At 71.0% G+C, this 112,598-nt stretch carries 103 protein-coding genes, 1 tRNA gene and 1 pseudogene (2 of these 105 cut by a window edge); 47 read left to right on the top strand and 58 right to left on the bottom strand.

All coding sequences use genetic code 11. The annotated features are described in order from the left end of the window. Positions 1-670, bottom strand: the beginning of a protein-coding gene (gene uvrA, locus AB0I54_RS19325) for an excinuclease ABC subunit UvrA (protein ID WP_363297214.1). It extends 2,369 nt beyond the left edge of the window; the window shows 670 of its 3,039 coding nt (coding positions 1-670); its start codon is at positions 668-670; its stop codon lies off the left edge, out of view. 224 nt (positions 671-894) lie between these two features. Here uvrA and AB0I54_RS19320 point away from each other — a divergent pair, with 224 nt between their 5' ends. Beyond that, positions 895-1,584 (top strand): maleylpyruvate isomerase family mycothiol-dependent enzyme, encoded by a 690-nt coding sequence (locus tag AB0I54_RS19320; protein ID WP_363297213.1) that lies wholly within the window; start codon positions 895-897, stop codon positions 1,582-1,584. A gap of 45 nt (positions 1,585-1,629) precedes the next feature. Further along, a complete protein-coding gene (locus tag AB0I54_RS19315; RefSeq protein WP_363297212.1) occupies positions 1,630-2,286 on the top strand; it encodes an MBL fold metallo-hydrolase in 657 nt (218 codons plus the stop codon). Between the two features lie 237 nt (positions 2,287-2,523). Here AB0I54_RS19315 and aroQ read toward each other — a convergent pair whose 3' ends face one another. Continuing rightward, the gene (gene aroQ, locus AB0I54_RS19310) at positions 2,524-2,982 is read right to left on the bottom strand and encodes a type II 3-dehydroquinate dehydratase (protein ID WP_363297210.1); all 459 of its coding nucleotides are present in this window, start codon (positions 2,980-2,982) and stop codon (positions 2,524-2,526) included. Positions 2,983-3,083: 101 nt separating this feature from the next. On the opposite strand from aroQ, the gene AB0I54_RS19305 reads away from it, so the two are divergent. Both AB0I54_RS19305 and AB0I54_RS19300 read left to right on the top strand, forming a co-directional pair. Then, on the top strand, positions 3,084-4,130 hold the full coding sequence (locus AB0I54_RS19305) for a S66 peptidase family protein (protein WP_363297209.1): 1,047 nt from the start codon (positions 3,084-3,086) through the stop codon (positions 4,128-4,130). 92 nt (positions 4,131-4,222) lie between these two features. Then, the gene (locus AB0I54_RS19300) at positions 4,223-5,521 is read left to right on the top strand and encodes an MFS transporter (protein WP_363297434.1); all 1,299 of its coding nucleotides are present in this window, start codon (positions 4,223-4,225) and stop codon (positions 5,519-5,521) included. A 6-nt stretch (positions 5,522-5,527) separates the two neighbouring features. Here AB0I54_RS19300 and AB0I54_RS19295 read toward each other — a convergent pair whose 3' ends face one another. The 7 genes from AB0I54_RS19295 to AB0I54_RS19265 form a co-directional block, all read right to left on the bottom strand. Beyond that, positions 5,528-6,628, bottom strand: a complete 1,101-nt coding sequence (locus tag AB0I54_RS19295) for an ionic transporter y4hA (RefSeq protein ID WP_363297208.1) — start codon at positions 6,626-6,628, stop codon at positions 5,528-5,530. Positions 6,629-6,739: 111 nt separating this feature from the next. Next, the gene (locus tag AB0I54_RS19290; protein ID WP_363297207.1) at positions 6,740-7,042 is read right to left on the bottom strand and encodes a hypothetical protein; all 303 of its coding nucleotides are present in this window, start codon (positions 7,040-7,042) and stop codon (positions 6,740-6,742) included. 129 nt (positions 7,043-7,171) lie between these two features. Beyond that, positions 7,172-8,173 (bottom strand): TerC family protein, encoded by a 1,002-nt coding sequence (locus tag AB0I54_RS19285; RefSeq protein ID WP_363297206.1) that lies wholly within the window; start codon positions 8,171-8,173, stop codon positions 7,172-7,174. A gap of 235 nt (positions 8,174-8,408) precedes the next feature. After that, positions 8,409-10,388, bottom strand: coding sequence for a TerD family protein (locus AB0I54_RS19280; RefSeq protein ID WP_363297205.1), 1,980 nt, complete (start codon positions 10,386-10,388; stop codon positions 8,409-8,411). A gap of 56 nt (positions 10,389-10,444) precedes the next feature. Further along, the gene (locus AB0I54_RS19275; RefSeq protein ID WP_363297204.1) at positions 10,445-11,023 is read right to left on the bottom strand and encodes a TerD family protein; all 579 of its coding nucleotides are present in this window, start codon (positions 11,021-11,023) and stop codon (positions 10,445-10,447) included. A gap of 156 nt (positions 11,024-11,179) precedes the next feature. Further along, positions 11,180-13,330 carry an excinuclease ABC subunit UvrB gene (gene uvrB, locus AB0I54_RS19270; RefSeq protein WP_363297203.1) on the bottom strand — a complete coding sequence of 717 codons (2,151 nt, stop codon included), beginning with the start codon at positions 13,328-13,330 and terminating at the stop codon, positions 11,180-11,182. 39 nt (positions 13,331-13,369) lie between these two features. Continuing rightward, positions 13,370-14,227 carry an MHYT domain-containing protein gene (locus AB0I54_RS19265; RefSeq protein ID WP_363297201.1) on the bottom strand — a complete coding sequence of 286 codons (858 nt, stop codon included), beginning with the start codon at positions 14,225-14,227 and terminating at the stop codon, positions 13,370-13,372. A 280-nt stretch (positions 14,228-14,507) separates the two neighbouring features. On the opposite strand from AB0I54_RS19265, the gene AB0I54_RS19260 reads away from it, so the two are divergent. Then, on the top strand, positions 14,508-15,380 hold the full coding sequence (locus tag AB0I54_RS19260; protein WP_363297200.1) for a glycerophosphodiester phosphodiesterase family protein: 873 nt from the start codon (positions 14,508-14,510) through the stop codon (positions 15,378-15,380). A 45-nt stretch (positions 15,381-15,425) separates the two neighbouring features. Further along, positions 15,426-15,980, top strand: a complete 555-nt coding sequence (locus AB0I54_RS19255) for a methylated-DNA--[protein]-cysteine S-methyltransferase (protein ID WP_363297199.1) — start codon at positions 15,426-15,428, stop codon at positions 15,978-15,980. Positions 15,981-15,997: 17 nt separating this feature from the next. Here AB0I54_RS19255 and AB0I54_RS19250 read toward each other — a convergent pair whose 3' ends face one another. Next, positions 15,998-16,426, bottom strand: a complete 429-nt coding sequence (locus AB0I54_RS19250) for a VOC family protein (protein ID WP_363297198.1) — start codon at positions 16,424-16,426, stop codon at positions 15,998-16,000. A gap of 101 nt (positions 16,427-16,527) precedes the next feature. Between AB0I54_RS19250 and AB0I54_RS19245 the strand changes: the two genes are divergently transcribed. Both AB0I54_RS19245 and AB0I54_RS19240 read left to right on the top strand, forming a co-directional pair. Next, entirely contained in the window at positions 16,528-17,433 is a 906-nt protein-coding gene (locus AB0I54_RS19245; RefSeq protein ID WP_363297433.1) for a pseudouridine-5'-phosphate glycosidase, read from the top strand. A 47-nt stretch (positions 17,434-17,480) separates the two neighbouring features. Next, on the top strand, positions 17,481-18,395 hold the full coding sequence (locus AB0I54_RS19240) for a sugar kinase (RefSeq protein ID WP_363297432.1): 915 nt from the start codon (positions 17,481-17,483) through the stop codon (positions 18,393-18,395). A 91-nt stretch (positions 18,396-18,486) separates the two neighbouring features. Here the strand turns inward: AB0I54_RS19240 and AB0I54_RS19235 are convergent, their stop codons facing one another. Further along, a complete protein-coding gene (locus AB0I54_RS19235; protein WP_363297197.1) occupies positions 18,487-19,281 on the bottom strand; it encodes a methyltransferase domain-containing protein in 795 nt (264 codons plus the stop codon). Between the two features lie 209 nt (positions 19,282-19,490). On the opposite strand from AB0I54_RS19235, the gene AB0I54_RS19230 reads away from it, so the two are divergent. Beyond that, on the top strand, positions 19,491-20,618 hold the full coding sequence (locus tag AB0I54_RS19230) for a magnesium and cobalt transport protein CorA (RefSeq protein ID WP_363297196.1): 1,128 nt from the start codon (positions 19,491-19,493) through the stop codon (positions 20,616-20,618). Between the two features lie 36 nt (positions 20,619-20,654). Here AB0I54_RS19230 and AB0I54_RS19225 read toward each other — a convergent pair whose 3' ends face one another. From AB0I54_RS19225 to AB0I54_RS19215, 3 genes are all read right to left on the bottom strand, one after another. Beyond that, positions 20,655-21,089 carry a CBS domain-containing protein gene (locus tag AB0I54_RS19225; RefSeq protein WP_363297195.1) on the bottom strand — a complete coding sequence of 145 codons (435 nt, stop codon included), beginning with the start codon at positions 21,087-21,089 and terminating at the stop codon, positions 20,655-20,657. A gap of 97 nt (positions 21,090-21,186) precedes the next feature. Beyond that, on the bottom strand, positions 21,187-21,618 hold the full coding sequence (locus tag AB0I54_RS19220) for a PPOX class F420-dependent oxidoreductase (protein ID WP_363297194.1): 432 nt from the start codon (positions 21,616-21,618) through the stop codon (positions 21,187-21,189). Positions 21,619-21,701: 83 nt separating this feature from the next. After that, entirely contained in the window at positions 21,702-22,334 is a 633-nt protein-coding gene (locus AB0I54_RS19215; protein WP_363297193.1) for a uridine kinase, read from the bottom strand. Between the two features lie 137 nt (positions 22,335-22,471). Between AB0I54_RS19215 and AB0I54_RS19210 the strand changes: the two genes are divergently transcribed. The 3 genes from AB0I54_RS19210 (at position 22,472) to AB0I54_RS19200 (ending at position 25,502) form a co-directional block, all read left to right on the top strand. Beyond that, positions 22,472-23,170 (top strand): DUF2293 domain-containing protein, encoded by a 699-nt coding sequence (locus AB0I54_RS19210; RefSeq protein WP_363297191.1) that lies wholly within the window; start codon positions 22,472-22,474, stop codon positions 23,168-23,170. Between the two features lie 198 nt (positions 23,171-23,368). Then, positions 23,369-23,848 carry an anthrone oxygenase family protein gene (locus AB0I54_RS19205; protein ID WP_363297189.1) on the top strand — a complete coding sequence of 160 codons (480 nt, stop codon included), beginning with the start codon at positions 23,369-23,371 and terminating at the stop codon, positions 23,846-23,848. A 166-nt stretch (positions 23,849-24,014) separates the two neighbouring features. Then, positions 24,015-25,502 carry a glutamate synthase subunit beta gene (locus tag AB0I54_RS19200; protein WP_363297188.1) on the top strand — a complete coding sequence of 496 codons (1,488 nt, stop codon included), beginning with the start codon at positions 24,015-24,017 and terminating at the stop codon, positions 25,500-25,502. A gap of 56 nt (positions 25,503-25,558) precedes the next feature. Here the strand turns inward: AB0I54_RS19200 and AB0I54_RS19195 are convergent, their stop codons facing one another. Beyond that, on the bottom strand, positions 25,559-26,092 hold the full coding sequence (locus AB0I54_RS19195; protein WP_363297187.1) for a carboxymuconolactone decarboxylase family protein: 534 nt from the start codon (positions 26,090-26,092) through the stop codon (positions 25,559-25,561). Between the two features lie 47 nt (positions 26,093-26,139). On the opposite strand from AB0I54_RS19195, the gene AB0I54_RS19190 reads away from it, so the two are divergent. Continuing rightward, positions 26,140-27,600, top strand: a complete 1,461-nt coding sequence (locus AB0I54_RS19190; RefSeq protein WP_363297185.1) for a PLP-dependent aminotransferase family protein — start codon at positions 26,140-26,142, stop codon at positions 27,598-27,600. Between the two features lie 26 nt (positions 27,601-27,626). Here AB0I54_RS19190 and AB0I54_RS19185 read toward each other — a convergent pair whose 3' ends face one another. The 3 genes from AB0I54_RS19185 to AB0I54_RS19175 form a co-directional block, all read right to left on the bottom strand. Further along, complete coding sequence (locus tag AB0I54_RS19185; protein ID WP_363297183.1) at positions 27,627-28,439, bottom strand: SAM-dependent methyltransferase; 813 nt, start codon at positions 28,437-28,439, stop codon at positions 27,627-27,629. Between the two features lie 107 nt (positions 28,440-28,546). Beyond that, positions 28,547-28,822, bottom strand: a complete 276-nt coding sequence (locus AB0I54_RS19180) for a DUF397 domain-containing protein (protein ID WP_363297182.1) — start codon at positions 28,820-28,822, stop codon at positions 28,547-28,549. Beyond that, a complete protein-coding gene (locus tag AB0I54_RS19175) occupies positions 28,823-29,683 on the bottom strand; it encodes a helix-turn-helix transcriptional regulator (protein ID WP_363297181.1) in 861 nt (286 codons plus the stop codon). A 203-nt stretch (positions 29,684-29,886) separates the two neighbouring features. Here AB0I54_RS19175 and AB0I54_RS19170 point away from each other — a divergent pair, with 203 nt between their 5' ends. The 3 genes from AB0I54_RS19170 to AB0I54_RS19160 all read left to right on the top strand — a co-directional run bounded on the left by AB0I54_RS19170 (position 29,887) and on the right by AB0I54_RS19160 (position 33,064). Further along, a complete protein-coding gene (locus AB0I54_RS19170; RefSeq protein ID WP_363297180.1) occupies positions 29,887-30,537 on the top strand; it encodes an ATP-binding protein in 651 nt (216 codons plus the stop codon). Further along, a complete protein-coding gene (locus AB0I54_RS19165; protein ID WP_363297179.1) occupies positions 30,528-30,962 on the top strand; it encodes a hypothetical protein in 435 nt (144 codons plus the stop codon). Before AB0I54_RS19170 ends, AB0I54_RS19165 begins: the two co-directional genes overlap by 10 nt. A 239-nt stretch (positions 30,963-31,201) precedes the next feature. Beyond that, positions 31,202-33,064 (top strand): ABC transporter ATP-binding protein, encoded by a 1,863-nt coding sequence (locus AB0I54_RS19160; protein ID WP_363297431.1) that lies wholly within the window; start codon positions 31,202-31,204, stop codon positions 33,062-33,064. 39 nt (positions 33,065-33,103) lie between these two features. On the opposite strand, the gene AB0I54_RS19155 is transcribed toward AB0I54_RS19160, so the two are convergent. The 7 genes from AB0I54_RS19155 to AB0I54_RS19125 form a co-directional block, all read right to left on the bottom strand. After that, positions 33,104-33,280, bottom strand: a complete 177-nt coding sequence (locus tag AB0I54_RS19155) for a hypothetical protein (protein WP_363297178.1) — start codon at positions 33,278-33,280, stop codon at positions 33,104-33,106. A 128-nt stretch (positions 33,281-33,408) separates the two neighbouring features. Continuing rightward, a complete protein-coding gene (locus tag AB0I54_RS19150; RefSeq protein WP_363297177.1) occupies positions 33,409-34,575 on the bottom strand; it encodes a cytochrome P450 in 1,167 nt (388 codons plus the stop codon). Between the two features lie 21 nt (positions 34,576-34,596). Then, positions 34,597-35,949, bottom strand: a complete 1,353-nt coding sequence (locus AB0I54_RS19145) for an amidohydrolase (protein ID WP_363297176.1) — start codon at positions 35,947-35,949, stop codon at positions 34,597-34,599. A 59-nt stretch (positions 35,950-36,008) separates the two neighbouring features. After that, complete coding sequence (locus AB0I54_RS19140) at positions 36,009-37,880, bottom strand: FUSC family protein (RefSeq protein ID WP_363297175.1); 1,872 nt, start codon at positions 37,878-37,880, stop codon at positions 36,009-36,011. Positions 37,881-38,486: 606 nt separating this feature from the next. Continuing rightward, a complete protein-coding gene (locus AB0I54_RS19135) occupies positions 38,487-39,218 on the bottom strand; it encodes a hypothetical protein (protein ID WP_263207540.1) in 732 nt (243 codons plus the stop codon). Between the two features lie 81 nt (positions 39,219-39,299). Next, the gene (locus AB0I54_RS19130; protein ID WP_363297174.1) at positions 39,300-39,482 is read right to left on the bottom strand and encodes a DUF397 domain-containing protein; all 183 of its coding nucleotides are present in this window, start codon (positions 39,480-39,482) and stop codon (positions 39,300-39,302) included. Beyond that, the gene (locus AB0I54_RS19125) at positions 39,479-39,964 is read right to left on the bottom strand and encodes a DUF5753 domain-containing protein (RefSeq protein ID WP_363297173.1); all 486 of its coding nucleotides are present in this window, start codon (positions 39,962-39,964) and stop codon (positions 39,479-39,481) included. Before AB0I54_RS19125 ends, AB0I54_RS19130 begins: the two co-directional genes overlap by 4 nt. A 98-nt stretch (positions 39,965-40,062) precedes the next feature. On the opposite strand from AB0I54_RS19125, the gene AB0I54_RS19120 reads away from it, so the two are divergent. Genes AB0I54_RS19120 through AB0I54_RS19110 form a run of 3 tightly spaced genes read left to right on the top strand, consistent with a single transcriptional unit; the run spans position 40,063 to position 42,437 of the window. Next, positions 40,063-40,476, top strand: a complete 414-nt coding sequence (locus AB0I54_RS19120; protein ID WP_363297172.1) for a RidA family protein — start codon at positions 40,063-40,065, stop codon at positions 40,474-40,476. Then, positions 40,473-40,931 (top strand): GNAT family N-acetyltransferase, encoded by a 459-nt coding sequence (locus tag AB0I54_RS19115; RefSeq protein WP_363297171.1) that lies wholly within the window; start codon positions 40,473-40,475, stop codon positions 40,929-40,931. Before AB0I54_RS19120 ends, AB0I54_RS19115 begins: the two co-directional genes overlap by 4 nt. A 9-nt stretch (positions 40,932-40,940) precedes the next feature. Continuing rightward, positions 40,941-42,437: a LamG domain-containing protein gene (locus tag AB0I54_RS19110; protein WP_363297170.1), complete on the top strand. Its 1,497-nt coding sequence runs from the start codon at positions 40,941-40,943 to the stop codon at positions 42,435-42,437. A gap of 53 nt (positions 42,438-42,490) precedes the next feature. On the opposite strand, the gene AB0I54_RS19105 is transcribed toward AB0I54_RS19110, so the two are convergent. Continuing rightward, on the bottom strand, positions 42,491-43,234 hold the full coding sequence (locus AB0I54_RS19105) for a uracil-DNA glycosylase (protein WP_363297169.1): 744 nt from the start codon (positions 43,232-43,234) through the stop codon (positions 42,491-42,493). 70 nt (positions 43,235-43,304) lie between these two features. Here AB0I54_RS19105 and AB0I54_RS19100 point away from each other — a divergent pair, with 70 nt between their 5' ends. Then, positions 43,305-43,946, top strand: coding sequence for an RNA-binding S4 domain-containing protein (locus tag AB0I54_RS19100; protein ID WP_363297168.1), 642 nt, complete (start codon positions 43,305-43,307; stop codon positions 43,944-43,946). An 81-nt stretch (positions 43,947-44,027) separates the two neighbouring features. Here AB0I54_RS19100 and AB0I54_RS19095 read toward each other — a convergent pair whose 3' ends face one another. The 3 genes from AB0I54_RS19095 to AB0I54_RS19085 all read right to left on the bottom strand — a co-directional run bounded on the left by AB0I54_RS19095 (position 44,028) and on the right by AB0I54_RS19085 (position 46,242). Continuing rightward, positions 44,028-44,456 carry a DoxX family protein gene (locus AB0I54_RS19095; RefSeq protein ID WP_363297166.1) on the bottom strand — a complete coding sequence of 143 codons (429 nt, stop codon included), beginning with the start codon at positions 44,454-44,456 and terminating at the stop codon, positions 44,028-44,030. 113 nt (positions 44,457-44,569) lie between these two features. Continuing rightward, complete coding sequence (locus AB0I54_RS19090; protein ID WP_363297165.1) at positions 44,570-45,262, bottom strand: class I SAM-dependent methyltransferase; 693 nt, start codon at positions 45,260-45,262, stop codon at positions 44,570-44,572. A 68-nt stretch (positions 45,263-45,330) separates the two neighbouring features. Continuing rightward, positions 45,331-46,242 (bottom strand): acyltransferase domain-containing protein, encoded by a 912-nt coding sequence (locus tag AB0I54_RS19085; protein WP_363297164.1) that lies wholly within the window; start codon positions 46,240-46,242, stop codon positions 45,331-45,333. A 54-nt stretch (positions 46,243-46,296) separates the two neighbouring features. Between AB0I54_RS19085 and AB0I54_RS19080 the strand changes: the two genes are divergently transcribed. Beyond that, positions 46,297-46,605, top strand: coding sequence for a DUF6343 family protein (locus tag AB0I54_RS19080; protein WP_363297163.1), 309 nt, complete (start codon positions 46,297-46,299; stop codon positions 46,603-46,605). A 54-nt stretch (positions 46,606-46,659) separates the two neighbouring features. Here AB0I54_RS19080 and AB0I54_RS19075 read toward each other — a convergent pair whose 3' ends face one another. The 4 genes from AB0I54_RS19075 to rpsA form a co-directional block, all read right to left on the bottom strand. Then, entirely contained in the window at positions 46,660-47,040 is a 381-nt protein-coding gene (locus tag AB0I54_RS19075) for a tetratricopeptide repeat protein (RefSeq protein ID WP_363297162.1), read from the bottom strand. A gap of 50 nt (positions 47,041-47,090) precedes the next feature. Beyond that, complete coding sequence (gene coaE, locus AB0I54_RS19070; protein ID WP_363297161.1) at positions 47,091-47,690, bottom strand: dephospho-CoA kinase; 600 nt, start codon at positions 47,688-47,690, stop codon at positions 47,091-47,093. A 51-nt stretch (positions 47,691-47,741) separates the two neighbouring features. Next, positions 47,742-48,680, bottom strand: a complete 939-nt coding sequence (locus AB0I54_RS19065; RefSeq protein WP_363297160.1) for a PAC2 family protein — start codon at positions 48,678-48,680, stop codon at positions 47,742-47,744. A 204-nt stretch (positions 48,681-48,884) separates the two neighbouring features. Continuing rightward, complete coding sequence (gene rpsA, locus AB0I54_RS19060; RefSeq protein WP_067042841.1) at positions 48,885-50,375, bottom strand: 30S ribosomal protein S1; 1,491 nt, start codon at positions 50,373-50,375, stop codon at positions 48,885-48,887. A 365-nt stretch (positions 50,376-50,740) separates the two neighbouring features. On the opposite strand from rpsA, the gene AB0I54_RS19055 reads away from it, so the two are divergent. Both AB0I54_RS19055 and hrpB read left to right on the top strand, forming a co-directional pair. Further along, entirely contained in the window at positions 50,741-51,553 is an 813-nt protein-coding gene (locus AB0I54_RS19055; RefSeq protein ID WP_363297430.1) for a class I SAM-dependent methyltransferase, read from the top strand. Between the two features lie 58 nt (positions 51,554-51,611). After that, positions 51,612-54,152 carry an ATP-dependent helicase HrpB gene (gene hrpB / locus AB0I54_RS19050; RefSeq protein WP_363297159.1) on the top strand — a complete coding sequence of 847 codons (2,541 nt, stop codon included), beginning with the start codon at positions 51,612-51,614 and terminating at the stop codon, positions 54,150-54,152. Between the two features lie 21 nt (positions 54,153-54,173). Here hrpB and AB0I54_RS19045 read toward each other — a convergent pair whose 3' ends face one another. The 3 genes from AB0I54_RS19045 to AB0I54_RS19035 all read right to left on the bottom strand — a co-directional run bounded on the left by AB0I54_RS19045 (position 54,174) and on the right by AB0I54_RS19035 (position 57,181). After that, positions 54,174-55,166 (bottom strand): DUF3068 domain-containing protein, encoded by a 993-nt coding sequence (locus AB0I54_RS19045; RefSeq protein WP_363297158.1) that lies wholly within the window; start codon positions 55,164-55,166, stop codon positions 54,174-54,176. 25 nt (positions 55,167-55,191) lie between these two features. After that, a complete protein-coding gene (locus AB0I54_RS19040; RefSeq protein ID WP_345010136.1) occupies positions 55,192-55,326 on the bottom strand; it encodes an SPW_0924 family protein in 135 nt (44 codons plus the stop codon). A 145-nt stretch (positions 55,327-55,471) separates the two neighbouring features. Continuing rightward, positions 55,472-57,181, bottom strand: coding sequence for a lytic transglycosylase domain-containing protein (locus AB0I54_RS19035; protein ID WP_363297157.1), 1,710 nt, complete (start codon positions 57,179-57,181; stop codon positions 55,472-55,474). A 316-nt stretch (positions 57,182-57,497) separates the two neighbouring features. On the opposite strand from AB0I54_RS19035, the pseudogene AB0I54_RS19030 reads away from it, so the two are divergent. Continuing rightward, positions 57,498-58,354, top strand: a pseudogene (locus AB0I54_RS19030) (DUF4184 family protein). Here AB0I54_RS19030 and AB0I54_RS19025 read toward each other — a convergent pair. Next, on the bottom strand, positions 58,275-58,682 hold the full coding sequence (locus tag AB0I54_RS19025; protein ID WP_363297156.1) for a hypothetical protein: 408 nt from the start codon (positions 58,680-58,682) through the stop codon (positions 58,275-58,277). The pseudogene AB0I54_RS19030 and the gene AB0I54_RS19025 sit on opposite strands and share 80 nt — an antisense overlap. Before the next feature lie 243 nt (positions 58,683-58,925). Then, a complete protein-coding gene (gene polA, locus AB0I54_RS19020) occupies positions 58,926-61,652 on the bottom strand; it encodes a DNA polymerase I (RefSeq protein WP_363297155.1) in 2,727 nt (908 codons plus the stop codon). A 228-nt stretch (positions 61,653-61,880) separates the two neighbouring features. Between polA and AB0I54_RS19015 the strand changes: the two genes are divergently transcribed. The 9 genes from AB0I54_RS19015 (at position 61,881) to AB0I54_RS18975 (ending at position 71,859) form a co-directional block, all read left to right on the top strand. After that, positions 61,881-64,160, top strand: a complete 2,280-nt coding sequence (locus AB0I54_RS19015) for an FdhF/YdeP family oxidoreductase (protein WP_363297154.1) — start codon at positions 61,881-61,883, stop codon at positions 64,158-64,160. Positions 64,161-64,226: 66 nt separating this feature from the next. Continuing rightward, positions 64,227-64,718, top strand: coding sequence for a hotdog fold thioesterase (locus tag AB0I54_RS19010; protein WP_363297153.1), 492 nt, complete (start codon positions 64,227-64,229; stop codon positions 64,716-64,718). Positions 64,719-64,804: 86 nt separating this feature from the next. Next, a complete protein-coding gene (locus tag AB0I54_RS19005) occupies positions 64,805-65,224 on the top strand; it encodes a hypothetical protein (RefSeq protein WP_363297152.1) in 420 nt (139 codons plus the stop codon). Continuing rightward, entirely contained in the window at positions 65,221-65,838 is a 618-nt protein-coding gene (locus tag AB0I54_RS19000; protein WP_363297151.1) for a Tat pathway signal sequence domain protein, read from the top strand. Before AB0I54_RS19005 ends, AB0I54_RS19000 begins: the two co-directional genes overlap by 4 nt. Positions 65,839-66,128: 290 nt before the next feature. Then, complete coding sequence (locus tag AB0I54_RS18995; RefSeq protein ID WP_363297149.1) at positions 66,129-67,364, top strand: branched-chain amino acid ABC transporter substrate-binding protein; 1,236 nt, start codon at positions 66,129-66,131, stop codon at positions 67,362-67,364. Between the two features lie 106 nt (positions 67,365-67,470). Then, entirely contained in the window at positions 67,471-68,403 is a 933-nt protein-coding gene (locus AB0I54_RS18990; RefSeq protein WP_363297148.1) for a branched-chain amino acid ABC transporter permease, read from the top strand. Positions 68,404-68,408: 5 nt separating this feature from the next. Continuing rightward, the gene (locus AB0I54_RS18985) at positions 68,409-70,229 is read left to right on the top strand and encodes a branched-chain amino acid ABC transporter permease (protein ID WP_363297147.1); all 1,821 of its coding nucleotides are present in this window, start codon (positions 68,409-68,411) and stop codon (positions 70,227-70,229) included. A 5-nt stretch (positions 70,230-70,234) separates the two neighbouring features. Beyond that, positions 70,235-71,146, top strand: coding sequence for an ABC transporter ATP-binding protein (locus AB0I54_RS18980; protein ID WP_363297146.1), 912 nt, complete (start codon positions 70,235-70,237; stop codon positions 71,144-71,146). Next, positions 71,143-71,859, top strand: coding sequence for an ABC transporter ATP-binding protein (locus AB0I54_RS18975; RefSeq protein ID WP_363297145.1), 717 nt, complete (start codon positions 71,143-71,145; stop codon positions 71,857-71,859). The genes AB0I54_RS18980 and AB0I54_RS18975 overlap by 4 nt, the downstream gene beginning before the upstream one ends. A 65-nt stretch (positions 71,860-71,924) precedes the next feature. On the opposite strand, the gene AB0I54_RS18970 is transcribed toward AB0I54_RS18975, so the two are convergent. Then, positions 71,925-72,578, bottom strand: a complete 654-nt coding sequence (locus tag AB0I54_RS18970) for a response regulator (RefSeq protein ID WP_363297144.1) — start codon at positions 72,576-72,578, stop codon at positions 71,925-71,927. A 95-nt stretch (positions 72,579-72,673) separates the two neighbouring features. Here AB0I54_RS18970 and AB0I54_RS18965 point away from each other — a divergent pair. Beyond that, positions 72,674-72,757: transfer RNA gene (locus tag AB0I54_RS18965), tRNA-Leu, on the top strand. A gap of 119 nt (positions 72,758-72,876) precedes the next feature. Here the strand turns inward: AB0I54_RS18965 and pyk are convergent. Next, complete coding sequence (pyk, locus tag AB0I54_RS18960; protein WP_363297143.1) at positions 72,877-74,313, bottom strand: pyruvate kinase; 1,437 nt, start codon at positions 74,311-74,313, stop codon at positions 72,877-72,879. A gap of 201 nt (positions 74,314-74,514) precedes the next feature. Next, positions 74,515-75,201 carry an SIMPL domain-containing protein gene (locus tag AB0I54_RS18955; protein ID WP_363297142.1) on the bottom strand — a complete coding sequence of 229 codons (687 nt, stop codon included), beginning with the start codon at positions 75,199-75,201 and terminating at the stop codon, positions 74,515-74,517. 150 nt (positions 75,202-75,351) lie between these two features. Between AB0I54_RS18955 and AB0I54_RS18950 the strand changes: the two genes are divergently transcribed. Then, entirely contained in the window at positions 75,352-77,157 is a 1,806-nt protein-coding gene (locus AB0I54_RS18950; protein WP_363297141.1) for a 5'-nucleotidase C-terminal domain-containing protein, read from the top strand. Positions 77,158-77,303: 146 nt separating this feature from the next. On the opposite strand, the gene AB0I54_RS18945 is transcribed toward AB0I54_RS18950, so the two are convergent. The 5 genes from AB0I54_RS18945 to AB0I54_RS18925 all read right to left on the bottom strand — a co-directional run bounded on the left by AB0I54_RS18945 (position 77,304) and on the right by AB0I54_RS18925 (position 84,408). After that, positions 77,304-78,713: a SidA/IucD/PvdA family monooxygenase gene (locus AB0I54_RS18945; protein WP_363297140.1), complete on the bottom strand. Its 1,410-nt coding sequence runs from the start codon at positions 78,711-78,713 to the stop codon at positions 77,304-77,306. Next, the gene (locus tag AB0I54_RS18940) at positions 78,710-80,071 is read right to left on the bottom strand and encodes an aminotransferase class V-fold PLP-dependent enzyme (protein WP_363297139.1); all 1,362 of its coding nucleotides are present in this window, start codon (positions 80,069-80,071) and stop codon (positions 78,710-78,712) included. Before AB0I54_RS18940 ends, AB0I54_RS18945 begins: the two co-directional genes overlap by 4 nt. 747 nt (positions 80,072-80,818) lie before the next feature. Then, positions 80,819-83,317, bottom strand: a complete 2,499-nt coding sequence (gene pepN / locus AB0I54_RS18935) for an aminopeptidase N (protein WP_363297138.1) — start codon at positions 83,315-83,317, stop codon at positions 80,819-80,821. Positions 83,318-83,373: 56 nt separating this feature from the next. Continuing rightward, positions 83,374-83,919, bottom strand: coding sequence for a response regulator (locus tag AB0I54_RS18930; RefSeq protein WP_363297137.1), 546 nt, complete (start codon positions 83,917-83,919; stop codon positions 83,374-83,376). Positions 83,920-84,057: 138 nt separating this feature from the next. After that, complete coding sequence (locus AB0I54_RS18925; RefSeq protein WP_363297136.1) at positions 84,058-84,408, bottom strand: chorismate mutase; 351 nt, start codon at positions 84,406-84,408, stop codon at positions 84,058-84,060. A 138-nt stretch (positions 84,409-84,546) separates the two neighbouring features. Here AB0I54_RS18925 and AB0I54_RS18920 point away from each other — a divergent pair, with 138 nt between their 5' ends. Continuing rightward, the gene (locus AB0I54_RS18920; RefSeq protein WP_363297135.1) at positions 84,547-85,431 is read left to right on the top strand and encodes a hypothetical protein; all 885 of its coding nucleotides are present in this window, start codon (positions 84,547-84,549) and stop codon (positions 85,429-85,431) included. Positions 85,432-85,515: 84 nt separating this feature from the next. On the opposite strand, the gene AB0I54_RS18915 is transcribed toward AB0I54_RS18920, so the two are convergent. Next, positions 85,516-86,958, bottom strand: a complete 1,443-nt coding sequence (locus tag AB0I54_RS18915) for an MFS transporter (protein WP_363297133.1) — start codon at positions 86,956-86,958, stop codon at positions 85,516-85,518. A gap of 116 nt (positions 86,959-87,074) precedes the next feature. On the opposite strand from AB0I54_RS18915, the gene AB0I54_RS18910 reads away from it, so the two are divergent. Continuing rightward, entirely contained in the window at positions 87,075-87,554 is a 480-nt protein-coding gene (locus AB0I54_RS18910; RefSeq protein WP_363297132.1) for a MarR family transcriptional regulator, read from the top strand. Between the two features lie 6 nt (positions 87,555-87,560). On the opposite strand, the gene AB0I54_RS18905 is transcribed toward AB0I54_RS18910, so the two are convergent. Together AB0I54_RS18905 and AB0I54_RS18900 are read right to left on the bottom strand one after the other, a co-directional pair. Then, entirely contained in the window at positions 87,561-88,466 is a 906-nt protein-coding gene (locus AB0I54_RS18905) for an SDR family oxidoreductase (RefSeq protein ID WP_363297130.1), read from the bottom strand. Between the two features lies 1 nt (position 88,467). Next, positions 88,468-89,271, bottom strand: coding sequence for an SDR family oxidoreductase (locus AB0I54_RS18900; RefSeq protein ID WP_363297128.1), 804 nt, complete (start codon positions 89,269-89,271; stop codon positions 88,468-88,470). Positions 89,272-89,372: 101 nt separating this feature from the next. Here AB0I54_RS18900 and AB0I54_RS18895 point away from each other — a divergent pair, with 101 nt between their 5' ends. From AB0I54_RS18895 to AB0I54_RS18880, 4 genes are read left to right on the top strand one after another with little or no spacing between them, the layout of a single operon-like run. Next, on the top strand, positions 89,373-90,116 hold the full coding sequence (locus AB0I54_RS18895; RefSeq protein ID WP_363297127.1) for an enoyl-CoA hydratase family protein: 744 nt from the start codon (positions 89,373-89,375) through the stop codon (positions 90,114-90,116). After that, the gene (locus tag AB0I54_RS18890) at positions 90,117-90,968 is read left to right on the top strand and encodes a CoA-transferase (RefSeq protein ID WP_363297126.1); all 852 of its coding nucleotides are present in this window, start codon (positions 90,117-90,119) and stop codon (positions 90,966-90,968) included. Continuing rightward, positions 90,965-91,705 carry a CoA-transferase gene (locus AB0I54_RS18885; RefSeq protein ID WP_363297123.1) on the top strand — a complete coding sequence of 247 codons (741 nt, stop codon included), beginning with the start codon at positions 90,965-90,967 and terminating at the stop codon, positions 91,703-91,705. Before AB0I54_RS18890 ends, AB0I54_RS18885 begins: the two co-directional genes overlap by 4 nt. After that, entirely contained in the window at positions 91,705-92,754 is a 1,050-nt protein-coding gene (locus AB0I54_RS18880; RefSeq protein ID WP_363297122.1) for a nitronate monooxygenase, read from the top strand. The genes AB0I54_RS18885 and AB0I54_RS18880 overlap by 1 nt, the downstream gene beginning before the upstream one ends. Here the strand turns inward: AB0I54_RS18880 and AB0I54_RS18875 are convergent. The 3 genes from AB0I54_RS18875 to AB0I54_RS18865 are packed head-to-tail and all read right to left on the bottom strand — an operon-like array spanning position 92,738 to position 95,352. Continuing rightward, on the bottom strand, positions 92,738-93,895 hold the full coding sequence (locus tag AB0I54_RS18875; RefSeq protein WP_363297121.1) for an acetyl-CoA C-acetyltransferase: 1,158 nt from the start codon (positions 93,893-93,895) through the stop codon (positions 92,738-92,740). The two genes, AB0I54_RS18880 and AB0I54_RS18875, sit on opposite strands and share 17 nt — an antisense overlap. A 17-nt stretch (positions 93,896-93,912) precedes the next feature. Then, complete coding sequence (locus AB0I54_RS18870) at positions 93,913-94,551, bottom strand: TetR/AcrR family transcriptional regulator (RefSeq protein WP_363297119.1); 639 nt, start codon at positions 94,549-94,551, stop codon at positions 93,913-93,915. A 15-nt stretch (positions 94,552-94,566) separates the two neighbouring features. Further along, entirely contained in the window at positions 94,567-95,352 is a 786-nt protein-coding gene (locus AB0I54_RS18865; RefSeq protein WP_363297118.1) for an SDR family oxidoreductase, read from the bottom strand. Between the two features lie 58 nt (positions 95,353-95,410). Here AB0I54_RS18865 and AB0I54_RS18860 point away from each other — a divergent pair, with 58 nt between their 5' ends. Together AB0I54_RS18860 and AB0I54_RS18855 are read left to right on the top strand one after the other, a co-directional pair. After that, entirely contained in the window at positions 95,411-96,550 is a 1,140-nt protein-coding gene (locus AB0I54_RS18860; protein ID WP_363297117.1) for an acyl-CoA dehydrogenase family protein, read from the top strand. Next, positions 96,550-97,506 carry an acyl-CoA dehydrogenase family protein gene (locus tag AB0I54_RS18855; protein WP_363297116.1) on the top strand — a complete coding sequence of 319 codons (957 nt, stop codon included), beginning with the start codon at positions 96,550-96,552 and terminating at the stop codon, positions 97,504-97,506. Before AB0I54_RS18860 ends, AB0I54_RS18855 begins: the two co-directional genes overlap by 1 nt. On the opposite strand, the gene AB0I54_RS18850 is transcribed toward AB0I54_RS18855, so the two are convergent. Continuing rightward, the gene (locus AB0I54_RS18850) at positions 97,481-99,130 is read right to left on the bottom strand and encodes a cytochrome bc complex cytochrome b subunit (RefSeq protein WP_363297115.1); all 1,650 of its coding nucleotides are present in this window, start codon (positions 99,128-99,130) and stop codon (positions 97,481-97,483) included. The two genes, AB0I54_RS18855 and AB0I54_RS18850, sit on opposite strands and share 26 nt — an antisense overlap. A 118-nt stretch (positions 99,131-99,248) precedes the next feature. Further along, positions 99,249-99,971, bottom strand: coding sequence for a VWA domain-containing protein (locus AB0I54_RS18845; protein WP_363297113.1), 723 nt, complete (start codon positions 99,969-99,971; stop codon positions 99,249-99,251). Positions 99,972-100,067: 96 nt separating this feature from the next. On the opposite strand from AB0I54_RS18845, the gene AB0I54_RS18840 reads away from it, so the two are divergent. Further along, positions 100,068-100,952 (top strand): rhomboid family intramembrane serine protease, encoded by an 885-nt coding sequence (locus tag AB0I54_RS18840; protein WP_363297112.1) that lies wholly within the window; start codon positions 100,068-100,070, stop codon positions 100,950-100,952. A gap of 11 nt (positions 100,953-100,963) precedes the next feature. Here the strand turns inward: AB0I54_RS18840 and AB0I54_RS18835 are convergent, their stop codons facing one another. Both AB0I54_RS18835 and AB0I54_RS18830 read right to left on the bottom strand, forming a co-directional pair. Next, positions 100,964-101,989: a hypothetical protein gene (locus AB0I54_RS18835; RefSeq protein WP_363297111.1), complete on the bottom strand. Its 1,026-nt coding sequence runs from the start codon at positions 101,987-101,989 to the stop codon at positions 100,964-100,966. A gap of 35 nt (positions 101,990-102,024) precedes the next feature. Beyond that, positions 102,025-103,797, bottom strand: a complete 1,773-nt coding sequence (locus tag AB0I54_RS18830; protein WP_363297110.1) for a polysaccharide deacetylase family protein — start codon at positions 103,795-103,797, stop codon at positions 102,025-102,027. A gap of 513 nt (positions 103,798-104,310) precedes the next feature. On the opposite strand from AB0I54_RS18830, the gene AB0I54_RS18825 reads away from it, so the two are divergent. The 3 genes from AB0I54_RS18825 (at position 104,311) to AB0I54_RS18815 (ending at position 107,498) form a co-directional block, all read left to right on the top strand. Continuing rightward, positions 104,311-105,510 carry a glycosyltransferase gene (locus tag AB0I54_RS18825; RefSeq protein WP_363297109.1) on the top strand — a complete coding sequence of 400 codons (1,200 nt, stop codon included), beginning with the start codon at positions 104,311-104,313 and terminating at the stop codon, positions 105,508-105,510. A gap of 108 nt (positions 105,511-105,618) precedes the next feature. Next, the gene (gene wecB, locus AB0I54_RS18820; protein ID WP_363297108.1) at positions 105,619-106,782 is read left to right on the top strand and encodes a UDP-N-acetylglucosamine 2-epimerase (non-hydrolyzing); all 1,164 of its coding nucleotides are present in this window, start codon (positions 105,619-105,621) and stop codon (positions 106,780-106,782) included. Continuing rightward, positions 106,779-107,498 carry a calcium-binding protein gene (locus tag AB0I54_RS18815; RefSeq protein ID WP_363297107.1) on the top strand — a complete coding sequence of 240 codons (720 nt, stop codon included), beginning with the start codon at positions 106,779-106,781 and terminating at the stop codon, positions 107,496-107,498. Before wecB ends, AB0I54_RS18815 begins: the two co-directional genes overlap by 4 nt. A gap of 95 nt (positions 107,499-107,593) precedes the next feature. Here AB0I54_RS18815 and AB0I54_RS18810 read toward each other — a convergent pair whose 3' ends face one another. Both AB0I54_RS18810 and gltB read right to left on the bottom strand, forming a co-directional pair. Then, positions 107,594-109,057: a glutamate synthase subunit beta gene (locus tag AB0I54_RS18810; protein ID WP_363297106.1), complete on the bottom strand. Its 1,464-nt coding sequence runs from the start codon at positions 109,055-109,057 to the stop codon at positions 107,594-107,596. Then, positions 109,050-112,598, bottom strand: partial view of a glutamate synthase large subunit gene (gene gltB, locus AB0I54_RS18805; RefSeq protein WP_363297429.1) — the 3' portion only. Its footprint extends 1,044 nt past the window's final position; the window shows 3,549 of its 4,593 coding nt (coding positions 1,045-4,593); its start codon lies off the right edge, out of view; its stop codon occupies positions 109,050-109,052. Before gltB ends, AB0I54_RS18810 begins: the two co-directional genes overlap by 8 nt.

Genomic DNA, 112,598 nt, shown 5'->3' with positions numbered 1-112,598 from the left:
TCTCCACGGAGTCGGTGAGCCGGCGCTTGGCGGAGTCCTTCACCGTGAGGCGGTCGACGACCACCTCGATGGTGTGCTTCTCCTGCTTCTTCAGGGTGGGCGGGTCGGAGAGCTGGATGGTCTCGCCGTCCACGCGCGCGCGGCTGTAGCCCTTGGTCTGGAGGTCCGCGAACAGGTCGACGAACTCTCCCTTGCGCTCGCGCACCAGCGGCGAGAGCACCTGGAAGCGGCTCCCCTCCGGCAGCTCCAGGACCTTGTCGACGATCGCCTGCGGCGACTGGCGCGAGATGGGGCGGCCGCATTCGGGGCAGTGCGGCTTGCCGATGCGCGCGAAGAGCAGCCGCAGGTAGTCGTAGACCTCGGTGATGGTGCCGACCGTCGAGCGCGGGTTGCGCGAGGTCGACTTCTGGTCGATGGAGACCGCCGGGGAGAGGCCCTCGATGAAGTCGACGTCCGGCTTGTCCATCTGGCCGAGGAACTGACGGGCGTACGAGGAGAGCGACTCCACGTAACGGCGCTGGCCCTCGGCGAAGATCGTGTCGAACGCCAGCGAGGACTTGCCCGAACCCGACAGGCCCGTGAAGACGATGAGCGAGTCGCGTGGCAGGTCGAGCGAGACATTCTTCAGGTTGTGCTCGCGCGCGCCACGGACGATGAGACGGTCGGCCACGCCGGTCCGCACCTTTCTTGAGAGAAGTGACAGGGGCGGGGCCCCCGTCGTTCTTCAGACTAGGGGGAGCCACTGACAACGCCGGTCGGATTCCCGGTTCGATTAACAATCCCCGGCCATCCAGCATGCCCGACGCCGCACCCGACCATATAGCACGCACATTCGATTTGCGGCGCTGACCCGCCACCTTCACCCGAAGGAGTGGCGGGGTTAGGGTCGGCCCCATGATTGATCACGCGCGTGACCTGGCGTCTGTACGTGACGCGACCGAACGGCTCCTCAACGCAGCCGCCGCACTGGACAACGCGTCCGCCGCCGAGCCGTCACGGCTGCCCGGCTGGAGCCGTGGCCACATCCTCGCCCACCTCGCCCGCAACGCGGACGCGCTGGTGAACGTCCTCGAAGGGCGCCCCATGTACGCATCGGGCAAGGCCCGGGACGCCGACATCGAGCGGGACGCCCCGCGCGCCCTCGACGTCCAGCTCGCCGACCTGCGCGACAGCGGCGCGCGCTTCCAGGCGGCCGGGGCCGCGCCCGCGGACTGGGCCCGCACGGTGGAGCTGCGCAACGGGGTCACCGACTCGGCGTCCCGGGTGCCATTCCGGCGGTGGGTCGAGGTCGAGCTGCACCATGTGGACCTCGGGATCGGGTACGAGCTGGAGGATCTTCCGGCGGAGTTCACGGAGCGGGAGATCGACTTCCTCGCGGAGCGCTTCGGCGGACACGCGAGCGTGCCCTCGACCGCTCTGGTCGCCGACGGCGGCCGCACCTGGACCACGGGCGGCGGCGCGCCGGGCGGCCCGATCACGGTGGAGGGCACGGCCGCCGATCTCCTCGGCTGGCTGGCCGGCCGCCGGGACGGCTCGGGGCTGACGGTGAAGGGCGGCGAACTGCCGACGCTCCCCCCGCTGTAGCACGTGGACGCCGCCCGGTCCGCTCCCCCGCTATAGGCTGCCGCCATGACGTACAGCGGTGAGGTGACGGTCGGCGGACCGGCGGACGTGCACGAGCTGAAGGACCTGATGATCACCAAGATCGCGGTCGGCCCGATGGACAACAACGCGTATCTGCTGCGCTGCCGGGCCACGGACGAGCAGCTCCTGATCGACGCCGCCAACGAGGCGCAGACACTGCTCGGCATGATCGGTGACGACGGCATCGCATCCGTCGTCACCACGCACCAGCACGGTGACCACTGGCAGGCGCTCGGTGAGGTCGTGGCGGTCACGGGCGCGCGTACCTACGCCGGGCGGGAGGACGCCCCCGGCATCCCGGTGCCGACCGATGTCCTGGTCGACGACGGTGATGTGATCCGGGTGGGGCGTGTGGAGCTCACCGCGCGCCATCTGGTGGGGCACACGCCGGGGTCGATCGCGCTGGTCTACGACGACCCGCACGGCCATCCGCACGTCTTCACCGGGGATTGTCTGTTCCCTGGCGGCGTGGGCAACACGCGCAAGGATCCCAAGGCGTTCGCCAGTCTGATCCATGACGTCGAGACGAAGATCTTCGGCCTGCTGCCGGACGAGACCTGGGTCTACCCGGGGCACGGCAACGACACCACGCTGGGCGCCGAGCGCCCGCATCTGCCGGAGTGGCACGCGCGCGGGTGGTGAGCGGGGCCCCGGCCAGGACGCCGGGCCCGGCGCGAACTTCGTGCGTGCGCCCCGCGCAAGCGCGTTGCGTGCGCCCCGTGTGAATCATTCGCACGCGCCGGTGACCCGCGCGCGCTCCCGGTGCACGTTGCCGCGCAGTCAACTGGAAGCAGCCCCGCACAGGATGACGGCTCCTGCGCGGTATGGGCCGCCGGCCTTCCGAACCCCGCCCTCGGCCGGCGGCCCAGGCCCGAGCGCCTATGAGGACGCCAGTGCCGCCACCCGCTCCACGCCGAACACATATCCCTGCACACCGCACCCCGCGATGACGCCGTCGGCGCGCAGGGAGACGTACGAGTGGTGCCGGAACGACTCGCGCTTGTGGATGTTGGAGATGTGCACCTCGATGACCGGCATGCCGTCACAGGTGTTCAGTGCGTCCAGAATCGCGACGGACGTGTGCGAGTAGGCGCCGGGGTTGATGACGATCCCACAGTGGTTGAGCCGCGCCTCATGGATCCAGTCCACCAACTCGCCCTCGTGGTTGGACTGCCGGAAGTCCACCGCCCCGGCGTGCGCCGCCGCGGCTTTGACGCACAGGGCCTCGACGTCGGCGAGCGTGTCGGAGCCGTAGATCTCCGGCTGACGCTGGCCGAGCAGATTGAGGTTGGGCCCGTTGAGGATCATGATCGGGGCATTGGCCAGGGTGCGGGGCACGGTTCCTCCGGTCCGTTCGGGTGGGCGGTCGACAAGGGACCGCTGCTCGGACCCGGTTTATCACGGTGCGGCGACGAGACGAGGGCCCGTACTCTCCCGGCATGACGACGCCTTCGTACCCTCCCAAGCCCGAGCCGGGCGACCGCATAGCCGTCATCTCCCCCTCGTCCGGGCTGGCGGAACTCTTCCCACGCCCCTACGAACTGGGTCTGCGGCGGCTGCGCGAGGAGTACGGCCTCGTGCCGGTGGAGTACCCGACGACGAGGAAGATGGGCACGTCGCCGCAGGACCGCGCCGACGACATCCACGCGGCGTTCGCCGACCCGGACATCAAGGCGGTCATCGCCACGATCGGCGGTGAGGACCAGATCACGGTGCTGCCGCTGCTGGACCGGGAGTTGATCCGGGCCAACCCGAAGCCCTTCTTCGGGATGAGCGACAACACGAACCTGCTCGCGTACCTGCGCAATGCCGGGATCGTCGGCTACCACGGTGCCACGGTGATGTGCGAGCTGGGCCGCCCCGGCGCCCTGCACCCGCAGACCGCCGAGTCCCTCAGGGCCGCGCTGTTCACCACCGGCGAGTACGAACTCCGGCCCGCCGAACGCTGGAACGACGTCAACCGCGACTGGGCCGACCCCGCCACCTTCGACGCGGAACCGCCGTCCCGCCCCGGTACCGGCTGGACCTGGCGGAACGCCGAGCGGGTCGTCGAGGGCCGTGGCTGGGGCGGAAACCTGGAGATCCTCGGGTGGCTGCTGATGGCCGACCGCGAGGTCTCGCACGACCTCGCGGAGTACGACGGCGGCGTCCTGTTCCTGGAGACCTCCGAGGAGCTGCCGAGCGCCGCGGAGGTCTTCCGGACCCTGCGCAACTTCGGCGAGCGTGGCCTGCTGCAGCGGTTCTCCGCCCTGCTGATGGGCCGCCCCAAGAGCTGGTCCTTCGAGCGGCCCAACACTGCGGAGGAGGCGGCGCGTTACGCGACGGAGCAGCGTGAGGCCGTAGAGCGCGCTCTGAGGACCTATGCGCCGAACATGCTCGTCGTCTTCGATGTGGATCTGGGCCACACCGATCCCCAAGTCGTCGTCCCCTATGGGGGCGTGATCCGCGTGGACGGACCGGCCCGGCGCATCATCGTCACCTACTGACGCGGGCCGCGCTTCCCCGCGCCCCGTAACCAGTGGTCACCGTGGGTAGTTGACGCGGCATGCACGATGTACGCGTCGTAATGGCGCCCTCCATGCTGCGGATGGCCGCCGCCTCCCTCGCCGGGACCGCGATCGAGTTCTACGACTTCTTCGTCTACGGGACGGCGGCGGCCCTCGTCCTGGGGCCGCTGTTCTTCCCGACGTTCTCACCCGTGGCGGGGACGCTGGCGGCCTTCGGGACGTTCGGGGTGGGGTTCGTGGCCCGGCCGCTGGGCTCGATGCTCTTCGGGCACATCGGGGACCGGCGCGGGCGGCGGCCCGTTCTCTTCGTCTCGCTCCTGCTGACCGGTGCCTCGACGGTCGCGGTCGGGTGTCTGCCGACGTACGGCTCGATCGGCGTCACCGCTCCCCTGCTGCTGCTCGTCCTGCGCTTCCTGCAGGGGCTGGGGCTCGGCGGGGAGTGGGGCGGGGCGGTGCTGCTGACCGCGGAACACGCGCCCGCCGGGCGACGTGCGCTGTGGTCGAGCTTTCCGCAGATCGGGCCCGCCATCGGCTTCCTGCTCGCCAATGGCGTGATGCTGGTGCTGTCGGCGACGCTGTCCGACGCGCAGTTCGCGCAGTGGGGATGGCGAGTGCCGTTCTGGGCGGCCGGAGCGCTGGCCGTGGCCGGTCTGTGGCTGCGTTCCTCGCTCACCGAGAGCCCCCGGTTCCTCGAAATCGAGGACCACGCGCGCGTGCCGCTCGTCGACGTCGTACGTCACCACTGGCGGCTGGTGCTGCTGACGGCCGGGGCCCTTGCCGTCGGATACGCGGTGTTCTACGCGGTGACGACCTGGTCTCTGGCCTATGGGACCGAGCGGCTCGGGGTGAGCCGTACCGTCATGCTGACCTGCATCATGGCCGCCGTGCTGGTGAAGGGGGCGCTCACGCCCGTGATGGCGCTGCTCGGCGACCGCTACGGGCGGCGGCCGCTGTGCCTGGCGGGGTGCACGGCGATCGTGGCGTGGATGTTCCCGATGGTCGCGCTGCTGGCGACGGCCGAGCCGCTGCTGATGTTCCTCGGTTTCCTGGTGGCGCTGGCAGCGTTCATCACCATGTTCGCGGTGATCGCCGCCTATCTGCCGGAGCTGTACGAGCCGCGGGTGCGGTGCACGGGAGCCGCGGTGGGCTACAACCTCGGCGGGGTCCTCGGGGGCGCGCTCACCCCGATCGTGGCGACGGCGCTCGCGGAGCACGGCGGGCGCGTTCCGTGGGGTGTGGGCGCGTATCTGACGGGGATCGCGCTGCTCAGCCTGGGCTGCTTCGCACTGCTGCCGGAGACCCACCCGGTGCCGGTGGCGGCGATGGAACCCGCCGCGGGGGTGACGGGTGGTCCGGCGACGGGCGGGTGAGGTCCGCTACGGATTGATCGCCAGCTCCAGATACGCGGCGAACAGCACCAGGTGCACGCCGCCCTGAAGCGGCGTGGCCCGTCCGGGCACGACCGTCAGGGAGCTCACCACGATGGTCAGCGCGAACAGCAGCATGCCGGTGGCGCCGAGACCGAGGACGAGCGGGCCGGAGAGCCAGATGGAGGCGAGGGCCACCGCGGGGATGGTCAGGCCGATGCTGGCCATCGCCGAGCCGAGCGCGAGGTTGAGGCTGGTCTGCACCCGGTCGCGGCGCGCCGAGCGCAGCGCGGCGATCGTCTCCGGGAGCAGGACGAGCATGGCGATGATCACTCCGACGACGGCCTGGTCCAGGCCGACAGCCTGCACTCCGGACTCGATCGCGGGCGAGACACCCTTGGCGAGGCCGACGACCCCGATCAGGGCGAGGCCCAGCAGGCCGAGGCTGATCCAGGCGGTGCGGGCGGACGGCGCCTTGGCGTGGTCGTCCGCGGTGATCACCTCGCCCTGCCGGGTGATGGGCAGGAAGTAGTCACGGTGCCGCACGGTCTGGGTGGCGACGAACAGGCCGTACAGGATCAGCGAGGACAGCGCGGCGAAGGTCAGCTGTACGCCGGAGAACTCCGGTCCCGGCTTGCTGGTGGTGAAGGTCGGCAGCACCAGGCTGAGCGTGGCCAGGGTCGCCACGGTCGCGAGGGCGGCGCCGGTGCCCTCGGGGTTGAAGACGGCGGTGCCGTGGCGGAGCGAGGCGACGAGGAGGCACAGGCCGACGACCCCGTTGCAGGTGATCATCACGGCCGCGAAGACCGTGTCCCGGGCCAGCGTCGCGCTCTTGGCGCCGCCGTCGACCATGAGGGTGACGATCAGGGCGACCTCGATGATCGTGACGGCGATGGCGAGGACCAGGGAGCCGAAGGGTTCGCCGACCCGGTGGGCGACCACCTCGGCGTGATGGACGGCGGCCAGGACGGACGCGGCCAGGATCACGCCCACCAGCGCGACCAGCACGCCGGGCAGATGGCGCCCCCAGGTGAAGACGAGAACGACGACCGCGAGCACCGGCACGAGGAGCGTCCACTGAGTGGTGAGCCACCTGAGCCGAGCGATCATGCTGCGATCGTGGCAGAGGCGCACGGGGTTCGCATTCCGGTCCTTTCCGGTGCCGGAGGCCCGGCGCCGACACGGCACGGGCCCCCGGGTGGTGCGGCTTCCGGTCCCCGGTTATGTGAAGTCGCTCATCTCCACGACGTCGCAGTCGGTGAAGGCCGGCGGCCGGGTGCACAGCGCGGCCATCTGCTCGGCGAACTTGCTCGTCTCGGGGTCACTGCTGTTGCGCATGGCCTCCTCGTGGGAGTCGAACTGGATCACCGCGAGATAGCGGCCCGGCTGATTCCTGTCCGCGAGGATCTGACGGCGCGTGGGGCTGTTCTCTCGGCCCGCGAAGCGCTTCTCCATGTCCTCGGACAGGGCCCGCATCTCCTCGATGCGGTCTGTCTCGAAGTCGATGATCTGGACGAACTTCATGGATGCCTCCACCGGGGCGGCGGCGTCCCCGGCCGGGGACGCGCTCTGCCCCCAACGAAGCATCGGGAGCGATGCGCGGCAATCACCCCGCACCACTCCCGGGGACCGTTGTTTCTACGTCCGTCGCGGTCAGGCGTCGACGCTGTCCTTCGGAGCGCCTTCGCCGGGCACCCGCGCCGCTTCGAGCGCCGCCTGCTTCCGGGACGCCAGCAGGCTGGTGACCGTGGTGACGATCAGGACCACGCAGATCACGCCGAGCGAGACCGGAGTGCTGATCTCCGGGACGTGCGCCCCGGACTCGTGCAGTGCGTGCAGCACCAGCTTGACGCCGATGAAGCCCAGGATCACGGACAGGCCGTACGAGAGGTGCACCAGCTTCCTCAGCAGACCGCCTATGAGGAAGTACAACTGCCTGAGACCCATCAGGGCGAAGGCGTTGGCGGTGAAGACGATGTACGGGTCCTGGGTCAGGCCGAAGATCGCGGGGATCGAGTCGAGCGCGAACAGCACGTCCGTGGTGCCGATCGCGAGCATCACGACCAGCATCGGCGTCATCACGCGCTTGCCGTTCTGCTGGAGCCACAGCTTGGTGCCGTGGTAGCGGTCGGCCACGCCGAATCTGCGCTCGGCCGCCTTCAGCAGCTTGTTCTCCTCGTACTCCTCGCCCTCCTCGTCGGCCCGTGCCTCCTGGACCAGTTTCCAGGCGGTCCAGATCAGGAAGGCGCCGAAGAGGTAGAAGACCCACGAGAAGTTGGCGATGATCGCGGCTCCCGCGGCGATGAAAACGGCCCGCAGGACCAGGGCTATGAGCACGCCGACGAGCAGCACCCGCTGCTGGTACTGCGAGGGCACCGCGAACTTCGCCATGATCAGGACGAAGACGAAGAGGTTGTCGACGCTCAGCGACTTCTCGGTGATGAAGCCCGCGAAGAACTCCCCGGCGGGCTGACCGCCCGAGAAGACGAGCAGGCCGAGGCCGAAGAGACCGGCCAGGGCGATCCAGACGACCGTCCAGATCCCGGCTTCCTTGATGGACACGTCATGGGGCTTGCGGCCGATGAAGAAGTCGACCGCGACCAGGGCGGCCAGGCCCGCGATGGTGAGGACCCACAGGGTCACGGAAACATCCATTGCGCCTCCGGCAGTACGTAGCAGAACGTAACGGCAAACAGTCAGCGTCGTCGCTGCCGGAGGTCTCTTCCGCCCACGAGGGGCCGGCGCCCCGGGATCAGGCCTGATCCGTATTGACGGGTACGCCGCAGCAGACAGGGAGTACTCCCCTCCGTGCGGAAAACAGTACCCCAATCACCAAGGAAAGGTAAAGCACTCGGCAAAGAAAAGGTCAAAGTCCCTGGTCAGTGGCACTTTACGTGTACTTGGTGCGGGCCGCGGCCACCTGTGCGAGCACCCGGTGGAGCACCTCGCTGCCGGGCGGGACGAGCGACGGCTCGTACGTCCAGGCATGCCCGACCCACGGGTCGGCGAGGTGGTCGTCCGGAACCGGGGTGAGTCGCATGAGCGATCGCCACAGGGGGTCGAGCAGCGGGCCATAGGCGGCTGCGTCCTCACGGTCCGCGACCATCAGCAGATGCACGCCGACGGACGGCCCCTCGTCCGCGAGATAGCGCAGCTGGTTCACCGCCCGGTCGTCGAAGCCGTGCGGGAAGTCATTGACGATCAGCAGCTGCTGCGCGATGTCGATGCCCGGCGGCAACGACTCGGCCGCGCCACCGCGCAGCGCCATCTGCACCAGGTCGACGCGCTGGGTGAGCCGGCCCAGCACTTCCGCGACGCCCGCCGCGCCGGTCGCGGGCGGAGCCGCCGGCACACCGCTGCGCGTCAGCGGCCCCAGTGCCTGGGCCCCCGATCCGGCCGGGTCGATCACATGCACGGCGAACTCCCCCGCCGGGTGGACCGCGAGCAGCCGGACCGCGAGCGCCACCGCCGTCTCCATCGCGAGGTGCCGCAGCGCGCCGGGGTCCGGGAACGAATCGTCGAGGCCCGTCCTCGGGCCGCTGTCGATCCACAGGCCCCGCTCCATGGGCAGCCGGACCAGCATCGGGACGCGCAGCGGAGCGCTCTCGGGCAGATGGAGGTCGCCCAGGCGCAGGGCCATCGGGGACTCCGTCGGAACGCGGTAGGCATGCCAGACGGGGTTGTCCCAGCGTGCGTACGCCGGTGGGAGCGCATGCTCGACCACCTCGCACTCGGCGGTCAGCTGGGCCAGATCACGGTCGAGCACCGCTCTGGCCTGCTCGACGAGCCGGGCCCGCTTGGCACCGGCCGCCTCGCGTTCGGCGTCGCCCGAGGAGCCGAGCCGGTTGCGCGGGTCCGACAGGACCTGGTCGAGCTCCTTGTCCATACGGGATTCGGCGAAGTCGACGGCGCTGCGGTACGCGGCCGTGGTGCGGGCCAGGTCCTCGAACATGCCCCAGACCTGGTTGTACAGCCGCTCGTCCATGGACCAGCCGGCCGCGTCACCGGCGGCGGGCACGGCGGGCTGTCCGGGCCGGGCGGGGGGTGCCTGCGGCGGGGGCGGGGGCGGGGTCGAGTGCCGGCGGTTCGGGTGGGTGTAGTCGACCGGGCCGCCGGTGGGCGCCTGTTGCGCGGCGGCGGAATCGGGCTGCGCGGGGAACGAGGAGCCGGGCACAGGGCCGCCGTACGAACCTTGTGAGCCGTGAGGTGGCACGGGGTCCGGGGTGCCCTGTGGGGCCGGGCCCGGTGCGGAGGGCGCCGTCCGGCGGGACCGGTCGGCGTCCGACGGACGCGATGGCGGCGCCGAGACGGACCGGGCCACACCCCGGGCCACCGCCTCGTGGATGCTGCCCGCGAGTTCCACGGCCTGGGGCAGGTCCTGGTCGGTGAGGAGCGCGGCGAGGCCACCCGCATAGCCCTGGCCGACGGCACGCACCTTCCAGGCACCCTGTCTGCGGTACAGCTCCAGGGCGACGACGGCCGACTCGGCGTCCAGGCCGGTGAGGGTGAAACTGGCGATCCCGGTGCCGTCGAGGCCGGTGACCACGACGGAGGGGGCGGGGACGCCGCCGAAACGGGTCGGGCCTCCCACCCCCTCAGGCAGGGCGAGCAGCACATTGACGCGATGCACGGCCTCCGGCATGGCGGCCAGGTCCACCGCAAGGCGATGGTCGGCAGCCGCCTGCCTGGAGACCTCCAGCCCGGGGAGCGCGGGCGCGCCCGGATGCGCCACCCATTCGACGCCGCGCGCCTTGCCGTTGTCGTCGCTCAGCGTGGCCGCCGCCACGACGGGCACACCGGCCGAGACCCGGATCTCGAGCCGGACCTGCGAGAGCGGGTGGTTCTGCCCCCGCACCAGCTCGGCCGTCATCGCCTTCCCCCTGTGTCGTTGTTGTCGTGTGCCGCTCGCCGGGCCCTCCGGCGGTCCTACAGGTGCGGCAGGATCGCCGGCATCAGGTCCTGGAAGGTACGGCCGTTGGCCGGAGTACCCAGGGCCGTCATCGTCCAGCCGGCGCCGACCCGCTGCACCTTCGCCATGATCTGCGCGGTGTACGCGCCACCGCCCGCCAGGGTGTAGCGCGCGAGTTCCTGCCCGTTGGTCTCGTCGACCAGGCGGCAGAACGCGTTCTGCACCTCCTGGAAGGTCTGGCCCGTGAAGGAGTTCACGGTGAAGACGATCTGGTCGATGTGGACCGGGACGCGCGCCAGGTCGACGAGGATGGCCTCGTCGTCACCGCCCTGGCCCACGCCGCCGACGAGATTGTCGCCGGTGTGGCGCACGGAGCCGTCGTCGCTCACCAGGTGGCGGAAGAAGACGACGTCGACCGGCTGCTTCTCCGCGAAGAGCACCGCCGAGGCGTCCAGGTCGATCTCCCGCGTGCGCGAGCCGAACAGCCCGCGCCTGGGTGCCGCCTGCCAGCCGAGACCCATACGGACCGCGGTCAGGGTGCCCCCATCCTTCTTTTCCAGGCTGATGGCCTGACCCTTGGTCATGTTGACGGACACGGCTGGTTCCCCTCTCGGATTTCCCCTGTTGCCGCACTGCCTGCGGTTGACCAGAACCCTAGTCACGGGCACCGACACTGCCGAACCCCGGCCCGCGGTTTGTGTCGGTGTTGCAACACTCTGCGCACGCGCCGGGGTCCGGCAGGGACTGCGAGGTCAGGCCAGACCGGCCTCCCGCATCTGGCGCAACTCCTTCTTCATCTCGGAGACCTCGTCGCGCAGCCGGGCCGCGATCTCGAACTGGAGGTCCGCGGCGGCGGCGCGCATCCGCTCCGTCATCTCCTCGATCTGCTCGGCGAGTTCGGTCGCGGGGCGGTCCGTCGGAACCGTGGCCTTCTCCTGGGCCTTGCCCTTGGCCGACTTGGCCTTCGCCCCCTTGGCCGCCTTGTCGCCGAGCGAGGGGACGGGGGCCTTGGCTCCCTTGCCGTCCTTCGTCCTGCGGTAGCCGGAACCGAGCAGTTGCTCGGTGTCGACCTCCTCGCGCGCGATCTGCGCCACGATGTCGTTGATCTTCTTGCGGAGCGGCTGCGGGTCGATGCCGTTGGCCTTGTTGTAGGCGACCTGCTTCTCGCGGCGGCGGTTGGTCTCGTCGATGGCCTTCTCCATCGCCGGCGTGATCTTGTCGGCGTACATATGGACCTGACCGGAGACATTGCGCGCCGCGCGGCCGATGGTCTGGATCAGCGAGGTGCCGGAGCGCAGGAAGCCCTCCTTGTCGGCGTCCAGGATCGCCACCAGGGACACCTCGGGCAGGTCGAGGCCCTCCCGGAGCAGGTTGATGCCGACCAGCACGTCGAACTCGCCGGAGCGCAGTTCGCGCAGCAGCTCGACGCGGCGCAGGGTGTCGACGTCGCTGTGCAGATAGCGCACCTGGATGCCGAGTTCGAGGAAGTAGTCGGTGAGGTCCTCGGCCATCTTCTTGGTGAGCGTGGTGACCAGGACGCGCTCGTCCTTCTCGGTTCGCTTGCGGATCTCGTGCACCAGGTCGTCGATCTGCCCCTCGGTGGGCTTGACCACGACCTCCGGGTCGACGAGACCGGTGGGGCGGATGATCTGCTCGACGACGCCGTCCCCGCGGGACAGTTCGTACGGGCCGGGGGTCGCCGACAGATACACGGCCTGCCCGATCCGCTCCTGGAACTCCTCCCACTTCAGGGGGCGGTTGTCCAGGGCGGAGGGAAGCCGGAAGCCGTGCTCGACGAGAGTGCGCTTTCGGGAGGCGTCGCCCTCGTACATGGCGCCGATCTGCGGCACGGTGACATGCGACTCGTCGATGACGAGGAGGAAGTCGTCCGGGAAGTAGTCGAGCAGGGTGTTGGGCGGGGAGCCGGGCAGGCGGCCGTCGAAGTGCATCGAGTAGTTCTCCACGCCGGAGCAGGAGCCGATCTGCCGGAGCATCTCGATGTCGTACGTGGTCCGCATGCGCAGCCGCTGGGCCTCCAGGAGCTTGCCCTGCTTCTCCAGCTCGGCGAGGCGCTCGCCCAGCTCCTTCTCGATGTCGTTGACGGCGCGTTCCATGCGCTCCGGGCCCGCGACGTAGTGGGAGGCCGGGAAGACGTACAGCTGCTCGTCGTCGCTGATGATCTCGCCGGTGAGCGGGTGCAGGGTGGACAGCGCCTCGATCTCGTCGCCGAACATCTCGATGCGGACGGCCAGCTCCTCGTACACCGGGAAGATCTCGATGGTGTCGCCGCGGACACGGAAGGTGCCTCGGCTGAACGCCATGTCGTTGCGGGTGTACTGGATGTCCACGAAGCGGCGCAGCAGCTCGTCGCGGTCGATCTCGTCACCGACCTTGAGGGGGACCATGCGGTCCACGTACTCCTGCGGAGTACCGAGGCCGTAGATGCACGAGACCGAGGCGACCACGACGACGTCGCGGCGGGTGAGCAGCGAGTTGGTCGCGGAGTGCCGCAGACGCTCGACCTCCTCGTTGATCGAGGAGTCCTTCTCGATGTAGGTGTCCGACTGGGGGACGTACGCCTCGGGCTGGTAGTAGTCGTAGTACGAGACGAAGTATTCGACCGCGTTGTTCGGGAGAAGCTCGCGGAACTCGTTGGCCAGCTGGGCGGCCAGCGTCTTGTTCGGCGCCATCACGAGCGTGGGGCGCTGGAGCTTCTCGATCATCCACGCGGTGGTGGCGGACTTGCCGGTGCCGGTCGCGCCGAGCAGGACGATGTCCCTCTCACCGGCCTCGATGCGCCTGGCCAGGTCGGCGATGGCCGTCGGCTGGTCGCCGCTGGGCTGGTAGGAGCTGACGACCTCGAAGGGCGCCACCGTGCGTTCGATGTGGGAAACGGGCCGCATGGATCCACCGTACGACCCCGCACTGACAACGGGTCCCGATCACCGGTTCTGCGGGGTGCGGGAACCTCGGTGGTCCTGCTGGCGGGCCTGCGGCCGACGGCCCGGGGACGGGATGACTGCGCCGGCCGGGATGCCCGGTTTGTGCTCGACGCGGGTCCAGTCGGGCTTGCCCATGACCATCAGCGGATCGAACATCACGACGACGCCCGCGAGCAGGAGGAAGACGAGAGGGCCGATCAGCATGGGGCCGAGCAGGGTCGCGGACGACTCGCCGGATGTGGTCGAGCCGGTGCCGTGCAGATGGACGCTGAGGGCGGCCATGCCGGTGTAGTGCATGCCGCTGACGGCGAGCCCCATGACGAGGCTCGCGCCGACGCTCCACAGGAAGCCCCTCACCTGGCCCGCGGCCCACAGGGCGGCGGTGGCGGCCACGACCGCGATGACGACGGAGGCGGCGACGGTGACCGTGTTGTACTGCAGGCTTCCGTTCAGGCGCAGGCCGGCCATGCCGAGGTAGTGCATCGAGGCGACGCCCAGACCGGTGACCGTGCCACCGGTGAACAGCGCCGTCCCGGTGGCGCCGCGGTAGCCGACGATGAAGATCCCGATCCCCACCATGACGACGGCGATGCCCAGGCTCGCGTACGTCATCGCCTTGTCGTAGTGGATCGGCGTCTCCTTGACGGTGAACCCCATCATGGCGACGAAGTGCATGGTCCATATGCCGGAGCCGATCGCGGCCGAGCCGAGGACGAGCCAGGCGGGGCGCCAGGACTGGGTCACCAGCATGGATCTGGTCGTACAGCGCAGGCCCAGGGCTCCACCGAGGCAGGCCATCAGATAGGCCACCAGCGGGGTGACGATCCCGTACGTGAATCCGTCGACCGTGCCCTGCATGCGCGGCTGCCCTTCACCCTTTGCGTCCCGGAATACCTGAAATTCGCCCCCGTCCCAGGACCGCTCCGAGCGGTCAGGGTTGACGAGGAGAGTATGACCCCCACCGGAATGGTCGAACGATTTTCCGGCAAAGAATCACGCCCCTGCCCCACTTGTGCGGCACCGGTGTGCGGACTTGGGGGGAACTCCATTCATTCCGTGGCCGTTCGGCGCCACCCTCCTGTTGACTCTCTGATGTCACTCTGGTGCTGTCCGTATTCGCCCGACGCGAGGAGTACGCATGCACGCGCGCGCCGTTGCCGCCACGACCACCGCGCTCCTGGGGACGGCCACCCTGCTGGCGCCCACTCCCGACGCCCGGGCCGGCGACGTCGGCGAGCAGCCCCGGATCGTCGCCCACCGGGGTGCTTCCGCCTACGCTCCCGAGAACACCCTGCCCGCCATCGACGAGGCGGCCCGGCTGGGCTTCTCCTGGGTCGAGAACGACGTGCAGCGCACCAAGGACGGCGTACTCGTCGTCATCCACGACGACAGCCTCAAACGCACCACGAACGTCGAGAAGGTCTTCCCCGGCCGGGCGCCCTGGAAGGTGAAGGACTTCACCGCCGCCGAGATCGCCCGGCTGGACGCGGGCAGCTGGTTCGGCCCCGGGTACGCGGGCACGCACGTGCCGACCCTGAAGCAGTACATGAGCCGGGTCGAGAGCAACCACGAGAAGTTGCTCCTGGAGATCAAGAATCCCGAGCTGTACCCCGGCATCGAGCACCAGACCCTGGGTCTCCTCGGCAACGAGGGCTGGCTGGACAGGCCGCACCTGGGCCGCCTGATCGTGCAGAGCTTCAGCGCGGACAGTCTGCGCATCGTCCACGATCTGAAGCCCGGCCTGACGACCGGCTTCCTCGGCACACCGCCGCCGCGCGACCTGTACCGGTACGCGCGATTCACCGATCTGATCAACCCGTCGTACGGGACCATCTCCGGCAGCTACGTCGCCACCGTGCACGCGTTCCACGGTCCGCACGGCAGGAGGCTCGGGGTGTACACCTGGACCGTCAACGACGCGGCCACCGCCTGGACCGTCACGCGGTACGGCGTCGACGGCGTCATCACCAACAAGCCCGACGTGGTGTGGGCGGCGCTGACCGGCTACTGAGCCGGCCGGCGGGCGTTGTCAGTGGCGGGTCGTACGGTGGGGCCCATGGACAGCCACGGGCAGTACGAGCAGCAGGTCGTGTGGACCGTCGTGGGCACCGCCATCGGTCCGCTGCTCCTTGCGGCGACCCGCGACGGCCTGGTCAACGTCGTGTTCCACGCCACCGACGCGGTGCGCGACCGGGCGCTGGAGCGGCTGGCGGCCCGGCTGGGCACCGAGCCCGTCGAGGCGCCTGGATCGCCGCTGCTGGCCGAGGCGATACGTCAGGTCGAGGCGTACTTCGCGGGCGAGCGGCACACCTTCGAGCTGCCCCTGGACTGGTCGCTCATCTCCGGTTTCAACCGGCAGGTGCTGCGCGAGCTGGCGAGCGGCGTCCCGTACGGCTCGGTGGTCGGGTACGGCGATCTGGCCGGCCGGGTCGGCCAGCCGGGCGCGGCGCAGGCGGTGGGCGCGGCGATGGGCGCCAACCCGCTGCCCGTCGTCGTGCCGTGCCACCGGGTCGTGGAGAGCGACGGCGGCATCGGCGGGTTCGGGGGCGGGCTGGAGACCAAGCGGAAGCTGCTCGCCCTGGAGGGAGTGCTGCCCGAGCCGTTGTTCTGACGGCTCGGGTGCGCCGGCTACTCGTAGTGCCGTGCCTCGAAGACGTTGCCGTCCGGGTCGCGGAAGTAGAAGCTGCGGATGGCCTTTCCGCGCGCTCCGTACGCGTCGTGGGCGATGTCGGAGACGGGGACGGCGTTGTCCTGCAGGCGGGCGCGCAGGGCGTCGAACCGGTCGGACGGCAGGGACAGGCAGACGTGGTTGACGGGGTGGCCCGCGCTCTCCACGGAGCCGGGCAGCATCTTCATGCGCTCGGCCATGGTGAGCGGGGCCAGGTCGAGGATGGTCTCCTCGTTGACGCGCACGGAGGGGAAGGACGTCTTCTTCTCGGTGAATTCGGTGACCCGCAGGGGCTCCAGGCCGACCGCCTTCTCGTAGAAGTCGGCCGCGGCAACCGGGTCGTTCACCCACAGGACGACATGGTCGAGACGTGTCGTGTTGTTGGTCATGCCGCCAGGCTGGTGGCAGTCCCCACAGGTCGCAAGCGTTTAACGGGACGTGCGGCTCGCCAGGGATGAGGGAGAACCGACCGACAGGAGGCAGGCGCGTGGTGCTGGTGGTGTCCGAAGAAGTACGGGAGGCGATCGACGCGCGTCGGCCCGTGGTGGCCCTGGAGTCCACGATCATCGCTCACGGGCTGCCGCGCCCGCGCAATCTGCGGGTGGCGCTGGAGCTGGAGGAGGCGGTACGGCGGGAGGGTGCCGTACCCGCGACGATCGCCGTGCTGGACGGCCGGCCGCACGTCGGCCTGGACAAGGAGCAGCTGGAGCGGGTCGCCAACGAGGACGGGATCCGCAAGCTGGGCCACCGCGATCTGCCGCTGGCCGTGTCGGCGGGGGTGAGCGGTGCGACCACGGTGTCGGCGACCGCGCTGCTGGCGGCGCTGGCGGGGGTCCGGGTGTTCGCGACGGGTGGGCTGGGCGGTGTGCACCGGGAGTGGACGGTGACGCAGGACGAGTCCGCCGACCTGGGGCTGCTGGCGCGCACACGGATCACGGTGGTGTGCGCGGGGGTGAAGTCGATCCTGGACGTGCCGGCCACGTTGCAGCGCCTGGAGACGCTGGGTGTGGCCGTCGCCGGATACGGCACGGACCGGTTCCCCGGCTTCTATCTGTCCGACTCCGGGCACCCGGTCGACTGGACGCTGCGGAGCCCGGAGGAGGTGGCCGGTGTCATGCGGGCGCAGGACGCGCTCGGCGTGCCCGAGTCGGCGCTGATCGTCGCCAACCCCGTCCCCGAGGAGGAACAGCTCGATCCCGCCCTGCACGCGCGTGTGCTGGAGGATGCGCTGCACGCGTGCGAGGAGGAGGGCGTCACCGGGCAGGCCGTCACACCGTTCCTGCTCGACTACCTGGTCCGGCACACGGACGGAGCCTCACTGAGCGCCAACCTGGCGGCGGTCCGGGGCAACGTACGCCTGGCGGCACGGATCGCAGCGGCGTGGTCCCGGGGGTGACCGAAGGCCGAACGGCACCGGGGCCACGGCAGACGGCCGGCCGAGCCGTGGCGGCGGGGCGGGACAGGGCGCTCCTGGTCGTCGGGGACGTGGTCACCGATGTCGTCGCCCGGCACCAGGGGCCGCTCGCGGGCGGTACGGACACGGCGGCCGTGATCCGGACGGTGCCCGGCGGCGCGGGCGCCAACGTGGCCTGCTGGGCCGCTCACGCTGGCTGTGCGGACGTACGGCTGCTGGGGCGGGTCGGCGCGGAAGCGGCGGCCTGGCACGAGCGGGAACTGGTCGCGGCCGGGGTGCGGCCGCGACTGGTGGTCGACCCGCGGGCGGCGACCGGGACGGTGATCTGTCTCGTCGACACCGGCGCTTCGGCCGAGCGCACGTTTCTGACGGACAGCGGCGCGTCCCTGCGGCTGGAACCCACCGACTGGTCGGACGCCTCGCTGGACGGGGTGGCCCGGCTGCATCTGTCGGGCTACCTGCTGTTCTCCGAGCCGAGCCGGGCCCTTGCCGCGGTGGCGCTGGCGGCGGCACGTGCGCGTGGCGTGCCGGTGAGTCTGGATCCCGCGTCGGCGGGCTTCCTCCGGGAGCTGGGGGTGGACCGCTTCCTGGCGTTCGCCGAGGGGCTGGACGTTCTGCTGCCCAGCCGTGACGAGGCGTACCTGCTGACGGGGCTGCCGGATCCGGCGGACGCGGCGGCCAAGCTGAGCCGCCACGTCCCGCTGGTGGTGGCCAAGCTGGGCGCGGAGGGCGCGCTGGTGGCCCGGTCCGGCACCGTACTCGCCCGTGTGCCCGCCGCACCGGCGACGCCCCGGGACACCACGGGCGCCGGCGATGCCTTCACCGGTGCGTTCCTGGCCGCTCTGGTCGGGGGCGCGGATCCCGAGGCCGCGGTGGCGCGGGGATGCCGGGCGGGTGCGCTGGCGGTGGAAGGGGTGGGCGGCAGGCCTCCGGTGCCGGACTGACGGCGAGGAGACCGGCTGATAGCGAGGAGACCGCTGACGGCGAGGCGCCCGGCCCGGCGCGCCGGTGTCCGGCCCCCGTCCGCCGGTCACCTCACGCCTTGCGCCCCCACGCCGAGATCATCGGCGCGGTGGCCAGGTCCATGCTGCCCGCGGCGACGTTGGCCAGATGCCGGTCGATGTCCTCATCGGTGGCCAGGCCCGCGGCGACGAGCTGGTCACGGATCTGCCGTACGGTGGCGGACTCCAGCTCGGCGCAGGCCAGCGAGGTGACGGGGAAGTACGCGTCGGCCTCCACCTGACGCAGTCCGGCCTCGCGGAGCAGGCGTGGCAGCTTGCGGCCGTAGGACAGGTCGGCGCCGCGGTCGGCGAGCAGCGTGCGGAAGCCCTGCCGGAGCCGGTTGGCCAGCCGCTGCTCGGGGCCGTGCTCATCGGGGCAGATCAGTGGCTGGAGGGCGGGGTCGGCGTCCTCGACGAGAAGGCGTCCGCCGGGCCGCAGTGCCGCGACCATGGACCGCAACGCCCTTTCACGGTCGGGCACATGGACGAGGACGAGCCGGGCGTGCACGAGGTCGAACCCCTCCCCCGGCGGCTCCTCGGTGCCGACGTCGTGGACACGCACCTCGACGGGCGGGCGGCCGGCCGCGGCGAGGAGCGTGGTGTCGATGTCGGTCGCGACGACCTTGCCGGTCGGGCCGACCTTCTTGGCCAGCCAGGACACCACGGAGGTGCCCCCGGCGCCGACCTCCCAGCAGCGCCAGCCGGGTCCGAGGCCGAGGCTCTCCAGGCGCCGGAAGGTGGTGGGGTCGAAGAGGGTGGCGAAGGCGTCGAAGCGCCGGCCCGCCTCGGTCTGCCGGTTGTCGAGGAGATACCCGTCGGTTCGCGTCATGTCATGATCCTCCCAGTTGCGCCGCTTGTCCGGAACCGTCGACGCTCCGGTACGCCGGGACGGCCCGGCGGGGAATGCCTTGTCCACAGCCGGGAACAAAGCGGAATCATCTGCTCCCACAGCCTTACCCGCACCTCACGCCGACCTGGCAGACTTTCCCGCCAAGGCGCGGCAGCACGGCGCGAGGAGAGCCACGCAAGGAGAGCCAGATGTCGATGGCAGGGAATCTGCGGAAGGTCCGCGACCTGGGCAGGGTCAGCGGCCTGCGCAAGGTGGCGCGGCTGGCCCGGCGGCGGCCGCGGGTCGACCTGAGCCACCCCGCCCGGTCACCGCTCGGCTCGTCGGTAGTCAACTGCGTGATGTACCGGGACGGGGTCCGGGTCCCGGGAGGCAGCGATCTGGTGGACACCGTGGAGAGGGTGCGCAAGCACGGTGACGGATTCGTGTGGCTGGGCCTGCACGAGCCGACGGACCTGGAGTTCGCGGGCATCGCCGAGCTGTTCGACCTGCATCCGCTGGCGGTGGAGGACGCGGTCGAGGCCCATCAGCGCCCGAAGCTGGAGCGGTACGGCGAGACGCTGTTCGCGGTGTTCAAGACGGTCTGCTACGTCGAGCACGAACAGCTGACGGCGACCAGCGAGGTCGTGAACACCGGCGAGATCATGGTGTTCGTCGGCCAGGACTTCGTGATCACGGTGCGGCACGGGCGGCACGGCTCACTGGGGCCGCTGCGCGAGGAGCTGGAGTCGGACCCGCAGCAGCTCGTCAAGGGGCCGGCGGCGGTCCTGCACGCGATCGCGGACCATGTGGTCGACGACTATCTGAATGTCACGGACGCGGTGCAGGCCGACATCGACCAGGTCGAGATGGATGTGTTCGCGGAGAACGGCGCGCGGGCCGACCCCGGGCGGATCTACCAGCTCAAGCGTGAACTCCTTGAGCTGAAGCGGGCCGTGGTGCCGCTCGCCCGCCCCGTCGAGGATCTGGCCACCCGGCCGATACGGGTGGTCGCCCCGGAGATACAGGCCTACTTCAGGGACGTCCTCGACCATCTGATGCGAGCCAAGGAACAGATCGCGGCCTTCGACGAACTGCTCAACTCGATCCTGCAGGCGCACCTGGCGCAGGTGACGGTCGCGCAGAACGAGGACATGCGGAAGATCACGGCCTGGGCCGCGGTGATCGCCGTGCCGACGATGGTGTGCGGGGTCTACGGCATGAACTTCGAGCACATGCCGGAGCTGCACTGGCGGTTCGGCTATCCGCTGGTCATCGTCGTCATATCCGTGGCCTGCCTGGTGCTGTACCGGGGATTCCGGCGCAACGGCTGGCTCTGAGCGGCACGGGGCGGTCCCGCGGCACCGGGCGTGGGGTCAGTGGGCGCTCGGGGCGGTCCTTGCGTAGACGCTCTCGGTGAAGGCGGCGATCTGGCCCTCGTCCAGGCTCCGGGCGAGATCAGCCTCGCTGATCATGCCGACGAGACGCTTGTTGTCGATGACGGGGAGCCGGCGGATCTGGTGCTCCTTCATCTCCCGGAGCACGTCGCGCACGTCGGCGGTCGCCTCGATCCAGCGGGGAGTGCCCTGCGCCAGCTCGCCCGCGGTGACCTTGGCCGGGTCGTGTCCGAGGGCCACGCAGCCGACGACTATGTCGCGGTCGGTCAGGATGCCGCAGAGCCGTTCGTTCTGGTCACTGATGGGAAGGGCGCCGACGCCCAGTTCGCGCATCAACTGGGCGGCACGGTCCAGGGTTTCATGGGCGGGGATCCACTGGGCGCCCCGGTGCATGATGTCTCCGGCGGTGGTCATGGTGTACCTCCCGGTGCCGGACGGGCCGGCGCGGCGCCGGACGCACCGCAGGTCCCGGCGCCCTTCATTGTCGCGCGCCCGGCCCGGTGGCCGCACCTCAGACCGAGAAGGCCACGATCCTCCGCGGGACGATCCTGACGATCACGCGGACCTCGTCATCCTTCTCGGCGGGCGGGTCGATGCCCAGGTACTTGTGCGAGAGCTCGTTCGGGAGCCGCTTGCCCTCGTCCGGGAGGATCTCGGCGGTGCCGCGGATCTCGGCCGACGCATAGGGGTTGGCCAGGTCGAAGACCGACAGGCTGATGCGCGGGTCACGGCGGAGGTTGCGCACCTTCTGGCGGTTGTCGACGGAGGAGAAGAGCACGGTGTCGCCCTCGCGTTTGATCCACACCACGGAGTTCTGCGGGGCACCGTCGGGGCCGAGGGTGGCGACGCTGGCGAAGTTCTTGCCGTCGAGGAGGTCACGGACGGAGTCGCCAAAGGAAACAGAGTCGTCGGAGGAAACGGGGTCGCTTGAGGAGGTCGTCATGGCACCAGCCTAATTAAATGCACGCGCATATAAAAGAGGGTTTCGGAGGTCGCCGGCCCGACGGATCAACCGGATGAGCCGGATCAGCCGTTCCACGCCGGATGGCGGGGGTCGTCGGCCCGCACCAGGACGTCCGCCGTCGCGGCGGGGTCGATCTCGTCCGCGTAGCGCTCGAAGGCGGGCAGGGTCCAGTGCTCGGCCTCGGGTGTGCGGCGGCGCAGGGCGCCCGGCGAGAGGAGGAGATGAACGCTCAGATCGAAGGGGAACCAGTGCCGCAGAAGGAGGGGGCCATGCAGCAACAGGATTCCACCGGGCGGGAGTTGGACGTAGGAACTGCGGGTGGCCCGGTCGGTGGCCGGGTCCCACAGGTCGGGCAGGACACGGCCGTCCCCGCCGGGTTCGAGCGGCCCGAAGACCTCGCGCCACAGGGCGGCGGTGTCGAACCAGCCGCTGTAGTACGACTCCACGTCCCGGCGGCCGTGCTCCAGCCGGAGCGAGGCCGGGCGCAGAAAGCCCTCGGCACCCACGACGAGCGAGGGCCGACCGCGCACACGCAGTTCCTCCGCGACGCGCTCCGCGAGGTCACCCGGGCGGGCCGCCGGCGCGCCGTCGAAGGCGACACGCGGCCAGGGGCCGCCGTCGGCGGGCTTCAGGTCCAGCAGCCGCTCGGCCAGCAGCTCGCCGAGCCTGTCCCAGGTGATCGCTTCGAGTCGCACAGTCGCCATGATGCCGGGTGGCCGTGGATTCGCCGGTGGGCGGGGATCGGGAGAGCCGGTCGTGCGGCAGGAGCGGATGCGCAGCCGACGTACCCGATCCACGGGAATTCCCGGGCCCCGCGGGGAAGGAACCGGTTATGGCGCGCCTCCCAACTCACCCGTACCGCGGTGGACTTCTCGTCGTCCAGCCGCTCCGGCGCAAGCAGTGCGCCGCCTGCCGTCGCGGGCCGTTGTCGCTGCTCGTGCTGGAGGACGGCGCACTGCGCTGCCTCGACTGCGCCGACCTCGGGCATCTGGTGTTCCTGCCGCGCGGTGACACGGCGCTGACCCGCAGGGCACGGGAGGAGAGCGGGCTGTCGGCTGTGGTGGTGCGGTTCAACCGGCGCAAGGGCCGCTATGAGCGGCAGGGCGTTCTCGTGGAGGAGGCGGCCCTGGCCCGGGCCGAGGAGCGGTGCCTGGCCGACGCGGAGGCGCGGCGGCGGCGCCGGGCACGGGACGCGCGGCGCAGGACGGCGGAGGACGCGCGGTTCGCGGAGGCGTTCGCGGCGGAGATCCTGCGGCTGTATCCCGGCTGCCCGGCCGACCGGGCCCGGGCGATGGCCGGGCACGCGTCGGCGCGGGGCAGTGGCCGGGTCGGGCGGAGTGCGGCGGGGCGGGCTCTGTCCGAGGGCGCGGTGATCTCGGCGGTCGTGGCGTCCGTACGGCACGTGGACACGCCGTACGACCGGCTGCTGATGAGCGGGGTGGCCCGGCACGAGGCGCGGCGGCGGATCGCCGCGGGAGTGGAGACGGTACTGCGGGGGTGGCGGGGCGCGGGAGCGGAGGACGTGGGCTGACAGCCACGGACCGGGGATTTCCTACGGACCGGGGACTTCCACGCACTGGGGACTCCCGCGGACCGGAGACCTCTTTCTGGACGCACGCGTATGTCACCGCGCCTCTCAGCCATGGGAACCGTTCCCGGGTGGGAATTCACTTGAGGTGATGGCGGTGCCGGGCGTGGCCCGGCTCGGAGGTGGGAGTGGGCGTTGATCATGATTGACGGGCCGTTTTTCGTACTGATCCTTTTGGGCGTTCTCGGGACCGGGCTGGTCGCCGGAGTCTTCTGCGGGTTCTCGACATTCGTGATGAGGGGGCTGGCCTCGCTGCCGCCCGCGCAGGGCGTCGCCGCGATGAACGCGATCAACGTGGCCGCCGTGACACCCGCTTTCATGCTGGTGTTCGCCGGGTCGGCGGTACTGTGCGCGATGATCGCGGTGGTGACGTTCGTGCTGTGGCCGGACGAGGGGAAGGTGGAGCTGCTGCTGGGCAGCGCGCTGTATCTGTTCGGCTCGTTCGGGCTGACCGCGACGGCGAACGTGCCCCGCAACGACGCCCTGCTCAAGCTGGACCCCGGCACCCCGGAGGCCGCCGCGTACTGGCCGACGTATGTGCGCGAGTGGACCGCGTGGAACCACGTGCGGACAGCTGCCTCGGCCGCCGCCGCGGTGGTGTATGTGCTGGCACTCACCTGAGGACGGCCTCGGAGACGGCCCGCCCCCGTCTGGCCCACACCTGAGAAAGGCCCCGCAGAAAGCGCTGTCCACCACTCTGCACGTATGGCCGGGGGGACGTATCGTGGCCGAAAGAGTGCGCCCGATGCCGCACGGCCCGTCGTATGTGCACGCAAGGAAGACGACCATGGCCGATCCCAAGGGTTTCATGACCACACCGCGCCAGGAGTGGCCGCGCAGGCCCGTCGAGGAGCGGGTCAGGGACTGGGACGAGGTCTACGTCCCGGGGGCGCTGCTGCCCATCATCAGCAAGCAGGCCGACCGCTGCATGGACTGCGGTGTCCCGTTCTGCCACAGCGCCTGCCCGCTGGGCAATCTGATCCCCGAGTGGAACGACCTGGTGTCGCGGGAGGACTGGCGGGCGGCCAGTGACCGGCTGCACGCCACGAACAACTTCCCCGAGTTCACGGGGCGGTTGTGTCCGGCGCCGTGCGAGGCGGGATGCGTGCTCGCGATCAACCAGCCGGCCGTCACCATCAAGAACGTCGAGTGCGCGATCGGCGACCGGGCGTGGGAGCAGGGGTTCGTGCCGCCCAGGCCGCCGGACCGGCTGTCCGGGCGGACGGTCGCGGTGATCGGGTCGGGGCCCACGGGACTGGCCGCGGCCCAGCAGTTGACCCGGGCCGGACACACCGTCGCCGTGTACGAGAGGGACGACCGGCTCGGCGGGCTGATGCGGTACGGCATCCCCGAGTTCAAGATGGAGAAGCGGCATCTGGAGCGACGGCTGGGGCAGATGCGCGCCGAGGGCACCAAGTTCCGTACGTCGACGGCGATCGGGCGGGACATCGGGGCGGCCGAGCTGAGGTCGCGCTACGACGCCGTCGTCATCGCCACGGGGGCCACTGCCTGGCGCGAGCTGGCCGTGCCGGGGCGCGAACTCACCGGAATACACCAGGCGATGGAGTATCTGCCGCTGTCCAACCGGGTGTGCGAGGGGGACCTGGAGGCCTCGCCGATGTCCGCCGCCGGCAAGCACGTCGTCATCGTGGGCGGCGGCGACACCGGGGCGGACTGTCTGGGGACCGCGGTGCGGGAGGGCGCCGCGTCCGTGACCCAGCTGGACATCTACGCCCAGCCGGGTGCCGAGCGGGACGAGGACGTCGAGCCCTGGCCGACGTACCCGAAGATCTACCGGCTGTCGGCCGCGCACGAGGAGGCGCGCGATCTGGGGACGGCGCCCGCCGCGGACGCCGACGCGCGGCTGTTCGCGGCGTCGACGCTCCACTTCACCGGGGACGGGACGGGGCATGTGCGGTCGCTGCACCTGGTCGAGGTGGATGCCACGCGGCAGCCCGTGCCGGGCACCGGGCGGACGCTCCCCGTCGACCTCGTACTGCTCGCCCTCGGCTTCTCCGGGCCCGACCGGGAGGACGGGCTCATCGACCAGCTGGGGCTGGAGTTGGAGCCCCGCGGCACGCTCGTCCGGGACGCCGGTTTCGCGACCAACGTCCCCGGTGTGTTCGCCGCCGGAGACGCTGCGCGCGGGCAGTCGCTGATCGTGTGGGCGATCGCGGAGGGGCGGGCGGTCGCGGCCGCGGTCGACCACTATCTGACGGGCAGCTCTCGGCTGCCGACGCCGATATCGCCGTACGACCGTCCCATGCACGTGTAGCCGGGCCACGCACCCGTCGCCCAACCCCCGTGCTCGCGCCCCTGCTTGCGCATCGGCTAGCGGCGCTCGTCCGTCCCCGCCACCTTCGCCGTCGACAAGGCCACCCTGTTCCAGGTGTTGATGGTGAGGATCAGGGCGATGACCTGGGCCAGTTCCTCCTCGGTGAAGCGGGCGGCGGCCTCGGCGTACACGTCGTCCGGGACGCCGGCCTCGGCCACCAGGGTCACCGCCTCGGTCAGGGCGAGCGCGGCCTGCTCCTTCTCGGTGAAGAAGTGCCGGGCCTCGCGCCACACGGCGACCATGTGCAGCCGGTCCTCGCTCTCGCCGGCCTTGCGGGCGTCGTTGGTGTGCATGTGCAGGCAGTACGCGCAGTGGTTGAGGTGCGAGGCGCGGATCTGGATCAGCTCGACGAGGGCCGGGTCGAGGCCTGCGCGAGCGGCGGCGTCGAAGCCGACGAGGGCGCGAAAGACCTTCGGTGCGGCCTTGGCGAAGTCGAGGCGGGACCGCTCGGCCACGGCGGTGGCGATGGTGGAGGCGGCGTGGGAGGAGACGTCGGTCGTGTGCGTCGTGTTCGTCGTGTTCGTCGTCATGTCCTTCAACCTACGGTCCGGAAAGACCCTCTGTAGGGTGCATTTTCATGACGGAATCGTGGGTCAATTCGGCGGAGCGGATCGGTGCCGACCTGCATCTGGAGCTGTCCGGGCCGGGCGGTCGGCGGGCCGCGTTGATCCGGGCGCTGCGCGAGGCCGTGCGCAGCGGGCGGCTGGCCGCCGGCACCCGCCTGCCGCCGTACCGCTCGCTCGCGGCCGACCTCGGCGTGGCCCGCAACACGGTCGCCGACGCGTATGCGGAGCTCGTCGCGGAGGGCTGGCTGACCGCACGGCAGGGTTCCGGCACCCGGGTCGCCGAGCGGGCCGAGCCGCTGCGACACGCCGTACGCGTGCCCAGGAAGGCACCTCGGCAGGCACCCCCACCGGCACCTCCACGCGCGCGTGGGCCGCGGCACGACCTCGGACAGGGCACTCCGGACGCGTCGGCGTTCCCGCGGACGGCCTGGGCGGCGTCGTACCGGCGGGCGCTCCAGGCGGCGCCCACCGAGGCGTTCGGGCCCGGCGACCCCGCCGGGCGGCTCGAACTGCGGGAGGCCCTCACGGAGTACCTGGCACGCGCGCGTGGCGTGCGCACCGAGCCCGGCAGGATCGTGATCTGCTCCGGCTTCGCGCATGCGCTGCGGCTGCTGTTCGGACAGCGCGGGCAGGGCGACACGGGCGGCGGAGTGCTGCGCGGCCCGCTGGCCGTGGAGGCGTACGGGCTGGGGTTCCACCGCGACCTGCTGACGGCGGCCGGTGTGCGGACGGTGCCGCTTCCGCTGGACGAGCACGGCGCGCGGGTGGACCGGCTGGGGCGTGAGCGGGCCGTACTGCTCACGCCCGCGCACCAGTTCCCCACCGGTGGCCCGCTGCACGCCGAGCGGCGGGCCGCGGTGATCGACTGGGCACGCGCGCGTGGCGCGGTGGTGCTGGAGGACGACTACGACGGGGAGTTCCGCTACGACCGCAAGCCGGTCGGGGCGGTCCAGGGCCTCGACCCCGAGCGGGTGATCCACATCGGCTCGGTCAGCAAGAGCCTGTCGCCCGCGCTGCGGCTGGGGTGGATGGTCCTGCCGGAGCGGTACGTCGACGCCGTGCTGGCGGCCAAGGGCGAGCGCGAGGCGTGGGCGAGCGTCCTGGACCAGCTGGCCCTCGCGGACTTCGTGGTCTGCGGGTCGTACGACCGCCATGTGCGACGTATGCGGCAGCGCTACCGGCGCCGCCGTGACCGGCTGGTCGAGGCGCTCGCCGAACGGGCACCCCACGTCGAGGTCACCGGTGTCGCAGCCGGGCTGCACGCGGTGCTCCGGCTGCCGCCCGGCACCGAGCGGTCCGCCGTCAAGGCTGCCGCCTGGCACGGCATCGCCCTCGACGGACTGGCCGAGTTCCGGCACCCGGCGGCCGAGGAGCAGGCCGCCGACGGTCTGGTGGTCGGGTACGCGACGCCCTCGGAACACGCCTACGGAGCGGCGCTGGAGGCACTGTGCGCCGTGCTGCCGCCCGGATGACGATCCGGGCGGCAGGACTACACGGACTACACCTTCCGCCCCACCGCCCCGTACCCGGGAATCACCCCGTCGTCCTGTCCGGGCACCGGTTCACCCAGCTCGGGGTGCCACTTGTGCACGATCTCGACGCCGGGGTCCACCAGTTCCAGTCCGTCGAAGAAGCGGGTGAACTCCTCGCGGGAGCGCAGTGCCAGGGTCACGCCCGCCGCCTTGAGCTTGGCGGTGGCCGCCGCCGACTCCTCCGGGGTGAAGTCGGCGGTGGCGTGGGTCATCACCAGGTGGCTGCCGGGGGCCAGTTCGGACAGCAGCCGCCGGACCAGCTCATGGGCGCCGTCCTCGTCCGGGACGAAGTGGAGGAGGGCGACGAGCGAGAGCGCGACCGGCCGGCCGAAGTCCAGGGTCTGCTTGGCACCCTCGACGATGGCGGCCGGATCGCGCACGTCGGCCTGCAGATACTCGGTCGCGCCCTCGGGTGTGCCGCGCAGCAGGGCAGCCGCGTGGGCCAGCACGATCGGGTCGTTGTCGCAGTAGACGACGCGGGCGTCCGGCGCGACCGACTGGGCGATCTGGTGCAGGTTGGGCTCGGTCGGTATGCCGGTGCCGATGTCCAGGAACTGGCGCACCCCGTTGCGGGCCAGCCAGCGCGTGGTGCGGTGCATGAACGCGCGGTTGACCCGGGCCATCACCGGCACCCGGGGGTCGAGGGCCAGCATCTGCCGGCCCATCGCCTCGTCGACGGGGTAGTTGTCCTTGCCGCCGAGGTACCAGTCGTACATGCGTGCGGGGTGCGGCCTGCTGGTGTCGATCCGGCCGGCGGTCGTGGGGTCCTGCCCGGTCATACGGCACTCCGTAAGGGTCCGACGCGGTTGATGATCAAGTCAGTATCAAGATTCAAGTCAGTACCAAGATAGGGAAGTCGAGCAACAATCAAGAACAACGGGCCTGGTCATGACAGCAGGAAGTCAGCCTCCCCCGCCTTCGCGCCCTCGATGAAGGCGGTCATCTCGTCCGAGGTGTAGATCAGTGCCGGTCCATCCGGGTCGGTCGACTGACGGACGGCGATCCGGCCGTCGGCCAGCTTCATCGCCTCCAGGCAGTTGCCTCCGTTCCCGCCGCTCCACGGCTTGTGCCAGCCCTCGCTGCCCAACTCCCGTGCGGGCATGCCGTTGTAGATCCGCTCGTCGCGGTTGCGTGGCCCGGTCTGGGACTTGATGCGATCCATTCACAACTCCTTGCGGAGATCCCGGAGGATCTCCTTCGTGCGATGTGCTGTAGCGGCCTGCGCCGCCATGCGGTCCATGACCTCCAGGTGGGTCGCCACCTCGGAGCGCGCGTCCAGGTAGACGGCGCCGGTCAGGTACTCGCTGTAGACCATGTCCGGCAGTTCTGACATGGCGAATCGGAACAGCACGAAGGGCCCGTACGTGCCCGGATGCGGCCCGTTGGCGAACGGGGCGACCTGGAGCGTCACGTTGGGCAGCTTCGTGGCGTCGAGCAGCTTGTCGATCTGTGCGCGCATCACCTCCGGGCCGCCGACCGGGCGGCGCAGGGCGGTCTCGTCCATCACCACCCAGAAGCGCGGGGCTTCGGGACGGGTGAGCAGTTCCTGGCGCTGCATGCGCAGCGCGACATGGCCCTCGATGTCCTCGGGGCTGGTCTGGCCGATGGCTCCCGACTTCAGCACCCCGCGCGCGTAGTCCTCGGTCTGCAGCAGCCCGGGCACGAAGTGCGGCTCGTAGGAGCGGATGAGGCCGGCGGCGCCCTCCAGGCTGACGTACATGGAGAACCAGCCCGGCAGGATGTCGTGGAACCGCTGCCACCAGCCAGGCTTGTTCGCCTCCTCGGCCAACTGGACGAAGAGGTCGGCCTCTTCGTCGGGGACGCCGTATGCCTTCAGGAGCAGCTGCAGGTACGGGATCTTGAGGGCGACCTCGGCCATCTCCATACGGCGGACGGTGGCGGGGGCGACGCGGAGGACGTGGGCGGCCTCCTCACGCTTGAGCCCGGCCCGTTCCCGCAGGTCCAACAGGCGCCGCCCCAGGACGACCTGCCCCACCGTCGGCGCGGACCGCGGTTCGCTCACGCTCCCACCTCCACGAACGAATGCTGACAGCCCTGCGGCGCCATTCGAAGACCCATTCGAAAGATCCGACGGATCCCCGATTGATCCCAACTGGCGCCGCCCGAGGTGCTGTTGCGAGCAGTGTGCCACGGCCCTTCACCGCGTCATACAGCACTCTGCATTTTTCATAGTGACACTTGCCAAGTGTTCACGGCGGGGAGATAGTGGCAAGCGTGATTCCGTCCGCGCCTTTAGGAACAGACGCCGCCGCAGACCGTTCCGGCCTCGGCGCCAAAGCGGGAGTCGCCCCAGGCGGGGCCGCTGCCGCGCGCAGGTTCCGGTTCGAGCTGGCCGCACATCCGGGTTCTCCCGCGCAGGCGAGACGCCTCACGCGCGCCCGGCTGACCGGCTGGTCGGTCTGCGCGGACACCTGCGAGACGGCGGCCCTGGTCATATCCGAACTGGTCACCAACGCGATCGTGCACACCGCGAGCAGTCGCGTGGTGTGCGAACTGCACGACCACGACGACACGGTGCGCATAGCCGTGCGCGACGAGGGCTGCGCCCCGGGCGAGCCCCATCCGTCGCCGCAGCGGCCCGAGGAGGAGCACGGGAGGGGATTGCTCCTCGTCGATGCCGTGTGCCAGGCCTGGGGAGCCCAGGAGTACGGTCCCGGGCTGCTGGTCTGGGCCGAACTGCCGCGCCAGACCGACGCCGCCCATGACATGGCCGAGCCGCGCAACGACCTGGGCTGGGGCGCACCACGTCCCAGACCGGGCCAGTCCAACGGCTCGGACGAGGAGGAGGCCCGCACGCGGCACCGCGTGGGGTCCCAGGCCGAGGCCCGGCGCCGTACGCTGCCGGAGTGGCCGTGAGCGGCGCCCCCAGGTCTGGACAGGTGTTCGGCCTGGACACCTTGGTCCGGCTGAGGCGCGAGCAGGCCACTTCGGGCGCGACCGGACGTCTGCCGCTGCCCGCGGGCATGACGGCGCCACTCGGCTGCGACGCGGTGGCCATACCGGGCCGCTTCGGGCCCCTGATCGTGCCCAGGTTGCCCCGCGTGGGTTGTGTGTACGCCGACGAGGCGCACTGGTGGTGGATCGTCCCGTCCGACTCGGACTACGCCCTGCCCTGGCCCGCCCCCGCCCACTACGCCCCCGGCGCCCCGATCCCCGAGGCCGCCCGCCTTCTCAACCGGCCGGACGGCACGGTTCCGTACACCCCGCCGATCCCGCTGTATCTGACGCTGTGCCGGGTGACCGGCACGACCCCGGACTGGTCACGCCCGATCAGCGCATGAGCGGTGCGCCTGCCCGGCCGGCCTGGCCGGGCACGTACGGCCGACGACTCCCGGCAGGGCGCACGCCAGCGCGCTCCCGTCGCCGCGGCGCGCGCTCTGCCCCCGAAAGGCCCGCCCCGCGATAGTGGCCGTCCGTCCACGTCCGGGGGAGGTCAACAGTGGGTAGGAGGCACGGCGGGCTCGAACCCGAGGTGTCCGAGTCGGAGCAACTGCTGTTCGGCGGGCCGTTGCGGTACGACATGGGATGGAACCAGCATCGGGACGCCTTCCTGGAACTGGACTTCCGGGCCATGGTGACGCGGTTGCCCGGCATGCTGGCGTCGAGTTTCCGGCTGGCCCGGCAGGCCGACGCCCGGGCCGCGCGCACCGTGCTCGCCGCCGAGGCGGGCCGGGGCGTGGCCCAGGCGGTGAGCCTGCTGGCGGTGAACAGCGTGCTGGGGCGGCTGATCGGCGCCGGCCCGATCGAGGAGCGGCTGCGCGGCGCCGCGCCCGCCCTGGTGGCCATGGCCGCGGTGATGCTGGTCGGGGCCCTGTTGCGGGCCGCGTCGACCTACGCCACCGGCCGCCTGGAGCCCAAGGTGGAGCGGGTGGCGACCGAGCTGTACCTGGAGCGTGCGGCGGCCGTGGAGCTGTCCGCGATCGAGGACCACGCCTTCCACAAGCTGCTGGACACCGCACAGTACGGCGCCGGGTCCGCCCGCCGCATGATCATGTATGGCACGCGCGTCGTGAACGCGGTGATCTCGCTCGCGGCCGCGGCGGGCGTACTGACCGTGCTGCACCCGGCCCTGCTGCCGCTGCTGGTGACCATGACCCTGCCGAGCGCCTGGGGTGCCCTGACCAACGCCCGGCGCCGCTACGAGTCCTTCCACACCTGGGTGCAGCACGCCCGCGCCGGGCATCTGATCAGCGCCCTGCTCACCGAGCCGGAGGCCGCCCCGGAGATCCGTGTGCACGGCGTCGGCCCGTTCCTGCTGCGGCACTTCCGCGCGATGTCGGAGACGGCGGAGGCGGAGCAGGCCCGGCTGGCCCGGCTCGCGGCGCGCACGGGTCTGATCGCGGCGGCCTGGACGGGCCTGGCGACCGCCGCGACGTACGCGACCCTGGGCGCGCTGCTGTTGTCCGGGGCGATGGCGCTGTCCGTGGCCGGTACGGCCGTCATCGCCATCCGCACCGGCTCCGCGAGCCTCGACACGCTCGTCCTGGAGATCAACCAGCTGCACGAGGAAGCCCTGTTCGTGGGCGATCTGCAGCGGCTGTACGTCGAGGCGGCCGAGCGGGCGATCCCGGTGGGCGGGGAGGCGCTGCCCGAGGATCCGAGGGAGATCCGGTTCGAGAACGTCACCTTCGCCTATCCGGGTGAGGCCGCCCGGCCCGCCCTCGACAACGTCTCGCTCACCCTCCCGCTGGGCCGCATCGTGGCGCTGGTCGGCGAGAACGGCTCGGGCAAGACCACCCTGGTCAAACTGCTGGCGGGTCTGTACACGCCGGACCGGGGCCGGATCCTGTGGGACGGCGTCGACGCGGCGACCGCGGACCGGCACGAGCTGGCCGAGCGCATCGCCATGGTCGCCCAGGACTTCAAGCGCTGGCCCTTCACCGCGAAGGTCAATGTCGCCGTCGGCCGCTCCGCGGCGCCCCTCACCGAGGAGCGCCTGGCCTCGTCGGTCGCCGAGGCGGGCGCTCAGGACGTCGTCGCGGATCTGCCGCGCGGTCTGGACACCCTGCTGGCGCGGAACTTCAGCGGCGGGCACGAGCTGTCCGGCGGCCAGTGGCAGCGCCTCGGCATCGCCCGCGCCGCGTACCGGCGCGGGCGCATCCTGATCGTGGACGAGCCGACGGCGGCCCTGGACGCCAGGGCCGAGCTGGAGGTCTTCGAGAAGATCCGGGCGCTGGCGGGCAGCGGCCAGACGGTCGTGCTGATCACCCACCGGCTGGCGTCGGTACGCCACGCCGACCTGGTGCATGTCCTCGAACAGGGCCAACTGGTGGAGTCCGGCACCCCCGACGAACTCCTGGCCAGCGGCGGTGTCTACGCGGAGCTGTACGGACTCCAGGCCGAACAGTTCACGGCGAAACTCCCCGCACCGAAGGCGGGCTGACCGGCTCCACGGGCCTCCGGTTCGCTATCTCGCCGCTCGCTAGTCCGCGGTCTCGCCGCCGCGGACGATCACCAGGAACGTGTCCGTCGCGAGGTCCATCACGACCTCGGCGGGCAGCCCTTCCAGGCGTCGCGCGTGAGCGAACTCCTCGGCGGGCCACGAGCCTCGCGGTCCGCCGGCGGGAAAGCGTTCGAGCACCGTTCGCCCGTTCACCATCCTGCACCTCCAGAAAGCGTCGTTCTTGTAGGAGTTAACGCTCCGGAAGGGAGAAACGCCTCGCCCGGTAACGTGACTGAGACCTACTTGACACCGGCTCAACGCGGACGGTGAGGCTCCGTTGACTTTCAGTACGTCACCGGCAGCGCAAGCAGACCACGGGCCCGCAGGGAGGGACGCCACCGGATGTCCTCGTCGGCGAGGGCGAGGTCCGGGAACCGCTCCAGCACGGCACCCACCGCGATCTCGGTCTCGGCGCGGGCCAGTGGCGCACCCAGGCAGTAGTGGATGCCCTGCCCGAGGGCGAGATGGCCGGAGGCGTCGCGGCCGAGGTCGAGGCGGTCGGGGTCCGGGAAGCGGGCGGGATCGCGGTTGGCGGCGGACAGCGACACCCAGACCGTCTCGCCGGCCGGGACGGTGACACCGCCGATGGTCACGTCCTCGGTGGGAAAGCGCCTGATGCCGAACAGGGCGGGGCCTTCGTAGCGGGCGAACTCCTCCACGGCGGCCGGGAGTCGCGCCGGGTCCTTGCGCAGCGCGGCGAACTGCTCGGGGTGCCGCAGCAGGGCGAGTACGGCGTTGCCGATGAGCTGGACGGTGTTCTCGTACCCGGCGAAGAGGATGAGGAAGGCGAGCGACATCAGCTCGTCCTCGGTGAGCCGGTCGCCCTCGTCGCGGACGGCGATCAGGTCGGAGAGCAGGTCGTCGGCGGGTTCGGCGCGCTTGTCCGCGAGGAGCCGGGTGAGGTAGCCGAGCATGGCGACGACCGCTTCCCGGCCTGCCCCGGGCCGTGCCGGGTCGGGAGCGACCAGGGTGTCCGTCCAGACACGGAAGTCCAGACGGTGCTCGTCCGGGATGCCGAGCAGATCGCAGATGACGGTGATGGGCAGGGGCGCCGCATAGGCGGCGACCAGGTCGATGGTGCCGTGCGGCCCGAATCCGTCGAGGAGCCGGTCGGCGGTGCGCCGGATCGGCTCGCGCAGGTGCTCGACGCGGCGCGGGGTGAAGGCCCGGGAGACCAGGCGGCGGATGCGGGTGTGGTCGGGCGGATCCATGTTGAGGAGGTTGGCGTCCAGGGCGGGCGGCAGGGCGAACCCCTTGTACGTGCCCGCCGTGGCATGCGCCTTGTCCAGGGACAGCCGTGGGTCGCCAAGTGCCGCCCGGACGTCCTCGTAGCGGGTGACGAGCCAGGCGGGGGTGCCGTCCGGCCCGGTGATGCGGTGCACGGGCGCGCTGTCGCGCAGTCGCGCGTAGACGTCGTAGGGGTGGTCGATGAGGCCGTCCGCAAGGTCCATGGGACCCACCCTAGGGAACCGTCAGGTGGGGTATTCCTGGATGCGCTTCCCGTGGCTCCGGTCGACGAGCGCCGGCAGCCGCTCCGTCAACTCCTCCACCAGCGTGGGCACGTCGATGGTCAGCAGCTCGCGGTCGCACATCAGGATCCGTCCGTCGACGACGGTGGTGCGGACGTCGGAGGACCGTGCGCTGTGCACGAGGGTGGCGGCGAGGTCGTGGACGGGCTGGGTGTGCGGTCCGGAGAGGTCGACGAGGACGATGTCGGCCCGGCAGCCGGGCGCGAGAGAGCCGACGCGGCCGCCCAGACCGACCGCCTGCGCGCTCTGGAGAGTTGCGTGGTGCAGAGCTTGACGGGACGTCAGCCAGCGCGGGTCGCCCTCGGTGGACTTCTGCACCAGGGCCGTCAGGGTCATCGACTCCCACACGTCGAGGGAGTTGTTGGAGGCGGCGCCGTCCGTGGCGAGTCCGACGGGGACGCCGACGGAACGCAGCGCCCGTACCGGCGTGGTGGTGGGCCAGCCGAACTTGAGGTAGCCGCGGGGTGCGGTGGCCACCGCCGTACGGCCCCGCGTGCGCTCCAGCAGGGGCAGGTCGCGTTCGACGATGCCGGTGCCGTGGGCGATGAGCAGGTCGGTGTCGAGGAGCCCGGTGCGGTCCAGGACCTCGATCGGGGTCATGCCGTGCCGGGCGAGGCAGGCCTCGGTCTGGTCGCGGTTCTCGGCGGCGTGGATGTGGACGGGCAGGTCGTGCGCGCGGGCGAGTTCGGCGGTGGCGGTGAGGTCGTCGTCCGTGACGGTGTAGGGGGCGTGCGGGGCGAGGGCGGTGGTGATACGGCCGTCCGCGCCGCCCCGGTGCCGCAGCGCGAACTCCAGCGACTTCTCCCTGCCTTCGGCCCCTTGCGAGGAGAAGTAGGCCTCCCCCAGCTGGGCCCTGATCCCGCACTCGGCGACGACGGCGGCGACCGCGTCCATGGCGAAGTAGTGGTCGGCGAAGCAGGTGACGCCGCCCCGGATCAGCTCGGCGCAGGCCAGCCGCGCGCCCAGCTCCACGTCCCGCTCGGTCAGGTTGGACTCGACGGGCCACACGACGTCGTTGAACCACTCCTCGGTCGGCAGGTCCTCGGCCAGGCCGCGCAGGGCCACCATCGGAGCGTGCGTGTGACAGTTGATCAGACCGGGCATCGCGACCTGGCCGCGGGCGTCCACGCGCTCGGCGGCGGGCAGGTCGCGTACGGCCGCGGAGCCGGTCACCGTGTCGATGACCCGGTCCCGTACGACGATCGCGGCGTCCTCCCGGAACCCGATCCGTTCTTGGTCGTCGTGCACCAGGGCGGTGCATCCGGTGATGATGAGGTCGGCGGGCGCGGGACTCATGGCGCCAACGTACGGCAGCGTCATCGGGGCGTGTGAGCCGAAGCGCGGATCCGAGCCGGTCACACGGCGATGGGCGTCCAAGTCCACGGCGCCGTCACCGGGAGCCCCAGCCGCCGCCACCCCCGCTCCAGCTCGGCCAGCAGCTCGTCGAGGCGCTCGGTATGGTGCGGCGTGAGCCGTCCCGTGTCGTCGAGGTGCACGGCGCACGCCGTGGTCGTGTCGACCAACCGTTCGAGGACGGCCGCGACGGCGTCCGTGCCCTCGGTGTGCCGGGCGAGGGCGGGCAGTTCGGCGGCGGCGAGGGCGATGGCCGTACGGGCCTCGGACAGGGTGCGGTAGGCCTCCCGCCGCAGGGCCCAGCGCTCCGTCCGGTCGTCGGACTCGCCAAGGACGTGGTCGAGATAGTCCCGCGCGGCACTCCCGGCGGCCGCGAGCCGCGCGCGCACGCCGCCGCCCCGCTCCCCCGGCATCGGCAGATGCCCGACGATCAGCACGATCGCGCAGGCCAGCAGCGTCTCGCCGATCCGGCCGACGGAGGCCTGCGGCTCCCCGCCGACCATGACCAGGGCGAGGACGAGCACGGTGACGACGGCGGTCACGGCGGCGAAGTGCCGGGTGGCGACGGGGATGAGCGCGCCGCTGACGGCCACCAGCGCGACCAGCCCCTCGGGCCGGGGCAGCACGGCGGCGAAGCCCGCGAAGACGACGGCGCCGAGCACGGTCCCCGCCGCCCGGCACAGCACCCGGGACGCAAGCGGCCCGAGGTCGGGCTTGACGAGGAAGACGGCGGTGACGGGGAGCCAGTACCAGTGCTGGTGCTGCCCGTACCAGCGGGCGTGGTGCAGGGCCTGGGCGATGGCCGCGGCGGCGCCGAAGCAGAGGGCGACGCGCAGGCCGTACTCGCGTCCGCCGGTGCCGAGCGCGGCCCGGACGAGGTCCCGCGCGCGGCGAGGGCGGGTGAGCACCCGGTGCTCCGCGCCCTCGGCCCGGTCGAAGACCTCGGCGGCGCGCAGGAGGGCGTCGTCCAGGGCGCGGAGGGCGGGAGCGGACCGGGAGGGCGCGGGCAGCGGACCGGTGCCACGGTTGCCCCGCACGGCGGCGGCGAGGCGCCGGGGCCCTTCCGCGGCCCGTTCACCGACGGCCTCCCCCGCCCAGGCCAGGGCGGTCGCGGCCTCGGCGAGGGGCAGCGCGGCGGCGTACTGCGCGTGCAGCCGGCGTTCGGCCGCGGAGTCGGCGTACCGCCGCAGCCGGGGCCCGGCGAGCGCGTCCTGCGCATGGTCAAGGGCGCCGGTGAGCGCGGCCCGCCGGGCGACGGCCGCCTCGGTCCCGACGGCATCCAGCAGTTCGGCGACGGCGTCATACACCCCGGCGACGGCGTCCCGCTCCCCGTCGAACCGGTAGTCACCCGCGATCGCACCGGGCGTGGGCAGGGCCAGCCGCAGCGCGAGCAGCCAGCCGGCCCCGGCGAGGAAGGCGAGGGCCCGCTGCCACCCCGGCTCGGGCAGCGGCATACCGGCTCCGACGGCGGAGGCGACGAGCAGCTGCGTACCGGCAACGGAGGCGACGGGCCCGACGGCGCTCATGCCGCCGGCGAGGAATCCGAGCCCGGTCAGGACGAGGGTCAGCGGCACGGCTCCGACGTGCTGTCCGGCGTACGTCCCGACGAGCAGCCCCGCGGCCCCGGCCAGCGCGGGCACCCCGAGCGACCGGACGGCCGCCCGCCGGCTGCCGGGCCGGTCGTTGACCCCGGCGAGCATGGCGGCGACGGCGGCGACGACGCCGAGGGAGGTGCGGTCGGTGAGGACGGCGGCGAGCAGCAGCGGCCCGGCGGCCAGCGCACCCCGGGTGACCGCGCTCCAGGGGACGGGCCCGCGCTGGGCGCGCAGGGCATGGGCCAGCCAGGGCGGCAGTGCGGGAACGGGGCGGGACACGGGGCTCCTGTCCGGACGAGGGCGGGGTGTGCCTTCGGGCGACGGTGGCCGAGTGGTGGGCCGTGGTGGGCCTTGGTGTCCACGGTAGTTCGTGTTCCAGGAACAAATGGGACGATCAGGTTGCCGGGGCGTGACCGACGGCCCGAGAGCCGAGTTCTTTATGAACGCAAGTTCTTGATGAACCGCAATGGCGTACCCGGGCGGGGCGGAGTTGGGTGGACCCGGGGGCGTAGCCTGCCCCCGGGCCCTCAATGGCCGCCCATCGTCGCACGCCGGCACGCTTGAGGACCCGGGTCAGTCGTTATGTCGTCGCGTCCTGCCTTTGGACCACCGCGCATCGAGCTGCGCGGGCAGGACTTGAACCTGCATTTCGACGTGCTGGGGCCCGGGCCCGGTCGATCCGGCGATCGGCGGCGAATGCTGAGTCTGGAGCGAGAGTCTGAGATTGATCGCGGTCTGCCTCTGCCGTTTGGGCTACCGCGGCACGGGATGAATGCCGCGGGGAGGACTCGAACCTCCACTGGAACCGCTTCGTCACGACAAGCTTCAGCTTCAGCTTGCGCTCCTCGCGCACCCCGGTCTCGAGGGACCGGGGATTCTTGAAGGCTACCCGAACAGGTAGCCGAACACGGCGTCACCCACCCGCTGGTCGACGACGTCGGTGCCGTTCGCCTCTTCCCGGGCGAACTTCACCGCCTGCTGCAACTTCTCGACCCGGTCGAGGAGTTCGTTGACGCGCCGGGCGGGAAGGGCGCCGGAGAACTTCACGGTGGTCCAGTACCCGACGGGAATGTCCTCGTAGTACACCTCGACCTGAGCCGGGTGCTTCTCGGTGGCCTCGGCCTTGACGTGGTTCCTGGGCACCTTCTTGGTGCGCAGCGTCCGCACGGGTTCCGTCTTCCACGCGTCGGTGGACGGATCCTGCGCCCAGGACTCGGAGGCGTCGAGGACGGGCAGCTTCCGCACGAAGGTGTTGAGATCGACGAGCTGCTTCTCCAGGAACAGCAGGTAGGCCACGGGCACGTCGGCGACGAGCACCCGCCCGTCCACCTTCACATCCGCCCGTGCCGTGCAGTTGGCCCAGTCCTTGGTGGCGGTCACGTCGAAGAGCCGCGTCAGCGTCGCCGCGGTCTCGCGCAGCACGTCCTCGGCCTTCACCTGCACCCGCGTGGACTCGGGCGGCAGCTGCTCGCCCTCCTCGTCCTTGGGCTGGTAGGTCCGCGAGATACCGGCCAGCAACGCGGGCTTCTGCAGGCCGTGGTGCGCGGACGTCAGGTCCTGGTGAGCCTTGGACTTGATGCCCTTCTCGACTGCGATGATCTGATTGAGTTTCGCCACGTCGGTGACGGTAGCAGCGGCAACTGCCCGACTTCGAAGGATTATTCGGCGGGCTGCCCTCGACCGCCGGCCCCGCCGTTGTCACAGCTCCACGGACTCGATGAACGCGGTCCACGCGGCGGGCTCCAAGGTCAGCGCAGGCCGGCCTGTGTCCTTGGAGTCACGGACGTGAACCCTGCCGGGACGGACAGCGACCTCGACGCACTCTCCGCCGCTACCAGCGCTGTAACTGCTCTTGAGCCAAGTCAGCTCGTCCCCGCTCATCTCTCTCCCAACAACTTCTCGATCAACGCGAGCGATTCTGCCGGAGTGAGCGCTTGCGCGCGAAGAGTCCCGTACGTGCGTTCAAGCTCCCGCACCTTCTCGCGCTCCGTGTGGACATGGCTATCGCCTTGTACCTCCGTGTACGCGATCCTCCGCCCATCCTTGACTTCCATCAAGGTGAACGGGCCAGCCAGCCCCGCGTGCTCCTGCCGGGAGTGTGGCATCACCTGAATCTCGACGTTCCGCTTCTCGCCGAGAAGCAGAAGGTGCTCCGACTGACCTCGCCAGACGCCATCCCCACCCAGCGGACGGAGTAGTACAGCCTCGTCGATCACGAAGCTGAAATGCGGGGCGGGGCGTCGAGCGAAGATCTCCTGGCGAGCCAGCCGAGCAGCAACACCGTGGCGAGGTGATCCCACGGCGACCGCGGCGGCGTACGCGGGTCCCGATACGGTTGCCTCCTTGGCCGCTCCCTCGATCAACTGCTGAATGGGTAGGCGGAGATCGGAAATTCGGATGCGGTCACCAGCCGGGCTGCGGATGATCGACAGGTTGTCCTTCGTCCACGCCAGGAGCCCTCATGATCCGGCGCGTCACCGCATCCGGTCTGTTTCCGCCGCCCACCTACTCGCATGCGTCCGTAGTCGAGGCCGGTACGAAGCTCGCGTTCCTCGCCGGGGCCGTGCCCCTCGACGCGCGGGGGGAAGTGGTCGGTGTGGGGGATCCCGTGCGGCAGGCCGAGCAGGTGATCGCGAATCTGGATGAGCAACTGAAGGCCGTGGGCAGCGACTTGGCGCATGTCGTGGCGACCGATGTGTATGTGGTGAGCAGTGACCCCTCGGTGCTCTCCGAGGTGTGGGCGGTGGTCGAGGCGTCGGGGCTGAGCGGCGGGCCGCACTCGTCGACCCTGCTCGGCGTGGCCTGCCTCGGGTACACCGGGCAGCTGGTGGAGATCACGGCCACCGCCGTCATCCCCGAGGAGGCGCGCTCATGAGCGGCGAAACCGCGGTCCTTCTGCGCCGGGCGGCCGAGTCCGACGCCCTCGCCGCGGCCGACGTCTGGCTGCGCTCCTTCTCGGCCGCGCTGCCGACGGTCGCACGGCCGCGCACCGACGACGAGGTCCGCGCCTACTTCCGGGACGTGGTCGTGCCGTCGCGGGAGACCTGGGTGGCCGAGGCGGGCGGCGCGGTGGTGGGCGTGATGGTGCTCGACGAGGGCCTGTTGTCCCAGCTGTATCTCGACCCGGGCTGGCGGGGGCGCGGCCTCGGCGACCGGTTCATGGCCGTCGCCAAGGAGCGCCGTCCGCGGGGCCTCACGCTGTGGACCTTCCAGGTCAACAAGCCCGCCCATCGCTTCTACGAACGGCACGGCTTCGTCGCCGCCGAGTTCACGGACGGCAGCGACAACGAGGAGCGGGAACCGGATGTCCGGTATGTGTGGCGGCCCTGAGGAGAGACGATGGGGGAGACGATGATCAGCAGACGCGGGCTGTTGGGCGGAGCGGCGATGGTGGGTGCCGGTGCGATGACGGGAGTGGTGGCCGGTGCGGGCACGGCCGCGGCCGACGCGCCGTTGGACACCCCGTTCACGCCCGTCGCGACGCCGCATCTGGCAGAGGCCGAGCGGATGGTCCAGTACCAGCGGCTGCTGGCGGCCGGGTATCTGACGGAGGGCCTCGCCGGACACTGGCCGCTGGACGGTTCCGCGGGCGACCGCAGCGGACGGGAACACCCCGTCACGCTCGGCACGGGCGCGACCTGGACGACACTGCGGTCCGGCGGCGAGCTGAGCCTGGACGGCACCTCCGGGGCGTACGCGGCCACCGGCTCCGTCCTCGACACCACGGCTCCGTTCACGGTCTCGGCGTGGGTACGCCTGTCCGACGACCCCGCCGGTCCGGCCGATCTGACCAGCATGTACACCGCCGTCAGCCAGGACGGCGGCTCCGCCAGCCGCTTCCTGCTCCAGTACGACAACACGGCCGGGACATGGGCGTTCAAGGTGCGCAGCGAGGACCAGAGCACCAAGGTGTCCGCCGTCTCCACCACCCCGGTCACCAAGACCGGCGTCTGGACGCATCTGACCGGCGTCTGGGACGGCACGCGCATCCATCTGTATGTGAACGGCACGCTGGAGGGCAGCGCCGACACCACGCTCGCGTGGGCCGCGACGCAGGGCTTCAACATCGGGCGGGCACGCTGGGACGGCGCCTATGCGAACCGGTTCAAGGGAGCGGTGGACGACGTACGGGCGTACTCCCGCGCGCTCACCGCCACTGAGATCGCCCTGGTCAGCGGCCGTACGGCCAGGGAGAACAACGTCTACCTGATCGGCTCCCCCGCGACCGTCACCTGGGGCCGCCCCGACGACCTCACGAGCTGGGTGGCTCGCGCCCGCTGCTCGTCGTTCATGACCGCCGTCCTCAAGCACACCTACGGCTGGGCGAGCGACGCCTACTACCTGCAGTACTTCCAGGAGAAGGTCCCGGAGGCCGCCGACTACTGCTCGGCGTTCACCAACGGCACGGCGGGCCCCCGCTTCCAGCGCATCCGCAAGGTCACCGACCTGCGGCCGGGCGATCTGATCGCGATCGACTACAAGCCGGAGCCCGGCACCGACCCCGCGATCGTCAACACCGGGCACATCGTGATGGTCCGCGAGGTCAAGGGCGTCTACACCGGCAACTCGACCGTCAACAACGAGACGCAGTACGCCGTCGAGATCCTCGACTGCACCTCGGATCCGCACGGGGTGTACGGCAAGGCCAGCTACGCCCCCTACCCCGACACCCGGATGGTCGACGACGTGAACAACCTCCAGGGCGTCGGCATCGGGCACATGATGGTCTACGCCGACAACGCCTCCGGCGAGTTCTCCCGCTACCGGTGGAGCGTCAACAGCGGCACGTCGTACACCCCCGACAAGCGACCGATCGCGGCGGCCCGCATCGTCTGAGGAGTCCGGGGAACCGCCTCATCGGCGGACGCAGGGCGCACGGGCGCACGGGCTCACCCGGTCTTCCGGGCCACCGGGTCACCGAGCCCCGCCGCGTCCGCCGCCGTGCGCAGCACCTCCCGCAGCATCTCCGGTGTGAGCCGGCCGGTGAAGGTGTTGCGCTGGCTGACGTGGAAGCAGCCGAAGAGGTCCAGCCCGTCCGGCCCAACCAGCCCATCCGGTCCGTCGAGTCTCACGCGGGTGCCGTGGGCGAAGGCGGGCCGTGGGCGGGGCACGGTCCAGCCCGCCTCGGCGAACGCGGGCAGCGCGGCCTGCCAGCCGAAGGCGCCGAGCACGACGACGGCCCTGAGCGTCGGCCGCAGCAGGTCCAGCTCCCGCACCAGCCAGTGCCGGCAGGTGTCGCGCTCCTGGGGGGTCGGCTTGTTGGCGGGCGGAGCGCAGTGCACGGGCGCGGTGACGCGTACGCCGTACAGCTCCAGTCCGTCGTCGGCGCTGACGGACGTGGGCTGCGAGGCCAGTCCGACGTCATACATCGCCCGGTACAGCACATCCCCGGAGCGGTCGCCGGTGAACATGCGTCCGGTGCGGTTGCCGCCGTGCGCCGCCGGGGCGAGCCCGATGATCAGCAGCCGGGCATCGGGCGGGCCGAAGCCGGGCACCGGGCGGCCCCAGTAGGTCCAGTCGGCGAAGGCGGCGCGCTTGGTCCGCGCCACCTCCTCCCGCCAGGCGACCAGCCGCGGGCACGCCCGGCAGTCGGCAATGCGCCGGTCGAGGTCGGGCAAGCCGCGGATGTCCATGCCACAACCGTATGCCTCCGCTCGAAAAACGCGTCCGGCTCACGAGGCTCCTGGAGCTAAGGTCGAGGACATGGCTTTGCAGCATGCGGACGAGAGCAAGGGCCGCGAGATCGGCGGCGACGGCGGCACTCACCCGCGGGCCGATGACGCTGCCCGCACCCCCGAAGAGGCCGCCACCGGAACGTCCGGTGCCGCCGACGCCACTGCCGTCGACCCGAAGGTCGCCGCCGCGATTGCCGCCGCAGAGGCCGCCGGGCCGGCCAACGGCGGGACCGTCCGCATCGACAGCTGGATCTGGGCCGTGCGTCTGGTCAAGACCCGCTCCCAGGGAGCGACCGCCTGCCGGGGCGGACACGTCCATGTGAACGGCGAGCGCGTCAAGCCCGCCTATTCCGTGCGCATCGGCGACGAGGTGCGCCTGCGGCACGAGGGCCGGGAGCGGGTCGTCGTCGTCAAGCGCCTGATCCGCAAGCGGGTCGGCGCCCCCGTGGCAGCCCAGTGCTACATCGACAACTCCCCGCCGCCCCCGCCCCGCGAGGCCACGGCCCCCATCGGCATCCGCGACCGCGGCACCGGCCGCCCCACCAAGCGGGACCGCCGCGAGCTGGAACGGCTGCGGGGAGCGGGTGGCGCCGGCGGCTTCGGCAGTCCCGGGGGACGGCCAGCTCCCGGGCGACGGCCAAATCCCGGGGGCCGTCCCAAGGAGCGGTGATCCCGCCCGCACGCCCGGCACAGCGGTGACGCCCGACCGGGCCCCCGAGGCCCGCCGGACGTCGCCGCCTCCCTGCGCCGATCATGCCCGTCGTCGGACCAGCCTCAGCAGCTCCGCGTTGTGCCCTCGTCGCGCCCAGGCGATGAGGGTCAGGGGCACCATCAGGATGACCGGGGTCGCCGCGTACTGACCGTCGAACACCGTGAGCTGGACGATGAACGCGCCCACCATGAGCGCGCTCAGCGCGATGGCCGCCACCGACTGCAGGACCGGGATCAACAGGGCGATCACCCCGGCCAGTTCGAGTACGCCGATGGTGTACATGCCCGTGCTGCCCCAGCCGATCCTGTCGAAGGACTCGACGGCCGAGGGGTGCGCGATGAGCTTGGGCAGTGCGCTCGCGACGGCGAAGAACAGGGCGAGCAGCACCTGCACCGTGCGCAGGGCGATCCGGGCGCGGTGGCCGTGGGCGGTCGGGGCGGAAGTGACGGAAGCGGTGGTCCCGGTCATGGGTGTCTCCTGGGGGAAGCGGTCCCGGTTGCTGTCACAGAGGTAGACCGGCCCCTGTCCGAGAACTCATCGCCGTCCGCGGGACATTCGCCCGCCTTCCCGCGCTCCGACCCCTATGCCGTCCGCACCGCCCGCACCCACACCCCGTCCGGTGTCAGATACTCGTCCACCTCCAGCCCCGCCTCCGCCAGCGCGTCCTCGAACTCCTCCTTGGTCAGCGGCCGGGCCCGAAACGTCTGCGTCCAGACCGCGTCCGGGAACACATACTCCGCGCGCACCGAGTTCACCCCGTCCCCGACCGGCTCGGACGACAGCATCCGCACGGTGAAGCCGCTGGGGTCGACCCGCTCCCGCGGGAGGTCGGTGTGGTAGTCCTCGCCCTCCCGCTGGATGAGGACACAGCCTCCCTCCGCCAGATGCCGGGCGCAGGTGCGCAGCATTCCTTGTCGCACCTCGACGTCCCCGGCGTGCACCAGGAACGACGCGAGCATCACCGCGTCGAACGTCTCGCCCAGGTCGAGGTTCTCGATGGGGCTGCATATCGTGCGCGCCCCGTGGACGCGCTCCAGCATCTCGGCGGACTCGTCCACCGCCGTGACCGTGAAGCCGCGCTCCAGCAGGGGGTGGGTCATCCGTCCCACTCCGCTGCCCAGCTCCAGGATGCGCGCACCGGGCGGCACGGCCGCGGCGATGATGTCCGGCTCGTCCCGCACCGGCAGGCGTGAGTAGAGCTCCACCGCGCAGCCGTCCGGTGTGATCGCACCGGGTCCCGTTCCCTCGTACCCCTCACGCATTTCAACCGTCATGCCCGAACAACGGCCCGCCTCCGCAGGCCCGTTCCCGCCCGCCCGTAGTTCACTCGTTCGAGTGCTCCTCATAGCAGCGGGAACCATCCGTGCCCGATGTACCAGTGGCCTCCCGCCCGCAGATGGTCCCCCACGGCCCGCTCCACGGACGTCCGGCGCGGCAGGTCACGCACCGGCAGGTCCGGATCCCCGAACACGAACTGGACGGGATCGCCGTCGGCCGGCTCCATGTCCTCCCGGCCCGCCCGGAACCGCTCCTGGAAACGGACGATGTTGGAGTCCTCGGCGAGATACCGCTTCAGCTGCGGATCGAGCAGCCAGGAGTGGCAGACCACTACCCGAGGCCTCTCCTCGGGGAAGTGCTGGGCGAAGAAGTCCCGGGCCAGCGCCACCGACCGGTCGCACGCGGCCGGTGTCAGCGGACCGTGGAAGTCGGGGATGTGCAGGTTCAGACAGGGCACGCCGGGGGCCACGTCCGGTCCGGCGGCCGAGATCGCCCGCGCCGTACGCTCACCGAGCCGTGCGCGCTGAAACTGCAGTCGGCCCAGCTGGTACAGCTCACCGCGGAAGTGGTGGGCAAGCCAGCGCGCCTGCCGTGGGTGCAGGCCGCCCGTGCCGGTCCGTCTGCGGTGGATCGTCATGTGCCGCCCCAGGTCGGCGAGGGTGCGCCGGCAGACGTCGGCCGGGATGCCGCGCTCGCGGTGGTACGCGCGCGTGTGGGCAAGCCCGGCGAGGAAGACGTACACCACGAAGTACGGGCCCGGCCCGGCCGGAGCCGCCGCCAGCCGCTCGTCCAGCCCCGGTGCCCCGCAGGGCTCCCCCAGGTCCCGGACCAGTTCCTCGACGCACTCCGCCAGGAGTCGCAGGGCGCCCGGGTCGCCGGTCACCGTGCGGCGCAGTCCGACCAGTTCGTTGATGTCCTCATGGGGGACGCAGAGGTCGAGGAGCAGTTCGGGCAGGTCGTCGGCGGCGGGCAGCACGGTGCGATTCCCCCTTTGGTGAACGTCCCCTCGAAGAGTACGTTGCAAGGAGGAATGGTGATCCCGATGCGTACGGGCAGTGAGCCGACGACCGCGCGCAGTGCTCTGCGGGCGCGGTTGTGGCTGAGCGTGTGGGGGCTGGGCTGGGCGATCTTCGGCACGGTGGCCTTCGTGCTCGTCGACCGCCCCGGCTGGGCCGCCGCCTGCGGGGTGCTCTGGGTGGTGGCCACCGTCGACATGACCATGATCCTCAAGCACATGCGGGAGGGCCCGCACTACCAGCCGGGCCGTGATGTCCCGCCGTACGAGCCGGTGGACAGCCGTCCGCCGTTCCGTCGGCCTCCGCAGCACCGGCATCCGTGACGGGCGCACGCGTGGCGGCACGGCACCGCGACCGGCGTCGCACCGGTGGCCGCGTCAGGAATCGAACCGCGCGGCCTTCAGATACTCCGGGTTGGGGTCCAGCGCGGCCGCCAGCCGGAAGTGACGTTTGGCCTGGTCCGGGCGTCCCATCCGCTCGTAGGTGCGGGCGAGGGCGAAGTGCGCGAATGCGTTGTCCGGCTCGCGCTCCAGGACGATGGTGAACTCCAGCTCGGCGGGCCGCAGTTGGGCGGCGGCGAAGAAGGCGCGGGCCCGCAGCAGCCGCGCGGCCGTGTTCTCGGGATGGGCGGCGATGACGCCGTCGAGCAGCTTCACCGCGCCCCTCGGGTCCCGTGCGTTGAGCAGTTGCTCGGCGGCACGGAAGTCGATGACATGCGTCTCCGGCGTACGTCCGGTCGAACCGCTGGTCTCGGGCACGACAAAGTCCTTCCCTTGCTGGAGGCGTTCAACGCCCGGCCGGCGGGCCGCTATTCCCGCGCGCGGCGGACCAGCTCGCTCCACACCTCGTCCACGCGCCGCTCCAGGGCTTCGAGCGGTACGTCGTTGTCGATGACGACGTCCGCGATCTCCAGGCGCTTCTCGCGCGTCGCCTGCGCCGCCATGCGCGCGCGTGCGTCCTGCTCGGTCATGCCCCGCAGCCGGACGAGCCGGTCGAGCTGGGTCTCGGGACTCGCGTCGACGACGACCACGAGGTCGTACAACGGTGCGAGGCCGTTCTCCGCGAGGAGCGGGACGTCGTGGATCACCACCGCGTCGTCGGCCGCCGCGCTCTCCAGCTCGCGGGAGCGGGCGCCCACCAGGGGATGCACGATCGAGTTGAGGACGGCCAGCTTCTCCGGGTCGGCGAAGACGATGAAGCCCAGCCGGGGCCGGTCCAGGCTGCCGTCCGCGGCGAGCACCGCCTTGCCGAAGGCCTCGACGACCGCAGCGAGGCCCGGGGTTCCGGGCGCGACGACCTCGCGTGCGATGCGGTCGGCGTCGATCAGTACGGCACCGCGCGCGACGAGCAGCCGCGACACCTCGCTCTTGCCGGCGCCGATCCCACCGGTGAGGCCAACTTTCAGCATGAGCGGAAGCTTAGGCCCTGCCGCTGACAGGGCGCCCACCGGCCGCACTGCCTAGTTGTCGCCCTCCCGCTCGGCCAGGAACTTCTCGAATTCCCGTCCGATCTCGTCCGCCGACGGGATGTCCGCCGACTCGGCGAGCATGTTGCCGCGGCTCTCGGCGCCCGCGGCGGCGTCGTACTGGTGCTCAAGGCCCTGGACGAGGGAGGTGAGCTCCTCGTCGCCCTCCTGGATCTGCCGGTCGATCTCCGTCTGCGTGCGGTGCGCCTCCGTGCGCAGGGAGTGCGCGATGCCGGGCAGGACCAGCCCGGTCGCGGCCGTGATGGCCTCCAGGACGGTCAGCGCCGCGTCCGGGTAGCCCGAGCGGGCGATGTAGTGCGGGACGTGCGCGGCGACGCCCAGGACGTCGTGTCCGGACTCCATGAGGCGGTACTCGACGAGCGCCTCGGCGCTGCCGGGCACCTGCGCCTCGTCGAAGGGGCTGCGGTGGCCCGGGACGAGGTCGGTGCGGTTGCCGTGCGGGGTGAGGCCGACCGGGCGGGTGTGCGGGACGCCCATCGGGATGCCGTGGAAGTTCACGGAGAGCCGTACGCCGAGGCGCTCCACGATCTGCCGTACGGCGGCGGCGAACCGCTCCCACTCCACGTCCGGCTCGGGGCCGGAGAGCACGAGGAAGGGCGCTCCCGTGGTGTCCTGGACGAGCCGCACCTCGATGGTCGGATCCTCGTACTCGGTCCAGCGGTCCCGCTTGAAGGTGAGCAGCGGGCGGCGGGCCCGGTAGTCCACGAGCCGGTCGTGGTCGAAGCGGGCGACGACCTGGTGGGGCTGGGAGTCGAGGAGCCGCTCGACGATCTGGTCGCCGGTCTCACCCGCGTCGATGTATCCGTCGAAGTGGTAGAGCATGACAAGTCCGGCCGAGTCCTGGGCGAGCGCCATGTCGACGACGGCAAGCCCCTTCGGCTCCCATGCGTACAAACCCTGCGGATCAAGCACTGTGACCGCTCCTCCTCGTGTCAGTAGTCGACAACGCGGCCCGGAACGTGGGCATTCCCGCCCACGTCCCTGATCAGGCATCTCTCACCGCGATTTCATGCGCTGGTCCACCACGGCACGAGGCGCGCTCCCGGGCAGCACTGAGGGGCCGTACCCCGAAAGGTACGGCCCCTGCAGTCAACGGCTATGCCTCAGCGGCAGCGATCAGCTCTGGCCGCCGGCCAGCTTCTCGCGCAGCGCGGCAAGCGCCTCGTCCGAAGCCAGCGCACCGGAGGTGTCCGCACCCTCGGAGGAGTACGAACCGCCGGTCGCGGCCGGAGCGGCGGCCTCGCCACCCTCGGCGGCAGCGGCAGCGTCGGCCTCGCGGGACTTGATGACCTGCTGCTGGTGCTGCTCGAAGCGCTGCTGCGCCTCGGCGTACTGGCGCTCCCACTCCTCGCGCTGCTTCTCGTAGCCCTCGAGCCAGTCGTTGGTCTCGGGGTCGAAGCCCTCGGGGTAGATGTAGTTGCCCTGGTCGTCGTAGGACGCGGCCATGCCGTACAGGGTCGGGTCGAACTCGACCGAGGCCGGGTCGGCACCGAAGGACTCGTTGGCCTGCTTCAGCGAGAGGCTGATGCGACGACGCTCGAGGTCGATGTCGATGACCTTGACGAAGATCTCGTCGTTGACCTGGACGACCTGCTCCGGGATCTCCACGTGGCGCTCGGCCAGCTCGGAGATGTGGACCAGACCCTCGATGCCCTCGTCGACGCGGACGAACGCACCGAACGGAACCAGCTTCGTGACCTTGCCGGGCACGACCTGGCCGATCTGGTGGGTGCGGGCGAACTGCTGCCACGGGTCTTCCTGGGTCGCCTTCAGCGACAGGGAGACGCGCTCGCGGTCCATGTCGACGTCGAGGACCTCGACGGTGACCTCCTGGCCGACCTCGACGACCTCGGAGGGGTGGTCGATGTGCTTCCAGGACAGCTCGGAGACGTGGACCAGACCGTCGACGCCACCCAGGTCCACGAAGGCACCGAAGTTGACGATCGAGGAGACCACACCGGAGCGGACCTGACCCTTCTGGAGGGTCGTGAGGAACGTCTGGCGGACCTCGGACTGGGTCTGCTCCAGCCAGGCACGGCGGGACAGGACCACGTTGTTGCGGTTCTTGTCCAGCTCGATGATCTTGGCCTCGAGCTCCTTGCCGACGTACGGCTGGAGGTCGCGGACGCGGCGCATCTCGACCAGGGAGGCCGGGAGGAAGCCACGGAGGCCGATGTCGAGGATGAGACCACCCTTGACGACCTCGATGACGGTACCGGTGACGATGCCGTCCTCTTCCTTGATCTTCTCGATGGTGCCCCAGGCGCGCTCGTACTGGGCACGCTTCTTCGAGAGGATCAGGCGGCCTTCCTTGTCCTCCTTCTGGAGGACGAGGGCCTCGATCTCGTCGCCGACGGCAACGACCTCGTTGGGGTCGACGTCGTGCTTGATCGAGAGCTCGCGGCTCGGGATGACACCTTCGGTCTTGTAACCGATGTCGAGCAGGACCTCGTCCCGGTCGACCTTCACGATGACGCCGTCGACGATGTCGCCGTCGTTGAAGTACTTGATCGTCTCGTCGATCGCGGCGAGGAAGGCTTCCTCGTTACCGATGTCGTTGACCGCTACCTGCGGGGTGGTGGCGGTGGTCTCGGTGCTGCTCGTCATGTGGGAAAGGGCTCCGGTACGGACATTGAAGTCGTAGGTACTGCTACGCCGGGAGCCCGTATCGCTCTGAAGAAGCCGGACAGCCAAGGAAGCGCCCCACCAGAGACTGGTGACGGCGCCTCGACAACCGAGGGGACATACAACAGATGCGAGCGCAGCCTGCTACGTCTGAGGTGCGCAGGCCCGCAGCGCAACTTGTAGCATACGGGGGCAGCCGGACAGGGTCAATGCGCGAAGGCGCACACCCGGGGCGGATCGCCGCATAACCGGCACAAGAAACGTCCCAGCAGGCCACGCAGGCCTGAGGGAACCTCCTCCGTGACACGGCCCTGAGGGTTGGACGGAAGAGTACGACGAGGGAGCCGATCATCCAAGAGCCCGAAGCGTTCGAACCCGAAGCCACCCGACGCGACGCCGGGACCACCGAGAGCTCCAGGGCCAATCGGGGCTGGTGGGACCGGAACGCGGACGAGTACCAGGTCGAACACGGCACGTTCCTCGGCGACGACCGTTTCGTGTGGGGCCCCGAGGGCCTCGACGAGGTGGAGGCCGAGCTGCTCGGCGCGCCGGAGGAGCTGAAGGGCAAGGACGTCCTGGAGATCGGCGCGGGCGCGGCGCAGTGCTCGCGCTGGCTGGCCGCCCAGGGGGCCCGGCCGGTGGCCCTTGACCTCTCCCACCGTCAGCTCCAGCACGCGCTGCGCATCGGCGGATCGTTTCCTCTGGTGTGCGCCGACGCCGGTGCGCTCCCCTTCGCGGACGCCTCCTTCGACCTGGCGTGTTCGGCCTACGGGGCGCTGCCGTTCGTGGCGGACCCGCGGCTGGTGCTGCGCGAGGTGCACCGGATACTCCGCCCGGGTGGCCGCTTCGTGTTCTCGGTGACCCATCCCGTCCGCTGGGCCTTCCCGGACGAGCCGGGGCCCGAGGGGCTGTCGGTGGCGGCCTCGTACTTCGACCGCACGCCGTACGTCGAACAGGACGACGGGGGCCGGGCGGTCTACGTAGAGCACCACAGGACGATCGGCGACCGCGTCCGGGACATCGTGGCCACGGGCTTTCGTCTGGTGGACCTGGTGGAGCCGGAGTGGCCGGCCTGGAACAGCGCGGAGTGGGGCGGCTGGTCCCCGCTGCGCGGCTCCCTCATCCCCGGGACGGCGATCTTCGTGTGCGAGCGGGACTGAGATTCCGCCGGGCACGCGCGCGTGAGGGCGATTCCGGGGGCCGTACGACACTAGGGGCGTGATCCGTTACGACGCCCTGGACGCCCTGCCCGTACGTGGTGCCCTGCCCGCCCTGGACGACGCCCTGGCCGGACACGGCACCGCCGTCCTGGTAGCGCCGCCCGGCACCGGCAAGACGACCCTGGTGCCGCCGGCGCTGGCGGGGCTGCTGGGCGCGGGGCCGGCCCGGCGGGTGGTCGTGGCCGAGCCGCGGCGGATCGCGGCACGCGCGGCCGCGCGGCGGATGGCGTGGCTGCTGGGCGAGAAGGTCGGAGAGAGCGTCGGCTACACCGTGCGCGGGGAGCGGGTCGTGGGGCGCCACGCGCGCGTGGAGGTCGTCACGACCGGTGTGCTGCTCCAGCGCCTCCAGCGGGACCAGGAGCTGACGGGCGTCGACGTGGTCGTGCTCGACGAGTGCCACGAGCGGCATCTGGACGCGGACACGGTGGCGGCGTTCCTGCGGGACGTGCGGGAGACCCTTCGGCCGGAGCTGCGGCTGGTGGCCGCGTCGGCGACCACCGACGCGCAGGGGTGGGCGCGGCTGCTGGGCGGGGCGCCCGTGATCGAGGCCTCGGGCGTGTCGTATCCCGTAGAGGTGGTGTGGACGCCGCCGGTGCGCCCGGTACGGCCGCCGCACGGGATGCGCGTCGACCCCGCGCTGCTGTCCCACGTGGCGTCGGTGGTCCGGCGGGCGCTGGCCGAGCGGCCGGGGGACGTGTTGTGTTTTCTGCCCGGCGTGGGCGAGATCGCGCGGGTGGCCGGGCAGCTGGGGGACCTGGGCGACGTCGAGGTGCTCCAGGTGCACGGGCGGGCGCCGGCGGCGGTGCAGGACGCCGTGCTGGCGCCCGGTGAGCGGCGCCGGGTGGTGCTGGCCACGTCGGTGGCGGAGTCCTCGCTGACGGTGCCCGGGGTGCGGGTGGTGGTGGACTCCGGGCTGGCGCGGGAACCGCGTGTCGATCACGCGCGCGGGCTGAGCGCGCTGACGACGGTACGGGCCTCGCAGGCGGCGGGGCGGCAGCGCGCGGGGCGGGCCGGGCGTGAGGCACCGGGTGCGGTGTACCGGTGCTGGGCGGAGGCCGAGGACGCCCGTCTGCCCCGTTATCCGTCGCCGGAGATCAAGGTGGCCGACCTGACGGCGTTCGCCCTTCAGACGGCCTGCTGGGGCGATCCGGACGCCTCCGGGCTGGCGCTGCTGGATCCGCCGCCGGGCGGTGCGATGGCGGCGGCGCGCGACGTTCTGGCGGCCGTGGGAGCGGTGGACCCGGCCGGCCGCGCCACGGAGCGGGGCGTGCGGCTGGCGCGGCTGGGGTTGCATCCCCGGCTGGGGCGGGCGCTGCTCGACGCGAGCATCTCCGGCGGGTTGGACCGGAGTGCGGAGGTTGTCGCGCTGCTGAGCGAAGAGGCGCCGCGGGAGTACGGGGATGATCTCACCGGCGCTCTGCGGGCTGTCCGGCGCGGGGGTGACGCCTACGCGGGGCGGTGGCGGTCGGAGGTACGGCGGCTGCGGGCCGTCGTCGGGGAGGTTTCCCAGCCAGCCGCCGCTGACTCCCCGTTGCAGGTCGGCGGCGAGGCCGGGCGAGGTGCCGGGGACGAGCGGGTTGCGGGGCTCGTCGCCGCCCTCGCGTTTCCCGAGCGGGTCGCCAGGCTGGACGGTGGCTCCTATCTCATGGTGTCCGGGACCAGGGCCGAGGTGACCGACGGGTCGCCCCTGCGCGGCGCGCCCTGGATCGCCGTCGCCGTCGCCGACCGGCCCGTCGGCAGGGGGCACGCGCGCGTGCAGCTCGGGGCCGTGGTCGACGAGGACGTCGCCCGGTTCGCGGCCGGTTCCCTGCTGGCGGCGCGGGACGAGGTCCACTGGGCCGACGGGGATGTCGTCGCGCGCCGGGTGGAGCGGCTGGGGGCGGTCGAGCTGGCGGTGCGGCCGCTGAAGGACGCCGACCCGGCCCTCGTACGCGACGCGCTCCTCGAAGGGCTGCGGCAGGAGGGGTTCGGGCTGCTGCGGTGGTCGGCGGAGGCGGAGGTACTGCGACAGCGGCTGGCGTTTCTGCGGCTGCGGGCCGGCGAGCCCTGGCCGGACGTGTCGGACGGTGCCCTCCACGCGCGCGTGGACGAATGGCTGGAACCCGAGCTGGGACGGGCCAGGCGGCGGGCCGACCTCGCGCGGATCGATGCCGCGAAGGCGCTCGGACGGCTGTTGCCGTGGGCCGGCGGGGACGCCGCCCGGCTCGACGAACTCGCCCCCGAGCGGATCGCCGTACCCAGTGGGTCCAGAATCCGGATCGACTACGCGAACCCCGAGCAGCCCGTCCTCGCCGTGAAACTGCAGGAGTTGTTCGGGCTGCACGAGTCGCCGCGGGTGGCCGGAGTGCCGCTGCTGGTGCATCTCCTCTCCCCCGCCGGGCGGCCCGCCGCCGTCACCGCCGACCTCGCCTCCTTCTGGAGGGACGGCTACAAGGGCGTACGGGCCGAGTTGCGCGGCCGGTACCCGAAGCATCCGTGGCCGGAGGACCCGGCCACCGCCGAGCCCACCCGGCACACCAACGCCCGGCTCAGGCGCTGACCCGTTCAGGCACTGCCCCGCTCAGGCACTGACCGGCTCCGGTTCCGCGGCCTGTGCCGGTGCCGGGTCCGCCGGCCGGCGGCCGCGCGCCTCCAGGTACAGGGAGAGCGACAGCAGCACCAGGCCGAGGGCCAGGAAGCCCCAGGGCAGATAGGACGTGAGCAGCAGGACGACGGTGCGGTTGTGCTTGACCAGGGCCACGGTGTGCCCGATGTAGTCCTCGCGCATCTTCACGTGGCCGGCGAACGCGGTCACCCGGTCGCGGCCGCCGAGCAGGGTGCCGCCGCGCAGTTCCTCCTTGTGGATCTCCTCGCCGTAGACGGGGGCGCCGGTCACGGGCTCGACCCAGAACCTGCGGACCGTGGTGTACCAGCGGGTCGTCCCCGTCCTGGCGACCGACTCGGGGGTGATGCCCTGCACGGGCATGGTCTTCGGGAAGGGCACCTTGGTCCAGGGAATGGTCTGCTCGAAGTAGTAGACGTGCACGCCGCGGAAGGTCCGGGTGCCCTTGTAGTGGATGGGGTTGGTGGTGCGGGTCTGCGCGTCGAAGTACTCGTAGTCCCGTTTCTCGGTGAGGAAGGGCCACTTGAATTCGATGCCCTCCCGTTTGACCGGGTCGCCGTCGACCGTCTCGCCGGTGGCGTGGACGGGTTCCTGGGAGTGGGCGTCGAAGATGTAGCGCTCGGGGATGCGGGAGACCATCTTGCCGTCGGGGCCCTGGACATAGGACAGGCCGTCCCAGACGACCACGTCCTTCCCCGCCGTCTTCTCGATCCGGTCGGAGGCCTCCACGTTGCCCTTGAGCGTCTGCACGATGGTGACCTCGGGGACCTGCTTCGCCCGCATCGTGCCGTAGTCGAGGAGCGTGGCGTCCTTCGCCTCCAGGACCATGTCCTGGTACTGGTTCGCGGGGATCTTGGCCAGGCGCGGGAAGGCGTACCAGCGCAGCAGCGGGGACAGCGCCGTGAAGAACACGGCGAGGGCGAGCAGGATCAGGCTGGTCGTGCGGCGCAACTCGGCCTCCCTTTCTCACGGGCGGTTACGGGTGTGCGGGCACCGTCGTGAGCAGTGGCTTCGGGGACGTCTTTCCCGTGGGCGCCCCCATGGCGGTGATCGCGAGGACCAGGGCGAGCGCGAGGGCGAGACCGGTCGCGGCGGCGATCAGGGCGCGCATGCGGGGCCTCCCGGCGGACGGTTCCTGATAGGTCGTCAGGTCCGGCACCGTAGCAACGGGCGGGCGAGATGAGAACACGTTGCACAGACAGACGAGGGCGCCCCGCCGCCGGAGCGGAGGGGCGCCCTGTGGAGCCGGCCGGGCCCTACGCCGAAGGACTGGCGGACGGGCTCGCGGAGGTGCTGGGCGACGGGCTGGGCGACGGGTCGGCCGCGGCGACCGTCAGTTCGACTGTCAGCGTGGCGCCACCAGTGGTGGTGATGCGGAGCAGGAACGTGCCGGTGGTGTCGTCCGCGTACAGCTTCGGCAGCTTGATCAGGCCGTTCGCGTCCGTCTTGAGGTCCGTCAGGGTGCGCACGGCCTTGCCGTCGGCGTCCTTGAAGTAGGGGCCCTTGTCGTTCTCGGTCGCGTCGTCCGCCGACTTGACGAGGGTCGCGGTGGCCGCGACCTTGTCCGCGACGGCGTCCTTGTACGTGGCCTTCACCTCGACCTGGTCGGCGAACTCGCCGCCCGGGGTGCAGGTCAGCGCGGTGTCGCTGGTCCGGGCGAGGGTGTCGGCGGCATGCGGGGTGACCGTGGCCCTGTAGTCGGGGGCGGCGACCGAGCGGCCCACGATGGTGGCACGGACGGTGAAGTCGCCGGTCTTCTCGCCCGCCTGGAGCGCGGGCGCGACGGCCACGCCCTTGTTGTCGGTGACGACCGTGGCGACGCTCTCGCCGCCGGTGAAGGTGGTGTCCGTGTCCCCGACGATGGCGAACCGGATCCTGACCTTGCCGACGACCTTGCCCGCCTTGGTCTCCGCGCGCGTGCTGATCTTCTTGGTGAACGCGTGCCCGGCCATCGCGGTGAGCTTGGCGGTGCCCGCGTCCTCCAGGTGGTCCACCGTGTCGGTGGGGGTCTGCGGCGTCTGCGGCGGCTTGGGGGACGGGTCGGGGCTCGGGTTCGGGTCGCGCGGCCTGCCGGGGCTCGGCGTCTTCTCCTTGCCCGGCTTCGCGTTCTCCCCGGTGTGGTCGTCGCTGCGGCCCGAGGGCAGGGTTCCGGTGCCGTCGGGGACGGAGTGGGTGCCCTTGCGGTAGTACTCGAACCACGACAGGACCGTGTTGAGGTAGTCCTGCGAGTTGTTGTAGCTGAGGATCGCGCGGTTCATGTCCGCCTGGGCGGACAGGTCCCAGCCGTTGCGGCACAGGTAGTGGCCGGCGGCGAGTGCCGCGTCGTAGACGTTGTTGGGGTCCTTGACGCCGTCGCCGTTGCCGTCGCGGCCCGCCCAGGCCCAGGTCGACGGGATGAACTGCATGGGGCCGACGGCCTGGTCGTACGCGCTGTTGCCGTCGTACTGGCCGTTGTCGGTGTCCTTGATGAGCGCGAAGCCGTTGCCGTCGAGCTCCGGGCCGAGGATCCGGCCGAGGGTGGTGCCGTTCGCGTCGACACGGCCGCCGCGGGCCTGGCCCGACTCGACCTTGCCGATGGCGGCGAGGAGTTGCCAGGGCAGGTTGCAGCCGGGCTTCGAGCCCTGCAGCTCCGCCGCGGCCTTCTTGTAGGCGTCGAGGACGGTCGCGGGGATGCCCGACTCGGCCTCCCCCTGGGCGACGGGGGTGCCTATGGTCGACGACGGGCTGGGGTTCGGGCTGTTGAGCGGCGGAAGGTCCGTGTAGTACGGCGAGTTGCCGGTGGCGTTGGCATTGCCGTCGGCCTCCGCCTCGGGCGCCGGGCTGGTGGCGCCGGCGGCGGACTGTCTGCCGTGGTCGTCGGACGTGACACCCGGAGCCTGGGACGCGGAGAGGGCCGCGACCGCTGCCGCGGCCACGGCGGTCGTCGCCGCCCCCTTGTACAGCCGCCTGCCGAAATGCGCCGTCATGGCGTGAACCCCTCCCGTGGACGCCCGAGCGCCCGTCTCTGTCTGTCTGCTCGCCCTGTTGTGACGGTTGACCCGGTGCTCTGGTTGCCCCGTTGCGCCATTCGATGCGTCCGCTGCGCTGCGGTGGCGCGTTCGCGCCTGCTCCCCCGGTACCGCAACCCAAGTGACCCTACGACAACTTCCTTTGCGGATACACCCGGTGGCGTCCGGATTTCACCCACTGTCCATGTGCCCTTGTCGTGGGTTGCCGTCACCCATACTTGACGAATGTGATCACCGGTCTCGGGCCGGCCGACAACCGCTCCAGGGGGACCCGTTGCCGTTCACCCTCAGCCATGCGGCCGCGGTCCTGCCCGCGGTGCGCGGGGACGGATCAGGCCGCGGGCGGCTCGTGCCCGCGGTGCTCGTCGCGGGCTCCTTCTCTCCCGACATGACCTATTACGCGGCCAGTGTCCTGTCGGGTGCGATGGAGTTCGGGGACGTCACGCACTCGTTCGCCGGTGTCTTCACCGTCGACGTACTCATCGCCTGGGCGCTGGTGGGGCTGTGGCTGCTGGTGCGGGAGCCGCTGGTGGCGCTGGCGCCGCGGGCCCGCTGGGGGCGGGTGGCGGCACTGCTGCGCTGCGGGGCACCACGCGCGCGCGTGCGGCCCGCTTCGGTGGCGTGGTGGTACGTCTCCGCGGCGCTCGGCGCGCTGACGCACGTCGTGTGGGACGCATCACGCATCTCGACCGGTGGGGGATGCGGCTGTTCCCGGTCCTGGGCCGGGAGCTGGCGGGCACACCGCTGTACTGGTACCTGCAGTACGGCGGCTCGGCGCTGGCCGCGGTCGTCATCGCGGTCTTCCTGGCGTATGCGGTACGGCGGGCGCCCTCGGGCGAGCCGGTGGGGGTGCCGTCGTTGTCGGCACGGGACCGGTGGTGGGCCGGGGCCGTGATCGGCGGCTGCGCCGTGGCCGGGGCGGCGCAGCGTGTGGCGGGCTGGTGGGAGTACCGCGGCGGGGGCTCGGCCAAGCCCTGGGAGGTGGTGCCGACGGTGTGCTTCGGGGCGGGCGCCGGGCTCGTGCTGGGGCTGCTGGTGTACGCCGCCGGGGTCAGGGTGTGGCGCCCGGTCCCGGTTGCCGCCGTTCCCGGCGGGGAGCGTGCCGAGCCGAGCCGTCCGGTCGCTCGGTGAGGGGCGCGACGAAGACGGTGATCGTGCGGGGCGGGCGTGGCCTCGGGAGCAGGGTGAGAAGCAGCGCGAGGTAGCCGCGTCCGAGGTCGGCCCACTGGCGCCAGGCCAGTGCCCGGTCCGCTCTGGAGGCCCTGGTGGTGAGCCGGTGTCCGAGGGCTGCCGTGGTCCTGCGCGCGGCTGTCCTCAGGTCGGTGTGGATGCGGGCGGTGCTTGCGTCGGCCGCGAAGGCCGGGATCCGCGAGGGCGGCATGGACGGGGGCGCGACGGCGTCCGCCTGTGCCGTGGTCCGTGCCAGGGCCGTCCGGCGGTGGAGCATGCGTATACCCATGCCCGCATCCTCACCGCCGGGAGGGCCGGGGGCGCATTGACGGGGGCCACGTGAGTGACGGGCCCCACGGGGCCCGGGCCGGGGTGGTGCTGGTGCGGGCGCGGGTGCCTGTGCGGAGGGGGGCGTCCCCGAGGTGGACGCCCCCCTCCGCCGAGCTGAAGCCGGAGCCGGATCCGGAGCCTGAGCTGGTTCCGGAGCCTGAGCCAGAGCTGGTTCCGGAGCCTGGGCCTGAGCCGCCGGAGGCTAGTGCGCCGCGGACTCCCAGTCCGGGCCCACGCCCACCGACACGTCCAGGGGTGCCCTCAGCTGGACCGCACCCGCCATCTCACGGCGGACGATCTCCTCCGTGGCCGCGCGCTCCCCGGGGGCGATCTCCAGCACGATTTCGTCGTGCACCTGGAGGAGCATGCGCGACTTAAGGTCCGCCTCCCGCAGGGCCCGGTCGACATGGAGCATGGCGATCTTGACGATGTCCGCGGCCGTGCCCTGGATGGGCGCGTTGAGGGCCATCCGCTCCGCCGCCTCGCGACGCTGACGGTTGTCGCTGTTGAGGTCGGGGAGGTAGCGCCGGCGCCCGAAGAGCGTCGCCGTGTAGCCGGTGGCCCGGGCCTCGTCGACCGCCCGCCGCAGATAGTCCCGCACTCCGCCGAACCGCTCGAAGTAGGTGTCCATCAGGGCGCGGGCCTCGCCCGCCTCGATGTTCAGCTGCTGGGACAGACCGAAGGCCGACAGGCCGTACGCCAGGCCGTAGGACATCGCCTTGATCTTGCGGCGCATCTCCGCGTCGACGGCGGAGCGCTCGACCGAGAAGACCTGGGAGGCGACCGTGTTGTGCAGGTCCTCCCCGGAGGTGAACGCCTCGATCAGGCCCTCGTCCTCGGAGAGATGGGCCATCACGCGCAGTTCGATCTGGCTGTAGTCCGCGGTCATGAGGGACTCGAAGCCCTCGCCGACCACGAAGCCGCGGCGGATCGCCCGGCCCTCGTCCGTGCGGACCGGGATGTTCTGCAGGTTGGGGTCGGTGGATGACAGCCGGCCGGTCGCCGCCACCGTCTGGTTGAAGGTGGTGTGGATACGGCCGTCGGCGGCGACGGTCTTGATCAGGCCCTCGACCGTGACGCGCAGCTTCGCCTGCTCGCGGTGGCGGAGCATGATCACCGGCAGTTCGTTGTCGGTCTGGGTGGCGAGCCAGGCCAGGGCGTCGGCGTCGGTGGTGTAGCCGGTCTTGGTCTTCTTTGTCCTGGGCAGGGCCAGCTCGCCGAAGAGGACCTCCTGGAGCTGCTTGGGCGATCCCAGGTTGAACTCGTGCCCGGCCGCGGCGTGCGCCTCCTTCACGGCCTGCTGCACCGCGCCCGCGAAGGTCTGCTCCATGGCCTCCAGGTGGGCCCGGTCGGCCGCGATGCCGTGGCGCTCCATCCGGGCGAGCAGGGCGGAGGTGGGCAGCTCCATGTCGCGCAGCAGGTCCGCCGCGCCGACCTCCTGGAGCTTGCCCTCGAAGGCCTCGCCCAGGTCGAGGATCGCGCGGGCCTGGATCATCAGGGCCTCGGCCTCGGCGCCGTCGTCCACGCCGAACGCCAGCTGGCCGTCGGCCGCGGCGGCGGGGGCCAGCTCGCGGTGCAGGTACTCCAGGGACAGCGCGTCCAGGTCGAAGGAGCGGCGGCCCGGCTTGACCAGGTAGGCGGCGAGTGCGGTGTCCATGGTGACGCCCTCGACGCTCCAGCCGTGCTCGGCGAGGACCCGCATGGCGCCCTTGGCGTTGTGGAAGACCTTGGCCTTCGCCGCGTCGGCCAGCCAGCCGGCGAACGCGTTCTCGTCGGCCTCGTCCAGCTCGGACGGGTCGAACCAGGCGGCCGCGCCGTCGGCCGCGGCGAGCGCGATCTCGGAGACCGAGCCGGCGCCCAGCGCCCAGGCGTCGACGGTGGCGACTCCGAGGGTCTGCGTGCCGTGCCCGGCGAGCCACGGGGCCAGCTCGCCGGTGCCGAGCACGGTGCCGTCCAGTTCCACGCCCTCGGCGGCGACGGGGGTGGTCTCGGCCTCCTCGGCACCGGGGTCGACGGCGAAGAGGCGCTCGCGCAGGGAGGGGTTCCTGATCTCCAGGGTGTCCAGGACCATCGCGACCGTCTTGCGGTCGTACGGGGCCCGCGCCAGGTCGGTGACCGCCTTGGGCAGCTCCACCGCGCGCTCCAGCTCGGTGAGCCGGCGGTTGAGCTTGACCGCCTCCAGGTGGTCGCGGAGGTTCTGCCCGGCCTTGCCCTTGACCTCCTCGACGCGCTCCACCAGCTCGGCGAAGGAACCGAACTGGTTGATCCACTTCGCGGCCGTCTTCTCGCCGACACCGGGGATGCCCGGGAGGTTGTCGGACGGGTCGCCGCGCAGCGCCGCGAAGTCGGGGTACTGGGCGGGCGTCAAGCCGTACTTCTCGAAAACCTTCTCCGGGGTGAACCGGGTCAGCTCCGAGACGCCCTTCGTCGGATACAGCACCGTCGTGTGCTCGGTGACCAGCTGGAAGGAGTCGCGGTCGCCGGTGACGATCAGCACCTCGAAGCCCTCGGCCTCGGCCTGGGTGGCGAGCGTGGCGATGACGTCGTCCGCCTCGAACCCCTCGACGGCGAAGCGCTCGGCGTGCATCGCGTCGAGGAGCTCGCCGATCAGCTCGACCTGGCCCTTGAACTCGTCCGGGGTCTTGGAGCGGTTGGCCTTGTACTCGGTGAACTCCTCCGAGCGCCATGTCTTGCGGGAGACGTCGAAGGCCACCGCGAAGTGCGTGGGCGCCTCGTCGCGGAGCGTGTTGGCCAGCATCGACGCGAAGCCGTAGATCGCGTTCGTCGGCTGGCCCGTCGCGGTCGTGAAGTTCTCCGCGGGCAGCGCGAAGAACGCGCGGTAGGCCAGGGAGTGCCCGTCCATGAGCATCAGCCGCGGGCGGGCTCCGCCGGGGGCGCTGTCGGTCTTCTTCGATGCTGTCTCTGCCACGCCCCCGATCCTGCCACGTGCCACTGACAGCCGGACCCCACCCGTGCGTGCCCCGGCGGCCGAGCGGCACCCCGGCGGCACCCGTACCCCACTTTGTTGCCCCTTCCGCAACTATTGCTTCATACGCAACCATTGTGTCCTCCGCAAACCCCGGCCGCCTTGCCTGTCGGAGGTGCGTGCGAGGATCAAAGTCATAGTTCACGGGTGTCGGTGAAGGAGAGCGCAGCCATGGCAACGAAGCCACCCCAGGGTGATCCGGTTCAGGACGCGCCGCAGGTCGCCGAGCCCAAGCACGCGGCGGCCGGCCTCCCGGCGATCGGGCACACGCTGCGCATCGCCCAGCGGCAGATGGGCGTGAAGCGCACCATGCTGACGCTGCTGAGCGTCAACCAGAAGAACGGCTTCGACTGCCCGGGCTGCGCCTGGCCGGAGCCGGACCACCGGCACAAGGCGGAGTTCTGCGAGAACGGCGCGAAGGCGGTGGCCGAGGAGGCCACGCTGCGCCGGGTCACCCCGGAGTTCTTCGCCGCGCACACCGTGGCGGATCTGGCGACCCGCAGCGGCTACTGGCTGGGCCAGCAGGGCCGCCTCACCCACCCCATGTACCTCCCCGAAGGGGGCGAGCGCTACGAGCCGGTCTCCTGGGAGCGCGCCTTCGACATCGTCGCCGAGGAGATCGCCGGCCTCGCCTCCCCCGACGAGGCCGTCTTCTACACCTCGGGGCGTACGAGCAACGAGGCCGCCTTCCTCTATCAGCTGTTCGCGCGCGAGCTGGGCACGAACAACCTGCCGGACTGCTCGAACATGTGCCACGAGTCGTCCGGCTCGGCGCTGAACGAGACGATCGGTATCGGCAAGGGCAGCGTCCTGCTCGACGACCTCTACAAGGCGGACCTGATCGTCGTCGCGGGGCAGAACCCCGGCACCAACCATCCGCGCATGCTCGCCGCCCTGGAGAAGGCCAAGGCCAACGGTGCGAAGATCATCAGTGTCAACCCGCTGCCCGAGGCGGGCCTGGAGCGCTTCAAGAACCCGCAGACCCCGCAGGGCATGCTCAAGGGCGCCGCGCTGACCGATCTCTTCCTGCAGATCCGCATCGGCGGCGACCAGGCCCTCTTCCGCCTCCTCAACAAGCTGATCCTCGAGACGGACGGCGCGGTCGACGAGGACTTCGTGCGCGAACACACGCACGGATACGAGGAGTTCGCCGAGGCCGCCCGTGCCGCGGACTGGGACGAGACGCTCGCGGCGACCGGACTCACGCGCGCGGAGATCGACGAAACGCTGCGGATGGTGCTCGCCTCGCGGCGCACCATCGTGTGCTGGGCCATGGGTCTCACCCAGCACAAGCACTCGGTGCCGACCATCCGTGAGGTCGTCAACTTCCTTCTCCTGCGCGGCAACATCGGCCGCCCGGGCGCGGGCGTGTGCCCGGTGCGCGGTCACTCGAACGTGCAGGGCGACCGCACCATGGGCATCTTCGAGCGGCCCGCGCCCGCCTTCCTGGACGCCCTGGAGAAGGAGTTCGGCTTCGCGCCGCCGCGCGAGCACGGCTTCGACGTCGTACGGGCCATCCGCGCGCTGCGCGACGGCGAGGCGAAGGTGTTCTTCGCGATGGGCGGCAACTTCGTCGCCGCGTCCCCCGACACGGAGGTCACCGAGGCGGCCATGCGGCGCGCGCGGCTGACCGTGCACGTGTCGACCAAGCTGAACCGCTCGCACGTGGTCACGGGCGCGCGTGCGCTGATCCTGCCCACCCTCGGCCGCACCGAGCGGGATCTGCAGGACTCCGGCGAGCAGTTCGTGACCGTCGAGGACTCCATGGGCATGGTGCACGCCTCGCGCGGCCGCCTGGAGCCGGCCGGTGCCCGGCTGCTGTCCGAGCCGGCCATCGTCTGCCGTCTCGCGCGCCGGGTGCTCGGCGAGGCCAGCGTGGTGCCATGGGAGGAGTTCGAGAAGGACTACGCGACGATCCGTGACCGCATCGCGCGGGTGATCCCCGGCTTCCAGGACTTCAACGCGCGCGTCGCCCGCCCCGGCGGCTTCGCGCTGCCGCACGCCCCGCGCGACGAGCGGCGTTTCCCGACGGCCACCGGCAAGGCGAACTTCACGGCGGCGCCGGTCGAGTTCCCCGGGCTGCCCGAGGGCCGGCTGCTGCTCCAGACGCTGCGCTCGCACGACCAGTACAACACCACGATCTACGGTCTCGACGACCGTTACCGGGGCATCCGCAACGGCCGCCGGGTGGTGCTGGTGAACCCCGAGGACGCGCGGGAGCTCAAGGTCGCGGACGGGTCGTACGTGGACCTGGTGAGCGAGTGGCAGGACGGTGTGGAGCGGCGGGCACCCGGCTTCCGGGTCGTGCACTACCCGACGGCACGCGGATGTGCGGCGGCGTACTACCCGGAGACCAACGTGCTGGTGCCGCTGGACGCCACCGCGGACACCAGCAACACCCCGGCCAGCAAGTCCGTGGTGGTGCGTCTGGAACAATCGGCGACCGACTGAGCGTTCGCTCAGTGAGCTGGAGCAACCGATCAGCACCGCTGATCACGACGAACGGAGCCGGGTCCCATGGGTGAGCAGCAGCAGGTGAAGTTCCCGCAGGAGGTCATCGACGAGTACGCCGCGCTCGGGGTCGACCTGCCGGCGCTGTTCTCCGCGGGGCACCTCGGGACGCGGATGGGCCTGCAGATCGTCGAGGCGTCGGCGGAGCGGGTCGTCGCCACCATGCCGGTGGAGGGGAACACCCAGCCGTACGGGCTGCTGCACGGCGGCGCGTCCGCCGTGCTGGCGGAGACCCTGGGCTCGGTGGGCGCGATGCTGCACGGCGGCAGCTCCAAGATCGCCGTCGGTGTGGACCTCAACTGCACCCATCACCGCGGGGTGCGCTCCGGGCTGGTCACCGGGGTGGCCACGCCCCTGCACCGGGGGCGGTCGACGGCGACGTACGAGATCGTGATCAGCGACGAGCAGGAGCGCCGGGTGTGCAGCGCCCGGCTGACCTGTCTGCTCCAGGACGTGAAGCCGGGCGACGAGGCCCACGCGCAGACCCCCCAGGGCTGAGCCCGGCGCCCCGAAGTGCTGAGCCCGGACCCGAAGGGGCCCGCCGCGCCGTTGCTCCCCGCCGCCCGTCCCTTTAGCGTCGGCACATGGAACGGCGAGGAGTCCCCCGCCCGGGGGCGACCACACTGGGGCTCGGACTGGCGCTGCTGGCGGGCGTGTTGGCGACCGGGTGCGACGGGTCCGGAACCCCGGCCGACGGATCCGGCCGCCCCGGGGCCACTTCCCGCTCCGTCTCGGCGTCGGCGACCTCCGACGCCGAGCTGTGCGCCACGATCGTCGCGCACTGGTCGCGCAAGGTGCTCGACAGCGGCACCTACGGCGACTACCAGTCGATGGGGCTGTCCAACGGTCAGTACGAGATCCTGCGGGACGTCGTGGATGCCGCGCGGGCCGCGAAACGGCGTCAAGGGGCCGAGGCCGCCGACGAATTGATCGACCGTCGGGCGCGCGCGGCCTGTGCCGAGCGGTACCGCGCAGGAACCCCGAGCGGAGGTCCGTGGCGATGAGCGGCGTGGGCCCGGTCGAGCCGGGGGAAGGCACGCGCGCGTGGGACACGTACGAGGCGGAGGCCGTCCGGCCCCCCGGCCGCACGCGCGCACGTCTCGCGCCGCTGTACGCCCGCCACCGACGGGCCGCCCTGGCCCTCGCCGCGGCCGCCGCCCTCCTCGCGGGCGGCGGCTATCTCTACGCGACCCGGCCGCGGCAAGCGCCTCCGCCGGAACCGCCGTACCCCGCGCAGGTGGTGGAGATGGCCTTCCTCGACGGCCGGCCCACTCCGCCCGGCGCCCCGCCCCGCAGCTTCAGCTTCGCGGTGTCCCTGAGCGTCCTGTCCGGGCCGCCGGTGACCGTGACCCGGGTCACCCAGCCGTACGCCGGGCTCTCGCTGACCGAGACGCCGCGCGCCCCCTTCGGTACAAAAGCGGGCCACACCCGCAAGATCACGATAACCATGCACGTGACCGAATGCGGAAAGGTTCCGAAGGACGCGGGACTGCCTTTCCTGGAAGTAACTCTACGTAATACGCGCGCAATACAGGTCCAGAGTTTCATCCTCGGCTCCCGGTACGCCCAGCACCTGTCAGAGGCCGTTCAGGTCGCCTGCGGCAACAATTCCAGGTAATCACCAAAACCCCTGAGACACCTGAACGCAGGGGGGTGAGTCCTGCGGGTTCTCACAATGCGGACGGGGCGAATCGGCCTGAAATTCGCTGTTCCCCCCACCGTGTACCGCTGTGCGTTACCTCGTGTCATAACAAGAGCGTCACAGCATTCGTCAGACCCTCCTCGACGTTCCCCACCCGCGCCTAGAGTCACCGCCAGTCACCACGCCGTCGGATTTCTCAGTTCGACTCTGCGGGCGACTCGGCCGCTTCCACGGGGAGGCGGTCGTGCCAGGGGAAAGGACTGATCGTGCGTCAACGTTCGCTCATCGCCATCACCGCCGCACTGGCGGCGGGAGCACTCACCCTCACCGCCTGCGGTTCACGCGACAGCGGCGACAAGGGCTCGGACTCCGGCAACGGTGGCACCACGGTGGTCATCGGCGTCGACGCCCCGCTGACCGGCGACCTGTCCGCGCTCGGCCTGGGCATCAAGAATTCGGCGGACCTCGCGGCCAAGCAGGCCAACAAGAAGAACTTCGTCAAGGGCGTGACCTTCAAGGTCGAGGCCCTCGACGACCAGGCGCAGCCCTCCTCGGGCCAGTCGAACGCCTCGAAGTTCGTCAGCGAGAACGACGTCCTCGGCGTCGTCGGCCCGCTGAACTCCTCCGTGGCCCAGTCGATGCAGAAGGTCTTCGACGACGCCAAGCTCGTCGAGGTCTCGCCGGCCAACACCAACCCGGCCCTGACCCAGGGCGACAACTGGCAGAAGACGAAGACGCGGCCGTACAAGTCGTACTTCCGTACCGCGACCACGGACGCCATCCAGGGCCCGTTCGCCGCCCAGTACATCTACAACAAGGCCAAGAAGACCAAGGTCTTCGTCATCGACGACAAGAAGACCTACGGCGCCGGCCTCGCCGCCACGTTCACCTCCGAGTTCAAGAAGCTCGGCGGCAAGGTGGTCGGCACCGAGCACATCAACCCCGACACCAAGGACTTCTCCGCGGTCGCGACCAAGGTGAAGAACTCCGGGGCCGACGTGGTCTACTACGGCGGCGAGTACCCGCAGGCCGGTCCGCTCAGCAAGCAGATCAAGTCGGCCGGTGCCAAGATCCCGGTGGCCGGCGGCGACGGCATCTACGCCGACGACTTCATCAAGCTGGCGGGCACCTCCGGCACCGGCGACCTCGCCACCTCGGTCGGCGCCCCGGTCGAGACCCTGCCCTCCGCCAAGGAGTTCGTCGCCAACTACAAGGCCGGCGGCTACAGCGAGGCGTACGGCGCGTACGGCGGCTACTCCTACGACTCGACCTGGGCGATCATCGAGGCCGTGAAGAAGGTCGTCGACGACAACGGCGGCAAGCTGCCGTCCGACGCCCGCGCGAAGATCACCGCCGCGGTGCAGAACGTCTCCTTCGACGGTGTGACCGGCAAGGTCTCCTTCGACGAGTACGGTGACGCGACCAACAAGCAGCTCACCGTGTACTCCGTCGAGGGCGGGGCCTGGAAGGCCGTGGAGTCCGGCACCTACAACGGCAGCTGATCCACACCCGCACCATCGAGCCGCGCGGGGCGCTGTTCCACTGGCGCCCCGCGCGGACTCGCATCCGGTACATCCGTCGAACATCCGAAGTCTCGGAGGACATGCGGTGAACGAACTGCCGCAGCAGCTGGTCAACGGCCTGCTACTTGGATCCATGTACGGGCTGGTCGCCATCGGCTACACGATGGTCTATGGCATTGTCCAGCTCATCAACTTCGCCCACGGCGAGATATTCATGACCGGCGCCTTCGGTGCGCTCACGGTCTACGTGTACATCCTTCCCGACGGCACCAACATGTGGCTGGCCCTGCCGCTGATGCTCATCGGCGCCATCCTGGTCGCCGTCACGATCGCCGTCGGAGCGGAACGGTTCGCCTACCGCCCCCTGCGCAGCGCGCCCCGCCTCGCCCCCCTGATCACCGCGATCGGCCTCTCCCTGGCCCTGCAGCAGGCGGTGTGGGCGTGGTACCCCGAGGCGAAGTCCGCCCGCACCTTCCCGAGCCTGCCGGGCGGCCCGTTCGACATCGGCAACGTCACCATCCAGAGCGGCGACATCTTCCTGCTCATCGCAGCGCCGATCAGCATGGCGTTCCTGGCCTACTTCGTGATGCGCACCCGTACCGGGCGCGGTATGCAGGCCACCGCCCAGGACCCGGACACCGCGAAGCTGATGGGCGTCAACACCGACCGCATCATCGTGGTCGCGTTCGCCCTCGGTGCCACCTTCGCCGCCGTCGGATCCGTCGCCTACGGCTTCAAGTACGGCCAGATCGACTTCCGCATGGGCTTCATCCTCGGTCTGAAGGCCTTCACCGCGGCCGTCCTCGGCGGCATCGGCAACATCTACGGCGCCATGCTCGGCGGCATCGTCCTCGGTATCGCCGAGGCCCTGTCCACCGCGTACATCTCGGACATCCCCGGCATGGACCAGTTCGGCAGCCAGTCCTGGGCAGACGTCTGGGCGTTCGTACTCCTCATCCTCGTGCTGCTGTTCAGGCCCCAGGGTCTGCTCGGCGAGCGCGTCGCGGACAGGGCGTGACACCGATGACCACACAGACCGCAGCAGAAACCCCGAGCGCCCCCGCGGCCGCTCAGTCCGGACTGATCGGCCTCCCGGCCTCCCTCGGGCGGGCCCTCGCCACCGGTGGCGGTGCCCTGACGATCGTCTCCACGTTCCTCGCCTGGACCTGGACCTCGGACTTCCCCGGTGACCTCACCGTCTACGGCTACCCGGGCGGCCTTCAGGTCCTCGTGCTCATCGGCGGCATCCTCACCACCCTGTTCGGCCTCGCCTCGTACGGCGTCAAGGGCCTCGGCTGGCTGACTCCCGGGAGCGCCGACGCCGCCCTGAAGATGTCCGCGCTCGGCACCTTCGCCACCGCCTGGTACACCGTCATCGCCATCAGCGCCAAGCTGGGCGGCCTGGTGAACCTGGAGGCCGGCGGCTTCGTCGTCGCCGCTGCCACGCTGGGCGCCCTCCTCGGCGCGCTGGCCCTGCCGTTCGAGCGTCCGGCCCCCGAGCCGTCCGACCCGGACGACACCGGCATGGAGGCGTTCCGCCACAAGTCCCGCCAGAACTGGAGCGTCTTCAGGGCGGCCTTCACCGCCGAGACCCCGGCGCCGGCCCGCACCCTGCCCGGCTACGTCGAGATCCTCGTCATCGTGGCGGCCATGGCCGTCGGTCTGATCGTCTTCACCTACGGCATCGGCACCGAGTACGACCAGCTGTTCATCGGCTTCCTCATCACCGCCGGTTTCAGCTTCTCCGCCATCGCCAAGGCCGGGCTCGTGGCCCGGGTCTCGGCGATCACCGCACGGCACCGCACGGTGACCACGGCCGGCGCCTTCGCGGCCGCCGCCGCCTTCCCCTTCACCCAGTCCAACGACCAGTACGCGACCATCGGCGTCTACATCCTGATCTTCGCCACCGTCGCGCTCGGCCTGAACATCGTCGTCGGCCTCGCCGGCCTCCTCGACCTCGGTTACGTCGCCTTCCTCGGTGTCGGCGCCTACACCGCGGCCCTGGTTTCCGGTTCGCCGTCCTCGCCGCTGCACGTGAACTGGCCGTTCTGGGCCTCGGCGCTGTGCGGCGCGGCCGTCGCCATGGTCTTCGGTGTGCTGATCGGCGCCCCGACCCTGCGTCTGCGCGGCGACTACCTCGCCATCGTGACGCTCGGCTTCGGTGAGATCTTCCGCATCACCGTCCTCAACATGGACGGCACCTCTGGTCCGGACGTCACCAACGGCTCCAACGGCATCTCCTCGATCCCGAACCTGAACATCCTCGGCTTCGACTTCGGCCAGGAGCACGTCATCCTCGGGACCACCGTCGGCCGGTTCGCGAACTACTTCCTGCTGATGCTGCTCATCACGCTCATCGTGGTCGTGGTGTTCCGGCGCAGCAGCGACTCCCGCATCGGCCGCGCCTGGATCGCCATCCGCGAGGACGAGACCGCGGCGCTCGCCATGGGCATCAACGGCTTCCGGGTCAAGCTCATCGCGTTCGCCCTGGGTGCCAGCCTGGCGGGCCTCGCCGGCTCCGTCCAGGCCCACGTCACCTACACGGTGACCCCGGAGCAGTACCAGTTCGCCCACGTCGTCCCGCCGAACTCGGCCTTCCTGCTGGCCGCGGTCGTCCTCGGCGGCATGGGCACCATCGCCGGACCGCTGGTCGGCGCGGCGCTGCTCTACCTGATCCCCGCCAAGCTCCAGTTCCTGGGCGACTACCAGCTCTTCGCCTTCGGCGTCACGCTCATGGTCCTCATGCGCTTCCGTCCGGAGGGCCTCATCCCGAACCGGCGCCGCCAGCTCGAATTCCACGAAGAGGCCGAAGCGCCCGCCGTCCTCACCAAGGCAGGGGCCTGACCACGATGACTACCGACACCACCACCAAGGACGCCGCACCCGGCGCCCCCGCCCCCGGCGAGGTCGTGCTCGACGCCCGTGGCGTCACGATGCGCTTCGGCGGCCTGACGGCCGTGCGCAATGTCGACCTCACCGTCAACAGTGGCGAGATCGTCGGCCTGATCGGCCCCAACGGCGCCGGCAAGACGACCTTCTTCAACTGCCTCACCGGCCTGTACGTCCCCACCGAGGGCGAGGTCCGCTACAAGGGCAACGTCCTGCCGCCGAAGTCCTTCAAGGTCACCGCGGCCGGCATCGCCCGTACCTTCCAGAACATCCGTCTGTTCGCCAACATGACGGTCCTGGAGAACGTCCTCGTCGGCCGCCACACCCGCACCAAGGAGGGCCTCTGGTCCGCCCTGCTGCGCGGCCCCGGCTTCCACAAGGCCGAGGCGGCCTCCCGTGAACGCGCCATGGAGCTCCTGGAGTTCGTGGGCCTGGAGAAGAAGGCCGAGCACCTGGCCCGCAACCTGCCCTACGGCGAGCAGCGCAAGCTGGAGATCGCCCGGGCGCTGGCGAGCGAGCCCGGCCTGCTGCTCCTCGACGAGCCGACCGCGGGCATGAACCCGCAGGAGACCCGGACCACCGAGGAACTGGTCTTCGCGATCCGTGACCGGGGCATCGCCGTCCTCGTCATCGAGCACGACATGCGCTTCATCTTCAACCTCTGCGACCGCGTCGCCGTCCTGGTGCAGGGCGAGAAGCTCGTCGAGGGCGACAGCGCGACCGTGCAGGGCGACGAGCGGGTCGTCGCCGCGTATCTCGGCGAGCCCTTCGAGAACGCTCCCGGCGACGCGGAGGTGGCCGAGGTCGAGGCCGCCGAGGCGCACGCCGAGACCACGACGGACGCCGCGCCCGGCAAGGAGAACGACCGATGACCGCACTGCTCGAAGTCGAGGACCTCCGGGTCGCCTACGGCAAGATCGAGGCCGTCAAGGGCATCTCCTTCAAGGTCGACGCCGGCGAGGTGGTCACCCTGATCGGCACCAACGGTGCCGGCAAGACCACGACCCTGCGCACCCTGTCCGGCCTGCTCAAGCCGGTCGGCGGACAGATCAGGTTCAACGGCAAGTCGCTGAAGAAGGTCCCGGCCCATCAGGTGGTCTCGCTGGGGCTCGCCCACTCCCCCGAGGGGCGGCACATCTTCCCCCGTATGACCATCGAGGACAACCTGCGCCTCGGTGCGTTCCTGCGGAACGACAAGCCGGGCATCGAGAAGGACATCCAGCGCGCCTACGACCTGTTCCCCATCCTCGGGGAGCGCAGGAAGCAGGCGGCCGGCACCCTCTCGGGCGGTGAGCAGCAGATGCTGGCGATGGGCCGGGCCCTGATGTCCCAGCCGAAGCTGCTGATGCTCGACGAGCCGTCCATGGGACTCTCCCCGATCATGATGCAGAAGATCATGGCGACCATCGCGGAGCTGAAGTCCCAGGGAACAACGATTCTGCTGGTCGAGCAGAACGCCCAGGCCGCCCTGTCGCTGGCCGACCAGGGCCACGTCATGGAGGTCGGCAACATCGTCCTGTCGGGCACCGGCCAGGACCTGCTGCACGACGAGTCCGTGCGCAAGGCCTACCTCGGCGAGGACTGAGCGCGCACACGACGAGGCCCGCGCCCCTTCTCCGGGCGCGGGCCTCGTCGTACGTCCCGGGCGGTTCAGCCCTTGCCGGCCTTCTTCTCCTCGCTGTCCGCGATGACGGCCTCGGCCACCTGCTGCATGGACATCCGGCGGTCCATGGAGGTCTTCTGGATCCACCGGAAGGCCGCCGGCTCGGTCAGCCCGTACTCGGTCTGCAGGACCGACTTCGCCCGGTCGACGAGCTTGCGGGTCTCCAGCCGCTGGGTGAGGTCGGCGACCTCCTGCTCCAGCTGCTTCAGTTCGGTGAAGCGGGAGACGGCCATCTCGATGGCCGGCACGACATCGCTCTTGCTGAACGGCTTCACCAGGTAGGCCATGGCGCCGGCGTCACGGGCCCGCTCGACGAGGTCGCGCTGCGAGAAGGCGGTGAGCATGAGGACCGGTGCGATGGACTCCTCGGCGATCTTCTCCGCCGCCGAGATGCCGTCCAGCTTGGGCATCTTCACATCGAGGATGACCAGGTCCGGCTGGTGCTCGCGGGCGAGCTCCACGGCCTGCTCGCCGTCACCGGCCTCGCCGACGACGGTGTACCCCTCCTCCTCCAGCATCTCCTTGAGGTCGAGCCGGATCAGGGCCTCGTCCTCGGCGATGACGACTCGGGTCGTCAGCGGAGGCACGTGCGACTTGTCGTCGTCGGGCGCGTCTACGGGCTGGGGCGACTCGGGGGTCACGGGGGCTCCTCGTTCAGGGCGGAGGTACTGCTGACAAGAGCCTACCTAGCTGCGCTTCTCATCGGTGACCCGGTAGACTCCTCCGGGGTCGCCGAGCCGGGTTGGCGCAACTGGTTGACGCGGAGGTCTCAAACACCTCTGTCCGCAAGGACGTGTGGGTTCGAATCCCATACCCGGCACCCGTAAGCGGAGGATCACGTTACGCGTGATCCTCCGCTTTTTGCTGCATGCGGCCACGACGGGTGACACAGAGTGTCGGCATGAAGCGGCACAGCCCTTCGAGGGGGCCCTCCACCCGCTACCTGGGGGTGTCGTCCTCGCCGATGTGATGGACGCGGACCATGTTGGTCGAGCCGGAGACACCGGGCGGGGAGCCGGCCGTGATGACCACGATGTCGCCCTTCCGGCACCGGCCGTACTTCAGGAGGAGTTCGTCCACCTGGTCGACCATCGCGTCCGTCGAGCCGACGTGCGGGCCGAGGAAGGTCTCGACGCCCCAGGTGAGGCTGAGCTGTGAGCGGGTGGCCTGCTCGGGGGTGAAGGCCAGCAGCGGGATGGGCGAGCGGTAGCGGGAGAGGCGGCGCGCGGTGTCGCCGGACTCGGTGAAGGCCACCAGGAACTTCGCGCTGAGGAAGTCGCCCATCTCGGCCGCGGCCCGGGCGACCGCGCCGCCCTGGGTACGGGGCTTGTTCCGCTCGGTCAGCGGCGAAAGGCCCTTGGCCAGGATGTCCTCCTCGGCCGCCTCGACGATACGGGCCATGGTGCGCACCGTCTCCACGGCGTGCTTGCCGACGCTCGTCTCGCCGGACAGCATCACCGCGTCCGTGCCGTCGATGACCGCGTTGGCGACGTCGGAGGCCTCCGCGCGGGTCGGGCGCGCGTTGTCGATCATGGAGTCGAGCATCTGCGTCGCCACGATGACCGGCTTGGCATTGCGCTTGGCCAGCTTGATGGCGCGCTTCTGGACGATCGGGACCTGCTCCAGAGGCATCTCCACGCCCAGATCGCCGCGGGCCACCATGAGGCCGTCGAAGGCGGCGACGATGTCGTCGATCGCCTCGACCGCCTGCGGCTTCTCCACCTTGGCGATCACCGGCAGACGGCGGCCCTCCTCGTCCATGATGCGGTGGACGTCCTCGACGTCCTTGCCGCTGCGGACGAAGGACAGCGCGATGACGTCGCAGCCGGTGCGCAGTGCCCAGCGGAGGTCGGCCTCGTCCTTCTCGGAGAGCGCCGGGACGGAGACGGCGACGCCGGGCAGGTTCAGGCCCTTGTGGTCGGAGACCATGCCGCCCTCGACCACGACGGTGTGCACGCGCGGGCCGTCGACGGAGGTGACTTCGAGGCAGACCTTGCCGTCGTCGACGAGGACGCGCTCACCCGGAGTGACGTCGGCGGCGAGCCCGGAGTAGGTGGTGCCGCACTGGTTGCGGTCCCCCTCGGCGTCCGGTTCCACGGTGATGACGAAGGAGTCGCCGCGTTCAAGGAGTACGGGTCCTTCGGCGAATCGGCCGAGCCGGATCTTCGGACCCTGAAGGTCCGCGAGGACTCCGACGCTGCGGCCGGACTCGTCGGCCGCCTTTCGCACGCGCTGGTAACGCTCCTCGTGCTCGGCGTAGCTGCCGTGGCTGAGATTGAATCGGGCGACGTCCATTCCGGCCTCGACCAGTGCCTTGATCTGGTCGTACGAGTCGGTGGCGGGCCCCAGAGTACAAACGATCTTTGCTCGGCGCATGCATCGAGCCTAGGCCTTACCCGCCGGTAGAGAATTCGCCGGGGGTGACCACTCAACAACCTTTGCGTGAAGCCTCATTGACAAGTGTTGAATTGTGCGCACCGGCGCTCCGATGAGCATATGGAGCGCCGTGGCATTTTCGAGCCGTGGCATTTTCGAGCAGAGGCCTTCCGCTTTTCCTCGCAGGCGCGGCGGCTTTCCTCACAGGCGCGGCGGCGCCATCGTGAAACGGGCGTTCACCTGGGCGTAGACGTGTTGGCATTGGGGTTCGAGGTCCAGCGGGGCCGCCGTGTCCTCCGCCGCTGCGGCGAAGGCCATGGAGCGGGCCCGGCCGGGGGCCTGGGGGGCGTAGGACTCCGCCTTCTCCGCGCCGATGTCGGCGAGCTCCACCAGCGCGGCCAGTGTGGTGCCGAGCGCCTCCGCGTACTCGCGGGCGCGCTGGACCGCCTCGCGCACCGCTTGCTGGCGGGCCTGACGGTGCACCGGCGAGTCGGGGCGCAGGGCCCACCACGGGCCGTCGACCCGGGTCAGCTCCAAGTCGGCCAACCGCGTGGTGAGTTCGCCGAGGGCGGTGAAGTCGGAGAGTTCCACGGTGACATGGACGCGGCCGTGATAGGTGCGCACGCGCTCGCTCCGGCCGTGCGAGGACAGTTCCGGGGTGATGGAGAAGAAGCCGGTCTCCAGGCGCTCCACGGCCTCGCCGTAGGACTTCACGAGGTCGAGGACGGCGGCGTTGCGGCGGGTGAGGTCGTCCAGGGCGGAACGCCGGTCCCGTCCCCGGGCGTTCACAGTGACCCCGATGCGGGCGATCTCGGGGGCGACTTCGAGATGGGCCTCGCCGCGGACGGCGATGCGGGGGGCGTCGGCGGTGCCGTACGGAGCGGTCATACGCCCCACTCTGTCACGTCTTAGCTGTTTGGTGGCAACGGAGTTCACCGATGAGGTCACCAGATCGCAACCTCCCGGACCTGTTGCCGTCAGGCTTGGCCGGGCCAGAATCTACGCGCGTCGTTGACCGTTCCCCTAGGAGATCCAGACATGCCCTTGAACCGTCGGAAGTTCCTGAAGAAGTCCGCCGCGACCGGAGCGGGCGTGGCGATCGCCGGTGCGGCGGCGGCTCCGGCCGCGCAGGCTGCGGAGACCGGGGCGGCGGCGAAGCCGGCGAAGCGCTACTCCCTGACCGTCATGGGCACCACCGACCTGCACGGTCACGTCTTCAACTGGGACTACTTCAAGAACGCGGAGTACACGGACAAGGCGGGCAACGCGCAGGGCCTGTCCCGTATCTCCACCCTGGTGAACCAGATCCGCGCCGAGAAGGGCCGCTGCAACACGCTGCTGCTGGACGCGGGCGACACGATCCAGGGCACCCCGCTCACGTACTACTACGCCAAGGTCGATCCGATCACCGCCAAGGGCGGTCCGGTGCACCCGATGGCGCAGGCGATGAACGCCATCGGCTACGACGCCGCGGCGCTCGGCAACCACGAGTTCAACTACGGCATCGAGACGCTGCGCAAGTTCGAGGAGCAGTGCCACTTCCCGCTGCTCGGCGCCAACGCCGTGGACGCGAAGTCGCTGAAGCCCGCCTTCCCGCCCTACTTCATCAAGAAGTTCCATGTGCCGGGCGCTCCGCCGGTCAAGGTCGCCGTCCTCGGTCTGACCAACCCGGGCATCGCGATCTGGGACAAGGCCTACGTCCAGGGCAAGCTGGCCTTCCCGGGTCTGGAGGAGCAGGCCGCGAAGTGGGTGCCGAAGCTGCGGGCGATGGGCGCGGACGTGGTCGTCGTGTCGGCGCACTCCGGCTCGTCCGGCACGTCGTCGTACGGTGACCAGCTGCCGTACGTCGAGAACTCGGCGGCGCTGGTCGCCCAGCAGGTGCCCGGCATCGACGCGATCCTCGTCGGCCATGCGCATGTGGAGATCCCGGAGCTGAAGGTCACCAACGCCAAGACCGGAAAGACGGTCGTGCTGTCGGAGCCGCTGGCGTTCGCCGAGCGCCTGTCCGTCTTCGACATCGAGCTGGTCTTCGGCAGGGGCAGGTGGACCGTCGAGTCCGTCTCCTCGAAGGTGCTCAACTCCAACACGGTCGCCGACGACCCGAAGATCACCAAGCTGCTGACCGACGAGCACGCGAAGGTCGTCGAGTACGTCAACCAGGTCGTCGGCTCCGCGACCGAGACCCTGACCACGGTCGATGCCCGCTACAAGGACGCCCCGATCATCGACCTGATCAACAAGGTCCAGGAGGACGTGGTCAAGGCGGCGCTGGCGGGCACCGAGTACGCCGCGCTGCCGGTGGTCTCGCAGGCCTCGCCGTTCTCCCGCACCTCGGAGATCCCGGCCGGCGAGGTGACCATCCGGGACCTGTCGAGCCTGTACGTGTACGACAACACGCTGGTCGCCAAGCTGCTGACGGGCGCCCAGATCCGGGAGTACCTGGAGTACTCGGCCGAGTACTTCGTCCAGACGGCCGCCGACGCCGCCGTCGACGTCGAGAAGCTGACGAACGCCAACGACCGCCCGGACTACAACTACGACTACGTGTCGGGCTTCCAGTACGAGATCGACATCGCCCAGGCGGCCGGTTCGCGGGTCAAGAACCTCACCTACAACGGTGCCGCGCTGGACGACGCCCAGCAGTTCGTGTTCGCGGTGAACAACTACCGCGCGAACGGCGGCGGCGCGTTCCCGAACGTCGCCTCGGCCAAGGAGCTGTGGTCGGAGTCGACGGAGATCCGGACCCGGATCGCGGAGTGGGTGACCGCGAAGGGTGTGCTGGACCCGAAGGACTTCGCGTCGGTGGACTGGAAGCTCACCCGCAACGGAACCCCGGTGTTCTAGGGGTCCTGGGGGTCCAGGGGTCCTAGGGGTCCTAGGGGTCCTAGGGGTCTAGGGGTCCGGCAGGGCCGGGTCGGCGGCGTCGGTGGTCATCCTTGGCCCTGGCGCCGCCGGCGTATGCGCCGCCTCCTGCGTGTCCGGCGTCTCCCCTACCGGCTCTCCGCCAGCGGGGTCAGCGTCTTCCCGCGCCTGGCCTCGGGGACCCGCTCCGGCTGGTCGAGCCCGAACGTGGTGAACGCCGCGCGCGCGGGCAGCGGATACGGTTCCTTCCCCGTCAGGGAGTTGAGGATGGTGGCACTGCGCCAGGCGGCGAGGCCGAGGTCCGGGGCGCCGACACCGTGGGTGTGGAGTTCGGCGTTCTGCACATAGGCCGTGCCGGTGACCGCGCGGTCGAGGACGAGCCGGAACCGCTCGTCGACGCGCGGGCGTTCCCTGGTGTCGCGGCACAGGTAGGGGTCGAGGCCGGCCAGGATGCGGTCCAGGGGGCGCTCGCGGTAGCCGGTGGCGAGGACGACCGCGTCGGTGGTGAGCCGGGAGCGGCTGTTCTGCTGGACGTGCTCCAGATGGAGCTCGACCTTGGTGGTGGCGACGCGCCCCGCCGTACGGACCCGGACACCGGGGGTGAGGACGGCGTCGGGCCAGCCGCCGCGCAGGGTACGGCGGTAGAGCTCGTCGTGGATCGCGGCGATGGTGTCGGTGTCGATGCCCTTGTGGAGCTGCCACTGGGAGGCCACGAGCCCGTCGCGGACGCCTTCCTCCAGGGCGTGGAAATAGCGCGTGTAGTCGGGCGTGAAGTGCTCCAGGCCGAGCTTGGAGTACTCCATCGGGGCGAAGGCCTCCGTACGGCCGATCCAGTGCAGCCGCTCGCGTCCGGCGGGGCGGTGGCGCAGCAGGTCGAGGAAGACCTCGGCGCCGGACTGTCCCGAGCCGACGACGGTGACATGGCCGGCGGCGAGGAAGGCCTCGCGGTGGTCGAGGTAGTCGGAGGCGTGGATGACGGGCGCGCCGGGGGCCTCGACGAGGGGCTTGAGGGGGTCGGGGACGTAGGGGGCGGTGCCGACGCCGAGGACGATGTTCTTCGTGTACGTACAGCCGGTGGCCTCGGCGTTTCCGTCGGCGTCGAGCCGGGTGAAGTCGACCTCGAAGGCGTCGCGTCCGGGGTTCCAGCGGACGGCGTCGACCTGGTGGGAGAAGCGCAGCCCGGGGAGGTTCTCGGAGACCCAGCGGCAGTAGGAGTCGTACTCGGTGCGCTGGATGTGGAAGCGCTCGGCGAAGTAGAAGGGGAACAGCCGGTTGCGGGCCTTGAGGTAGCTGAGGAAGCTCCAGCGGCTGGCCGGGTCGGCGAGGGTCACCAGGTCGGCGAGGAACGGGACCTGGATGGTCGCGCCCTCGATGAGCAGGCCGGGGTGCCAGTCGAAGCCGGGGCGCTGCTCGTAGAAGACGGCGTCGAGTTCGGCGAGCGGGTGGGCTAGGGCGGCGAGGGAGAGGTTGAACGGTCCGATGCCGATGCCGACCAGGTCACGGGGTGCTTCTGGCTCGTGGTCCGGGGGTTGGGTCATCTGGTGGGGGTTCCTTCCACGAGTTTCAGCAGCTCGGCCGGCTCGTCCGGCCGGGTGTGGGGGTTCAGGAGGGTGGCCTTGAGCCAGAGGCGGCCGTCGAGGCGGGCCCGGCCGAGGACGGCGCGACCCTCGTGCAGCAGGGTGCGCCGTACGCCGGCGACGGCTTCGTCGGTTGCCCCGGCGGGCCGGAACAGGACGGTGCTGATGACCGGCCGGTCGTAGAGCTCGAAGGCGGGGTGCTCCTGGACGAGGGCCGCGAACTCCCTTGCCCGTGCGCAGACCTGGTCGACGAGGGCGCCGAGGCCGGTGCGGCCGAGGGTCCTGAGGGTGACGGCGATCTTGAGGACGTCGGGGCGGCGGGAGGTGCGCAGGGACCGACCGAGCAGGTCGGGCAGACCGGCCTCGGTGTCGTCGTCGGCGTTGAGGTAGTCGGCGTGCTGGTGCAGTACGGCCAGATCGCGGGGGCGCGAGACGGCGAGCAGGCCCGCGGCGACCGGCTGCCAGCCGAGTTTGTGCAGGTCGAGGGTGACGGTGTGGGCGGCCTCCAGCCCGGCGAGCTTCTCGCGGTGCCGTTCGCTGAAGACCAGTCCGCCGCCGTACGCCGCGTCGATGTGCAGACGGGCACCGTGGGCGGCGCAGAGTCCGGCGATCTCGGGCAGCGGGTCGATGAGACCTGCGTCGGTGGTGCCGGCGGTGGCGGCGACCAGCACGGGGCGGGGGAAGCGGGTGAGGACCTCGTCCAGGGCGGCGGGGTCGAGGGTGCCGTTCGGGGCGGGGACGATCACCGGGTCGGGCAGGCCCAGCAGCCAGGCCGCGCGGGGCAGGGAGTGATGGGCGTTGGCGCCGCACACGAGCCGCACGCTTCCGCCGTGGGCCTCGCGGGCGAGCAGCAGGGCGAGCTGGTTGGACTCGGTGCCGCCGGTGGTGACGAGCGAGTCGGCCAGGCCGATCTCGTGGGCGAGCTCTCGGGTGACGAGGGCCTCCAGGGCGGAGGCGGCCGGTGCCTGGTCCCAGGAGTCCAGGGACGGGTTGAGGGCGCTCGCGGCGAGGTCGGCGGCGGTGGCGAGGGCGAGTGGCGGGCAGTGCAGATGCGCCGCGCAGAGCGGGTCGGCGGGGTCGGCGGCGCCCTCGGCGAAAACGCGGACGAGGGTGCGCAGCGCGTCGGGGTCGCCCTCGTCCGGCAGTACGTCCCCCACGGCATCCGCGACGGCCGCGGCAACCGCCTCCGGCCCACCCGCGGGCAGCGGTCCGCCACGGGCCCGCCCGCCCTCCCGCAGGGCGTCGAGCACGGTGTCGATCAACGGCCGCAGGGCGTCGGGCCCTTCGGGACCTGAGGCGAGGGGGTACGGCGTGCTCATGGGCTCTCCTCCGGGGGCGCGGGGCAGGCGAACATCCATGTGGAGAGTTCCAGCTTGTACGCCATCGGGCCGACGCGCCCGGAAAGTCCAACGATCGAAACCCGAAAGTGGGTACTCCCGTGCGGGGAAAGCGTGTTGGGGCTGCGGTTGGTTGACGTGACCGCGATCGATGGGCCCAGTGGGCAGCTGCTGCCGGGTGAGGCGCAGAGCCTTTGCCACGCGCTGCCGGCGGGCGCGGTCCCGTGGGCCTGTTCCTGCTGACGCCACGCGGGCCTGACGGCAGGCGGGTCGCGGCCGGACGGATCGGCGGCTCGGTCACGGTCCGGGCCGGGGCCGGCCCGCGGACGTCCGGTGCGGGTCATCCGACAGACGCGGCCCGGCCACCCCGGGGCCGTGGACGCGCGGTGGCGGGGGCCGGTGTTCCGGATCTGGGTGCGGTGGCTCAACGCGCATCCGATGGCGCGCAGCCCGAGCACCGGTTCAGGGCTCGGGCGACAGCGGCGCGGCCCGCACACCGGATCAGCGCACGCCCGGAGGCGGCCCGCCCTGCGCACCGGTTCAGGGCTCGCCCCGTGGCGGAATCCCTACGCCAGAGACCTGTCCATGCCCCGTCGCGGCGCCCCGCGCATCGGATCAGGGCGCACCCGATGACAAGGCCCCGTCTCACATCCGCGCACACCAGGGGTCGGCGCACCCCGCACCGGAACAGCCCGCGCGCGGGGCCGAGTACTTCCCGACCGGTCGGACCTAGGCCGACGACTCCCGCCCCCGAACCCGCAACGCCCGTGCCAGGTCGTCGAGTTCGTCGACGAGTCGGCGGCGCAGGGGCGTCACCGGGTCGGCGTCGCGCAGACAGGCCTCGCCCAGGGCGAGGTTCTCCGCGTCCACGGCGTACGACGGGAAGGCGTACCGGCCGGCGGCGGTGGCGATGGCGGGTCCGCGGCGGGCGGCCACCGGGAGCGCGTCCGTGTAGTACCGCGCCACGTACTCCCGGACCAGGTCGGCCTGCTCGGGCTGCCAGAAGCCCTGGGCGGTGGCCGTGAAGAGGTAGTTGGACAGGTCGTCCGTGGCGAACAACGCGTCCCAGGCGGCGCGCTTGGCCTCGGGGTCGGGCAGCGCGGCCCGGCAGCGGGCGGCGCCCTCCTGGCCGGTGGCGCTCGGGTCGCGCTCCAGCTCGGCGGCGATCGCGGCCTCGTCGGTGGCGCCGAGGACGGCGAGGCGGCCGAGGATGCGCCAGCGCAGCTCGGGGTCGAGCTCCGGCCCGCCGGGCACGGTGCCGTCGGCGAGCCAGGCGGCGATGGTGTCCGGATGGGCGGCGACGTCGATGAAGTGGCGGACGGCGATCAGCCGCAGTCCGGGGTTGTCGCCGTCCTCGGTGCGCCGGATGAAGTCGCGGCACAGCGAGGAGAGGGTGGCCAGGGCCGCCGGACGCTCCTCGGGGTCGAGGTAGCGGTCGGCGATGTGCGTCGAGGCGAAGGCCAGCACGCCCTGGACGAGGGCCAGGTCCGTCTCGCGGGGAAGGTGGGCGCGCGCGGTCTCCAGGAACGCGGCGGGCGGGAGTTCCCCGTCGCGGACGGCGTCCCTGAGGGCGTTCCACACCACCGCGCGGGTGAGCGGCTCGGGCAGGCCGGACAGGCCCGTGCGAACCGCCTCGAAGGACCCGGCGTCGAACCGGACCTTGGCGTAGCTCAGGTCGCCGTCGTTGAGCAGGAGCAGCGCGGGGCGCTTGCCGATGGGCTGCGGGGCGGTCTGCGGGACGTCCAGGCCGATGCGCTCACGCAGGACGAGGCCGCCCTCGTCGCCGAGATCATGGTCGTACACACCGACGCTGATGCGGTGCGGGCGGCTGCCGGCGCGGTTCACGGTGAGCGCGTACGTGCCGGTCTCGTCACCCGCGGTGACCACCGGGGTGAGCGTGTCGACGCCGGTGGTGCGCAGCCAGGCGTCCGCCCAGGCGTGGACGTCGCGGTCGGTGGCGGCGGACAGGGAGTCGATGAAGTCGGCGAGGGTGGCGTTGCCGAACCTGTGCCGGGCGAAGTGGATGTTGATGCCGGCGAGGAAGTCCTTCTCGCCGAGCCAGGCCACCAGCTGGCGCAGCGCGGAGGCGCCCTTGGCGTAGGAGATGCCGTCGAAGTTGAGCAGCGCGGCGGCCGTGTCGTCGACGGCCTCGGGGGCGACGGGGTGGGTGGAGGGGCGCTGGTCGGCGTCGTAGCCCCAGGCCTTGCGGGCCACGCCGAAGTCGACCCAGGTGTCGGTGAAGCGGGTTGCCTCGATGGTGGTCTGGTAGCCCATGTACTCGGCGAAGGACTCGTTCAGCCAGATGTCGTCCCACCACTTGAGGGTGACGAGGTCGCCGAACCACATGTGGGCCATCTCGTGGGCGATGACCATGGCGCGGGTCTGCCGCTCGGTGTCGGTGACGGCGGAGCGGTAGACGAACTCGTCGCGGAAGGTGACCAGGCCCGGGTTCTCCATGGCGCCCGCGTTGAACTCGGGGACGAAGGCCTGGTCGTAGGAGTCGAAGGGGTAGGGCTCCTCGAACTTCTCGTGGAACCGGTCGAAGCACGCGCGCGTGATGTCGAGGATCTCGTCGGCGTCCGCGTCGAGGTACGGCGCGAGGGAGCGGCGGCAGTGGATGCCGAAGGGCAGGCCGCGGTGCTCGGTGCGCACGGAGTGCCAGGGGCCGGCGGCGACGGCGACGAGGTACGTGGAGATCAGCGGGGTTGGTGCGGCCTGCCAGCGGCCCTCGCCGAGGTGCTCGGTGACGCCGTTGGCGAGGACGGTCCAGCCCTCGGGGGCCTTGACGGTCAGCTCGAAGACGGCCTTCAGGTCGGGCTGGTCGAAGGCGGCGAAGACGCGCTGCACGTCGTCCATGAACAGCTGCGTGTAGGCGTACGTCTCCCCGTCGGTGGGGTCGGTGAAGCGGTGCATGCCCTCCCCGGTGCGGGAGTAGCGCATGACGGCGTCGAGGCGCAGCTCGTGCTCACCGGCGGTGAGGCCCTTCAGCGGCAGCCGGTCCTGGTCCAGGGTCTCCGGGTCCAGGGGCTGTCCGTCGAGCGTGACGGAGCGCAGCTCGGCGGGCTTGAGCTCGACGAACGTGTCCCCGGCGGTCCGCGCGCCGAACCGGATCACGGTGCGTGAGTCGAAGGTCTCGTCCCCGGTGGTCAGGTCGAGTTCGATCGCGTAGCGGTGGACGTCGAGGAGCTGTGCTCGGATCTGCGCTTCGTCGCGCGTCAGTACGGACATGCAGGACATGCTGCCTGATGGCACTGACGGCGCACAGGGGCGGATCGGTACACGGCTTATGTCCGGTCCTGCGCCGGGGCGGTCAGGGAGGTGTCCCGCTGGGGCGGAACCCGGCTGCCGGAGCGGGCCGGCGCACGTCGCAGAGCGCTCTTCGCGCCCTCGGCGCGGCCCTCGACGCGGGCACGCAGTTCGCGGACCTCCCGCTCCAGGGCGAGGTTGCGCTGATGGGTGTCGTACAGATAGCGCACCTTGGTGCGCAGGGCCCAGGGGTCGATGGGCTTGAGGACGAGGTCGGCGACGCCCAGCCCGAACGCGGTGGCGGTCAGGTCGTGATCCGGGCCGAATCCGGTGAGCAGGACGACCGGTATGTGCTGGGTCTGCTCGACGCGGCGCATGTAACGCACCACCTCCAGACCGCTGACGCCGGGCATGCGCACATCCAGCAGCAGGAGGCCGACCCGGCCGCGGAGCACCTGTTTGAGCGCCTCGTCACCGCTGGTGGCGCGGCCGAGTTGGTAGCCCAGCGGGGCGAGGGCGCTCTCCAGCGCGTACAGCGTTTCCTTGTGGTCGTCGACGATGAGGATCTTGGCATCCGGCGGCATGGCCCAGGTCCCTCCCGTGTGGACAACCAGCGTACGACCCCGCACTGACACGGAGTGCTCGCCGGCTGACGAGGAGTGCACAGCGCAGCATGCCCCTCCCCGCCCCCGCTGTCACGACCCCTGCCGCGTCGGCCGAGGTCAGTTCGCTCCCGGCGCCTGTCCGTTGACGGTGTCCCCGGCGATGCGCTCGTGGTGTCTGATCACCTCGGCGATGATGAAATTGAGGAACTTCTCAGCGAACGCCGGGTCCAGCTTGGCGTTCTCGGCGAGGGTGCGCAGCCGGGCGATCTGCCGTGCCTCGCGGGCGGGATCGGCGGGCGGCAGTTGGTGGACGGCCTTGAGCCGGCCGACCTGCTGGGTGCACTTGAAGCGCTCGGCGAGCATGTGGACGACGGCCGCGTCGATGTTGTCGATGCTGTCGCGCAGGCGGTCGAGTTCCTCGCGCACGGCGGGGTCGACGTCACCGGTACCGGTGTGGCTGGTGGTCATGGACGTCAACCCTAAGGGGCGGACGGGTTCTCGATCATCGGCAACGGTCGGGGTCGGGGTGCTGGTCCCAGGAGGACGAACTGGGCGCACACCCGCCTACAGTGGAGAGGAGTTCTGGGCGTCTTTGGGGGTCAGGGCGTGGCGAACGACGGACCGGTCGAGCACGGCTACCCGCATCTGGAGACGGTGCGGGCGGCCATCACCGCGCTGTACCAGCGCCTCTCGTACGACACCATCCAGACCTTCTCGGCCAGCGTGGCCCCCGCCGACGTGGCGTTCTGCGACACGGACGATCTGCATCTGGGCGCGCAGCGCGTGGCCCGCGAGATGATGCGGCACTTCCGGCTGCCGGATGCCCGGCTGATCGTCTGCTTCCGCGAGATGACCCATGCGGCGAACGTGGAACTCGCGGCGGGCCCGGAGTACTTCGTCGAGCTGAACGACCGGTTCCGCACCCATCGCCGGGACATCGGCGCGGCGCTCGCCCACGAGGTGATGCACGTCTATCTGCACCGTCTGGACCTGTCGTTCCCGGGCACCGCGCAGAACGAGATCCTCACGGACACGGCGACGACGTACCTGGGGGCGGGCTGGCTGCTGCTGGACGCGTACCGGGAGGACACGGTGTCGTCCCAGAAGCTCGGGTATCTCACACCGGAGGAGTTCGGCTACGTCCTGGCGAAGCGCTCCCTGGTCTTCGGCGAGGACCCCTCGGTGTGGTTCACCAGCCCGCAGGCCTACACGGCGTACACCAAGGGCATGGCCCAGGCCCGCCGCGACGAGCAGCAGCCCCCACTGACCGCCGCGGGCTGGGCGGGCCGCCGCCGCTACGCCCACGACCGCCGTCACGCCCACGGTCCGCAGCCCGGGGTCCCGTACACCTTCACCCCCGACGGGGTCGGCGGCCATCTGCGCGTCTCGTTCCCCTGCCCCACCTGCCACCAGCGGATCAGGGTGCCGGTACGGGGGCGGGTCCGGGCGCGGTGCGGGCTGTGCCGGACGGTGCTGGAGTGCGACACGTAGGTTGCGCCGTCCGCCGCGGCGGGCGTTGCCGGGAAGCGGAAGGGGCGGAGCCGCAGCGGGCCCCGCCCCGAACCCTCGCCCGCCTCACCCCTCGTGCCCCGCCACCGCCCGCCGCGGCAGCGCCACGCACAACCCGGCACACACCAGGAACCCGCCGGCCACCCACGGCATCGCCGCACCGAGGGCCTCGGTCATGCCCTCCCCCACGTGGTCGAAGAACACCGTGCCGACCACCGCGGCGCCCAGCGCTCCGCCGAACTGCTGAGCCGTGGAGAAGATGCCGGACGCGCCGCCCGCGAGCTCCGCCGGCACCGCGGACAGGACCACGTTCACCAGCGGCACCACCAGGAAGCCGAGCCCGGCCCCGGCAATCACCAGCCCCGGCACCAGCGGCCAGGCCCCGGTGTGCGCGGCGGACGCTCCGTGCACCGCTGCCCACACCCAGCCGAAGCCGGCCGCCATCATCAGCGCGCCTGCCCCGAGCACGGTCCGCCCGTACTTCACGGCGAGCCCGTCCGCGGCGGGCGCGGTCAGGAAGCCGCCCGCCGAGAAGGCCACGGTCACCACGCCGGCCTGCATCGGCGTGTACCCCTCGCTCCCCTGCAGCCAGATCGCGAAGACCAGGAAGAAGCCCTGCATCCCGACGGAGAACAGCAGTTGGACGAGGACGCCGATCGAGAACGCGGGGAGCCGGAAGGCCCGCGCCGGCAGCAGCGGCACCGTCCCGGCGCGCTCCCTGCGCCGTGCCTCGTACACGCCGAGCCCGACGACCCCGGCCGTCCCCGCGACGAGGCAGATCCAGCCCCACAGCGGCCAGCCGTTCTCCCGGCCCTGCACCAGCGGCAGCACGATCGCCACCAGTCCGGCGGCCAGCACCAGGCTGCCCAGCAGGTCGGGCCGGCCCGCGGACCGCTCCCGGGTGGCCGGCACCAGGAGCAGTCCGCCCACGAAGGTCCCCACCGCCACCGGCACGTTCACCAGGAACACCGACCGCCAGCCCCAGCCGAACAGATCGGCGTCGGTGAGCAGCCCGCCGAGCAGCAGCCCCACGGCCGAGGCGAATCCGGCGACGGCGCCGTACATCCCGAAGGCGGCCCCTCGCTCCTTGCCCCGGAACAGCGTGCGGAACGAGCCGAGCACCTGCGGCACCAGCACCGCGGCCATCACGCCCTGCACCGCCCGCGCGGCGATCAGCTGGCCCGGCGACTGTGCGATCCCGCACGCCAGGCTGGCGGCTCCGAAGCCCGCCGTACCGGCGAGGAAGAGGGCCCGGCGTCCCAGGCGGTCCCCGAGGTGGCCGGAGACGATCAGGGTCGCCGCGAAGCCGAGCAGGTAGGCGGAGACCAGCCACTGCAGTTCGCTCGCCGAGGCATGCAGGTCGCGTCCGATGGACGGGATCGCCACGTTGACGATCGTCACGTCCAGCAGGTCCATCAGTGCCGCGATCATCATCACGACGGCGGCGGCCCAGCGGCGCGGATGCGGCTCGGACGCGATGGGCGGGGTTGTGCTGAGGGTGGTGGGCACGGTGCCTCCCCGGGCTCCAGATTTATTTCGTTCGACCTAACGAAAGACTTGCATCCGGATGGGTGTGGGCGCAAGTCGTTAGTTCGGTCGAACGAAATATTTGCTAGCCTGGAGCCATGAGCAGGAGCGGAGCAACGAGCGGTGACCGGCGGGCCGAGACCCTGCAGCGCCTGATGGAGGTGGGCCGTGTGCACAGCGGCGTCACCGTGATGTTCCATTCGGCGATCGCCGCCAAGCAGGGCCTGAACGCCACGGAGGAGAAGACCCTCGACCTCCTGGAGCGCCACGGCCCGCTCACCGCGAAGGAGTTGGCGCAGCTGACCGGCCTGGCCCCCGCCTCCGTCACCGGTCTGGTCGACCGTCTGGAGGCCAAGGGCTTCGCCCGCCGGGTCAAGCACCCCACCGACAAACGCCGGGTGCTCGTCGAGTTGAACCGGGAGAAGATCGGCGAACTCGCCGTGTTCTTCGAGGACTGGGCACGCGACATCGTGGCGGCGTGCGAGGAGTTCGGTACGGAGGAACTGGAGACCGTGGTCAGGTTTCTGACGGTCATGTCGGAGGCACAGCGCAAGGCTGCCGCCCGGCTGTCGTCGTAGCAGCGCCTACGCCCCGTAGACCCGCCCGGGAACCTCCGCCTCGGCGAGCAGCTTGCCTGCCGTCTCCCCCGCCTCGGCCGGTGTCCACAGCGCGCCCTTGTCGGCGGTGGGTCCCGGCCGCCAGCCCTCCATGACGGTGATCCGGCCGCCCTCGGCCTCGAACACCCGGCCGGTGACACCGGCGCTCGCGGCGGAGCCCAGCCAGACCACCAGCGGGGACACGTTCGCCGGCGCCATGGCGTCGAAGCCGGACTCGGGGGCCGCCATGGTCTCGGCGAAGGTGCCTTCGGTCATACGGGTGCGGGCCGCGGGGGCGACGGCGTTGACCTGGACGCCGTACCGGCCGAGTTCGGCCGCCGCGACCAGGGTCAGCCCGACGATCCCGGCCTTCGCGGCGCTGTAGTTCCCCTGCCCGACGGAGCCCAGCAGTCCGGCGCCGCTGCTGGTGTTGACGATCCGGGCCACCGGTGTCCGGCCGGCCTTGGCCTCGGCCCGCCAGTGCGCGGCGGCGTGCTTGAGGGGCAGGAAGTGGCCCTTGAGGTGGACGCGGAGCACGGCGTCCCAGTCGTCCTCGTCGAGGTTGACGAGCATGCGGTCGCGCAGGAAGCCGGCGTTGTTGACGAGCGTGTCGAGCCGGCCGTACGTCTCCAGGGCCGCCGCCACCAGGGATTCGGCCCCGGCGCTCGTGGCGATGTCGGCGCCGTGGGCGACGGCCTCGCCGCCCGCCGCGCGGATCTCCTCGACGACCCGGTGGGCCGGGCTGCCGGGCCCGGGTGCCCCGTCGAGCCCGACGCCCAGGTCGTTGACGACGACGCGGGCGCCCTCCGCCGCGAACGCGAGCGCGTGGGCCCGGCCCAGCCCCCGCCCGGCGCCGGTGACGACGACGACGCGTCCGGCGCAGATTCCGCTCATCTCACTCCTCCTTGTCGGCGGGCTTGTTGTCCTTGTCGGCGGGCTTGTCGGCGGTCGCGGCGTCCAGGAAGGCCGGCCGCTCCCCTCCTCCGTGCACGAGCAGACTCGCCCCGCTGATGTACGCGGCCGCGTCGGAGGCGAGGAAGACGGCGGCCGCGCCGATGTCGGACGGAGCGGCCAGCCGTCCGAGCGGAACGGTGCCGGAGACCGCGGCGACGCCGTCCTCACCGCCATAGTGGAGGTGGGACAGTTCGGTGCGGACCATGCCGACGACGAGGGTGTTGACGCGGACCTCCGGCGCCCATTCCACCGCCATGGAACGCGCCAGGTTCTCCAGTCCCGCCTTGGCAGCACCGTAGGCCGCCGAGCCGGGTGAGGGGCGGCTGCCGCTGACGCTGCCGACCATCACGACCGAGCCCCGGGTCCGCCGGAGGTGGTCGTACGCCGCGAGGGAGGCCGTCAGCGGGGTGACGAGGTTCAGCTCGATCACCCGTGCGTGCCGCTCGGCGTCCGCGTCAGCCAGCCGCCGGTACGGGGTGCCGCCGGCGTTGTTGACGAGGACGTCGAGCCGGGGCAGCGCGTCGAAGAAGGCGTGCACGGCGGGCGGGTCGCGCAGGTCGAGGGGCCTGAACTCGACGCCGTCTAGGGGCACTTCGGGTGCTCTGCGGGCGCAGACGAGGACCCGGTCGCCGGTCTCGGCGAAGGCCCTCGCAATCCCCGCGCCGACGCCCCGGGTGCCGCCCGTGACGACGACGGTCCTGCCGCGCGGCGAGTTGTCCACAGGCCTCCCGCTCGTCTTGTCCACAGGGCCTCCCGCTCGTCTTCGCCGACTGCTAGCTTCGAAGCGTCACACCTAACAAATGTTTGGTGGAAAGGCAGCTGAGTGCGAAGGTAGCTGATGCGTCCATGAGTGTCTCCACCTCGTCCCCGGAAAAGGGGATTTCGCTCGTCACGGTCGACTTCCCACCGGTGAACGCACTGCCGGTGGCCGGATGGTTCGCCCTGGCCGAGGCCGTGCGCGCGGCGGGCCGTGACCCGGAGGTCCGGTGCGTCGTGCTGGCCGCCGAGGGGCGGGGCTTCAACGCGGGCGTGGACATCAAGGAGATACAGACGGACGGCCAGGCGGCGCTGATCGGCGCCAACCAGGGCTGCGCGGCGGCCTTCGCGGCGGTCTACGAGTGCGAGACGCCCGTGGTCGCGGCGGTGCAGGGGTTCTGTCTGGGCGGCGGAATAGGCCTGGTGGGGAACGCGGACGCGATCGTGGCGAGCGACGACGCCACGTTCGGGCTGCCCGAGCTGGACCGAGGCGCGCTCGGTGCCGCCACACATCTGGCCCGGCTGGTCCCGCAGCATCTGATGCGCGCGCTGTACTACACCTCGCGCACGGCGAGCGCGGCCGAGTTGCATGCGCACGGCTCGGTGTGGCGGGTGGTGCCGCGCGAGGGCTTACGGGCGGCCGCGCTGGAGCTGGCGCGGGAGATCGCCGCCAAGGACGGGCGGCTGCTGCGCATGGCCAAGGCGGCCATCAACGGGATCGACCCGGTCGACGTGCGCCGCAGCTACCGCTTCGAACAGGGCTTCACCTTCGAGGCCAACCTCAGCGGGCTGGCCGACCGGGTCCGGGACACGTTCGGGAAGGAGGGCGCATAGGTGGGCGACAAGACGATGACCGCCGACGAGGTGGTCTCCCGCCTGGAGAGCGGCATGACCCTCGGCATCGGCGGCTGGGGGTCGCGACGCAAGCCGATGTCCCTGGTCAGAGCACTGCTCCGAACCGGGATCGGCGATCTCACCGTCGTGTCGTACGGCGGCCCGGACGTCGGCATGCTGGCGGCGGCCGGACGCGTGCGCAAGCTGGTGACGGCCTTCGTCACCCTCGACTCGATCCCGCTCGAACCGCACTACCGCGCGGCGCGCGAGCGCGGGGCCTTCGAGCTGACGGAGGTCGACGAGGGGATGTTCATGTGGGGGCTGCGGGCGGCGGCGAACCGGCTGCCCTTCCTTCCGGTGCGCGCGGGGATCGGCTCCGACGTGATGCGGGTCAACCCCGGCCTGCGGACGGTCACTTCGCCGTACGAGGACGGGGAGACGTTCGTCGCGATGCCCGCCCTGCGGCTGGACGCGGCCCTGGTGCACGTCAACCGCGCCGACCGGCTGGGCAACGGGCAGTACCTGGGCCCGGATCCGTACTTCGACGACCTGTTCTGCGAGGCGGCGACGGCGGCCTATGTCTCGTGCGAACGGATCGTGGACACGGCCGAGTTGACGAAGGAGGCGGCCCCACAGTCGCTGCTGCTCAAGCGGCACACGGTGACGGGCGTGGTGGAGGCACCGAACGGCGCCCACTTCACCTCGTGCGCGCCCGACTACGGCAGGGACGAGAGCTTCCAGAAGGAGTACGCGTCCACTTCGTGGCCCGAGTTCGCCGAGCGGTTCCTCGGCGGGGACGAGCAGGCCTACGAGTCGGCGGTGCGAAACTGGCGGACGGAGCAGGAGCGATGAGTGCGACCCGCGCCGAGTACTGCGTGATCGCCTGCGCCGAGGCCTGGCGCGGCTCCGGTGAGATCCTGGCGAGTCCCATGGGCGTGATCCCCTCGCTGGGGGCGCGACTGGCCCGGTTGACCTTCGCGCCGGACCTGCTGCTGACCGACGGCGAGGCGACGCTCGTCCGCCCGGACGGGACACCCGAGGGCTGGCTGCCGTACCGGCAGCATCTGGCCCTGGTGGCCGGCGGGCGGCGGCACGTGATGATGGGCGCGAGCCAGATCGACCGGTTCGGCAACCAGAACATCTCGTGCATCGGCGACTGGGCGCGGCCCGCGCGGCAACTGCTCGGCGTGCGCGGCGCCCCGCTCAACACGCTGAACAACCCGACGAGTTACTGGATCCCGAGACACTCACGGCGGGTCTTCGTGGAGAAGGTCGACATGGTGTGCGGGGTGGGGTACGACCGTGCCGCCGAGCACCCGGACACGGCCCGGCATCACCGCATCGCGCGCGTGGTCTCCGACCTCGGCGTCTTCGACTTCGCCACGCCCGACCGCAGCATGCGGCTGGCCTCGCTGCATCCGGGGGTGAGCGTCGAACAGGTGCGGGAGGCGACGGACTTCGCGCTCACCGTCCCGGACGAGTTGCCGTACACCCGCGAGCCGACCGAGCGGGAGCTGCGGCTGATCCGGGACGTGCTCGACCCCGGCGGCGCCCGTGCGCGCGAGGTGCCGGAGAGGGCGAGGGGCTGATGGAGACCGCGCTCACCCGGCTGGTCGGGGTCCGGCACCCGGTCGTGCAGACCGGGATGGGCTGGGTGGCGGGCCCGCGGCTGGTCTCGGCGGCGGCGAACGCGGGCGCGCTGGGCATCCTGGCATCGGCGACGATGACCCTGGATCAGCTGCGCGGGGCGATACGCGAGGTCGGGTCGCGGACGGACGCGCCGTTCGGGGTGAACCTCCGGGCGGACGCGGGCGATGCCGGCGACCGGGTGCGCCTGATCATCGACGAGGGGGTGCGGGTGGCGTCCTTCGCGCTCGCCCCCTCCCGTGAGCTGATCGCCGAGCTCAAGGAGGCGGGGGTGGTCGTGATCCCGTCCGTCGGGGCGCGGCGGCACGCGGAGAAGGTCGCGGCCTGGGGCGCGGACGCGGTGATCGTGCAGGGCGGAGAGGGGGGCGGGCACACCGGCGAGGTGGCGACGACCGTACTGCTGCCGCAGGTGGTGGACGCGGTGCGGATACCCGTGGTGGCGGCCGGTGGCTTCTTCGACGGCCGGGGCCTGGTCGCGGCGCTCGCGTACGGGGCGGCGGGGGTCGCGATGGGGACGCGGTTCCTGCTCACCTCGGACTCGAAGGTGCCGGACGCGGTGAAGGCCAGGTATCTGGCGGCGACGGTCCGGGACGTCACCGTCACCACGGCGGTCGACGGTCTGCCGCACCGCATGCTGCGCACGGATCTGGTGGACTCCCTGGAGCGTTCCGGCCGCGCCCGCGCGCTGGTGCACGCCGTGCGCCGGGCGGCCGGGTTCCGGAGGCTGTCGGGTCTCACCTGGCGGCGGATGGTCCGCGACGGGCTCGCCCTGAAGCACGGCAAGGAGCTGTCCTGGAGCCAGGTGCTGCTCGCCGCGAACACGCCGATGCTGCTGAAGTCCGCGATGGTGGACGGCCGTACGGACCTCGGGGTGATGGCGTCCGGGCAGGTCGCCGGGGTGATCGACGACCTGCCGTCGTGTGCGGAGCTGATGGACCGGATCATGAAGGAGGCTCAGGAGGTACGGGAGAGGCTCACAGCCGTTCGATGATCGTCACGTTGGCCTGGCCGCCGCCCTCGCACATGGTTTGCAGCCCCAGGCGGCCGCCGGTGCGCTCCAGTTCGTGCAGCAGGGTCGTCATCAGGCGGACGCCGGTGGCGCCCAGGGGGTGGCCGAGGGCGATCGCGCCGCCGTTGACGTTGACCTTCTCCGGGTCGGCGCCGGTCTCCTTCAGCCAGGCCAGCACGACGGGCGCGAAGGCCTCGTTGATCTCGACGAGGTCGATGGCGTCGATGGTGAGTCCGGTCTTCTTCAGGGCGTGCGCGGTGGCCGGGATGGGGGCGGAGAGCATACGGATGGGGTCCTCGCCGCGCACGGAGAGGTGGTGTACCCGGGCCCGCGGGCGCAGCCCGTGCTCGCGCACCGCCCGCTCCGAGGCCAGCAGCATGGCCGCCGCGCCGTCGGAGACCTGCGAGGAGCAGGCGGCGGTGATGGTGCCGCCGTCGATCACGGGCTTCAGCGCGGCCATCTTCTCCAGGGAGGTGTCCCGGCGCGGACCCTCGTCGGCGGTGACGTCCCCGTGGGGGACGAGTTCGCGGTCGAAGCGGCCCTCGTCGATCGCCCGCACCGCCCGCCGGTGCGAGCGCAGGGCGAACTCCTCCTGGTCCTGCCTGCTGATCCCCCACTTGGCGGCGATCGTCTCGGCGCCGGTGAACTGGTTGACGGGCTGCCTGCCGTAGCGGGCCCGCCAGCCCTCGCTGCCCAGGAAGGGGCCCTCGGTCAGGCCGAGCGGTTCGGCGGCCTGCCGGGAGGCGAAGGCGATGGGGATCTGCGACATGTTCTGGACACCGCCGGCGACCACCAGGTCCTGGGTGCCGGACAGCACGGCCTGCGCGGCGAAGTGCACGGCCTGCTGCGAGGAGCCGCACTGCCGGTCCACGGTCACACCGGGCACCTCCTCGGGCAGCCCGGCCGCCAGCCAGCAGGTCCGGGCGATGTCCCCGGCCTGCGGTCCGACCGTGTCCAGACAGCCGAACACGACGTCCTCCACGGCGCCCGGGTCCACGGCGGCACGCGCGACGAGTTCCTTGAGCACATGGGCGCCCAGGTCGGCCGGGTGGACTGCGCTCAGTCCGCCGCCGCGCCGCCCGACGGGCGTGCGGACCGCTTCGACTATGTAGGCCTCGGGCATGACAACTCCCCAGTGGGTTACGTGCGGACGGCGATCCCGTCCAGCACCATCGACAGGTACTGCCGGGCGATCTCCTCCGGGCTGTGCTGTCCGCCGGGCCGGTACCAGGACGCGGCGACCCAGACCGTGTCGCGCACGAAGCGGTAGGTGAGCCGGACGTCGAGGTCGGCGCGGAAGACGCGCTCGGCGACCCCGAGCTCCAGCGTGGACAGCCAGGCCTTCTCGAACTTGCGCTGGGACTCGGCGAGGAAGGTGAACCGGTCCTGCGCGACCAGCTGCTTGCTCTCCTTCTGGTAGATCGCGACGGCGGCGCGGTGCCGGTCGATCTCCCGGAACGACTCGGTGACCAGGGCCTCCAGCGTCTCGCGGGGCCCGAGTCCGGCGGCGAGGACGGTGTCGTAGCCGTCCCAGAGCTCGTCGAGGAAGGTACGCAGGATCTCTTCGAGCATCGACTCCTTGGAGTCGAAGTGGTAGTAGAGGCTGCCCGCGAGCATGCCCGCGTGGTCCGCGATCCTGCGCACGGTGGTGGCGTTGTAGCCCTGCTCGGCGAAGACCTCGGCGGCGGTCTCCAGGAGTTCGCTGCGGCGCGCGTGAGCGGCGGCTGCCGCCGCAGGCTTCTTGGGGGCAGTCACCTGGGGCTTCTTCTTGGTCGGCACGGGTCCATTGTGGTCCTAGGCGTGCTGGCTGCTGACGCTGACGACTTCACCAGTCAGGTAAGAGGAATAGCCGGAGGCCAGGAAGACGATCACGTTGGCGACCTCCCACGGTTCCGCGTACCGTCCGAAGGCCTCGCGGGCGGTCAGCTCCGCCAGCAGTTCGGGGGTGGTCACCTTCGCCAGGTGCGGGTGCATGGCGAGGCTCGGCGCGACCGCGTTGACCCGCACGCCGTACTCGGCGGCCTCGACGGCGGCGCACCGGGTCAGCGCCATCACGCCGGCCTTCGCGGCCGCGTAGTGCGCCTGCCCGGCCTGGGCGCGCCAGCCGACGACGGAGGCGTTGTTGACGATCACGCCCCCGCCGGTCTCCTTCATCGACCGCAGGGCCGCCCGGGTGCAGCGGAAGGTGCCGTTCAGCGTCACGTCAAGGACGCGGGACCACTGCTCGTCGGTCATGTCGACCAGGGACGAAGTACCGCCCAGTCCGGCGTTGTTGACGACGATGTCCAGCCGCCCGTGATCCCGTACGGCGGTGTCGAACAGGGCCCGCACCTGGGACTCGTCGGTGACGTCGCAGGGGACCGCGCTCACGGCTCCCGGGTGCTCACGGCCCAGTTCCGCCTCGTGCTCCTTGAGCCGCCGCGCGTGCGCGTCGCTGATCAGCACGCGCGCGCCCTCCTCCAGGAAGCGGCGGGCGGTCGCCCCGCCGATCCCCGCCCCGGCCGCCGCGGTGATGACGGCGGTGCGCCCCTTCAGCAGTCCGTGCCCGGGCACGTACGCCGGGCTCTCGACGCCTGTCATGGGCCCACGCTAACCTACCAAACACTTGTTAGGGAAGCTTCAGGGAAGGAGGACCACCGTGGACCTCACCCACGCTCCGGCAGACGAGGAGTTCCGCGCCGAGGCCCGCGCCTGGCTCGACGCGCACGTGCCCGGCACGCCTCTGCCCTCCCTGGAGACCGAGGAGGGCTTCACGGCGCACCGCGCCTGGGAGGCCGAACTGGCCGCGGACCGCTGGTCGGTGGTGTCCTGGCCCGAGGAGTACGGCGGCCGGGGCGCGGGTCTGGTCCGGTGGCTGGTCTTCGAGGAGGAGTACTGGGCGGCGGGCGCGCCGGGCCGGGTGAGCCAGAACGGCATCAGCCTGCTCGCCCCGACCCTCTTCGACCACGGCACCGCGGAGCAACGCGCGCGCGTGCTGCCCCGGATGGCAACCGGCGAGGTGGTCTGGGCGCAGGCCTGGTCCGAGCCCGAGGCGGGCTCCGACCTGGCCTCCCTCACCTCCCGGGCCGTGCGCACGGACGGCGGCTGGCTGCTGAGCGGGCAGAAGACCTGGTCGTCGCGGGCCGCCTTCGCCGACCGCGCCTTCGGCCTGTTCCGCAGCGATCCGGACGCCCCGAAGCCCCACCAGGGCCTCACCTACCTCATGTTCGACCTGCGGGCCCCGGGCGTCACGGTCCGCCCGATCGGCCGCCTCGACGGGAAGCCCGCGTTCGCCGAGCTGTTCCTGGACGAGGTGTTCGTGCCGGAGGAGGACGTGATCGGCGAGCCCGGCCAGGGCTGGCGGATCGCGATGTCGACGACCGGCAACGAGCGCGGCCTCACGCTGCGCTCCCCCGGCCGTTTCCTGGCCGCCGCCGACAGGCTCTTCGACCTGTGGCGGGACCGGGGCGGTCCGGAGCAGGCGCGCGCCCGGGTGGCCGACGCCCTGATCGGCGCCCGCGCCTACCAGCTGTTCACCTACGAGGCCGCCTCCCGTCTCCTGGACGGCGAGCCGCTCGGCCCGGAGTCCAGCCTGAACAAGGTGTTCTGGTCCGAGTACGACCTCGCGCTGCACGAGACGGCACTCGATCTCCTGGGCGAGGAGGGCGAGTTGGCGGACACGGACTGGGCGGAGGGCTATGTCTTCTCCCTCGCCGGACCCATCTACGCGGGCACCAACGAGATCCAGCGCGACATCATCGCCGAGCGCCTCCTCGGCCTGCCGAAGGGACGTCGCTGATGCGGTTCCTGCCCGACGCCGAGCAGCGTGCCTTCGCCGGCTCCCTGCACGCGATGCTGGCCGCCGCGGACACACCGTCGGTCGTCCGGGACTGGAGCCGCGGCGACCATGCCGGCGGCCGCGCCCTGTGGCGCCGTATCGCGGAGGCGGGGGTGTTCGGGCTCGTGGTGCCGGAGGCGTACGAAGGGATGGGGCCCCGGCCGGTGGAACTCGCCCTCGCCTTCGTGGAGCTGGGGCGGCACGTCGTGCCCGGACCGCTGGTCGAGACCGTCGCGGCGGCCGCGCTGCTCACCGAGCCCGGCCCGGCCAAGCGGTTCCTCCCGCCGCTCGTGGCGGGCGAGACCCTGGCGACGGTCGCGGCCGGCGGGTACGCGCTGGACGGGGACGCGGCGACCACCCGTCTCGCCCTCACCCCCGACGGTCTGCGTCTGTCCCCGGGCGCCGGCCCGGTGCGCCCCTCCCTCGACCCGGCGCGCCGTCTCACCCCGCTCTTGCCCGGCGGCGAACTCCTCACCCCCGACCCGCCCGTGGACCACGCCCTCACCTGGGCCCGCCTCGCCACCGCCGCCCAGGCCCTCGGCGTCGGCCTCGCGCTGCTCGACCGGACCGTCGTGTACGTCCGCCGGCGCACCCAGTTCGGAGTCCCCATCGGCTCGTTCCAGGCCGTGAAGCACCGGCTGGCCGACGCGAGGACCGCCCTCGAATTCGCGCGCCCCCTGCTCTTCGGCGCCGCGCTGACGATGGACCCGGCCGACGTGGCCGCCGCCAAGCTGAAGGCGTGCGAGGCCGCCTACGCCACCGCCCGCACCGCGTTGCAACTGCACGGCGCGATCGGGTACACGGCCGAGTACGACCTGTCCCTGTGGCTGACCAGGGCCCGCGCGCTGCGCACGGCCTGGGGCGGCCCGGACGAGTGCCGTGAGCGGATCCTCAGTGGTGGTGGTCGCCGCTGGTGAGCTCCCGGTACTCCTCCCGGGTCGGCTTCGGGATGTGCGTCTCGGGCCCGAACAGCGCCCGGGCGAGCCGTGCGCGCACGCGCTGGGACACGGTGACCGGCCGCCGCACACCGTTGGTGTCCTCCCGGGCCCCGATCTCGTACGGCGGGTTCTGCTCGTGCTGGGTCAGGACGAACAGCCGGTCCTGCGACAGGGGTTCATGGACCTCGACGTACTCGCCGTGCGGCAGCAGCTTGATGATGCCCGTCTCCCTGCCGTGCAGCACCTTGTCCCGGTCCCGGCGTTGCAGCCCGAGACAGATGCGCTTGGTCAGCGTGAAGGCGACGACCGGCACGACGAAGACGGAGATCCGCACGAACCAGGTGATCGAGTTGATCGACAGATGCAGATGCGTGGCCACGATGTCGTTTCCGCCACCGATCAGCAGCACCACGTACAGGCTCAGCCAGGCCACGCCCAGCCCGGTGCGCACGGGCACGTTGCGCGGCCGGTCCAGGATGTGGTGCTCACGCCGGTCACCGGTGACCCACGCCTCGACGAAGGGATAGAGCCCGAGCGCCAGCAGGATCAGCGGGAACAGCGAGAAGGGGATGAAGACGCCCAGTTCCAGTGTGTGGCCCCAGGCGTCGATCTCCCAGCCCGGCATCACCCGGATCAGGCCCTCGGAGAAGCCGAGGTACCAGTCGGGTTGGGCGCCCGTGGTGACGAGGTCCGGCCGGTACGGCCCGAAGGCCCACACCGGGTTGATGCTGGCGATCCCGCCCATCAGGGCGAGCACGCCGAAGGTGAGGAAGAAGAAGCCGCCCGCCTTGGCCATGTAGACGGGCAGGAAGGGCATGCCGACCACGCTCTTCTGGTCCCGTCCGGGCCCGGGGTACTGGGTGTGCTTGTGGAAGAAGACCAGGATCAGATGGGCCACGACCAGGCCCAGCATGATCCCGGGCAGCAGCAGGACATGGATCGGGAACAGCCGCGAGATGATGTCGTGGCCGGGGAACTCCCCGCCGAACAGGAACATGGACAGGTACGTCCCCACGACCGGGACGGACAGGATCGCGCCGTCGGCGAAGCGGATGCCGGTGCCGGAGAGCAGGTCGTCGGGGAGCGAGTAGCCGGTCAGGCCGGTGATGATGCCGAGCATCAGCAGGGTCCAGCCGAACACCCAGTTGAGCTCGCGCGGCTTGCGGAAGGCGCCGGTGAAGAACACCCGCATCATGTGCACGAGCATGCCGGTGACGAAGACCAGCGCCGCCCAGTGGTGGATCTGCCGGATCAGCAGTCCGCCGCGCACATCGAAGCTGATGTGCAGCGTCGACTCGTACGCCTTGGTCATGACGACGCCGTTGAGCGGGCCGTAGGAGCCGTGGTAGACGATCTCGGCGCCGCTCGGCTCGAAGAAGAGCGTGAGGTAGACGCCGGTGAGGATCAGGATGAGGAAGCTGTAGAGACAGACCTCGCCGAGCATGAAGGACCAGTGGTCCGGGAACACCTTGCGCATATTGGCCTTGGCCAGGGCGTAGAGCCCGAGCCGTCCGTCGGCCCAGTCGGCGAGCCGCTCGCCCTTGGCGGGCTCGCCCCTGCGGGCAGAAGCCCCTTCGCCGTTCCCCGATCGTGCGCCGTCCATACGTCGTCGCCTCCCCGCCGGATCTCCCTCAGGGTGACACGGCGCTGCGGCTGAGCCAACGGGGCCGACACGATCTATGGCCGACCGACACGATCAATGCCCGTACGATGCCCCGCGGCTATGCCCGTACGATCCCCCGTGCCCGCGCCGCCACCAGCCACTGGGGGAACTCGCCCACGAGACGGTCGTACAGCTCGGCGTCGGACACCTTCCGTGGGTCGGAACCCGCGTGGAAGAAGCCCGCGTTGTCCACCACCCGCTTCTGCGGCACGGCCAGCTCGTCCAGCTTCCGCAGGAAGTCGAACTGCTTGCTGTCCGGGTCGCCGAAGCCGACGAACTGCCAGAACAGCGGCAGGGGCGCGGCCTTGCACAGGAACCGTTCGGCGGCGACCTTGCTGGTCGGGCCGCCGTCGGTCTGGAAGATCACCAGGGCGGGGGCGGTGGACCCGCTGTCGAGGTAATGGTCGATGACCGCGTCCATCGCCAGGTGGTAGCTGGTCCTGCCCATGTGCCCGAGCCCGGCCGCGATCCGTGCGATGCGGCCCTCGTGGTCGTCGAGGGCGATGTCGGTGACCGCGTCGATGTCGGTGGAGAAGAACACCACCGGCACCCGGCCGTCGTCGTCGAGGTGCGCGGACAGCCCGAGGACCCGGTCGGCGAGCGCCTGGACGCTGCCGTCCTGGTAGTACGGCTTCATGGAGCCCGAGTAGTCGACCACGAGGTACACGGCGGCCCGCTGTCCGTCCAGCCCGTGCTTGGTGAGGGACACCCCGGCCGTCTTGTACAGGCTGACCAGCGCGGGCGCGGTCTCCTGAACCTTGCTGAGACTGATCGCAACCATGGCCCCCACCCTCCCACACGCACCGGGGTTCGCTATTTTGTTCGCCGCCGACCCCACCGGCTCACCCTGTCCCCAGACCCTTACGAGGAGCCGGCCGTGGATGCCGAGTCCCCCGAGTCCACCGTCACCACCTGCTACCGCCATCCCAAGGTGGAGTCGTACGTCCGCTGTACCCGCTGCGACCGCTACATCTGCCCCGACTGCATGCGCGAGGCCGCCGTGGGCCACCAGTGCGTGGAGTGCGTGAAGGAGGGCGCGCGGTCGGTGCGGCAGGCGCGTACCGCGTTCGGCGGCCGGATCTCCGCGGTGCCGCTCGTGACCTATGTGCTCATCGGGCTCAACGTCCTCGCCTACCTTGCCGAGCTGGTGCGCCCGTCGGTGGTCGCCCGGTTCGACATGCTGGGGACCGTGCCCGCCGGCTACCTTCCCGAGGGCGTCGCCCACGGGGAGTGGTACCGGCTGCTGACCGGGGCGTTTCTCCATATGCCGCCCACCCAGGGCACGTTCGGCATCCTGCACATCGTGATGAACATGGTGTCGCTGTGGAACCTGGGCCGGGTGGTGGAGACCCTGCTGGGCCGCGCGCGGTTCACGGCGCTGTATCTGCTGTCGGCGCTCGGCGGTTCGGTCCTCGTGCTGCTGATCGCGCCGGAGACGCCCACGCTCGGCGCGTCCGGCGCGATCTTCGGGCTGGGTGCCGCCTACTACGTCATGGCCCGCCGCCTGGGCGCCGACATGAACGCGGTCAACCGCCTGATGACGGGTCTGCTGCTGTGGCTGGTGGTCTCCGCGTGGGTGACCTCCTGGCAGGGGCACCTCGGCGGTCTCCTGGCGGGCGGTGTGGTGACGCTGGGATACGCCTACGCGCCCCGGGACCGCCGCCGGGCCCTCGTCCAGGCGGGCGTGTGCGTGGCCCTCCTGGCCCTGCTGGTGGTCCTGACGATCATGAAGGTCACGGAGCTGACCGGGGCCGCCGCCTAGGTTTCAGGGAGTCAGCCGGCCCACTTCTGGCGCAGCACCTCCTCCGCGGGTTTGCCGTGCGGGGTGTACGCCAGGTGTGCCGGCGTCTCTCCGCTGTTCGGCCAGTCGTCCCACATCCACCAGCAGACGCCGGCCCACCAGGCGCGGCCCTCGAAGGAGTCGAGGAGCGCCCGGTAGGCGGCGGCCTGTTCGGCGTCCGCCGGGTGTGTGCTGACGGTCCAGGAGTACGGGGCGGTGGTGGCGCCGCGCTGGCTGACGTAGCCGGCCTCGGTGAACAGGATCCGGCGGTGCTGCCGTGCGGAGTACGCGGCGAGCTTCTCCCGGATCGGCGCCCAGGCGCGGTCCAGCAGGGCGGGTTCGGTGGTGGGTTTCTCAGCGAGGGGCCAGTAGGCGTCGATGCCGATGAGGTCGAGGGCCTGCCAGAAGTGGATGTGCTGGTACTCGTCGTAGTTGGCGGCGTAGGTCAGCGGGCCGTCGTAGTGGTCGCGGACCGACCTGATCACCTGCGTCCAGGCGGCGGTGTCGCCGGAGACCCCGGCGAGTTCGGTGCCGACCGCGAGCTGTTCGGCTCCGGTGTCGGCGGCGATGTCCGCGTAGTGGGTGATGAAGCGGCGGTAGGCGGCGAACCAGGCGGCCCGGTCGCGGGGGCGGATCCCGGCGCGGTCCGCGTCGCCGGGCAGGTCCACGTGCGGCTTGATCATCACCTTGAGGCCGGCCGCGTGGGCGCGCTCGACGATCCGGCGCAGGCTCGCGTCGCTCGCCGTCTCCTCGGTGGTGTGCGGGGCGGAGTCGGTGACGCGCTTCTGGTACCAGGTCGGGGTGAAGGTGACCCAGCGTGCCCCGGTGGCCCTGATGCCGCGCAGATAGCGGGGCGCGGCCGGGCTGTCGTAGTCGGTGCGGTACCACGAGGGCAGTGTGATGCCGCGCATGGTCGAGGTCCCCGGTTCGGGACGGGAGGCGTGTGTGCTGCCGTGGGCGGACCCCTTGCCGCCGCCGGTGGACACGCAACCGCCGACGGCGAGGAGGACCGCCGCCATGACGGCGACGGTCCTCCTCCTGGGGGCGGGCGCCGTCACAGCGCCGCCGGGCTGACGAAGGTGTAGCCGAGTGCCTTCATGCCGTCGATCGTGTCCTTCAACGGCTGCACCGGGTAGTACGGGTGGTAGAAGAAGCTCGCCACGCCGTCCCGTACGGCCAGGTTGGCCTTCGCCGACGCGATGAGGTCGGCGGGCAGCCGGGCCGGGTGGTTGTTGTACGCCTCCGGTTCGTAGTTGCCGATGTTCTCCGGCAGCACCTTGGTGCCGTACACGTCCTTCACCACGTACGGGAAGAACTGGCCGATGAACCGGTTCGGGTCGGACGGGGCCCCGCTCAGCGTCCCGGCGAAGTAGAGCGAACGCTCCAGCCGCGCCGAGAAGTTGGAGCTGAAGACCTTGTAGTCGGCCGCCGAGCCCGCGTAGTGCGGGGTGGTCCACAGCGCCGGCTTGGGCAGGCCGGCCAGGGCGAACTGGAGGAGCGCGCTGGTGACGCGGGTCTGCGCCCACAGGGCGGAGTCCTCGGCGACCGGGCCGTCGTAGACGACGTTGTCGGCGGCGTCGATGTGCGCCCGGTAGAACTCGAAGTCGTCACCGGTCACACCGTCGTAGGGGTTGGCGATGTTGCTGTACTGGTGCGTGTAGCCGTGGTCCATCAGGACCGCGCCCCTGGCCAGCATGTACTTCAGCGCGTTGACCACCTGCGGCCGCTGGGCGAGCGTGACGGTCTGCGGGACCCCGTTGTTGTAGGTGCCCTTGGGGTCCGTGTAGACGGGGATCACGTTGATGCCGTACGGGATGTTCTGCGCGTGCAGGTAGTCGGCCATCGCCCTCAGTTCGGTGGGGTCCGAGTCGGGGCTGATGTCCTCCAGGCGCACCATCGCCCGGTGCCGCTCGGCGGTGGCCGGGGCGAGGGCGTCGAAGAGCAGGTCCTCGAAGGCGATGACGCGGTCGCTCTCGGAGACGTAGGCGAACGGGATCTCACCGATGTAGGTGAGGTTGGACGACCGGACCGCCCAGCCGAAGGTGTGCCCGTTGGAGCTGTCCAGGCCCTCCGCGAGCCGGGTGACGGCCGGATACCCCGTGCCCGTCAGGACGTTGGGGCGCAGCACTCCGCCGTCCTGCCCGGCCGGGATGGTGCGGGTCAGCGTCTGGCCGCGGTACGTCACCTGGGTGACGTTGCCGATCGAACCGCCGTCCTCGTAGTACGACGTCGTCGGGTCCCAGCCGTACTTCTGCGTGAACTGGGCTACGCCCACCGCTCCCGCCATGTTCCAGATGTTGGCACCCATCCAGATCACCGGCTTGGTGCTCGACGCCGCGTCGGCGTAGAACGCGGCCGGGACGGCGTCCGGGATGCTGCCGCCGTAGTACGTCGAGCCGATGTAGATCACGGCCGAGTACGAGTCGATCATCCCGGCGGTGTACTGCTGGACCGGCTTGGCCGTCACCGTGCCGAAGTGCCCGGCGAGGTTGGCCGTGGCCATCGCGTACAGCTCGCCCAGCTGCCCGTAGGGGCCCGCCGTGTCGTAGAGGACGAGGGTGGTGGGGTTGGCGTCGGCGGCCGCGTCCGCCGGGGCGAGCAGGGCCGCCTGCCGGGTGACGGCGCTCGCGGTGCGGACCGGGAGGCCGGCCGCGGACGCGAGCGCGGTCGGGGTGGTCTTCGGGTGCGGCCGGGCACGCCGTGCCAGGTCCGCCGTGAGCTGGGTCTTCGCCCAGCCCAGGAGATCGACCCGGCTCAGTCCGGACCTGGCACCGACGGCCTCACCCCTGTGCCGGTGCCCCCCGGCCGCCTGTGCGTTCGTGGCCATGAATGTGCCGCTCAGCAGAGCGGCGACGAGTAGTAGAACGACGGAAATTCGGCTGCGTGCCCGCTTCCAGGGCGGGATCACTGGTCTCACGATCTTCCCCCCACTTTGCCAAATGATTGACAAAGCATTTGGCGACAGGAAGGCACCGATTCTTATGGCGATCGCGAGGCCTGTCAAATGGACTCCGCACTCCTCGAATCGTCTGCTAAGTTCACCTCCGCGCGTTGGGGACGCGCACCGAATATGGGGGGACAATGTACGGACGACCCGCCCTGGGGGCCCTGTTGCCCCTGGCAGGAGCGATGGCCGCACCGGAAGCGATACCCGGCCTTCCTTTGGCCAAAGGACTACAGGCGATAGCGGGGGCCGGATTCCTGTTCTATTGCCTGACGGCGTGCCTGATACTGCTGGCCCGGCTGCGTCTGCGACGCCGGGGACACGGGATGCGGGCCCATACCGGGGGCAGCCGTGATCATTGAGTTGCTCCTGTGGTCAAGCATCACTCTGATCGTGATGGCCGGCTGTTACAACACCGGTCTTTTTCTTCTCTCGCGACGCAGAATTCGCCGTTCTCGAACGGACCGGAGAGAGCGGCTCTACGTATTTCTGCTGGCATGTCTGAACGAGGAGAAAGTCCTTTCGGAAAGCCTGGCGCGCATCACTTCGCTGCCCGCCGGGAATTTCATGGCCCTGGTCATAGACGACGGCTCCGACGACCGCACCAGTGATATCGCGCTGGCCGCGGACCCGGACCTGGTACGGCTGCACCGGCGCACTTTGCCGAACGCACGCCGGGGCAAGGGTGCCGCACTCAACGACGGGGTGCGGCACCTCAGGGAGTCCGGCCTGCTCGCCGGGCACGACCCGGCGGACGTCGTGCTGTGCGTGGTCGACGCGGACGGGCGGCTCGACCCGCACGTCGTGCAGTCCGTCGACCCGTACTTCGACGATCCGGGTACGGGCGCGGTTCAGGTCTGCGTCCGTATGTACAACCGGCACCTGGGGCTGCTCGCCCGCATGCAGGACATGGAGTTCGTCGTCTACGGCGATGTGTTCCAGAGCGCACGGCGCTTCATCGGCAGCGTGGGCATGGGCGGGAACGGGCAGTTCATGCGGCTGTCGGCGCTCGACACGCTGGACGGGGACGGCCCGTGGAGCGACAGCCTCACCGAGGACCTCGACCTCGGGGTGCGGCTGATCGCCAAGGGCTGGACCAATATGCACTGCACCACCGCCGCGGTCTCCCAGCAGGCCGTGCTCAGTCTGCGGCGCCTGGTCCGGCAGCGATCCCGCTGGTTCCAGGGCCATCTGCAGTCCGCCGGTCTCGTCCCGCTCATCCTCAGGGACGTGCCGACCCGGCCGGCGCTGGACATGCTCTACCACCTGTCGAGCCCGGTCCTGATCCTGCTGACCTCGCTGCTGCCCGTCTCCTTCCTGGTCGCCCTCGGCGCCACCGTGGTGGCCTCCGTCCAGGTGGGCCACGCCCTCGTGTCGCCCATGTGGCTGCTCGGGCCGTACGTCCTCTCGTTCACGGCCGCCTACACGTACGGCTACGTGTACTTCAAGCGAGAGCGCGAGCTGGGGCTGGTGCGCTGTGTGCTGCTCGCCCATGTCTTCGTCTTCTACGGCTACATCTGGTTCTTCGCCGGCTGGTGGGGGTTCTGGCGGATGCTCACCGGCAAGCAGACCTGGCTGAAGACCGCCCGCACCTGAGGACCGCCCGCACCTGAGGACCGCCGGCACCTGAGGACCGGCACACCTCCTTCTCTCATCTTCCGTGCCTCGGCACGTTCTTCCCGCATGCCCTAAGGGGGGCCTTCCATGTCCACACCTCCGTCAACCCTGCCCGTACGCGCCATGCTCGTGCTCGGCACCCGGCCGGAAGCGATCAAACTGGCGCCGGTGGCGCGGGCCATGGCCGACAGTGAGCTGTTCGAGCCGGTCGTCGTCACCACCGGCCAGCACCGCGAGATGCTCCAGCAGATGCTCGGCCTGCTCTGTGTCGACGTACGGATCGAGCTCGACGTGATGCGCAGCCGGCAGCAGCTGTCCGAGCTGACCGCCCGGCTGGTCGGCGAGCTCGGCGAGGTCATGCGGGAGCAGCGACCGGACCTGGTCGTGGTGCAGGGGGACACCACGACCGCGCTGGTCGGCGCCCTGGCCGCGTTCTACGAGAAGATCCCGGTCGCCCATGTCGAGGCGGGACTGCGTACTGGTGTCATCGACAACCCCTTCCCGGAGGAGCTCAACCGCAGCCTCATCGGACGCATCGCCCGCTGGCACTTCGCCCCGACGCCGCGCGCGGCACGGCAGCTGACCGACGAGGGCGTCCCCGCGGAGCAGGTGTTCACCACCGGCAACACGGTGATCGACAATCTGCTGTGGGTGCTGGCCGAGGGCACCGGCACCTCCGCGTTCCGCACGGACGCCCGACGGGTCCTGGTGACCCTGCACCGCCGGGAGAACCAGGGCGAGCGGATGCGCGGGATGGGCCGTGCGCTCACCCGGCTCGCGCGGCGCGGGGACGTGGAGATCGTACTGCCGCTGCACAAGAGCCCCGCCGTAAGGGACGCGCTGCTGCCCGAACTCGACGGGCACACCGGTATCTCGCTCGTCGAACCGCTCGACTATCTGGACTTCGCGGCGACGCTGGCCGAGTGCGACCTGGTGCTCACCGACTCCGGCGGTATCCAGGAGGAGGCCCCGAGCCTGAGCAAGCCCGCGCTGGTGCTGCGTACGACCACCGAACGCCCGGAGGCGGTCGAGGCCGGCGCGGCGAAGCTGATCGGCACGGACCCGGACGCCATCGTGGCCTGGGCCGGGAAACTGCTGGACGATCCGGCGGAGTACCGGCGGATGGCGAGCGCCGGCAACCCGTTCGGCGACGGACTGGCCGCCTCCCGCGTCCTGGCCCAACTGGCGGAGGACTTCGCCGCCGATGTGCCCGTCGGCCTCACCGCGTCCGGGCCATACTCGACGGCATGACCCCCTCGCCCCTGCGTACCGTCCGCCGGATGCCGCCGATCCCGCGGGTCCCGCCGGAGCGCAGGGGCCGTCTCCTCACCACCCTGGCACTGACGCTCGCGCTGGCCGCACTGCTGTCGGTCATGGTGAGCCGGTGCCGGGGGGAGGAGGCGCCACCGCCCAGGCCCTGGCTCGACGGCACCGTCCACGGCCGCTGGCTCTCGGTGTTCAACGGCCATGGCACCAACGTGGGCGACGACGACTCGCTGTCGCTCTCCCCCGAGGTCGCAAAGGACCCGGGTACGACCCACGCGGGCCTGGTGGTGAGTACCGCCTCCTACACGGACGTACGGTACGAGGCGCGGATGCGGACGGTGAGGCAGCTGCGCGCTCCCGACCCGAACCCCTGGGAAGTGCCGTGGCTGGTCTGGGCGTACACCGATCCGGAGCACTTCTACTACATCACCCTCAAGCCCAACGGCTGGGAGCTGGGCAAGCGGGATCCCGCCTATCCGGGGGGCCAGCGCTTCCTGGCGACCGGGCGTACGACGTACCCGGTGGGCGACTGGTACACCGTGCGCGTGGAGCAGAACGGCGCCGGCCTCGTCGTCGAGGCGGACGGGAAGCCCCTGGTGACCTTCAGCGACCACGAACGCCCTTACAACGAGGGCAAGGTGGGGGCGTACACCGAGGACGCGACGGTGAAGTTCGAGGGGCTGAAGGCGAGTTCGCGCTGAAAAGGCGGCGGCGCCTGCCCGGTCCGGTCGGGGACTTGGGGCAGGCGCCGTCAGTGTTCCGTACGCCGTTGTACGGGACGTTCCTTGATGTGCCGTCAGACCATCAGCGAGCGGTCCGTCGGGCGGATCGGCGCCGGCAGGTCGCTGGCACCGGTCAGGAAGCGGTCGACGCCGCGGGCGGCCGAGCGGCCCTCCGCGATAGCCCAGACGATGAGCGACTGGCCGCGGCCGGCGTCACCGGCGACGAACACACCCGGCACATTGGTCTGGAAGTCGGCGTCACGGGCGACGTTGCCGCGCTCGTCCAGGTTCAGGCCGAACTGCTCGACCAGGCCGTTGTCCCGGTCGGTGCCGGTGAAGCCCATGGCGAGGGTGACCAGCTGGGCCGGGATCTTGCGCTCCGTGCCCGGCTTCTGGGTCAGCCTGCCCTCGACGAACTCGACCTCGACCAGGTGCAGCCACTGGACGTTGCCGTCCTCGTCGCCCTCGAAGTGGGTGGTCGAGACGGAGTAGACCCGCTCGCCGCCCTCCTCGTGGGCGCTGGTCACCTTGTAGAGCATCGGGAAGGTCGGCCAGGGCTGGGCGACCGGGTTCCGCTCGTCGCCCGGGCGGGGCATGATCTCCAGCTGCGTGACGGAGGCCGCGCCCTGGCGGTGGGCGGTGCCCACGCAGTCGGCGCCGGTGTCGCCACCGCCGATGACCACCACGTGCTTGCCCGCCGCCGAGACCGGAGTGGTGACGTAGTCGCCCTCCTGGACCTTGTTGGCCAGCGGCAGGTACTCCATGGCCTGGTAGACGCCCTTGAGCTCGCGGCCGGGGACCGGGAGGTCACGGGCGGTCGTGGCGCCGGCGGCGATGACGACCGCGTCGTACCGCTTCTTCAGGTCGGTCGCCTTGAGGTCGCGGCCGATCTCGATGCCGGTGCGGAAGCGGGTGCCCTCCGCGCGCATCTGCTCGATACGGCGGTTGATGTGCCGCTTCTCCATCTTGAACTCGGGGATGCCGTAGCGGAGGAGGCCTCCGACGCGGTCCGCGCGCTCGTAGACGGCGACCGTGTGGCCGGCCCGGGTGAGCTGCTGGGCGGCGGCCAGGCCCGCCGGGCCCGAGCCGATGACCGCGACGGTCTTGCCGGACAGCCGCTCGGGCGCCTGCGGGGCGACGTCACCGGTCTCCCACGCCTTGTCGATGATCGAGACCTCGACGTTCTTGATGGTGACCGGCAGCTGGTTGATGCCCAGCACACACGCCGACTCGCAGGGAGCGGGACACAGCCGGCCCGTGAACTCCGGGAAGTTGTTCGTCGCGTGCAGCCGCTCGGAGGCGGCCGCCCAGTCCTCGCGGAAGGCGTAGTCGTTCCACTCGGGGATCAGGTTCCCCAGCGGACAGCCGTTGTGGCAGAACGGGATGCCGCAGTCCATGCACCGGCTGGCCTGCTTGCTGATGATCGGCAGCAGGGAGCCCGGAACGTAGACCTCGTTCCAGTCCTTGACGCGCTCGCTGACGGGACGGGTCTTGGCGACCTCACGGCCGTGGTTCAGGAAGCCCTTCGGGTCAGCCATTGATCGCCGCCTCCATCATCTTCTCGTGGGTCTCGGTCTCGGAGAGACCGGCTCGCTCGGCGGCGTCCTTGGCGGCGAGCACTGCCTTGTAGGTGCTGGGGATGATCTTGCTGAAGCGCTCCACGGCGGAGTCCCACTCGGCGAGCAGCTTCTCGGCGACCGTGGAACCGGTCTCCTCGTGGTGGCGGCGCACCACGTCGTGCAGCCACTGCTTGTCCGCGTCGTCCAGCGCCTCGACCGCGCCGAGGTTGCCGGCGTTGACGTTGTCGCGGTCGAGGTCGATCACGTACGCGACGCCACCGGACATACCGGCCGCGAAGTTGCGGCCCGTCTCGCCGAGGACCACCGCATGGCCGCCGGTCATGTACTCGCAGCCGTGGTCGCCCACGCCCTCGGAGACCACCAGCGCACCGGAGTTGCGGACGCAGAACCGCTCGCCCGTACGACCGCGCAGATACAGCTCACCGCCGGTCGCGCCGTACGCGATGGTGTTGCCCGCGATCGTCGAGTACTCGGCGAGGTGGTCGGCGGCCCGGTCCGGGCGGACGACCACACGGCCGCCGGAGAGGCCCTTGCCGACGTAGTCGTTGGCGTCGCCCTCCAGGCGCAGCGTGATGCCGCGCGGCAGGAAGGCGCCGAAGGACTGGCCCGCCGAACCCGTGAAGGTGATGTCGATGGTGTCGTCGGGCAGACCCGCGCCACCGAACTTCTTCGTCACCTCGTGGCCGAGCATGGTGCCGACCGTGCGGTTGATGTTGCGGATCTGGACCTGGGCGCGCACCGGCTGGGCGTCGGTGGCGCTGGACGCGGCCAGGGCGTCGGCGGCGAGCTTGATCAGCTCGTTGTCCAGGGCCTTCGCCAGGCCGTGGTCCTGCTCGACGATCCGGTGGCGCACCGCGCCCTCGGGCAGCTCGGGCACGTGGAACAGCGGCGCCAGGTCCAGGCCCTGCGCCTTCCAGTGGTCGACGGCACGGGTGACGTCGAGCGCCTCGGCGTGGCCGACGGCCTCCTCGATGGAGCGGAAGCCCAGCTCGGCGAGGATCTCGCGGACCTCCTCGGCGATGAACTGGAAGAAGTTCACCACGTACTCGGCCTTGCCATTGAAGCGCTCGCGCAGCACCGGGTTCTGGGTGGCGACGCCGACCGGGCAGGTGTCCAGGTGGCAGACACGCATCATGATGCAGCCGGAGACGACGAGCGGAGCGGTCGCGAAACCGAACTCCTCGGCGCCGAGCAGGGCGGCGATGACGACGTCACGGCCGGTCTTCAGCTGGCCGTCGGTCTGTACGACGATGCGGTCGCGCAGGCCGTTGAGCAGCAGGGTCTGCTGGGTCTCGGCGAGGCCGAGCTCCCAGGGACCGCCGGCGTGCTTCAGCGAGGTCAGCGGCGAGGCGCCCGTGCCACCGTCGTGACCGGAGATCAGGACCACGTCCGCGTGCGCCTTGGACACACCGGCCGCGACCGTGCCGACGCCGACCTCGGAGACCAGCTTCACGTGAATCCGCGCCTGCGGGTTCGCGTTCTTCAGGTCGTGGATCAGCTGGGCCAGGTCCTCGATCGAGTAGATGTCGTGGTGCGGCGGCGGGGAGATCAGACCGACACCCGGGGTCGAGTGACGGGTCTTGGCCACCCACGGGTAGACCTTGTGGCCGGGCAGCTGGCCGCCCTCGCCGGGCTTGGCGCCCTGGGCCATCTTGATCTGGATGTCGTCCGCGTTGACCAGGTACTCGGAGGTGACACCGAAGCGGCCGGAGGCGACCTGCTTGATGCTGGACCGGCGCGCCGGGTCGTACAGCCGCTCCGGGTCCTCGCCGCCCTCACCGGTGTTGGACTTGCCGCCCAGCTGGTTCATGGCGATGGCGAGGGTCTCGTGCGCCTCCTTGGAGATGGAGCCGTACGACATGGCGCCCGTGGAGAAGCGCTTGACGATCTCGCTGACCGGCTCGACCTCGTCGATGGAGATCGGCTGCCGGTCGGACGTGAAGCCGAACAGGCCGCGCAGCGTCATCAGGCGCTCGGACTGCTCGTTCACCCGGTCCGTGTACTTCTTGAAGATGTCGTAGCGGGCGGTGCGCGTCGAGTGCTGGAGGCGGAAGACCGTCTCCGGGTCGAACAGGTGCGGCTCGCCCTCGCGGCGCCACTGGTACTCGCCGCCGATCTCCAGCGCGCGGTGGGCCGGGGCGATGCCCGAGGCCGGGTACGCCTTGGCGTGGCGGGCGGCGACCTCCTTGGCGATGACGTCGATGCCGACGCCGCCGATCTTGGTGGCCGTGCCGTTGAAGTACTTCTCGACGAAGGCCTCGTCGAGGCCGACGGCCTCGAAGACCTGGGCGCCGCGGTAGGAGGCGACGGTCGAGATGCCCATCTTGGACATGACCTTCAGGACGCCCTTGCCGAGGGCGTAGATCAGGTTGCGGATGGCCTGCTCGGACTCGATGTCCGACAGGAACGTCCCCGCGCGGACCAGGTCCTCGACCGACTCCATCGCCAGGTACGGGTTGACGGCCGCGGCGCCGAAGCCGATGAGCAGGGCGACGTGGTGGACCTCGCGGACGTCACCGGCCTCGACCAGCAGGCCCACGTGGGTGCGCTGCTTGGTGCGGATGAGGTGGTGGTGGACGGCCGCGGTGAGCAGCAGCGAGGGGATCGGCGCGTGCTCGGCGTCCGAGTGACGGTCCGACAGGACGATCAGACGGGCGCCGTTCTCGATGGCGGCGTCGGCCTCGGCACAGATCTCCTCGATACGCGCGGCGAGGGCGTCACCGCCGCCGCCGACCCGGAACAGGCCGGAGAGGGTCGCAGCCTTGAAGCCGGGCATGTCGCCGTCGGCGTTGATGTGGATGAGCTTGGCCAGCTCGTCGTTGTCGATGACCGGGAAGGGCAGCGTGACGCTGCGGCAGGAAGCCGCAGTCGGCTCCAGGATGTTGCCCTCGGGGCCCAGCGAGGAGCGCAGCGAGGTGACCAGCTCCTCGCGGATGGCGTCCAGCGGCGGGTTGGTGACCTGCGCGAACAGCTGGGTGAAGTAGTCGAAGAGCAGCCGCGGGCGCTCGGAGAGGGCCGCGATCGGGGAGTCCGTGCCCATCGAGCCGATCGGCTCGGCGGCGGCCTTGGCCATCGGCGCCAGGATGACGCGCAGCTCCTCCTCGGTGTAACCGAAGGTCTGCTGGCGGCGGGTGACCGAGGCGTGGGTGTGGACGATGTGCTCGCGCTCGGGCAGGTCGCCCAGCTCGATCTCACCGGCCTCCAGCCACTCGGCGTAGGGGTGCTCGGCGGCGAGGGTCGCCTTGATCTCGTCGTCCTCGATGATGCGGTGCTCGGCGGTGTCGACGAGGAACATCCGGCCGGGCTGCAGCCGGCCCTTGCGGACAACCTTGGCGGGGTCGATGTCGAGGACGCCGACCTCGGAGCCGAGGACGACGAGGCCCTCGTCGGTGACCCAGTAGCGGCCGGGGCGCAGGCCGTTGCGGTCGAGCACGGCGCCGACCTGGGTGCCGTCGGTGAAGGTGACGCAGGCCGGGCCGTCCCAGGGCTCCATCATCGT

The organism is Streptomyces sp. NPDC050625, assembly GCF_040654755.1.
Taxonomy (GTDB): domain Bacteria; phylum Actinomycetota; class Actinomycetes; order Streptomycetales; family Streptomycetaceae; genus Streptomyces.
Note: the sequence above shows the minus strand (reverse complement) of the source record. Positions and strands in the feature narration are given on the sequence as shown.

Excerpts from the sequence above, each read along its gene's own strand:
- AB0I54_RS19320 (WP_363297213.1), top strand. The coding sequence starts at position 895 with ATGATTGATCACGCGCGTGACCTGGCGTCTGTACGTGACGCGACCGAA.
- AB0I54_RS19315 (WP_363297212.1), top strand. The coding sequence starts at position 1,630 with ATGACGTACAGCGGTGAGGTGACGGTCGGCGGACCGGCGGACGTGCAC.
- AB0I54_RS19305 (WP_363297209.1), top strand. The coding sequence starts at position 3,084 with ATGACGACGCCTTCGTACCCTCCCAAGCCCGAGCCGGGCGACCGCATA.
- AB0I54_RS19300 (WP_363297434.1), top strand. The coding sequence starts at position 4,223 with ATGCTGCGGATGGCCGCCGCCTCCCTCGCCGGGACCGCGATCGAGTTC.
- AB0I54_RS19295 (WP_363297208.1), bottom strand. The coding sequence starts at position 6,628 with ATGATCGCTCGGCTCAGGTGGCTCACCACTCAGTGGACGCTCCTCGTG.
- AB0I54_RS19290 (WP_363297207.1), bottom strand. The coding sequence starts at position 7,042 with ATGAAGTTCGTCCAGATCATCGACTTCGAGACAGACCGCATCGAGGAG.
- AB0I54_RS19285 (WP_363297206.1), bottom strand. The coding sequence starts at position 8,173 with ATGGATGTTTCCGTGACCCTGTGGGTCCTCACCATCGCGGGCCTGGCC.
- AB0I54_RS19280 (WP_363297205.1), bottom strand. The coding sequence starts at position 10,388 with ATGACGGCCGAGCTGGTGCGGGGGCAGAACCACCCGCTCTCGCAGGTC.
- uvrB (WP_363297203.1), bottom strand. The coding sequence starts at position 13,330 with ATGCGGCCCGTTTCCCACATCGAACGCACGGTGGCGCCCTTCGAGGTC.
- AB0I54_RS19265 (WP_363297201.1), bottom strand. The coding sequence starts at position 14,227 with ATGCAGGGCACGGTCGACGGATTCACGTACGGGATCGTCACCCCGCTG.
- AB0I54_RS19260 (WP_363297200.1), top strand. The coding sequence starts at position 14,508 with ATGCACGCGCGCGCCGTTGCCGCCACGACCACCGCGCTCCTGGGGACG.
- AB0I54_RS19255 (WP_363297199.1), top strand. The coding sequence starts at position 15,426 with ATGGACAGCCACGGGCAGTACGAGCAGCAGGTCGTGTGGACCGTCGTG.
- AB0I54_RS19250 (WP_363297198.1), bottom strand. The coding sequence starts at position 16,426 with ATGACCAACAACACGACACGTCTCGACCATGTCGTCCTGTGGGTGAAC.
- AB0I54_RS19235 (WP_363297197.1), bottom strand. The coding sequence starts at position 19,281 with ATGACGCGAACCGACGGGTATCTCCTCGACAACCGGCAGACCGAGGCG.
- AB0I54_RS19230 (WP_363297196.1), top strand. The coding sequence starts at position 19,491 with ATGTCGATGGCAGGGAATCTGCGGAAGGTCCGCGACCTGGGCAGGGTC.
- AB0I54_RS19225 (WP_363297195.1), bottom strand. The coding sequence starts at position 21,089 with ATGACCACCGCCGGAGACATCATGCACCGGGGCGCCCAGTGGATCCCC.
- AB0I54_RS19220 (WP_363297194.1), bottom strand. The coding sequence starts at position 21,618 with ATGACGACCTCCTCAAGCGACCCCGTTTCCTCCGACGACTCTGTTTCC.
- AB0I54_RS19210 (WP_363297191.1), top strand. The coding sequence starts at position 22,472 with ATGGCGCGCCTCCCAACTCACCCGTACCGCGGTGGACTTCTCGTCGTC.
- AB0I54_RS19205 (WP_363297189.1), top strand. The coding sequence starts at position 23,369 with ATGATTGACGGGCCGTTTTTCGTACTGATCCTTTTGGGCGTTCTCGGG.
- AB0I54_RS19200 (WP_363297188.1), top strand. The coding sequence starts at position 24,015 with ATGGCCGATCCCAAGGGTTTCATGACCACACCGCGCCAGGAGTGGCCG.
- AB0I54_RS19195 (WP_363297187.1), bottom strand. The coding sequence starts at position 26,092 with ATGACGACGAACACGACGAACACGACGCACACGACCGACGTCTCCTCC.
- AB0I54_RS19190 (WP_363297185.1), top strand. The coding sequence starts at position 26,140 with ATGACGGAATCGTGGGTCAATTCGGCGGAGCGGATCGGTGCCGACCTG.
- AB0I54_RS19185 (WP_363297183.1), bottom strand. The coding sequence starts at position 28,439 with ATGACCGGGCAGGACCCCACGACCGCCGGCCGGATCGACACCAGCAGG.
- AB0I54_RS19180 (WP_363297182.1), bottom strand. The coding sequence starts at position 28,822 with ATGGATCGCATCAAGTCCCAGACCGGGCCACGCAACCGCGACGAGCGG.
- AB0I54_RS19160 (WP_363297431.1), top strand. The coding sequence starts at position 31,202 with ATGGGATGGAACCAGCATCGGGACGCCTTCCTGGAACTGGACTTCCGG.
- AB0I54_RS19155 (WP_363297178.1), bottom strand. The coding sequence starts at position 33,280 with ATGGTGAACGGGCGAACGGTGCTCGAACGCTTTCCCGCCGGCGGACCG.
- AB0I54_RS19150 (WP_363297177.1), bottom strand. The coding sequence starts at position 34,575 with ATGGACCTTGCGGACGGCCTCATCGACCACCCCTACGACGTCTACGCG.
- AB0I54_RS19145 (WP_363297176.1), bottom strand. The coding sequence starts at position 35,949 with ATGAGTCCCGCGCCCGCCGACCTCATCATCACCGGATGCACCGCCCTG.
- AB0I54_RS19130 (WP_363297174.1), bottom strand. The coding sequence starts at position 39,482 with ATGAGCGGGGACGAGCTGACTTGGCTCAAGAGCAGTTACAGCGCTGGT.
- AB0I54_RS19120 (WP_363297172.1), top strand. The coding sequence starts at position 40,063 with ATGATCCGGCGCGTCACCGCATCCGGTCTGTTTCCGCCGCCCACCTAC.
- AB0I54_RS19115 (WP_363297171.1), top strand. The coding sequence starts at position 40,473 with ATGAGCGGCGAAACCGCGGTCCTTCTGCGCCGGGCGGCCGAGTCCGAC.
- AB0I54_RS19110 (WP_363297170.1), top strand. The coding sequence starts at position 40,941 with ATGGGGGAGACGATGATCAGCAGACGCGGGCTGTTGGGCGGAGCGGCG.
- AB0I54_RS19105 (WP_363297169.1), bottom strand. The coding sequence starts at position 43,234 with ATGGACATCCGCGGCTTGCCCGACCTCGACCGGCGCATTGCCGACTGC.
- AB0I54_RS19100 (WP_363297168.1), top strand. The coding sequence starts at position 43,305 with ATGGCTTTGCAGCATGCGGACGAGAGCAAGGGCCGCGAGATCGGCGGC.
- AB0I54_RS19095 (WP_363297166.1), bottom strand. The coding sequence starts at position 44,456 with ATGACCGGGACCACCGCTTCCGTCACTTCCGCCCCGACCGCCCACGGC.
- AB0I54_RS19090 (WP_363297165.1), bottom strand. The coding sequence starts at position 45,262 with ATGACGGTTGAAATGCGTGAGGGGTACGAGGGAACGGGACCCGGTGCG.
- AB0I54_RS19080 (WP_363297163.1), top strand. The coding sequence starts at position 46,297 with ATGGTGATCCCGATGCGTACGGGCAGTGAGCCGACGACCGCGCGCAGT.
- coaE (WP_363297161.1), bottom strand. The coding sequence starts at position 47,690 with ATGCTGAAAGTTGGCCTCACCGGTGGGATCGGCGCCGGCAAGAGCGAG.
- rpsA (WP_067042841.1), bottom strand. The coding sequence starts at position 50,375 with ATGACGAGCAGCACCGAGACCACCGCCACCACCCCGCAGGTAGCGGTC.
- AB0I54_RS19040 (WP_345010136.1), bottom strand. The coding sequence starts at position 55,326 with ATGCGCGCCCTGATCGCCGCCGCGACCGGTCTCGCCCTCGCGCTCGCC.
- AB0I54_RS19035 (WP_363297157.1), bottom strand. The coding sequence starts at position 57,181 with ATGACGGCGCATTTCGGCAGGCGGCTGTACAAGGGGGCGGCGACGACC.
- AB0I54_RS19025 (WP_363297156.1), bottom strand. The coding sequence starts at position 58,682 with ATGGGTATACGCATGCTCCACCGCCGGACGGCCCTGGCACGGACCACG.
- AB0I54_RS19015 (WP_363297154.1), top strand. The coding sequence starts at position 61,881 with ATGGCAACGAAGCCACCCCAGGGTGATCCGGTTCAGGACGCGCCGCAG.
- AB0I54_RS19010 (WP_363297153.1), top strand. The coding sequence starts at position 64,227 with ATGGGTGAGCAGCAGCAGGTGAAGTTCCCGCAGGAGGTCATCGACGAG.
- AB0I54_RS19005 (WP_363297152.1), top strand. The coding sequence starts at position 64,805 with ATGGAACGGCGAGGAGTCCCCCGCCCGGGGGCGACCACACTGGGGCTC.
- AB0I54_RS19000 (WP_363297151.1), top strand. The coding sequence starts at position 65,221 with ATGAGCGGCGTGGGCCCGGTCGAGCCGGGGGAAGGCACGCGCGCGTGG.
- AB0I54_RS18985 (WP_363297147.1), top strand. The coding sequence starts at position 68,409 with ATGACCACACAGACCGCAGCAGAAACCCCGAGCGCCCCCGCGGCCGCT.
- AB0I54_RS18980 (WP_363297146.1), top strand. The coding sequence starts at position 70,235 with ATGACTACCGACACCACCACCAAGGACGCCGCACCCGGCGCCCCCGCC.
- AB0I54_RS18975 (WP_363297145.1), top strand. The coding sequence starts at position 71,143 with ATGACCGCACTGCTCGAAGTCGAGGACCTCCGGGTCGCCTACGGCAAG.
- pyk (WP_363297143.1), bottom strand. The coding sequence starts at position 74,313 with ATGCGCCGAGCAAAGATCGTTTGTACTCTGGGGCCCGCCACCGACTCG.
- AB0I54_RS18955 (WP_363297142.1), bottom strand. The coding sequence starts at position 75,201 with ATGACCGCTCCGTACGGCACCGCCGACGCCCCCCGCATCGCCGTCCGC.
- AB0I54_RS18950 (WP_363297141.1), top strand. The coding sequence starts at position 75,352 with ATGCCCTTGAACCGTCGGAAGTTCCTGAAGAAGTCCGCCGCGACCGGA.
- AB0I54_RS18945 (WP_363297140.1), bottom strand. The coding sequence starts at position 78,713 with ATGACCCAACCCCCGGACCACGAGCCAGAAGCACCCCGTGACCTGGTC.
- AB0I54_RS18940 (WP_363297139.1), bottom strand. The coding sequence starts at position 80,071 with ATGAGCACGCCGTACCCCCTCGCCTCAGGTCCCGAAGGGCCCGACGCC.
- pepN (WP_363297138.1), bottom strand. The coding sequence starts at position 83,317 with ATGTCCGTACTGACGCGCGACGAAGCGCAGATCCGAGCACAGCTCCTC.
- AB0I54_RS18930 (WP_363297137.1), bottom strand. The coding sequence starts at position 83,919 with ATGCCGCCGGATGCCAAGATCCTCATCGTCGACGACCACAAGGAAACG.
- AB0I54_RS18925 (WP_363297136.1), bottom strand. The coding sequence starts at position 84,408 with ATGACCACCAGCCACACCGGTACCGGTGACGTCGACCCCGCCGTGCGC.
- AB0I54_RS18910 (WP_363297132.1), top strand. The coding sequence starts at position 87,075 with ATGAGCAGGAGCGGAGCAACGAGCGGTGACCGGCGGGCCGAGACCCTG.
- AB0I54_RS18905 (WP_363297130.1), bottom strand. The coding sequence starts at position 88,466 with ATGAGCGGAATCTGCGCCGGACGCGTCGTCGTCGTCACCGGCGCCGGG.
- AB0I54_RS18895 (WP_363297127.1), top strand. The coding sequence starts at position 89,373 with ATGAGTGTCTCCACCTCGTCCCCGGAAAAGGGGATTTCGCTCGTCACG.
- AB0I54_RS18885 (WP_363297123.1), top strand. The coding sequence starts at position 90,965 with ATGAGTGCGACCCGCGCCGAGTACTGCGTGATCGCCTGCGCCGAGGCC.
- AB0I54_RS18880 (WP_363297122.1), top strand. The coding sequence starts at position 91,705 with ATGGAGACCGCGCTCACCCGGCTGGTCGGGGTCCGGCACCCGGTCGTG.
- AB0I54_RS18875 (WP_363297121.1), bottom strand. The coding sequence starts at position 93,895 with ATGCCCGAGGCCTACATAGTCGAAGCGGTCCGCACGCCCGTCGGGCGG.
- AB0I54_RS18865 (WP_363297118.1), bottom strand. The coding sequence starts at position 95,352 with ATGACAGGCGTCGAGAGCCCGGCGTACGTGCCCGGGCACGGACTGCTG.
- AB0I54_RS18855 (WP_363297116.1), top strand. The coding sequence starts at position 96,550 with ATGCGGTTCCTGCCCGACGCCGAGCAGCGTGCCTTCGCCGGCTCCCTG.
- AB0I54_RS18850 (WP_363297115.1), bottom strand. The coding sequence starts at position 99,130 with ATGGACGGCGCACGATCGGGGAACGGCGAAGGGGCTTCTGCCCGCAGG.
- AB0I54_RS18845 (WP_363297113.1), bottom strand. The coding sequence starts at position 99,971 with ATGGTTGCGATCAGTCTCAGCAAGGTTCAGGAGACCGCGCCCGCGCTG.
- AB0I54_RS18835 (WP_363297111.1), bottom strand. The coding sequence starts at position 101,989 with ATGGCGGCGGTCCTCCTCGCCGTCGGCGGTTGCGTGTCCACCGGCGGC.
- AB0I54_RS18830 (WP_363297110.1), bottom strand. The coding sequence starts at position 103,797 with ATGGCCACGAACGCACAGGCGGCCGGGGGGCACCGGCACAGGGGTGAG.
- AB0I54_RS18825 (WP_363297109.1), top strand. The coding sequence starts at position 104,311 with ATGGCCGGCTGTTACAACACCGGTCTTTTTCTTCTCTCGCGACGCAGA.
- wecB (WP_363297108.1), top strand. The coding sequence starts at position 105,619 with ATGTCCACACCTCCGTCAACCCTGCCCGTACGCGCCATGCTCGTGCTC.
- AB0I54_RS18815 (WP_363297107.1), top strand. The coding sequence starts at position 106,779 with ATGACCCCCTCGCCCCTGCGTACCGTCCGCCGGATGCCGCCGATCCCG.
- AB0I54_RS18810 (WP_363297106.1), bottom strand. The coding sequence starts at position 109,057 with ATGGCTGACCCGAAGGGCTTCCTGAACCACGGCCGTGAGGTCGCCAAG.